The 115,343-nt window shown below is 57.9% G+C and carries 93 protein-coding genes, 1 tRNA gene and 5 pseudogenes (1 of these 99 running past the window's edge); 55 read left to right on the top strand and 44 right to left on the bottom strand.

Annotated features, from left to right (window positions below):
- Nucleotides 1-383: the final stretch of a VOC family protein gene (locus tag P406_RS13085; protein WP_046236413.1), read on the top strand. It extends 508 nt beyond the left edge of the window; only the last 383 of its 891 coding nucleotides appear in the window; its start codon lies beyond the left edge, outside the window; its stop codon occupies nt 381-383.
- Between the two features lie 142 nt (nt 384-525).
- On the opposite strand, the gene P406_RS13080 is transcribed toward P406_RS13085, so the two are convergent.
- On the bottom strand, nt 526-1,944 hold the full coding sequence (locus P406_RS13080; RefSeq protein ID WP_046236412.1) for a mannose-1-phosphate guanylyltransferase/mannose-6-phosphate isomerase: 1,419 nt from the start codon (nt 1,942-1,944) through the stop codon (nt 526-528).
- 276 nt (nt 1,945-2,220) lie between these two features.
- Between P406_RS13080 and P406_RS13070 the strand changes: the two genes are divergently transcribed.
- Nucleotides 2,221-3,369 (top strand): glycosyltransferase family 4 protein, encoded by a 1,149-nt coding sequence (locus tag P406_RS13070; protein WP_046236410.1) that lies wholly within the window; start codon nt 2,221-2,223, stop codon nt 3,367-3,369.
- A 43-nt stretch (nt 3,370-3,412) separates the two neighbouring features.
- Here the strand turns inward: P406_RS13070 and P406_RS13065 are convergent, their stop codons facing one another.
- Genes P406_RS13065 through P406_RS13055 form a run of 3 tightly spaced genes read right to left on the bottom strand, consistent with a single transcriptional unit; the run spans nt 3,413 to nt 7,909 of the window.
- On the bottom strand, nt 3,413-4,819 hold the full coding sequence (locus P406_RS13065) for a TolC family outer membrane protein (protein WP_046236409.1): 1,407 nt from the start codon (nt 4,817-4,819) through the stop codon (nt 3,413-3,415).
- Nucleotides 4,816-6,141: an HlyD family type I secretion periplasmic adaptor subunit gene (locus tag P406_RS13060; RefSeq protein WP_032658927.1), complete on the bottom strand. Its 1,326-nt coding sequence runs from the start codon at nt 6,139-6,141 to the stop codon at nt 4,816-4,818. Before P406_RS13060 ends, P406_RS13065 begins: the two co-directional genes overlap by 4 nt.
- Before the next feature lie 13 nt (nt 6,142-6,154).
- Nucleotides 6,155-7,909, bottom strand: coding sequence for a type I secretion system permease/ATPase (locus P406_RS13055; RefSeq protein WP_046236408.1), 1,755 nt, complete (start codon nt 7,907-7,909; stop codon nt 6,155-6,157).
- A gap of 791 nt (nt 7,910-8,700) precedes the next feature.
- Between P406_RS13055 and P406_RS13050 the strand changes: the two genes are divergently transcribed.
- From P406_RS13050 to rfbA, 12 genes are all read left to right on the top strand, one after another.
- Nucleotides 8,701-9,519: a hypothetical protein gene (locus P406_RS13050; protein WP_010424838.1), complete on the top strand. Its 819-nt coding sequence runs from the start codon at nt 8,701-8,703 to the stop codon at nt 9,517-9,519.
- Between the two features lie 17 nt (nt 9,520-9,536).
- On the top strand, nt 9,537-10,997 hold the full coding sequence (locus P406_RS13045) for a DUF4214 domain-containing protein (protein WP_046236407.1): 1,461 nt from the start codon (nt 9,537-9,539) through the stop codon (nt 10,995-10,997).
- 146 nt (nt 10,998-11,143) lie between these two features.
- A complete protein-coding gene (locus P406_RS13040) occupies nt 11,144-13,591 on the top strand; it encodes a glycosyltransferase family 2 protein (RefSeq protein WP_046236406.1) in 2,448 nt (815 codons plus the stop codon).
- Nucleotides 13,588-15,978: a glycosyltransferase family 2 protein gene (locus P406_RS13035; RefSeq protein WP_046236405.1), complete on the top strand. Its 2,391-nt coding sequence runs from the start codon at nt 13,588-13,590 to the stop codon at nt 15,976-15,978. The genes P406_RS13040 and P406_RS13035 overlap by 4 nt, the downstream gene beginning before the upstream one ends.
- Nucleotides 15,979-16,136: 158 nt before the next feature.
- Nucleotides 16,137-17,453, top strand: a complete 1,317-nt coding sequence (locus P406_RS13030; RefSeq protein ID WP_156174830.1) for a hypothetical protein — start codon at nt 16,137-16,139, stop codon at nt 17,451-17,453.
- A 92-nt stretch (nt 17,454-17,545) separates the two neighbouring features.
- Entirely contained in the window at nt 17,546-20,188 is a 2,643-nt protein-coding gene (locus P406_RS13025) for a glycoside hydrolase family 99-like domain-containing protein (protein WP_046236403.1), read from the top strand.
- A 14-nt stretch (nt 20,189-20,202) separates the two neighbouring features.
- Nucleotides 20,203-21,588 carry a glycosyltransferase family protein gene (locus P406_RS13020; protein WP_046236402.1) on the top strand — a complete coding sequence of 462 codons (1,386 nt, stop codon included), beginning with the start codon at nt 20,203-20,205 and terminating at the stop codon, nt 21,586-21,588.
- Nucleotides 21,589-21,623: 35 nt separating this feature from the next.
- Nucleotides 21,624-22,790, top strand: a complete 1,167-nt coding sequence (locus P406_RS13015) for a nucleotide sugar dehydrogenase (RefSeq protein ID WP_046236401.1) — start codon at nt 21,624-21,626, stop codon at nt 22,788-22,790.
- Nucleotides 22,791-22,813: 23 nt separating this feature from the next.
- The gene (locus P406_RS13010; protein WP_046236400.1) at nt 22,814-23,809 is read left to right on the top strand and encodes a class I SAM-dependent methyltransferase; all 996 of its coding nucleotides are present in this window, start codon (nt 22,814-22,816) and stop codon (nt 23,807-23,809) included.
- Between the two features lie 40 nt (nt 23,810-23,849).
- Nucleotides 23,850-24,950 (top strand): dTDP-glucose 4,6-dehydratase, encoded by a 1,101-nt coding sequence (gene rfbB / locus P406_RS13005; protein WP_046236399.1) that lies wholly within the window; start codon nt 23,850-23,852, stop codon nt 24,948-24,950.
- Nucleotides 24,947-25,852 carry a dTDP-4-dehydrorhamnose reductase gene (rfbD, locus tag P406_RS13000; protein ID WP_046236398.1) on the top strand — a complete coding sequence of 302 codons (906 nt, stop codon included), beginning with the start codon at nt 24,947-24,949 and terminating at the stop codon, nt 25,850-25,852. Before rfbB ends, rfbD begins: the two co-directional genes overlap by 4 nt.
- 8 nt (nt 25,853-25,860) lie before the next feature.
- A complete protein-coding gene (gene rfbA / locus P406_RS12995; RefSeq protein ID WP_046236397.1) occupies nt 25,861-26,742 on the top strand; it encodes a glucose-1-phosphate thymidylyltransferase RfbA in 882 nt (293 codons plus the stop codon).
- Between the two features lie 109 nt (nt 26,743-26,851).
- Here rfbA and P406_RS12990 read toward each other — a convergent pair whose 3' ends face one another.
- From P406_RS12990 to P406_RS12960, 7 genes are all read right to left on the bottom strand, one after another.
- Nucleotides 26,852-28,318: a hypothetical protein gene (locus tag P406_RS12990; RefSeq protein ID WP_046236396.1), complete on the bottom strand. Its 1,467-nt coding sequence runs from the start codon at nt 28,316-28,318 to the stop codon at nt 26,852-26,854.
- Entirely contained in the window at nt 28,315-29,169 is an 855-nt protein-coding gene (locus P406_RS12985) for a polyprenol monophosphomannose synthase (RefSeq protein ID WP_046236395.1), read from the bottom strand. Before P406_RS12985 ends, P406_RS12990 begins: the two co-directional genes overlap by 4 nt.
- A gap of 9 nt (nt 29,170-29,178) precedes the next feature.
- A complete protein-coding gene (locus P406_RS12980) occupies nt 29,179-29,652 on the bottom strand; it encodes a GtrA family protein (RefSeq protein ID WP_225651098.1) in 474 nt (157 codons plus the stop codon).
- A gap of 272 nt (nt 29,653-29,924) precedes the next feature.
- Nucleotides 29,925-32,450, bottom strand: a complete 2,526-nt coding sequence (locus P406_RS12975) for a glycosyltransferase family 4 protein (protein ID WP_046236394.1) — start codon at nt 32,448-32,450, stop codon at nt 29,925-29,927.
- Nucleotides 32,450-34,114, bottom strand: coding sequence for a class I SAM-dependent methyltransferase (locus P406_RS12970; RefSeq protein WP_046236393.1), 1,665 nt, complete (start codon nt 34,112-34,114; stop codon nt 32,450-32,452). The genes P406_RS12975 and P406_RS12970 overlap by 1 nt, the downstream gene beginning before the upstream one ends.
- Entirely contained in the window at nt 34,111-35,328 is a 1,218-nt protein-coding gene (locus tag P406_RS12965) for an ABC transporter ATP-binding protein (RefSeq protein WP_046236392.1), read from the bottom strand. The genes P406_RS12970 and P406_RS12965 overlap by 4 nt, the downstream gene beginning before the upstream one ends.
- The gene (locus P406_RS12960; RefSeq protein WP_046236391.1) at nt 35,325-36,119 is read right to left on the bottom strand and encodes an ABC transporter permease; all 795 of its coding nucleotides are present in this window, start codon (nt 36,117-36,119) and stop codon (nt 35,325-35,327) included. The genes P406_RS12965 and P406_RS12960 overlap by 4 nt, the downstream gene beginning before the upstream one ends.
- 511 nt (nt 36,120-36,630) lie before the next feature.
- Here P406_RS12960 and gmd point away from each other — a divergent pair.
- The 3 genes from gmd (at nt 36,631) to P406_RS12945 (ending at nt 39,786) form a co-directional block, all read left to right on the top strand.
- Entirely contained in the window at nt 36,631-37,662 is a 1,032-nt protein-coding gene (gene gmd / locus P406_RS12955) for a GDP-mannose 4,6-dehydratase (protein ID WP_003414986.1), read from the top strand.
- Nucleotides 37,662-38,558, top strand: a complete 897-nt coding sequence (locus P406_RS12950) for a GDP-mannose 4,6-dehydratase (protein ID WP_046236390.1) — start codon at nt 37,662-37,664, stop codon at nt 38,556-38,558. Before gmd ends, P406_RS12950 begins: the two co-directional genes overlap by 1 nt.
- Nucleotides 38,559-38,673: 115 nt before the next feature.
- Entirely contained in the window at nt 38,674-39,786 is a 1,113-nt protein-coding gene (locus P406_RS12945; RefSeq protein WP_082100793.1) for a glycosyltransferase family 4 protein, read from the top strand.
- Between the two features lie 63 nt (nt 39,787-39,849).
- Here P406_RS12945 and P406_RS30285 read toward each other — a convergent pair whose 3' ends face one another.
- A complete protein-coding gene (locus tag P406_RS30285) occupies nt 39,850-40,875 on the bottom strand; it encodes a methyl-accepting chemotaxis protein (protein ID WP_370737603.1) in 1,026 nt (341 codons plus the stop codon).
- Between the two features lie 1,371 nt (nt 40,876-42,246).
- On the opposite strand from P406_RS30285, the gene P406_RS12935 reads away from it, so the two are divergent.
- The 6 genes from P406_RS12935 (at nt 42,247) to P406_RS12915 (ending at nt 44,868) form a co-directional block, all read left to right on the top strand.
- Nucleotides 42,247-43,368: a J domain-containing protein gene (locus P406_RS12935; RefSeq protein ID WP_046236388.1), complete on the top strand. Its 1,122-nt coding sequence runs from the start codon at nt 42,247-42,249 to the stop codon at nt 43,366-43,368.
- A gap of 117 nt (nt 43,369-43,485) precedes the next feature.
- Nucleotides 43,486-43,562 (top strand) — tRNA-Met (locus P406_RS12930).
- A 25-nt stretch (nt 43,563-43,587) separates the two neighbouring features.
- Entirely contained in the window at nt 43,588-43,917 is a 330-nt protein-coding gene (locus P406_RS28900; RefSeq protein WP_144431030.1) for a hypothetical protein, read from the top strand.
- A complete protein-coding gene (locus P406_RS12925; RefSeq protein ID WP_046236387.1) occupies nt 43,899-44,129 on the top strand; it encodes a hypothetical protein in 231 nt (76 codons plus the stop codon). Before P406_RS28900 ends, P406_RS12925 begins: the two co-directional genes overlap by 19 nt.
- On the top strand, nt 44,116-44,442 hold the full coding sequence (locus P406_RS12920; protein WP_046236386.1) for a hypothetical protein: 327 nt from the start codon (nt 44,116-44,118) through the stop codon (nt 44,440-44,442). The genes P406_RS12925 and P406_RS12920 overlap by 14 nt, the downstream gene beginning before the upstream one ends.
- A gap of 162 nt (nt 44,443-44,604) precedes the next feature.
- Nucleotides 44,605-44,868 (top strand): hypothetical protein, encoded by a 264-nt coding sequence (locus tag P406_RS12915; RefSeq protein ID WP_046236434.1) that lies wholly within the window; start codon nt 44,605-44,607, stop codon nt 44,866-44,868.
- A 157-nt stretch (nt 44,869-45,025) separates the two neighbouring features.
- Here the strand turns inward: P406_RS12915 and P406_RS30280 are convergent, their stop codons facing one another.
- Entirely contained in the window at nt 45,026-45,814 is a 789-nt protein-coding gene (locus tag P406_RS30280) for a methyl-accepting chemotaxis protein (protein ID WP_370737602.1), read from the bottom strand.
- A 117-nt stretch (nt 45,815-45,931) separates the two neighbouring features.
- A pseudogene (locus P406_RS30275) lies at nt 45,932-46,906 on the bottom strand (cache domain-containing protein); the annotation flags it as partial.
- Nucleotides 46,907-47,078: 172 nt separating this feature from the next.
- Here P406_RS30275 and P406_RS30270 point away from each other — a divergent pair.
- Together P406_RS30270 and P406_RS30265 are read left to right on the top strand one after the other, a co-directional pair.
- A pseudogene (locus P406_RS30270) lies at nt 47,079-48,305 on the top strand (methyl-accepting chemotaxis protein); the annotation flags it as partial.
- Nucleotides 48,306-48,344: 39 nt separating this feature from the next.
- Nucleotides 48,345-49,208 (top strand): methyl-accepting chemotaxis protein, encoded by an 864-nt coding sequence (locus P406_RS30265; protein ID WP_370737601.1) that lies wholly within the window; start codon nt 48,345-48,347, stop codon nt 49,206-49,208.
- A gap of 63 nt (nt 49,209-49,271) precedes the next feature.
- On the opposite strand, the gene budC is transcribed toward P406_RS30265, so the two are convergent.
- Entirely contained in the window at nt 49,272-50,036 is a 765-nt protein-coding gene (gene budC / locus P406_RS12900; protein ID WP_046236383.1) for a meso-2,3-butanediol dehydrogenase, read from the bottom strand.
- Between the two features lie 227 nt (nt 50,037-50,263).
- On the opposite strand from budC, the gene P406_RS29960 reads away from it, so the two are divergent.
- The 13 genes from P406_RS29960 (at nt 50,264) to P406_RS12840 (ending at nt 60,742) form a co-directional block, all read left to right on the top strand.
- Entirely contained in the window at nt 50,264-50,392 is a 129-nt protein-coding gene (locus P406_RS29960; protein ID WP_256216337.1) for a hypothetical protein, read from the top strand.
- A gap of 142 nt (nt 50,393-50,534) precedes the next feature.
- Nucleotides 50,535-51,803 (top strand): OprD family porin, encoded by a 1,269-nt coding sequence (locus P406_RS12895; RefSeq protein ID WP_046236382.1) that lies wholly within the window; start codon nt 50,535-50,537, stop codon nt 51,801-51,803.
- Nucleotides 51,804-51,982: 179 nt separating this feature from the next.
- Entirely contained in the window at nt 51,983-52,810 is an 828-nt protein-coding gene (locus P406_RS12890) for an NAD-dependent epimerase/dehydratase family protein (RefSeq protein ID WP_046236381.1), read from the top strand.
- A 42-nt stretch (nt 52,811-52,852) separates the two neighbouring features.
- Nucleotides 52,853-53,737, top strand: coding sequence for a glucurono-1,5-lactonase (locus P406_RS12885; RefSeq protein WP_046236380.1), 885 nt, complete (start codon nt 52,853-52,855; stop codon nt 53,735-53,737).
- Between the two features lie 57 nt (nt 53,738-53,794).
- On the top strand, nt 53,795-54,808 hold the full coding sequence (locus P406_RS12880) for a TRAP transporter substrate-binding protein (RefSeq protein WP_046236379.1): 1,014 nt from the start codon (nt 53,795-53,797) through the stop codon (nt 54,806-54,808).
- A 63-nt stretch (nt 54,809-54,871) separates the two neighbouring features.
- Nucleotides 54,872-55,399 (top strand): TRAP transporter small permease, encoded by a 528-nt coding sequence (locus P406_RS12875; RefSeq protein WP_004402549.1) that lies wholly within the window; start codon nt 54,872-54,874, stop codon nt 55,397-55,399.
- Nucleotides 55,400-56,680, top strand: coding sequence for a TRAP transporter large permease (locus P406_RS12870; protein WP_003421655.1), 1,281 nt, complete (start codon nt 55,400-55,402; stop codon nt 56,678-56,680). It begins immediately after the preceding gene.
- 84 nt (nt 56,681-56,764) lie between these two features.
- Entirely contained in the window at nt 56,765-57,736 is a 972-nt protein-coding gene (locus tag P406_RS12865) for an EamA family transporter (RefSeq protein WP_046236378.1), read from the top strand.
- Nucleotides 57,711-58,592 carry an aldose 1-epimerase gene (locus P406_RS12860; protein WP_046236377.1) on the top strand — a complete coding sequence of 294 codons (882 nt, stop codon included), beginning with the start codon at nt 57,711-57,713 and terminating at the stop codon, nt 58,590-58,592. Before P406_RS12865 ends, P406_RS12860 begins: the two co-directional genes overlap by 26 nt.
- 116 nt (nt 58,593-58,708) lie before the next feature.
- Entirely contained in the window at nt 58,709-58,939 is a 231-nt protein-coding gene (gene vapB, locus P406_RS12855) for a type II toxin-antitoxin system VapB family antitoxin (protein ID WP_003414963.1), read from the top strand.
- Nucleotides 58,939-59,343, top strand: a complete 405-nt coding sequence (vapC, locus tag P406_RS12850) for a type II toxin-antitoxin system tRNA(fMet)-specific endonuclease VapC (protein WP_046236376.1) — start codon at nt 58,939-58,941, stop codon at nt 59,341-59,343. The genes vapB and vapC overlap by 1 nt, the downstream gene beginning before the upstream one ends.
- Nucleotides 59,344-59,567: 224 nt before the next feature.
- Nucleotides 59,568-60,080, top strand: a complete 513-nt coding sequence (locus P406_RS12845; protein ID WP_003345995.1) for a sigma-70 family RNA polymerase sigma factor — start codon at nt 59,568-59,570, stop codon at nt 60,078-60,080.
- On the top strand, nt 60,080-60,742 hold the full coding sequence (locus tag P406_RS12840; protein WP_003408532.1) for a ChrR family anti-sigma-E factor: 663 nt from the start codon (nt 60,080-60,082) through the stop codon (nt 60,740-60,742). The genes P406_RS12845 and P406_RS12840 overlap by 1 nt, the downstream gene beginning before the upstream one ends.
- Before the next feature lie 22 nt (nt 60,743-60,764).
- On the opposite strand, the gene P406_RS12835 is transcribed toward P406_RS12840, so the two are convergent.
- The 3 genes from P406_RS12835 to P406_RS12825 all read right to left on the bottom strand — a co-directional run bounded on the left by P406_RS12835 (nt 60,765) and on the right by P406_RS12825 (nt 63,608).
- Nucleotides 60,765-62,021, bottom strand: a complete 1,257-nt coding sequence (locus P406_RS12835; RefSeq protein ID WP_046236375.1) for a 3-phosphoshikimate 1-carboxyvinyltransferase — start codon at nt 62,019-62,021, stop codon at nt 60,765-60,767.
- Nucleotides 62,022-62,117: 96 nt separating this feature from the next.
- Nucleotides 62,118-62,600, bottom strand: a complete 483-nt coding sequence (locus tag P406_RS12830; RefSeq protein ID WP_003345989.1) for a PAS domain-containing protein — start codon at nt 62,598-62,600, stop codon at nt 62,118-62,120.
- Between the two features lie 3 nt (nt 62,601-62,603).
- Nucleotides 62,604-63,608 carry a response regulator gene (locus P406_RS12825; RefSeq protein WP_046236374.1) on the bottom strand — a complete coding sequence of 335 codons (1,005 nt, stop codon included), beginning with the start codon at nt 63,606-63,608 and terminating at the stop codon, nt 62,604-62,606.
- Between the two features lie 265 nt (nt 63,609-63,873).
- Here P406_RS12825 and P406_RS12820 point away from each other — a divergent pair, with 265 nt between their 5' ends.
- Nucleotides 63,874-64,323, top strand: a complete 450-nt coding sequence (locus P406_RS12820) for a DUF2384 domain-containing protein (protein WP_046236373.1) — start codon at nt 63,874-63,876, stop codon at nt 64,321-64,323.
- Nucleotides 64,320-64,781, top strand: coding sequence for an RES family NAD+ phosphorylase (locus P406_RS12815; RefSeq protein WP_003408520.1), 462 nt, complete (start codon nt 64,320-64,322; stop codon nt 64,779-64,781). The genes P406_RS12820 and P406_RS12815 overlap by 4 nt, the downstream gene beginning before the upstream one ends.
- Nucleotides 64,782-64,789: 8 nt before the next feature.
- On the opposite strand, the gene P406_RS12810 is transcribed toward P406_RS12815, so the two are convergent.
- The 16 genes from P406_RS12810 to P406_RS12730 form a co-directional block, all read right to left on the bottom strand.
- Nucleotides 64,790-65,968: an alginate O-acetyltransferase AlgX-related protein gene (locus P406_RS12810; protein WP_046236372.1), complete on the bottom strand. Its 1,179-nt coding sequence runs from the start codon at nt 65,966-65,968 to the stop codon at nt 64,790-64,792.
- Nucleotides 65,969-65,979: 11 nt separating this feature from the next.
- Nucleotides 65,980-67,395: an MBOAT family O-acyltransferase gene (locus tag P406_RS12805; RefSeq protein ID WP_046236371.1), complete on the bottom strand. Its 1,416-nt coding sequence runs from the start codon at nt 67,393-67,395 to the stop codon at nt 65,980-65,982.
- An 18-nt stretch (nt 67,396-67,413) separates the two neighbouring features.
- Nucleotides 67,414-68,088, bottom strand: coding sequence for an alginate O-acetyltransferase AlgF (locus tag P406_RS12800; RefSeq protein WP_046236370.1), 675 nt, complete (start codon nt 68,086-68,088; stop codon nt 67,414-67,416).
- The gene (locus tag P406_RS12795) at nt 68,085-68,750 is read right to left on the bottom strand and encodes an SGNH/GDSL hydrolase family protein (protein WP_046236369.1); all 666 of its coding nucleotides are present in this window, start codon (nt 68,748-68,750) and stop codon (nt 68,085-68,087) included. The genes P406_RS12800 and P406_RS12795 overlap by 4 nt, the downstream gene beginning before the upstream one ends.
- 16 nt (nt 68,751-68,766) lie before the next feature.
- On the bottom strand, nt 68,767-72,630 hold the full coding sequence (locus P406_RS12790; protein ID WP_046236368.1) for a cellulose biosynthesis protein BcsC: 3,864 nt from the start codon (nt 72,628-72,630) through the stop codon (nt 68,767-68,769).
- Nucleotides 72,606-73,817 (bottom strand): cellulose synthase complex periplasmic endoglucanase BcsZ, encoded by a 1,212-nt coding sequence (bcsZ, locus tag P406_RS12785; RefSeq protein WP_046236367.1) that lies wholly within the window; start codon nt 73,815-73,817, stop codon nt 72,606-72,608. Before bcsZ ends, P406_RS12790 begins: the two co-directional genes overlap by 25 nt.
- A 3-nt stretch (nt 73,818-73,820) precedes the next feature.
- Entirely contained in the window at nt 73,821-76,076 is a 2,256-nt protein-coding gene (gene bcsB / locus P406_RS12780; RefSeq protein ID WP_046236366.1) for a cellulose biosynthesis cyclic di-GMP-binding regulatory protein BcsB, read from the bottom strand.
- A gap of 14 nt (nt 76,077-76,090) precedes the next feature.
- Nucleotides 76,091-78,310: a UDP-forming cellulose synthase catalytic subunit gene (bcsA, locus tag P406_RS12775; RefSeq protein ID WP_046236365.1), complete on the bottom strand. Its 2,220-nt coding sequence runs from the start codon at nt 78,308-78,310 to the stop codon at nt 76,091-76,093.
- Nucleotides 78,307-79,446, bottom strand: coding sequence for a cellulose biosynthesis protein BcsQ (gene bcsQ / locus P406_RS12770; protein ID WP_046236364.1), 1,140 nt, complete (start codon nt 79,444-79,446; stop codon nt 78,307-78,309). The genes bcsA and bcsQ overlap by 4 nt, the downstream gene beginning before the upstream one ends.
- Nucleotides 79,447-79,715: 269 nt before the next feature.
- Nucleotides 79,716-80,927 (bottom strand): murein transglycosylase A, encoded by a 1,212-nt coding sequence (mltA, locus tag P406_RS12765; RefSeq protein ID WP_046236363.1) that lies wholly within the window; start codon nt 80,925-80,927, stop codon nt 79,716-79,718.
- A gap of 318 nt (nt 80,928-81,245) precedes the next feature.
- On the bottom strand, nt 81,246-81,731 hold the full coding sequence (locus P406_RS12755) for a GNAT family N-acetyltransferase (RefSeq protein WP_046236362.1): 486 nt from the start codon (nt 81,729-81,731) through the stop codon (nt 81,246-81,248).
- Nucleotides 81,732-81,785: 54 nt separating this feature from the next.
- A complete protein-coding gene (locus P406_RS12750) occupies nt 81,786-83,027 on the bottom strand; it encodes a phospholipase D-like domain-containing protein (RefSeq protein WP_046236361.1) in 1,242 nt (413 codons plus the stop codon).
- Nucleotides 83,028-83,090: 63 nt separating this feature from the next.
- On the bottom strand, nt 83,091-83,741 hold the full coding sequence (locus P406_RS12745; protein ID WP_024649231.1) for a MotA/TolQ/ExbB proton channel family protein: 651 nt from the start codon (nt 83,739-83,741) through the stop codon (nt 83,091-83,093).
- A 25-nt stretch (nt 83,742-83,766) separates the two neighbouring features.
- Nucleotides 83,767-86,049 carry a TonB-dependent receptor gene (locus P406_RS12740; RefSeq protein ID WP_046236360.1) on the bottom strand — a complete coding sequence of 761 codons (2,283 nt, stop codon included), beginning with the start codon at nt 86,047-86,049 and terminating at the stop codon, nt 83,767-83,769.
- A 20-nt stretch (nt 86,050-86,069) separates the two neighbouring features.
- The gene (locus tag P406_RS12735; protein ID WP_046236359.1) at nt 86,070-86,849 is read right to left on the bottom strand and encodes an energy transducer TonB family protein; all 780 of its coding nucleotides are present in this window, start codon (nt 86,847-86,849) and stop codon (nt 86,070-86,072) included.
- A gap of 2 nt (nt 86,850-86,851) precedes the next feature.
- The gene (locus tag P406_RS12730; protein WP_046236358.1) at nt 86,852-87,259 is read right to left on the bottom strand and encodes an ExbD/TolR family protein; all 408 of its coding nucleotides are present in this window, start codon (nt 87,257-87,259) and stop codon (nt 86,852-86,854) included.
- A gap of 201 nt (nt 87,260-87,460) precedes the next feature.
- Between P406_RS12730 and P406_RS12725 the strand changes: the two genes are divergently transcribed.
- The 3 genes from P406_RS12725 to P406_RS26805 all read left to right on the top strand — a co-directional run bounded on the left by P406_RS12725 (nt 87,461) and on the right by P406_RS26805 (nt 91,031).
- Nucleotides 87,461-88,024, top strand: a complete 564-nt coding sequence (locus tag P406_RS12725; protein WP_046236357.1) for a GNAT family N-acetyltransferase — start codon at nt 87,461-87,463, stop codon at nt 88,022-88,024.
- Complete coding sequence (locus tag P406_RS12720) at nt 88,021-89,595, top strand: alkaline phosphatase D family protein (protein ID WP_046236356.1); 1,575 nt, start codon at nt 88,021-88,023, stop codon at nt 89,593-89,595. Before P406_RS12725 ends, P406_RS12720 begins: the two co-directional genes overlap by 4 nt.
- Nucleotides 89,596-89,993: 398 nt before the next feature.
- Nucleotides 89,994-91,031: an acyltransferase gene (locus P406_RS26805; protein ID WP_050554434.1), complete on the top strand. Its 1,038-nt coding sequence runs from the start codon at nt 89,994-89,996 to the stop codon at nt 91,029-91,031.
- Nucleotides 91,032-91,090: 59 nt separating this feature from the next.
- Here P406_RS26805 and P406_RS30515 read toward each other — a convergent pair.
- Nucleotides 91,091-91,525, bottom strand: a pseudogene (locus P406_RS30515) (methyl-accepting chemotaxis protein); the annotation flags it as partial.
- A 150-nt stretch (nt 91,526-91,675) separates the two neighbouring features.
- A pseudogene (locus tag P406_RS30510) lies at nt 91,676-92,314 on the bottom strand (PAS domain-containing protein); the annotation flags it as partial.
- A gap of 393 nt (nt 92,315-92,707) precedes the next feature.
- Between P406_RS30510 and P406_RS12705 the strand changes: the two are divergent.
- Together P406_RS12705 and P406_RS12700 are read left to right on the top strand one after the other, a co-directional pair.
- On the top strand, nt 92,708-93,901 hold the full coding sequence (locus tag P406_RS12705; RefSeq protein WP_046236355.1) for a GGDEF domain-containing protein: 1,194 nt from the start codon (nt 92,708-92,710) through the stop codon (nt 93,899-93,901).
- Nucleotides 93,902-93,982: 81 nt separating this feature from the next.
- Complete coding sequence (locus P406_RS12700; protein ID WP_046236354.1) at nt 93,983-94,420, top strand: GNAT family N-acetyltransferase; 438 nt, start codon at nt 93,983-93,985, stop codon at nt 94,418-94,420.
- An 8-nt stretch (nt 94,421-94,428) separates the two neighbouring features.
- Here P406_RS12700 and P406_RS30505 read toward each other — a convergent pair whose 3' ends face one another.
- Nucleotides 94,429-95,292, bottom strand: coding sequence for a methyl-accepting chemotaxis protein (locus P406_RS30505; RefSeq protein WP_419746842.1), 864 nt, complete (start codon nt 95,290-95,292; stop codon nt 94,429-94,431).
- Nucleotides 95,287-96,069 (bottom strand): annotated as a pseudogene (locus P406_RS30500) (MCP four helix bundle domain-containing protein); the annotation flags it as partial. The gene P406_RS30505 and the pseudogene P406_RS30500, both read right to left, overlap by 6 nt.
- 258 nt (nt 96,070-96,327) lie before the next feature.
- On the opposite strand from P406_RS30500, the gene P406_RS12690 reads away from it, so the two are divergent.
- Nucleotides 96,328-98,340, top strand: coding sequence for an alkaline phosphatase D family protein (locus P406_RS12690; RefSeq protein WP_046236352.1), 2,013 nt, complete (start codon nt 96,328-96,330; stop codon nt 98,338-98,340).
- A gap of 87 nt (nt 98,341-98,427) precedes the next feature.
- Entirely contained in the window at nt 98,428-99,147 is a 720-nt protein-coding gene (pcsA, locus tag P406_RS12685) for a phosphatidylcholine synthase (protein ID WP_003404730.1), read from the top strand.
- Nucleotides 99,148-99,212: 65 nt separating this feature from the next.
- Here pcsA and P406_RS12680 read toward each other — a convergent pair whose 3' ends face one another.
- The 3 genes from P406_RS12680 to P406_RS12670 all read right to left on the bottom strand — a co-directional run bounded on the left by P406_RS12680 (nt 99,213) and on the right by P406_RS12670 (nt 101,574).
- Nucleotides 99,213-100,421 carry a sugar transporter gene (locus P406_RS12680; protein ID WP_046236351.1) on the bottom strand — a complete coding sequence of 403 codons (1,209 nt, stop codon included), beginning with the start codon at nt 100,419-100,421 and terminating at the stop codon, nt 99,213-99,215.
- A gap of 268 nt (nt 100,422-100,689) precedes the next feature.
- Entirely contained in the window at nt 100,690-101,121 is a 432-nt protein-coding gene (locus P406_RS12675) for a thiol-disulfide oxidoreductase DCC family protein (RefSeq protein ID WP_046236350.1), read from the bottom strand.
- A gap of 108 nt (nt 101,122-101,229) precedes the next feature.
- Entirely contained in the window at nt 101,230-101,574 is a 345-nt protein-coding gene (locus P406_RS12670) for a zinc ribbon domain-containing protein YjdM (protein ID WP_162234464.1), read from the bottom strand.
- Between the two features lie 257 nt (nt 101,575-101,831).
- On the opposite strand from P406_RS12670, the gene P406_RS12665 reads away from it, so the two are divergent.
- The 3 genes from P406_RS12665 to P406_RS12655 all read left to right on the top strand — a co-directional run bounded on the left by P406_RS12665 (nt 101,832) and on the right by P406_RS12655 (nt 106,365).
- The gene (locus tag P406_RS12665) at nt 101,832-103,853 is read left to right on the top strand and encodes an acyltransferase family protein (protein WP_046236348.1); all 2,022 of its coding nucleotides are present in this window, start codon (nt 101,832-101,834) and stop codon (nt 103,851-103,853) included.
- A gap of 68 nt (nt 103,854-103,921) precedes the next feature.
- The gene (locus P406_RS12660; RefSeq protein WP_046236432.1) at nt 103,922-104,581 is read left to right on the top strand and encodes an HD domain-containing protein; all 660 of its coding nucleotides are present in this window, start codon (nt 103,922-103,924) and stop codon (nt 104,579-104,581) included.
- A 119-nt stretch (nt 104,582-104,700) separates the two neighbouring features.
- On the top strand, nt 104,701-106,365 hold the full coding sequence (locus P406_RS12655) for a methyl-accepting chemotaxis protein (RefSeq protein ID WP_046236347.1): 1,665 nt from the start codon (nt 104,701-104,703) through the stop codon (nt 106,363-106,365).
- A 57-nt stretch (nt 106,366-106,422) separates the two neighbouring features.
- Here P406_RS12655 and can read toward each other — a convergent pair whose 3' ends face one another.
- The gene (gene can, locus P406_RS12650) at nt 106,423-107,061 is read right to left on the bottom strand and encodes a carbonate dehydratase (RefSeq protein ID WP_003345939.1); all 639 of its coding nucleotides are present in this window, start codon (nt 107,059-107,061) and stop codon (nt 106,423-106,425) included.
- Between the two features lie 170 nt (nt 107,062-107,231).
- Here can and P406_RS12645 point away from each other — a divergent pair, with 170 nt between their 5' ends.
- Nucleotides 107,232-107,636, top strand: coding sequence for a hypothetical protein (locus tag P406_RS12645; RefSeq protein WP_046236346.1), 405 nt, complete (start codon nt 107,232-107,234; stop codon nt 107,634-107,636).
- Between the two features lie 9 nt (nt 107,637-107,645).
- On the opposite strand, the gene rimI is transcribed toward P406_RS12645, so the two are convergent.
- Nucleotides 107,646-108,101, bottom strand: coding sequence for a ribosomal protein S18-alanine N-acetyltransferase (gene rimI / locus P406_RS12640; RefSeq protein WP_046236345.1), 456 nt, complete (start codon nt 108,099-108,101; stop codon nt 107,646-107,648).
- A complete protein-coding gene (locus tag P406_RS12635) occupies nt 108,094-108,900 on the bottom strand; it encodes a hypothetical protein (RefSeq protein WP_046236344.1) in 807 nt (268 codons plus the stop codon). Before P406_RS12635 ends, rimI begins: the two co-directional genes overlap by 8 nt.
- A 144-nt stretch (nt 108,901-109,044) precedes the next feature.
- On the opposite strand from P406_RS12635, the gene mksB reads away from it, so the two are divergent.
- From mksB to P406_RS12615, 4 genes are all read left to right on the top strand, one after another.
- Nucleotides 109,045-110,322 (top strand): Mks condensin complex protein MksB, encoded by a 1,278-nt coding sequence (mksB, locus tag P406_RS12630; RefSeq protein ID WP_003404706.1) that lies wholly within the window; start codon nt 109,045-109,047, stop codon nt 110,320-110,322.
- Nucleotides 110,312-111,019, top strand: a complete 708-nt coding sequence (mksE, locus tag P406_RS12625; protein ID WP_003319438.1) for an Mks condensin complex protein MksE — start codon at nt 110,312-110,314, stop codon at nt 111,017-111,019. Before mksB ends, mksE begins: the two co-directional genes overlap by 11 nt.
- A complete protein-coding gene (gene mksF / locus P406_RS12620) occupies nt 111,016-113,835 on the top strand; it encodes an Mks condensin complex protein MksF (protein WP_046236343.1) in 2,820 nt (939 codons plus the stop codon). The genes mksE and mksF overlap by 4 nt, the downstream gene beginning before the upstream one ends.
- A 172-nt stretch (nt 113,836-114,007) precedes the next feature.
- The gene (locus P406_RS12615) at nt 114,008-115,255 is read left to right on the top strand and encodes a right-handed parallel beta-helix repeat-containing protein (protein WP_046236342.1); all 1,248 of its coding nucleotides are present in this window, start codon (nt 114,008-114,010) and stop codon (nt 115,253-115,255) included.
- Nucleotides 115,256-115,343: the final 88 nt, after the last annotated feature.

The following is a 115,343-nucleotide window of genomic DNA, read 5'->3' as shown; positions in this document are numbered from 1 at the left end:
GGCAAAACCATCCCAATGGCGCGGACGCAATCATGGCGATCACCTACCTTGCAGAACCCCGGTTACTGGAGACCCGCTGGAGAGCGATCTATGGCGATGCGGTGAAGTACAACGGCGAGGTACTGGAAGCAGATACACGATGCGGCCTGCTCAGGGCCATCGACGCAGCCACGGCAGCCCGAGAGTTTGCAGGCATCGAACTGCCCGGCAGCGTTGAAGAGCGTCCCCACGCGATTGCCATCCGGCTGCACACCAAACGCCTCGATGCACTGCGCACGATCCTCAAAGACAACAAGGTTGCGCATCGAGAAACCTCGGGGCGCATCTACGTCGCGCCACAAGCCGCCGGCAACGTCATCCTGGAGTTCACTCAGAACCGCTAGACGAGGCTTAGTCAAGGAGCTGTCACTGTCCTGAGCGATCAGGCGGCAGACACATAGACAGAACAACCGGCCCTTTCCCAACGAAAAACGCCCCGCAAACAGGTTTGCGGGGCGTTCGGACCAGCATGCAGCGGATGTCGGATTACTTCTTCAGACGCCCGTAACGGTCTTCAAAGCGCACGATGTCGTCTTCGCCCAGGTACGAGCCGGACTGCACTTCAATCAGCTCCAACGGCACCTTGCCAGGGTTGGCCAGCGAGTGCTTGACGCCCAGCGGGATGTAAGTGGACTGATTCTCGGAAAGGATCAGTTCCTGATCGTCGCAGATAACCTTGGCGGTACCGGATACAACGATCCAGTGCTCGGCGCGGTGGTAGTGCATCTGCAGCGACAGGCACTCGCCTGGCAGTACGCTGATGCGCTTGACCTGATAACGCTCGCCGAGATCGATCGTGTCGTAGTGGCCCCACGGGCGGTTGACCAGTGGATGAGTGACGAACTCAGGGCGCTCTTCTGCCTGCAGACGCTTGACCACGTCCTTGACCTGCTGGCTGTTGTGCTTGTTGGCAACCAGGACGGCGTCCTTGGTTTCGATGACGATCAAGTCCTCGACGCCGACAGTGGCTACCAGTCGATGGTGCGACTGCACCAGGCAGTTGCGCGTGTCGATGGCCATCACGTCGCCTTCAAGGCGGTTGGCGTTCTCGTCGTGCGGGCCCACGTCCCAGATCGCAGCCCAACTGCCCAGATCGTTCCAGCCTGCGTCCAAAGGTACGACCAGACCGAGATCGGTATGCTCCATGACCGCGTAGTCCACGGACTCATCGGCGCACAAGGCAAACTTCTCGGCCGAAACGTGCAGGAAGTAGTTGTCGGCATCGGAGTCAGCCAAGGCTACGCGGCAGGCAGACAATATGTCGGAGCGATGCTTTTTCAGCTCAGCCAGGAACACCGAGGCACGGAACATGAACATACCGCTGTTCCACAGATAAGCACCCGAAGAGAGGTATTCGGCAGCCATTTCCGGCGACGGCTTCTCCTTGAACGCCTCGATCGCGAAGCCACCCTGAGCAATGGATTCACCACAGTGGATGTAGCCAAAACCGGTCTCAGCGTGAGTCGGGGTAATCCCGAACGTCACCAGACGACCCGCCTCGGCATGTACCTGTGCAACCGCTACGGCTTGTCGGAAAGCTTCTTCGTCATGGATATGGTGGTCGGCAGCCAGCACCAGCAGAATCGGGTCAGTGCCATCAGTCGTTGCTTCGAGCGCAGCCAGAGCGATGGCCGGCGCCGTGTTGCGGGCAAGTGGTTCGAGAATGACACGACGGCTACCCATCTTCGCTACACGCAGTTGCTCGGCGACGATGAAGCGATGATTTTCATTGCTCACAACTACCGCAGGCGCGTGTTCAAGGCCTTTCAGGCGAGCCAGTGTGCGTTGAAACATCGTTCCCTGATCCTGGCCATCAAGGGCAAGAAACTGCTTCGGGAAACTCTGCCGCGACAAAGGCCATAACCGCGAACCACTACCGCCAGCCAGGATTACAGGGGTGAACATAGACGCTCCATTCTTGGGCCACGAAGGCGTGGCAAAGGCCCATTATCCGGGTGCTCTGGCTGCTATGCAACATGAAGGCCACTACAATATGCCTACCATTCAGTAACTCCGTCGCCGCAACTGCTCGCCACCCCGTGCGAGCCAGGCCGCCGCATGTTAGTCTTCGCGCCCGATTCCGCGCCCGATTCCGCATATCCGCCACACGCAAGCGTAATACGCTGCCTTGGTACACCATTGAGAAGTAATGTAATTGATCGACATTGAGAACGACAGAACATGGATATAGGCTTAAGTTGTACGGTCTGGGCGAAAGGCGAACGTGCCGGCCATCTGGACGGTATCGGCATATATTCCAGGGCGCTTTGGCACAGCCTGACCAAGCTGAGTCAGGCTGAAGATATCCACGTCAAACCTTACGCTTTCGGCAAGCAACTGCCAGTCCTGGCCTGTGGTCAGCCGCAACAGTTGTCCAGCGACTACCGTATTCATGCCGTGCTCAGTGGCGTCCTCAAACTGCCATTGGGTAGCTCGGCAAGCATCGCCAAAGACGTACAACTGTTCCATGCCACGGATCACCATATTCCGCGGATCAAAGGCGTACCTGTCGTCGCTACGATCATGGACATGATTCCGGTGCTGCACCCGGAATGGATCAAGCAAGACCTCAAGCGCCTGAAAAGCTGGCTGTTCACCACCAGCATCGAACGTGCCGATCACATCATCACCATCTCCGAATACAGCAAGCAGGACATGATTCGTCACCTGGGCATCGCGCCAGAGCGCATCAGCGTCACGCCCCTAGGCGTGGACCCTGTGTATTTCGAGCGCATCGGCGGCGCCGAGCGCAACAGGGTGCTGGACGCCTATAGCCTCAAACCCGGCTTCTTTCTGGTAGTTGGCACCCTGCAGCCTCGCAAGAACCTGCAGCGCGTGCTGGAAGCCTTCCAGCAACTGCCCGCACAGGTACGTAAAGAGCATCCGTTGGTAATTGTCGGTCGTGACGGTTGGAGCAACGAAGAACTGCTACCGCAGCTTGAGGCGTTGCAGCAACGTGGCGAAGGCCGTTGGCTAAGTTACCTGCCACAGAATGAGGTGCTGGCGCTGCTGCAAAGTGCCGAAGCGCTGGTGTTTGCTTCGCTGTATGAAGGGTTCGGCCTGCCGGCCATCGAGGCATTCGCGGCACAGTGCCCGCTGATCGCATCCAATAATTCTTCACTGCCGGAAGTGACAGGCGATGCAGCATGGGCTGTCGACCCACACGATGCGCAGAGCATCAGTGCCGCGATGCTCGCCGTACTGGAACAGCCTGAAGAGCGTGAGCGCAAGGCCCAGTCGGGGCTGGCACGTGCGCGTCACTTCAGTTGGGATGCCTGTGCGCAGAACACGCTGGATATCTACCGCATGGTGCTCGCGGCTCGTCGCTAGAAGAGCCGCCAGGCAACAGCCCTGAAGCGCGCCGCGGGTGCGATCAGGGCGTCTTTTTCAAGGCTGAGTCCGCAGCCTTCTCGACTGCCGGATTGGTACCACCCAGCCAGACATTGACGCTGTCGACGCTCTCCTGTGGCGGGCGGCCTGCCCATCGATTGAGGATGAACAGGTTGGTGATGAAGTCGTATTGCGCCTTGAGCAGGTCGCGCCGCGCCTTGAACTCGTTCTGCACGCTGGTCAGCACATCGACCGCGTTCACGACGCCATAGGAAAAGGCTTTCTGCGCCGCAATACTCGATTGCTCTGCCGATCCCAGCGCGTTCTTGTTGGCGCGGATCTTCTCGACACTGGAAAACGCCGTCAGGTAGGCGTTGGTGGTTTCCTTGACCACCTGACGGCGCACGCTTTCCACATCCTGCTCGGTAGCCAACTGCTCGTTGTAAAGCCCACGCACCCGCGCAGAGGTCGAGCCGCCGCTGTAAATCGGCACGCGCACGCCGATTGTCGCCACATAGCTGTCGCTGCGCGGTGACAGGGTGTTGTCGTAGCCAACGTCACTTTGCTGGGCGCCCAGGGTAAAAGTCAGGGTCGGGTAATGCCCACCTTTGCCTTCACGTACCGCTGCATTGGCGACGTCAAGGCTGCTTTCACGCGCCTTGAGCAACGGGTTGCTGTCGATGGCCTGGGCCACCCAGGTGTCCATCGATTTGGACGGCGCCTGCAGCGCAATGTCGTTTCTGATCCGGCTCAAAGGCTCGGTGATCGGCCGACCGACAATTTCAGAGAGCGCAGCACGGCTGAGTCTGATCTGGTTGCGGGCATCAACCTCCTGCGCGGCCAGCAAATCGACACGCGCCTTCAGATCCAGCAGATCAGTGACCACGGCCATCTTCTTGTCGTACATCGCACTGACCCGATCCAGGCTCTTTTGCGTCGCCCGGCGCTCAGCCATGATCAGCTCGAGTTCATCGTCGGCAGACAGCGCCTGGAAATACCGCTTGGCCAGGTCCACCGTGGCCTCAGCCTGGGCATCTTCGGCCTGATGCCCCTTCTGCTCCGTCGTGCTCTTGGCCTTCTGGTAGGCTTCCCAGGCCTGCTTGTTGTACAGGTACTGGGTCAGGTTGAGCGAATAGCTGGAGTTGTTATAGATCTCGCGCTGCGTGTCGTCCTTGCGCAGGATCCGGTTGTAACTGCCGTTTGCAGTCACCTGCGGCAACAGACCGCCGAGCGCATCGCGCTCACTGTCGACTGCCGACTGGGCACGCAGGTAGGCAGACAGCATGCGCGGGTCTTCCAGACGCGCCTCGCGATACAGCTTCATCAGATCCACGGAGTATGCCGAAGCGCTGGTGACCTGGGGTGCAGCGGGCTGCGTAGGGTCTGCATGAACCTGAACACTGGCCAGCCCGAGGGAAAGGAACACAGGAACGAAGCGCAGCACGATCATTCCTCGATCATCGATTTAACGAACATGTTACGAGCCGGCTTCATCAGGTATTCCAGCATCGTCCTTTCACCAGCATTAATGAGCACTTCGGCAGGCATGCCAGGTTGCAGTTTACGACCTTCCAACCTTTTCAACCCCTCATCAGTCAGCTTCACACGCACGAGATAATAAGGGTCACCGGAAGCAGGATCCGTCAGGCGGTCAGCAGAAACCCTAGTGACTACGGCCTGTATTACCGGCGTGGTTGCACTGTTGAACGCACTGAAGCGTACGTCAGTTAGTCGACCCACAGCGACTCGATCAATATCGTTGGTTGAAACATGAGCCTCTACCACAAGCTCGGCAGATTCCGGCACGATATCCAGCAATGGCGTACCAGCGCTGACTACGCCGCCCACGGTATGAACTTTCATATCCAGTACCATTCCGTCTTCGGGAGCCCGAATGACCACGCGAGACAGGCGGTCCTGCAGCGCGGTCGCAGTCTCCTGCAAATCGAATACCTTGGCCTGCACGTCGCTCAACTCTTTCGCAACATCAGAGCTGAAGTTCTTGTTCAACTGAATGATCTGCAGTTCGGTCTCGCTGATCTGCAGCTTGGTCTTGGTGATCGTGGACTCGTGATCGGCTACCTCAGACTTGAGCATGTCCAGCTTGCGCTCCTGCTCAAGCAAGCGCTGCTTGTCGACAAAGCCCTGGGACAGCAAATCCTTCAACTCAGTGATCTCACTGCTGTAGGATTTTTCAAGGCTGATCTTGGTGCGAATCATGTCTTGCAGGCCAAGGATCTGCTGCTTCAATTGCCCGATGCGTTCGCGTTGTACCGATATCTCGGTGAGGCGTGAGTTTTTCCGGGCCCGGAACACTTGCTCTTCGCCTTCAATTGCTTCCTTGGCCCGCTGACTGTCTGTACCGCTGACGGCCAACGGCGGAATTGTATTCAACTCGTCACGTTCAGCGCGCAGTCGCGCCTCCCTGGCCTGAGTAGAGACCAACTGGTTGCGAGTGGACTCATATTGAGAACGAAGTTGTGAGTCATCCAGCACAATTAAAGGATCACCTTTTCGTACAGTGTCTCCATCTCTCGCAAGCAATTCCTTGACGATACCGCCTTCAAGGTGCTGGACCGTTTTGCGATAGCTCTGCACTGTGACCAACCCAGTACCATAGACGGCATTTTCCAATGGAGCGAATGCCGCCCAGGTTCCGAACAAGCCAAAAGTGACCAGCACAATCACTGCGCCTATCCGACGAATACCCCTGTCAGAGGTGGGCATATCATCCGAGTGCGTGTCGAGCGTGGATATTGTCTTAATGCTCATTCATGAATTCCTTTCACGCGCCAGGTTGCGCAGGGCCGACACCGGTGGCTGCAGGAGCCACGCGTTGCTGAGCCTGCTGCGCCTTCGCCTGTTGTTGTGCCAGCTCGGCAATGACCTGATCACGCGCGCCGTACAAGGTAATAGTGCCGGCGTTCATGACCATTACCCGGTCAAGCCGCGACAGAATATTCGGGCGGTGAGAGACGATGAATACCGTCGCACCTGACTCCTTGATCAGCTGCAGCGCCACGCTCAGAGCGCGCTCGCCGACTTCATCGAGATTGGAGTTGGGCTCATCCAGCACAATCAACCGCGGGCTGCCGTAGATAGCCCTGGCCAGACCGATGCGTTGCCGCTGCCCACCGGACAGGTTGACGCCATCACTGCCGATCACGGTGTCGTAGCCGTCGGGCAGTTGCAGGATCATTTCATGCACACCCGCGGTGCGCGCCGCCAGAACCACTTTCTCGGGGTCGACCTTGGTAAACCTGGCGATGTTATCGCTGATGCTGCCCTCGAACAGTTCAATGTCCTGTGGCAGATAGCCCAGGTGCGGGCCAAGCTTCTGCTTGTCCCAGGCACTGATGTCGGCACCGTCCAGGCGCACCGTACCGTGCTGTGCGGGCCAAATGCCCAGTAGAGCCCTGACCAGCGTCGATTTGCCTGCCGCGCTCGGTCCTACGATACCGACGACGGTTCCTGCTGGCGCAACAAAGCTTATATTACGAATTACCGGTGTTTTCGCTCCCGGGGGAGTAACCACCAGATTCTCGACCTGAATGTGCCCTTCAGGATCAGGTAGGGCCATACGATCCGGTTCGTTATGCAGCTTTTCAAGGGTTTCATTCAGGCGGCTATATTGCACACGTGCAGCAACAAAACCTTTCCAACTGCCGATCATCAGATCGATTGGCGACAGCGCACGCCCTAAGAGCAAAGAGCCCGCCATCATCAGACCTGGGCTCACCTGGTGAGTAATCACCAGATAAGCACCTAGCGCCAGCATGAATGACTGAGACCAGTTTCTGAAGGTCTTGGAAATCGAAGTGATGACGCCGCCTTTGTCGCTGGCATCTGACTGAAGCACCAGGACTCTGCGCTGGCGCTTGCCCCAGCGCGCCATTAAGGTATCAAGCATACCCATCGATTCGATGACTTCGGCATTGCGCAGGTTTTTGGTCGTCTGAAGATTTCCTGCCACGCTTTGCTGATTGGCCTCGATCAAGGACTTACCGGTATAGCGATTGTTCAGGTAGGCAAGTATCACCAGGACAATCGCGCAGGCTACTGTCATCCAGCCGAACCAAGGATGAAACATGAACATGACGGCCGTATAGATGGGCAACCAAGGGGCGTCGAAAAATGCAAACAGGCCGTTACCTGTCAGATATTGGCGCAATCCCGTGAGATCGTTAAGTGATTGCGCGGATGCATCCATACCACCACTGCTCAGCGCTTTCTTAAAGCTGGCCCGGTACACATCCCTACTAAGCATTATGTCCAGCCGATTACTGATACGAACGAGAATCCTCGATCGGACCCATTCTAGTGACCCCAAGGTCAACATCAGCACGGTCATGATCAGAGTCAGCATGAACAGGGTAGAGGTACTGCTGCTAGGCACCACCCGCCCGGAAACCTGAATCATGTAAAACGTAGGGACCAGCATCAAGGCGTTTACGAACAGACTAAAGAAACCGACTGAGATAAAGCTGCCTCTGCAAGCCTTGAGGGCTACCTGCAAATTATTTTCGTGTGAACGACTCATAGAATCCGTACTGATGAGAGATCGGTGAACGCGCGGCAGTGTAGCACCTGCTTTTGAAGCAACGCAGCATTATGGCGCCATCAAAATACGCAAAAGGCAGCCAGATACAAGTGAAGGTTTCCTGGACGTCAAGGTTCGTCCGCATCACCCACGTGGCGCCAGATACTTGCACAAACTTTGAACGTTTATTTTTTGATCTTACAGTGCAAATAAAAGTGTGCAATGCAAAAACTGTCATATACGCATGAGTGCGGTAAGAAGCTAGGGATATGGCCTAGGTAGAGTTTTATGGGCAAAAGGCTGAGGCCGCTAGGCGTGTCCCGCTAAAAACCTGACCGATTAAACACTTCCACTACAGCGGTTTGTAGGACAATAACACCTGTTGACTTCAACTTCCTACCCATGGACCAACGTGAGCCTGCACGTGAGCGCAGAAACATCCCGAATCAATCCGGCCGGACGTGAGCAAAGCCTAAAAGCCTATGGCTTTCGGCCACCTACCGCCCCAACAGGGCCGTTCTTGAGCGAAATATGAGTGTAAGAAATTCCACACATTAGCTGCCGAAAATTCACCTGATTCAAATTGACTTTTCCTACCAAAGGACTACTCTCGCAGTCTGGCTAGCACACGGCCATTAACCCTATGTAGCAGTACCCGAGCAGCTTATTGTCAGACCTCTAACGGGATTGACGGTTTAGCCGCTCAGGATAAGAAGGAAGCTTGTTGGGTGCAGTCTCCAGAACTCGATGGATTAAAGATCAGCTCTCGCGTGACGCTGCTCGAGCCAGGAATGTACATATTCCGTTATGCCTCGCAGCCACCCGCGGACAAGCCTGTGTGCATCGCACTGCAGCAAGCCCCACTGGGTAAAGGTTCTATTGATTTCTTTCCAGCCGAAGGTGTCAGCAAGAACATGCTGACCCGGTTGGGCGATACTATCGTTGCTCGCGTCAAGGGTGGTATCACCACGGTTCTGATCACCGAATACCATATGTTCGACGCAGTCATCGACCCTATCGACTTGCGCATCGACCGAATCGACACGTCTACCGCCATCATGCGCAATTTCACGATCGCTGCGACTGCCGAACCGAGCGCGGCAATCTCGTCGACTCTCACGCCCGTTGCGCTGAAGCTGGTCGCACATCTGCAAGGCGAAGGTGATGTGATGTCTACGGAAGGCTGGACCGGTGAACCTGACGGCACCCGTCGCCTTGAAGGATTTTCCATCCTGTGGGACGACAAGCCGGCAGGCGTGGACCTGGTTTACACCTCTACCGTTGCAGGCTCCGGCCCTAGCCCTAATGTCGCTACGGGAGCCTTCACCGGTACCCGTGGCAAGTCTTTGCCTCTGGTTTCAGCAGGTTTCAGCCTGGTCGGACCCGATCGGCATTTTTACGAATTGTCTGGCCACCTTGTCTTTCGCGGCGCTGCGCCGCAGGTCATTGTCGCCAACCAGATGATGTACGGCCCCACCGGCACAGAGCCCCTGGTGGCGTTACACATTTGCATCGCACCCGCTACGAAGATGAACGCTGCCCGCTATAAGTCTCCGTGGGAAAACTCTGCATTGACGCAGAAAATTAGCAGCACAGGCCAGATGGCTTGAAGTAACAGGAATTTCCCATGCAATACGATGCCCCGGTAACTACAACTGAGTTCAACTCGTTCTTGGCAGCTACCAGCCTGACCGACAGCACCACTGCCGCAATCAGCACTCTGCTGGCTCTGGACAGCGCTTCCACTGTAAACCTGGCTAGCTGGGACGGTGTAAACGGCCTTGAGATTCCTACCGGCCAAACCGGTACTACCGACGTGATCACTGGCACTATCGCTGGCGCACGCGGCGACCTGGTTACCCTGAATGTTACCGCTGAAGTAGCTGCTGCCAAGGCGATCATTCTGGACAGCCAGGCTAACCTGAGCGTCAACATCACTCCGACCATCGCTACTGATGCTGCTGCCGACGTTTCGTCGCTGGCTCGCGTTGCTGTTTCGGCTGATGCTTCCGCCACCACTCAGTTCTTGCTGACCACTGGCTCGGGCGATGACGTGATCATCGTTAATGGCGATCAGAACAACTTCATTGACGCTGGTGCAGGCAACGACACCATCATCACTGGCAACGGTAACAACACTGTTATCGCTGGTGCTGGCAACAACAACATCATCACCGGTACCGGCAACGACACCATCGTTCTGAGTGGTGTTAACCACGCAGACGTTGTCAATGCAGGCGCAGGCTACGACGTTGTGCAGCTGGACGGCTCGGTTGCTGACTACACCTTCACCGCTGGCAACAACTTCAACGTCAACCTGACCGGCGCGCAAACTGCCTCGATCACTGGCGCTGAGTTCCTGACCTTCGTCAACACTACTACCAGCGCTGTTGAAACTGTTGTTCTGGCACAGAACGACACTGAAGCTGCGGCATTGCGTTTGTATGAAGGCGTTCTGGGCCGTGACGCAGATCTGGGTGGCGCTCAGGCGTTCGCGGGTATTGCGAACTCCGGTGTTTCGTTGACAGAAATCGCGAATACCTTCCTGAACTCCGCTGAGTTCTCCGACAATTCGAGTGCTGCGCCTATCAACAGCCTGTACACCGAATTGTTGGGTCGCACTGGCGGTGCCGATTCCAGCGGTCTGGCCAACTGGCAGGCCTTGCTGGCTAGCGGCGGTTCCTTGGCTGATGTAGCTGCAGGTATTGCTGGTTCCGCAGAAGCTCAGACGTTCGATCAGTCGAACGGTGACTTCGTTCGGGACCTGTACACCGCAGCGCTAGGCCGTACTGCTGACCAAGGCGGCCTGGACAACTGGGTATCGCAGCTGTTCAACGGCTCCAGCCGTGCTGAAGTGGCTCAGGGCATCGTTGGTTCGCAGGAAGCTGCTGCCAAGGCAGATAGCGATTTCATCGACAATCTGTACCTGACCGCTACCGGTCGCGCTTCGGATGCAGGCGGCAAAGCTACCTGGACTGAAGTTCTGGCTAACGGCGGCACCCACGCTGACGTCGCTATCGGCATCGTTGGTTCGCAGGAAGCAGTAGCACATAACGACAACGTTATCGTGCTGCACGGCGCGGTGTAACTAGCCCCGTCGTTGTAACAAATACGCCCGGCCGCAAGGCCGGGTTGTATGCAAAAAGGGGCGACTTTCGGGTCGCCCCTCTTTTATTTTTAAAGTGAACACGCCAGCTTATGTCCAGACACCTCGACCGTGGGCGAGAAACGCTCATGGATATGTTTCATCGCCACCGCCAGGCCGATGAGCACAACCTTGCCACCGTGGCACTCGAGTGTGCGCTGCAGACCCCTGAATACCGTCCGGAAGCACTGGTCTGGAAAGGTATCGAGGCCCTGCCGCAAGACCCAAAGCTTGCTTTTATTTATTTGCTCAACGCCGCGCATGCTTTTCCTCTGCGTGCGGATATTCACGCCCTGCTCGGGCGCAGCATCATTGCCCAGGGTCAGCCGCTACTGGCCAACCGTTACATGAGCAATGTCTGGCAAAAACTGCCTGCCGACGCTTCGCTACGCATGATGCTCTGGCAGGCACGCAGCCTGTCGGAAACACCCGAAGACTTACGCCGCATCATTCTCGCGCACCTCCCTGATATTACCGCTGCCAACGAACTCACTCTGGTACTCAAACTGCTGGCTGCGCAGACCGGATTGCCAGGCACGCTGGGCGTGGTCCGTTACCTGCCTGATGTGCAGGAGATCCACGGCTGGGCCATCGACGTGCACGATGTGCAGACGCCTGTGTCGTTGCAACTGGAAGCCAACGGTCACTTGATCAGCATGGTCGCCAGCGCCCCGCACCCGTTACTGACAGCGGCAGGATTGCCTGCGACTCACGGCGGTATTCGCATCAAGGTGCCCAACGCCACCCCTGCCGTGCATGTGCGCTTCGATAACGGCACTGCGCTGCTGGGCAGCCCGCTGTCAGCAATGCCGACTTTCATTGCTCCGCCTGCGGCGTTGAAGGTTGGTGACAAGCAGCCGGTGGATGTACTCATCCCTGTTTACGACGGGCTGGAAGAAACCCTTGAGTGTATCAACAGTGCGCTGGAAGCGCGCAAACGCAATCGCACACCTCATCGTCTGGTGGTGATCGAAGACGCAACGCCGGTCCCCGCGCTGCGCAAAGCCCTCAAGGTTCTCGCGGGCAAGGGCAAAATTACTCTGGTGCAGAACCCCATCAACCTGGGCTTCATCCGCAGCATGAACCGGGCGATGGCTTTGAGCCCGAAGCAGGATGTGGTCTGGTTAAATGCCGACACCCGTGTGCACGGTGACTGGCTGGACCGGCTGCGTACGACTGCCTATGCCGACGAAACCATCGCCTCGGTCACCCCGTTCACCAATAACGGCGAGTTGATGAGCTTTCCTGAAAGCCGTTTCAGCCATCCGATGCCCAGCGCAGCAGAACAGGCCCGCCTGGACGATCTGGCGCGAATGACTGGCAGCCCGGCCATGGAACTCGAAACCGGCTGCGGCTTTTGCCTGTACATCAAACGCAGCGCTCTGGACAGTGTGGGTTATCTGGATGAAGTCGAACTGCTGCGCGGTTATGGTGAGGAAACTGACTGGTGCCTGAGGGCACGCGGCCTGGGTTGGCGTCATGTGGGCGCGCCCAATGTGTTCGTTGCGCACAAGGGCGGGATTTCGTTCGGCGCCGAAAAGGCGCTGCGGGTGGCGCACAATAACGCCATCCTCAAGCGTCGCTACCCGGACGCGTCATCGCGCTATGAAAACTTCTGCCTGCGCGATCCCATCAGGCATGCGCGTGAGGCTCTGCAACGCGCGCGCCTTGTGCAACTGCCCGAGCAGTTGTCGACACCGGCATTGCGGCAGTTGCATATCGCCAACAGCACAGCATCGCAAGCGCCTTTAAGCCTCACGTGGCGGAACAAGGGCCAGCATGCGCAGGCAACGCTGCAGGCCAACGTGCTGCCGCTGGCATTCAGCCTTGATTACGAACTGCCTGCCGACACCGAGCAACTGCTGCACGACCTGCGCAGCCTGCCATTGGAAGAGCTGATCTATCAGAACCTCGCCAATTGCCCTGAAGCACTCTGCGCACTGGCCGAGCAACTGAATAAACCTTACCGAATCGTTTGCCGCGATGACGCGTTGCTCACGCCAGACAGCCGCTTCGACTGGCCGCATTTCGCACGCAAGGCGCAGAGCATCGAGTTGCCGTGGCAGGCCCTGCGCGAGCGTTACGCCGCCGCTCTGCCCCAGGCCGATATTCTAATCCGGTCAGCCCCCCAAGCGCTGCCGAACAGCGATTCCGTGCAAACCACCCTGCTGATTGCCGACCGCCTTTCAGACCCTGACATTGCCAAACAGTGGCTGGAACTGGGCAGGCGCATCACACACGAAAATCAATCTCTGGTACTGCTCGTTGCAGAGGACGGCCCATGGGTCGCCCCCCTGCTCGCCACTGGCGCAATTCATGCATTGCCCATTGCGCAAGGCTTGAGCCAGGCCGACTGCATTCTGCTTGGCGGATGCACCGCCGCATTGAGCCTGGAGCGCAGCCCAGGCGCATCCTGGCGCGCTGCGGACCTGGCCGTCGAACTGGGTCTGCCGCTGTACGCCATGCCAGGGCCGCTCGCCCAGGAAGCCGGAGCATTACCGATCAACACACTGCTTACTTCATTGAGTCGGACATGATCTCAGAACACCCACAGGTTAACTCCGACCCGACCGCTCAGCCCCCCGGCAATAACCGCTTCAATGGTGCCATCACCGGCCTGTATGGCGATGTGCTGCAAGGCTGGGCGCTCGATACCCTGCACATGGATGAACGCCTGGTTGTCGAGGTCTACGTCGACGGCGCCTGCGTTTCACTGGTGCGGGCCGACCAGTTTCATCCCCGTGTCGGTGCGGATGATCCATTCCATGGCTTTGGTGTACAGCTACGCCAAGGCTGGCTGGATAATGCAAAGCACATCAGCGCCCGGGTGGCCAACAGTGACTGCTGGCTTGCGGGCGACCTGCAATTACCGACCACGCCCAGCGCAGAGCCGGCGCCCATCGCGTCTCAGGTCTGGCACAGCGGTGGCCTGCGGCTCGGCGGCTGGTCTTGGGACCCGGATGCACCGCAGCGGCATGTGCAAATCACCGTGCGTGAGGGCAGTCGGGTACTGGGCCAGGCTACCTGCAATGTTCATCACCAGGCGCTGGTCTATCGCGCCAGCAGCGATCACGGTTTCAGTTTTGATCTGCCCTGGGAACTCGCTGATGGTAAGCCACATACGCTGGACATCGAAAATGACCTCGGCCATACGCTTTCCGGCAGCCCGATAACCCTGTGCTGCTGGCACGACGGGCTGGAAGGTCTGCTCAAGCAGCATGAGCGCGCACCCACCGAGCAAAATCTGGCATTGCTGACCCGGATTGCAGCGGACCAGGCAATGCGCCTGCCGAAAAGTGCAGGCTTTCATCATTACCCCGAGTGGTTTGAACGCTTCCGTCCTGCTGCGCCAAAAGACGATCATCTGCAGCACTGCAGGATCGGTTTGCTGTTGATCAGTGACGGCGACACCCAGCTCGAAGCCATCAGCCTCGCGAGCATGAACAGCCAGCGAACAGCGCCTCATCAGTTGGTCAAAGCAGACGCCACTGGCCTGCTGCCCGCACTCAAGCAGTTACTTGAAGCAGGCTGCGACGCAGTGGTCCCGCTGATGGCCGGCGATCACTTGGAAATGCACGCACTGGAACACCTGAGTGCTCTGCTCGACGATGGCTGTGCTTGGGGTTATGCAGATTGTGATCGCGATGGTCCACAAGGCGAGCGCAGCCTGCCGTGGTTGAAACCGGTATGGGATATCGACCTGTTTATGGGGGCCGATATCTTCACCCCCGGTGCGATCTTCGGCGCTGCGATCATCGACAAGGCACTGGCGCTGATACCCGCCACTGATGGCCAGCGAACTCTTGATTGGCACCAGTTGAGCGCGGCCATCGCCTTGGCCACCGAGACCAGCCAGGCCGTCGTCGCACATTTGCCGCACGTGCTTTATCACCGCAGCCATCTAGCAGCCGCCAGCCCGGAGCAAGCCGAACCTTCTGCGCAACGCCTGCAAGCGATTGCCTGGCTGAGCGAAAGCCTCGCACCAGGTGCCAGCGTCACACAACTGCCGAACTTCCCGACGCTGTTGCGTACGCAGTGGCCCTTGCCGGCCACCCTGCCGCGCGTCAGCCTGATCGTTCCAACCCGCGACCAACTCGGGTTGCTGCGCACCTGTATCGAAGGCCTGCTGACCGCGACTGATTATCCTGACCTGGAAATCATCGTTGTCGACAACCAGTCCAGTGACCCGCAAACCCTGGTTTACCTGCAACAGCTGTCTGAGCGCGGCGTGAAGGTTCTGCCCTACCCTCATCCATTCAACTACTCAGCGATCAATAACTATGCAGTCACTCATGCCACAGGTGAACTGATCGGGCTGGTCAACAACGACATCGAAATCATAGCGGCCGACTGGTTAAAGGAAATGGTCAGCCAACTGCTCCGTCCGAACGTCGGCGCAGTGGGAGCCAAACTGCTGTGGCCCAACCGCATGGTGCAGCACGGCGGCGTGGCGGTAGGAGTCAACGGACTGGCCGCGCACACTGGCAACCACCTGGAACAACGCGACCCTGGCTACCTGGGCATGAATCAGATCACCAGACGCCAAAGCGCAGTTACGGCGGCATGCCTGCTGTTGCGCAAATCGGTCTTCGATACGCTGCAAGGCTTGGATGAACAGGCTTTCCCAGTGGCCTTCAATGACGTGGATCTGTGCCTGCGTATTCGACAACAAGGCTTGAACATCATATGGACGCCATTCGCCGAACTCATCCACGCCGAATCGGCCAGCCGCGGCAAAGACCAGACTCCGGAAAAGCGAGCCCGTGGTCAACGGGAACAGCAAGGCTTTATCGAACGCTGGTCCCAATCTGGCCAAAGCGACCCGTATTACCACCCGGCGCTGAGTCTGGATTATTTGAGTGGGCCTTATGGGGGGTTGGCGATGCCGCCAAGGGATAGCGAAGCAAGAATGATAACCCCATAAGGGCGTCCACGTGATCGGAACAGAATTTCTAGTTTGTAAACAGGCATCGGATAGCGTAATCAACGCCGCCCGCGGACGGATCAAAGTTATCCAAGGCTGGCCAGACGTTTTTAATAATTTGTCATTTTTAATGAATCTCAAGAATTAATGGCGTAAAAATGAATAACACTTCTGTTTATGGCGGCGCTGGCCCGGAAGTCAGTGCGGGCTTTAGATCCACTCAAGGCGGCCCAGGTTTTGAAAAAAACCAGTCAAGAAAAGAGATGACCATGCTGATCGATTCAGAAATCGAAGCAACCCTGCAGCGGCTGGAAGCATTCAGGTCGGAGCTGAAAAGGGTTACCGCTGAAGAAAAAGAGGAAAATGCATTTCAGCAGCATAGACAGCTCGAGCAGCTTAATGATGTGTTGTCTGAAAACCAGCTTCTTTTAGAAAAGCTTCACGAAGCACAGGAAGCCTACGAGCGACTGATGCAGCGTGATGAACTGAATACGCAAGCTTTGAACCAGCAATCGAGTCGACTCAGGAACGTATTGGAAAAGTTTCCAACCCACTGGGAAGTGGAACGTGTAGAAGTGGAACGCCTAGAGGATGAAGGCTCAGCAGAAGTCGTTCAATGGCACATCCACAACGCTTATCTAGGCGATGAGCTGATTCCTTTAATAAAAATGAAAACCTGCTGTCTTAATGACAACGTGGAGGTTTTTATTCACCGAACTGACAAACAAAATTCAAACTGGATCAGTTGGCCTTATAGCCTGACCGACAAAGACGTTTTTCCTTGCACTCCTATTCAGGGTCATCCATACCAAGGCACAAACTGGCTGCTGAGTTCACTGGGAACGAGCGACTGGAAAAAGCTGAAAGAATTGCTCAAGAGAATGGCAAGTGCTCTTGATAAAGGTGCAGACACATCGGTGTCAAAAAACGTCAACGCTAGTTTACTCGGGAACGGGTTGGCAAAGCTGGTGGAGCGACTGGATAACTGGCCGCTCTCTTTACGCTATGACAAAGTGACATTGACCAACACGATTCAAACTGAACACTACCGATCACTCGGTATTTCATTAAGCAATGTGAGCCTCGGCGAGAAGCATTGGGATAGCCTTGAATACAACTTGGCAACGGTCGACGAGAATGGAGGGTTTGGAGAAAACCCTCGTCTGGAGTTCCCGGAAAGTGCGCGAGATGTCATCGACAATTGGTTTGTCGAGAGTGAAGACGGACGCGGGTTGCGGTTAGAACTGCGTTTTGCCCGCCCACAAGCTATCGATACAAACGTATGGCAGCTTCTTTCAGATGCTGACCAAATACTGATAGCAGCCTTGGTAAGTAATTTATCAGTTCAGCTGGGCAGGCTGGAAAGAGAAGCCGTTAAAAAGTCACTGCGCTGGAAGGAGTGGCAGGAATTAGCTAACGCGGTGAGAGCAATCATGGTTAATAACATGAGAACTCACCGACGTATCGAGGCATGATCTATGGTTTGCGTTCTTTGGCCATACCAAGGTAGCAGAAGAATCGTAGACGCCATATCGTCTAATTAAATCTATTCACAGGCTTGCACTTTATGAAAAATGTCCCGATCCAGTCTTTGATGACTCAAGCAAACCTCGCGATGAGAGAGCATGATTACGACAAGGCCTTAGAGCTCTATACGCTGGCAGTTGAACAAAACCCCTCTATAAGTTCACTTATTGAATTCAACATAAAGCTCGCCAAACAGCGTAGAAACGCAACCGAAATACTCGCTGCTGCGGCAGCTCAGCCCGCTCGCCTTTCACAGCGAGAGTTCATTGAACACGCTGCGCCGGTTGAAATGCCGCCCCTAAGTGAGTCCGCTGGCGCTCCTGTGAAAATCATTGACGACTATACGTGGCAGCTTGATTTTAGCGAGCTACCGACAGAAACAGTCATTACTTTTGAAGCAAAACCAGAAACGGAAAAAGATCTTATAAAAGACCTGGCCCTGGCGATACGCAGCCATAGCAGGGTTGATGATGGCGTCGATTACAGCTACGCAAGTGGAGCCTCTCCAAAAGTAAACTCCTTCGTTTACGAAGCGATAGCAGCTTCGAAACTCTTCGATAAAGCATGGTATGTAAAAACTTATCTGGACGTCGCGCTGAGCGGCATAGACCCCGTCATCCACTATATGAGATACGGCTGGAAAATGGGCCGAGACCCTAGCACCAAATTTTCGACCATCGCTTATTTTGAATTAAATCCAGACGTTTATTCAGCACAAATAAACCCGTTAGAGCATTACATTTTCCAAGGCCTCATGGAAGGCCGAAACTTCAAACGATTCTTGAAAATTGAAGAACTGGGAACTATCGACAACCCTCCGATCAAACGCGGAACCTATAGCTTCATACCGGAGAAAACAGTTAAAACGATTTGCCTTTTTCTTCCTCAATTCCATGCCATACCTGAAAATGACAAATGGTGGGGTAAAGGATTCACTGAGTGGACTAATGTACAACCCGCGAAACCTCAGTTCGAAGGTCATTATCAACCCCATGTCCCTCATGAGGACGTGGGCTACTACAACTTATTGAAACCGGAAACTTTAAAACGCCAAATCCTTCAAGCTAAAGATTACGGCATTGATGGTTTCTGCTTCTATTTCTACTGGTTCGACGGAAAACGTCTGCTTGAAAAGCCTATAGAAATGTTTCATAAGGACAAAAGTCACTCGATGCCTTTTTGCCTTTGCTGGGCCAATGAAAACTGGTCCCGCCGTTGGGACGGTAACGAGTCCGATGTGTTAATGGCACAAAAACACTCTGACCAAGATGACTTGAAGTTCATAAAATACATAAAGAAATATATTTCTGACAAAAGATATATTTGTGTAGACGGTAAACCTTTGGTCGTCGTTTATCGACCAGCCGAACTTCCGGATGCAAAACGAACTGCTAAAATCTGGCGTGATTACTGCCGAAAAGATGGCATAGGCGAAATATACCTTGCCATGACAAACTCTTTTGAAAAATCTCACCCCGATGAGTTTGGCTTTGACGCTGTGGTAGACTTTACACCCAATAGCGCTGGACTTTCGCCCTCGTCTGCATTGTTGGAAAACCTGCCCGATGAATTTGAAGGTGGATTATTCAACTACGAAAACCTGGTCGTTCAAAGCGATAACTACCGAAAAGAAGACTTCACTATATTTAGAGGCGCATGCCCTTCATGGGACAACACCGCACGTAAAAAGAACAAAGGCTATATCTTCCTAAACAGTTCACCTCTGCTCTATCAGAAATGGCTGGACAACTCCATCAAATATGTCAACGAATACAACAAAGGCAGTGGCGAAAACCTGATATTCATCAATGCCTGGAATGAATGGGCAGAAGGTGCTCATTTGGAACCTGACCAGAAATATGGTTACGCTTACTTAGAATCAACTAAAATGTCTTTGGTAAAGGCTGCGGCAGTCAGAGCTGAAAAAATAAAAGAAGACAATAATAAACTGGCTATCGTAATCCATGCATTTTACGTAGACATACTTAAAGAGTTCATTTCAAAAATCCAGGAGAACGCATCCTCCTTAAAAATAAAACTTTACGTTTCGACGCCTCATGAAAACGAGAAAGAAGTAGAAGCACTGTTGAACGATTCAGGCTTACCGTATCTATTGTCTGGCGTTCAAAACCTAGGCCGAGACATACTCCCTTTCATGCACCTCGCACGAATCGTCGCGAAAGATGAATATCCCATCATCTTGAAGTTGCACACTAAACGATCCAAGCATCGCGAAGACGGTGATAAATGGCGTAATGAACTCGTTGATAAGCTAGTGAGTGATGGGGCGTTGTATAAAAATCATCAGGCACTTATCAAGAACCAACGCATCGGCGTTTTGTCGCCTAGCGGACACCTTGTACCCTTGAAAAATCATTGGGGCGGCAACGCTGAAAACTGCGCACGGCTCGCCAACCGCCTGGGCTTCGAGTTTGAAGAAATTATTGACAAGGAATTTCCCGCCGGAACAATGTTCTTTGCTCAAACGAAAGCATTATTGCCGCTGCTAAACCTTGCTATTGATGAGGGTGACTTCGACGAAGAGTTAGGGCAAACAGATGGCACCTTCGCCCACGCCATTGAGCGCATTATCTCGATTAGTAGCCTTGCAGCAGGACTCGAAACGGTCGAACAGGTGAGCAAAAAATCCAAAAAACCATACGCTTTTGCGAAAATTGGTTAAGGAATAAGCAGGTCATGAGTATAAAAATAAAACTGGCTGCTATTGCGAAAGACGAAGGAGCCTATATACCTCAATGGATATACCACCATTTGTTTTTTGGATTTGACGAGATTGAAATTTGGTTAAACAACACCACCGATGTCTCTGACCCGATGCTCACTGTATTAGCGGAGCATTACGGGTCTGACGTGATCAAATTCAGGAACGCAGATGCGTTCCTGAAGCAATGCCTGGAAGAAGATTTGCCGTTTCAACAAAGAGTCTACTCAAAGATTTATTTTGAGACATTACTGGAATCAACGTGTTCTCATATTATGTTTCTTGACCTCGATGAGTTTTGGACTCCAAGAAACTTCAAATCATCGATCAAAGATTACATTCTTGAGTCTGCATCATTTGATGCTATCTCATTCCAATGGGCTATAGACTCACCTGACCGTTTCAAGCACGTTTTTAGCCCACCGTTTTCTAACATTAATATTGTCCAAAAGAACAGGCACCTAAAAACCCTTACCAAACTAACAACGCAAATGGAAGAGCTATCTATACACAACCATCTGATTTATGAAGGGCTCTACCTGCTCGATAATAAAGTTGTGTTCTCTGGAGATGACGAAGAGACTCAAAATAAATCATTAGCTCCACTTGCGTTTTTTGAGGAAACAAAGGCGTCGTTAAATGACGATGCGTTTATTCTTCATCAGATCAACAGATCCTCCCTAGAATACCTGTCATCCTTACTGCGTGGCCGTGGTCATAAAAATGATGACAATGTATTTAAAGCAAATAGAACAGGCTACTTGGCAGATCTGGATTCAGGTCCTGGCATTCCTTTCAAAATTGACGCTCTCTTGCTTGAACACTACGACTCAGGCTTTGAAGACTTCTTGCAAAGAACGGGAATCAGAGCACTGCTTGCAGAGGCCAGGCACTTCATTTTTGAGCGGTTTTACAAAGCGATTGCATTAATTAGGGCCAACCCTGACCTATTGCCCAGATACAGAGAGCAGCTTAAGGGCGTTAAGATAAATGATCTTATTTCTGAAGCTCTAAAAGTGGAGAGTGCTTTTCTTTCGGTTGACGTGCTACTTTTGACTGAGCACAACCGATCTATACACGTCGAAGGATGGACGTTCGACACCCTGTCATGCTCCAAACCGGAGGTTTCAGTTGTTTATAACGGCAGCGCTGACATTCATATACACATAGACTATATTCATCGACTGGATGTTCTGGAACTCTATCCCGACGCTGACAGTGACGCGGGCTTTGTGATGACCCTAACCAAAAGCACATCAGAATCTTTTTATCTGTCAGAAGAGATCAGGCTGCTTTTGACTTATGCATCTACTCACAAAGAAATAATACTTAACCTTAATGACCTACAGACCTCACCGTAGACTCGTCACTCTAGCACTACTAAAACGAGCGTCAGATGAAAATTGCAATTGTCGGAACAGGTTATGTTGGCGTGTCGAATGCCATACTGCTTGCTCAACATAACGAAGTGATCCTTCTGGATGTCCTCAAAGAGAAAGTGGACGCTATAAACTCTCGCCATGCGCCCATGTCAGACCCGGAAGTCAAAGATTACTTATCGTCAAGAATTCTGAATCTACGAGCTACGCTCGTTGATTCGGAGGCCTACTTGGGAGCCGACTACGTCATCATCGCGACGCCTACCGACTATGATGCTGTCACAAATTTTTTTGACACCTCATCGGTTGAATCAGTAATTGCTAATGCACTTCAAATTCACGCTGGCACTACGATAATAATAAAATCGACAGTCCCTGTCGGTTTCACCGAACGCATGCGCATCCAGTTTAATTATAAAAATATAATTTTTTCTCCTGAATTTTTGAGAGAAGGCCGAGCACTCTATGACAACCTTCATCCGTCAAGAATTATTGTGGGTGACCGCTCGGAAAAAGGACAACGCTTTGCTCAGCTCCTACTGGATGGCGCTAAGAAAAAGGACACGCCTGTCCTGCTGACAGAATCAACAGAAGCTGAAGCTATCAAGCTTTTTGCCAACACCTACTTGGCCATGCGCGTAGCTTATTTCAATGAACTGGATACCTATGCCGACATTCACAATCTGCAAACAAAACAAATCATTGAAGGTGTGAGTCTTGATCCGCGCATAGGGGAACACTATCATAATCCTTCATTTGGATACGGAGGGTATTGCCTGCCTAAAGACTCCAAACAGTTATTGGCCAACTATGCTGATGTACCTAATACTCTTGTGCGGGCAATTGTCGAGTCAAATGCCACGCGAAAAGACTATATCGCCAATGCGATTTCGAAACTGAACCCCAAGACGGTCGGCGTTTATCGGCTTATCATGAAGGCAGGATCGGATAACTTTAGAACTTCTTCAATACAAGGCGTCATGAAAAGGCTGATCGCCAAAGGCATTAACGTCATTGTTTATGAACCGGTCCTGGAAGACACAGATTTTTTTGGATCAAAGGTTATTGAGAACCTGAACGATTTCAAGAGAATGTCGGATGTTATCGTTGCCAATCGATTGTCTGCGGACATTATGGATTGCCTGAGCAAGGTATACACCCGAGACTTGTTTGGTGAAGATTGAGTCGCACCAGAGGATTATGTGCCATGAGTGAGCTAAAAAGCCTTCAAGATCTCTATATGTGCCATCAAGGTTTCATTTCAGACAAGTGGAGTCTTTACATTCCAGCCTATTCTCGCTTGTTCAACTCGCTACGGGACAAGCCTCTGGCATTGCTTGAAATTGGCGTGCAGAACGGTGGATCGCTGGACATCTGGAGTCGGTATTTTCCAAAAGCCACTCACATTATAGGCTGTGATATTAATCCGGCCTGCTCCCAGCTTGAATATGCCTCTGGCAACATCAACATTATCATAGGCGATATCAATCAGCCCAACACATTGTCTTCCATTGCTTCACTGTCGAGCGAATTCGATATTATCATTGACGATGGATCCCACCTCAGCTCAGACATCATAAAGTCGTTCAGCAATCTGTTTTCTCGCCTGCGCTACGACGGTATTTATGTCGCGGAAGACCTGCACTGCAGCTACTGGGCTGACTATGAGGGCGGCCTGGATCATCCGACATCTTGCATCAACTTCTTCAAGGCCTTGTCTGACATCATTAACTACGAGCACTGGGGTCTCCCCATCTCACGACTCGAACGGCTTTCTACTTTTTGCATCACAGAGCGTCTTACTGAGGAGCTGTTATCGGAGATCTACTCGGTGGAGTTCATTAACTCTGTGTGCATCGTCCAACGCAAAAAGGCTTCGGAAACTCAGTTGGGGGTTAGAGTGGTCAAAGGTGACAGAGATCTGGTAGTCCCGGTTCAACACCTTGATGGCTCGGTGAGCAAAGCACCGACGCAACGCTCTTATGCTAGGTCCCCAGGCTCAGAGAGTAATTCCGAAGCCGACAGTAAAAACCCTGTCACTGCCGAGTCAAAATATGATAAAAAAGACGTCGATTTTGCAGACGAAACAGCACTTATTTTCGCCCTCGAAGCCGAAAAACTGCAATTGAGCGAGCGGCTTCAATCCATTGAAACACAGTTAGCGGGTATTAACGACGCACGACTCAAGAGCGGCTTGGTTTAACGCGCAGCCTTTGATCAAACACTAATTCAAGAGACTCTCAATGATCCTAGTCACAGGCGGAGCCGGCTTCATCGGCTCGAATTTCGTTCTGCAGTGGTGCGCTCGTAATGGCGAGCCGGTATTGAACCTCGATGCGCTGACCTACGCTGGCAATCTGGCCAACCTGCAGTCGCTGGAAGGCAACGAGCAGCATCGTTTCGTTCACGGCAATATTGGTGATGCTGCATTGCTGGAGCGGCTGTTTGCCGAGCATCGCCCGCGCGCGGTGGTGCATTTCGCTGCAGAATCGCATGTGGATCGTTCGATTACCGGTCCCGAAGCCTTCGTCGAGACCAATGTGATGGGTACGTTCCGTTTGCTCGAAGCGGCTCGTGCGTACTGGAACGGTCTGGAGGCGGCTGACAAGGCTGCGTTCCGCTTCCTGCACGTGTCTACCGACGAGGTCTATGGCACGCTGGGCGCGAACGATCCGGCTTTTACCGAGACCACGCCGTATCAGCCGAACAGCCCTTATTCGGCCAGCAAGGCTGCCAGTGATCACTTGGTACGTTCCTACCATCACACCTATGGCCTGCCGGTACTGACCACCAACTGTTCAAACAACTACGGGCCTTTCCACTTTCCGGAAAAGCTGATCCCGCTGATGATCGTCAACGCATTGGCCGGCAAGGCGCTGCCGGTCTACGGTGATGGCCAGCAGATCCGCGACTGGTTGTACGTCGAAGATCATTGCTCAGGTATTCGCCGTGTTCTGGAAGCCGGTGCGCTGGGCGAGACTTACAATATCGGTGGCTGGAACGAGAAGGCCAATATCGATATCGTGCAGACCCTGTGTACTCTGCTCGATGAACTGGCTCCGGCCGCCGCACGTCAGGTCATCAATCAGAAGACCGGTCAGCCGGTCAGCACTTATGCAGAGCTGATCACTTATGTCACCGATCGCCCGGGCCATGACCGCCGCTACGCGATCGATGCGCGCAAGATTGAACGCGAGCTGGGCTGGAAGCCTGCAGAAACCTTTGAGACCGGTATTCGCAAGACGGTGGAATGGTATCTGACCAATCAGAAATGGGTGAGTGGTGTCATGGACGGAAGTTACCGTGACTGGATCGTGCAACAGTATGAGGTCAGCGACGCATGAAGATTCTGCTGCTGGGCAAGAATGGGCAGGTTGGCTGGGAGCTGCAGCGCGCTCTGGCACCGCTGGGCGAGGTGATTGCGCTGGATCGTCAGGGTGCCGATGGCCTGTGCGGTGATCTGGCCGATCTGGAACGCCTGGCCGCCACGGTTCGTGCGCTGGCGCCTGATGTGATCGTCAATGCAGCGGCCTATACGGCCGTGGACAAGGCCGAGAGCGAGCCGGATCTGGCAATGTTGATCAATGGCGAAGCTCCGGGCGTTTTGGCTAGCGAGGCTGCCGCACTGGGCGCATGGCTGATTCACTACTCGACTGATTATGTGTTTGATGGCAGTGGTGAAGAACAATGGCAGGAAAGCGCGCCAACCGGTCCGTTGTCGGTCTATGGCCGTAGCAAGCTGATGGGCGAGCAGGCGATTCAGGCCAGTGGTGCCAAGGCATTGATACTGCGCACCAGTTGGGTGTATGCGGCGCGCGGCCACAACTTTGCCAAGACCATGCTGCGCCTGGCCGCCGAACGCGACTCGTTGAACGTGGTAGCGGACCAATATGGCGCCCCCACCGGTGCCGAACTGATCGCCGACGTCACTGCGCAGATTCTGCATCGAGTGCGCGCTGATCAGAACCCGGCAGCCTTGGCAGGTATCTATCACCTGGCTGCTGCTGGTGAGACGTCATGGTACGGCTTTGCACAGTTCGTTCTGGAACACGCCGCACGTAATGGCGTGGCATTGAAGGTAGCACCCGACCAGATCGGCGCCATCCCCACAGAAGCGTATCCAGTGCCTGCACCGCGCCCGCGCAATTCGCGGCTGGCTTTGAGTAAACTCGAAACTGCTTTTCAATTGAAGATGCCGTCTTGGCAACAAGGCGCACAACGCATGCTGGACGAAATCCAGCGCTAAGGACTCTCATGGCTCGTAAAGGAATCATTCTGGCTGGTGGATCGGGTACCCGTTTGCACCCGGCCACGCTCTCTGTCTCCAAACAGTTGTTGCCGGTGTACGACAAGCCGATGATCTACTACCCGCTGTGCACGCTGTTGCTGGCCGGGATCCGCGACATTCTGATCATCTCCACACCGCAGGACACGCCGCGCTTCTCGCAGTTGCTGGGCGACGGCAGCCAGTGGGGCCTGAACCTCAGCTATGCAGTTCAGCCTAGCCCGGACGGCCTGGCTCAGGCGTTCACCATCGGCGCGGACTTCATCGGCAACGATGCATCGGCACTGGTATTGGGCGACAACATTTTCTACGGGCACGACTTCCAGTCGCTGCTGCTCAATGCCAGCAACCGTGAGTCGGGCGCCTCGGTCTTCGCATATCACGTGCAGGACCCCGAGCGTTATGGCGTAGCCGAATTCGATGCCAGCGGCCGAGTGCTGTCGCTGGAAGAGAAGCCGCAGGTAGCCAAGTCGAACTATGCCGTCACCGGCTTGTACTTCTACGACAATCAGGTGGTCGATCTGGCCCGTCAGTTGAAGCCCTCCGCACGCGGCGAGCTGGAGATCACCGATCTCAACACGCTGTACTTGGAGCAGAAGCAACTGCACGTCGAGATCATGGGTCGTGGCTATGCCTGGCTGGACACAGGTACGCATGACAGCCTGCTGGAGGCCGGCCAGTACATCGCCACTTTGGAAAAACGCCAGGGTCTGAAAGTCGCCTGTCCGGAAGAGATCTGCTATCGCGCGGGCTGGATTGATGCCGCTCAGCTTGAAAAGCTTGCGCAGCCGTTGATCAAGAATGGCTACGGCCAGTATTTGAAGAATGTGCTGAAGGAAAAGGTCTTCTGATCTGAATCTGGCGGTTCGAGATGCCAGATCGATAAAGGGCGCGATACCGTTTTTAACGGTATCGCGCCCTTTCGCTGTTTAGCGCTGCTGACAGGAGCTACATCTGGAGTCAGTTGACTTCAAGCACCATTTTGAGCAGTTTTTTCTCACCTACAACGATAGGCTCGGCCTTCTTGACAACCAGTTGGTTATCACCTGTGACACCGAAGTTACCAACGATTTCGTTTACGCAAAGCTCAGTGGTGTCGAAGAAGCAAAGCGCCGTAAATTCGCCCTTGCCCTTTGTCGTTGCCAGGAAGTCATCTCTGAGGACTCCGCCACGAAACGCAGCGCCATAGACGGGCAAATCAGGCTGCAGATGCTTGGTTTCGAATACAGCGGGCCAGACGTCCCAGAAAGCACCAGCAATGACCTCGGCTTTTTCTTCCACAGCCACATTGGCCACGGCACTGGAATTGGAGCGCCATGGTGCACCAACCAGCTCTTTATAAGTCGCTGTGAAACCACCCAGAGGAAAAAATACACAGTACACCAGTGCAAGCCCCGGGATGAGCAGTGCGTACTTGTACCGACCCAGCATGAGTGTACGGGTGATGACAAAACCGAACACACTGGCGATGATGAGTTCGCTGGTCAGGAAATAACGTATGTTATGTAGGTTCATTTGAACCCATAGTGTGTTGGCCAACAGTACAACGATGGCCAACGCTACGCACAACACGCCGCTTAATTCAAGAAACTTTTTCTCTGCCGATATCTGATAACAAACGAATGTGATAGCGAGGAACAGCAGAAATGCGCCAAGTTTAAGATTCTGATAAATGACATGCAGGGCATCAATAACGGCCTGAAGCGATATCAAAAGACCTAGCTCAGTAGGTGCCACGCCATAGGTCTGGCTATGATAGCGCGCGATCAGAACCGCCAGGCAATTGATGACAAAAAAGGAAAGGTATCGTTCCCAGGAAGGCCACCTCAAGACGCCAAGCAGAAAGATCGCCGGGATCGCGTAGGTCAGTAACGCATAGTTAGTGGCGTAAGCGACACTGCACACAAACAACGCAATGGCAGCAATCACAGGCTTTGGTAGTTTTGAGTAGGTCAGTGCGTAAGCGAAGGCCAGCATGACCAGCGATGTACCGAACGTATTGTGCTGAACATAGAAATTGAAATGAGCGTATTGGCTCAGGCAAGCCAGCAATATGACGTTGGTAATTGCAATTGCGACCAACAGAAACTTCGGGCTTCTGTTGAAGAAGATCAATATGCCCAACGGGGACAGATACGCGAACAGGCTTCGAAAAAAAACCTGCACCCTCAAATTGGTCTCCACATCTGTAAATGGCGAGGCCAGTGCGGGTATGAAATTCAGCAGGCGGTCCTGGCCCCAGAAATACCAGGTCAACTTCTGGGTCGACATCAGCGAGGTCAGGATCCCATCGCCATCCTGAAACCCGGCTAACGCCTGGGTAAGCGGGAATATCGCACCCGCAATTACACCAGACATCACTATAAGCAGAACACCTAGCAGCAGCTTGCGACGCTCATCACTATCACTGGTCGAAGTGCCTGTCATACGCTTTTCGCACCATGCTGACGGTTACCGCAGCTCAAACAAACGTCATCCTTGATGCCTTTTGCGCTCGGCTGATCTACTTTGATCAGCGAGAATTCACATTGGCATTTCTCGCATTTCATTATCACGTTGTTCACCGCAGGAGAAATCTTGGTGAAATGACTGATTGCCGTCAGCCTGAGCAAATTAGCGATGCCGCGGAAGATTTCCAGTGGAGGAATCTTCGATACACCAGCATTGCGCTCATGGAAGTGGATCGGACGTTCGGATAGTTTCAGGCCATGTCGGTAAGCCTGAACAATCACCGCGAGGAAGAATGAGTAGCCGCCCACGACCAGTGTATCGAAGTCGATTGCATTCAACCGGCTGACGCGAAACGCGCGAAAAGAGGTAGTAAACTCGGTCAGCTTGATGCCAAGCAACAGCCTGGCGGCTTTGTTTGCTGCCTGACTGACACGCAGACGATATCCGGTGTAATCGCACTTTCCGCCTTCAGCGTAACGAGAGCCGATGACCAGATCTGTCGTGGCATCCAGAGCACCAATCAGCTTCGGGATGTCGGCGGGATCGTGGGAGTGGTCGCCATCCATGGTGACCAGAATGTCGTATGAATGAAAAATCGCATACTTCCACGCCAGAAGGTGGGCAGTACCCAACCCCAGTTTTCCTGGACGCACGATCACTTTCAGGCTTGGCCTGGCCAAGGTGGCCAGAATATCGAGGGTGCCGTCCTTGCTGCTGTCATCGACCACGAGGATGTCCGCATCGGGTGCGGCAGCGGTGATCCGCTCAATCATGGACGTTACGTTGCCTGCCTCGTTATAGGTGGCAAAAAAAATCAATTTTTTCATTATTTTTGCTTAATTCTGTTCAATTGGCTTGGGTTTTGGAGACAGCATTTTCCAAACGAAGTTATAGGACATGAAATAATTCCAGAGCGAACCCACCACGATGCCACACAGCGCGGAAATCATAGGCATCTGTATCCGGTCGTAGACCTCTCCAGAAATCAGCAAGCTCAAACCCAGCCCAAGAGAAGTGATCGTCAGATAGATCAAATACCCGGCAATGATTCGCTTGCCGGCCAGGCTTGTCTCACGATAGGTCGACTTGTTGTTCATCAGATAGTTGAAGCTGGCAGCAACGATCATCGCGCCCGCGTTGGCGTACCGGAAGCTGTCCGTCGAGGTCAGCATGAGTGTTTTGAGAACACTCATGTGTACCAGAACGCCAAGTGATCCAACGATCAGGAATGAGATGAGTGATAAGGGAAATATCCCTCGGGTAAGTCTGTAAGCGAGGTTGGCGATTCTTCGTATTAAATTAGGTATCACGCTGTTCACTACCGTATTGAAGGTTTTGACGCTGACAAACGCTGATTAACGCGCAGAAATCGCCCAAAAAATAGGCCGGAATGATAGGGTTTTTAGGCCTATCTAGCAAGTAACACGGCGTTACAACCAGACCAAACGACAACACACGCCACCTCGTACAAGGTCCCGATGAACGCCTACGAGTAAGCACCACGACCTAAATCTCACACCGCTTTCAGGCCACAGGACTGCTCCTGCAGCACATGATCAGAGCTTGAGCCAAGAAGGGCGCGTCAAAAAGCGTACTTTTCTATCTCGCCAATGAGCTGTTGCGCGCTACCTTTCCAGGTAAGCCAAGGCATCTCGCCAGACTGTGGGTGTTGCTTCTGCTCGAAAAGAATCAGCCACTCAGTCAGGCTATCGGCGACGTCCTGCGCAATCGCGCCATTGAAATACCAGGCAAACTCACCCGCCACCTCGCGAAATACAGGCAAGTCTCTTGCAATGATCGGCAGTTTGTATTGCGCTGCTTCAATCAATGGCAGACCAAAGCCTTCACCGTAGGAAGCTGCTATCAGGCAATCGGAATGGTTATAGAGATGCTCGAGATACTCGTCACTTACCCCATCCAGCCACAGCAATTGCTTGCCCAGTTGCTCATGGCTCATCAGCCGCGCCGCCAGATCATCCACCAGCCAGCCGTGCTTGCCAACGATGATCAGATTCGCCTTGACACCTGACGCCCACAGCAGCTCGAACGCGTCCAGCGTCTGCGCATGCCCCTTACGGGGTTCAAGTGTGCCTACCATGAGAAAGTTCGGGAACGGCTCAAGCGACTCGATGCGAAGAGCAGGATTTTCCGGAAAGCCGGTGGACGGCATTGACTGGTCGATATCTGCGCCTAGATGAAAAGCACCTATGCGGAAAGGGCGAGTACGCGGGGGAGCATTGTGCTCCAGCCACTGGCGCATTTCGTCTGCAACCGCATGAGATATACACATCGCGCCATCGTACTGGGCAACTGCGTGAATCCACTTCACGTAATGCGCCTGCAGACTGTCAACAAAACAGTGCGGCAGTTGAAGAATCAGAAGATCGTAGACAACGAAGAAGATGTTGACCCCATGGGCCTGCATCGTATCCAGATAAGTCTGCTTATGTGGCAGAACATCCATCAACAGATCGAGGCAAAGGTAGGTATCACCCGCACGGTAGCTGATGACTTCGTCCTCTTCTGCTTCACTGGCCTCCTTACCCAGAAACAACGTCGTGAACTGCGCTGCATACCGGTAAAAAGGCTCACCTGCCTTCGTATAAATCGGCTTGACAACATAGCCCTCAGGAGCGTGGTTCAGCCATTCGGCCAGGATGCTGCGTACAACTCGCTGTATTCCGCTCTTGCCGTCATGTTTGCACAATTCCGAGATATCAACGAACAGCGTTGGTTTATCTGCAGGGCCCTGCAAAGAAAAATCAATGGCTTTGGCAAGGCGCGGGATATCCAGATCTCCAGAGCCCAAGTGCCCTGTTGCGGCCAATGCGTCAACCAGAGCCAATGCACTATCTTTTTCCGGAGATATTCTGTCAGCCGAACGTCTGAAATTGGCCAGAGCCTGTTCGAATGCCTGGACCGAGGCAATGCCAGTGCGACCCCATGAGAACTTCTCGGCACGCTGCAGACCATGGCTGACAAGGGTATTTCGGAACGAGTCATCGTTGAGTACGGTACGGATTTTCTCGGCAATCGCCTTAACGTCGAACGGATCAAACGTCGCGTCATGCCAACCGATGACCTCTGGCACGCTAGAGGTATTGGCACCTATTACCGGCGCACCACACTTCATCGCCTCGAGCGGTGGCAAACCAAAACCTTCATGCCAAGAAGGAAATACGTACACCTGACATGAACTATATAATGCCACCAGCTCAGCGTCAGTGACATAGCCTGTTAGCACGACATCACTTGGACCCAGGCCAAGCTCTTCGGCGAGTGCCAGATAAGTGTTTACATGGAAATCCGGCATTTTTCCCGCAAAGACTAACTGAATGTCGCTCTGCTCCGTCTTGATCATTGAAAACGCTCTGATCAATTGTGGCAGGTTCTTGCGCTCGTCAGCTCCGCCGGAATAAAGCACGAACCTCTCTCGCAGTCCGAACTTTTTTTCAAGATCAGCGCGTTCATCAATACTCAAGGTAACCGGTTGAAAAACATCGTCTGCGGCTGTCGATACATTGACGATCTTAGAGTTATCAAGCGGCAGCAGAGACAGCGCCTCTTCCTTCGCAAACTCCGAAATAGAAAGCAGAAGACCGTAGTGTTTGAAGTCCTCAACCTTGTTCAGATAATGCTTTTTGTAGACGGGATTATTGTCTAAGTATTTCTCCGGACTAACAAAGGGGATCAGATCATACAGTGTCGAGCTGACCAACGATGTCGTGTCCAGGAGAGGGCTGCCAATGACCGCATCGTCGCCATACCCTTCGACCGCGCTAGTGACATGCACTACATCCGGCTTCAAGTCGCTGATGCAGGCTTGCCGAATCCGCTGCGCCACATCCCTCCTGACAACATTGGCCGGATCCATATCAGATACCGGCCCTTGGGCATACCATACACGTATATGACTCTGCGGCAGCAAGCCGACAAACGCTGCGCGGATGCTTTCAATACTTTCGCTAAGCATGCCGTTGAGGACCAGATAAACCTCGTGATCACCACGATTGCGCACAATGCCCATCGCCAGAGAAAGACTATAACGACCAATACCGCGGAACCGGCTTTCTGTTTGTGCGCCCTGCATGTCAATTACGATGCGCATTATTTTTGCCCTCTAATCATAGCTTCCCTGAGGGCATTCTCGATGGTGCGGCCTCGCTGGGTCAGTGGTGCGTGATCAATCACGCCGTGCGGTGGATCGCTGATAATGGTTTCAGGTGCCGGGTTCACAGTCGCCTGATGCATTCCGCTCAGCTTGGCGTGAAGCCAAGGACTCGACTTCAAAACCGCGAGGACTGGACGTTCGATTGCGGGTCTACGTGCCAGCCACAGCCGCGCATGTGGAACGGTGCGACGTAATGCCTGGCCGAGCGTAGGACGACTGCGGCGGAACGGCCAGTAAATGCAGCGCGCGATGAACCGCAGCGGTGCAGTAAGGCGCCAGGACGTGCTCCGGTGCACCGCATTCAACTGCTGCTCATAGGCTGTAGCGCGCAACCACCAGTGATGTGCATTGCCCAGCGACGCATTCAAACGTGCATTCAAATCGTCAAGTTGCGCTTGCGCCTGAGCCTGCTCTGCCTGTCCATCAGTTAAAGAATCCCGAGTCAGGAGTTCAATCCTGGTCTGGAGCTGCCCTATGGTGGCCAAGGCTTCATCAATACGATCCTCTGCCTGCTTTACATGATGGAGCGTGTCTTCCTGCAACAACTGCACAGTGTGGTAGCGCGACTCCGCAAGATCAGCGCGCAAGCCGATCTCTCGCAACTGCGCGTCCATGTACGTATAACTCTCTTGAAGTTGGGTATTCATGCGCTCATGAAGCTCTTGCAGTTGAGCATCCATTCGTGCGTGATTTATATCAGTACGTCCTCCAAGCTCATGAACGACAACTTCCAATTGCTCGCTGTGCTGCACGGCATGTTCAGTGTCCTGCTTGGCTTGCTCGCTACGAAGCGTTAGCTGTTCTAAAAGAGCTTCCACGTTCTGATTACGCTGCTCAATCTCTTGGAGTCGATTCAAGGCCTGTTCATCATATCGCTTGGCAAGCGTATCGAGCGCAAGGCCGTAGTCCGTCGAAAACGCACTGTCAAAAAGCTCGAGCTGTTCAGCTGATGCCATTTTTTGAGCGACAATCGCATAATCCGGACTAGCCCCGCCCAAAACATCCATCAGATCAACGGGACCGCCATTTGCCAATACCGAAGGTTCATGAAGGCGCATCAGCTTCGATCGACTGAACCCGGAGAATTCGATCAGAAAATCCAGTAACAAGTGCGGAATCGGGCGTTCATGAGTCGGATCAAGATAGAAATTGTGTGTACCTACTACCAGATTCTCTGCGTTGGGCGTCTCGAGAATCAGTAGACCTGCCGGCTTCAATACTCGTAGTGCTTCTGTGACCAGGACTTTCAGATCCTTGAAGGGTATGTGCTCTGCAATGTGAAAGCCTGAAACAAGTGCCTGGCTTTCGTTGGGCAGTTTTTTCAGCGAACTGAGTGCATCACCCAGTTCAACGGGCAAACCGCGCTCGGTACACGCGTCGAGCATACCTTTATCCATATCTATACCGAGCGGAGCGAAACCGGTCTGAATCAAGATTTCGAGCCATTCTCCGCGACCACAGCCAAGATCCACAGCCTTGGACTCTGGATACAATCGTTCCAGAGGCTGAATGAACGGAAAGTATGCCTGCTGCCGCTCGTGAATCAACTCACGGGAACCACGATGGCGGTCCTCAAAGGCGCGATAGAAAGGAAGGGTCATCGATTGCACTCCACAACAGGCGGCAGCCAGGCCAGTCCTACAAACTCGCTTTGCGAAATATTGACTACGTTAAACACGAGCGTCAGATCTACCCATTCATAGTTGCGTGATAAATGACTGTCCGTTGTATGAAGCGCTACCGCAATCGAGTAAGAGCCCGGACCGAGGTTGGCCGCAAAGCTGAACACATAGTCCAACGACTCGCCTGCCTGTAGATCGACAACCTTGCACCCCATATGGTGAGTGTTGGTGCCGTACACTGGCTGCCCAAGACGGTCCTTGATCAAGTACCCCACCACCAGCTCGGGGATTGCGCTATTCACTTGAGCGTTAATACGCAATGAAACCGGCTCACCAACAGACACATATTCAATGCGTTCGCCCGCAGCGTTATGCAAAGTAACGGGGCCTATTGTGGCCTCGCCGCTACCTGACCGCGTCTGCACAACACCCTCCTCCAGCTCTCGAGTCTGCACGGTGGCGTTTTCTTTTTCAGCGATCAAAGCATTGTAAAAGTCCATGACCTCTTCGGGCTTGCCATCCTTGATGACGGTGCCTTTTTCAAGAAGGATCGCTCGATTACACAATGCCTGAATGGACCCACGGTCGTGCGACACGATCAACAGGGTTGTGCCTTGCTTTTGAAACTCGCGTATGCGGTCAAAGCTTTTGTGCTGAAAATAACTGTCACCTACCGACAAGGCCTCGTCGACAATAAGGATCTCAGGCCTGATGGCAGTAGCGACGGCAAATGCCACACGCATCTGCATACCACTCGAATAGGTGCGCACCGGCTCATCGAAATAGCTTCCGATCTCCGCAAAGGCTTCAATCTCGCTGATAACGGTATCTATCTGGTCGGCATTGAAGCCCATGAGGCCTGCCGCATGATACACATTCTGACGGCCAGTCAGATCAGGGGTAAAACCCATTCCCAGCTCAAGAATCGCAGCGATGCGTCCATTGACCTGCACATTGCCTTCAGTCGGCTGCAGGGTGCCAGTTATCATTTTCAACAGTGTCGACTTGCCCGCGCCGTTCTGTCCGACAATGCCTATAGCCTCACCCGGGTGAATCGAAAAGCTTATATGTTTGAGAACCCAATGTTCCTCTTTGGGCTTGGTACTCAGCCCAAACCAGCGAGCGATACGCTGAAACTCGGAGGCATAGACGCGATAGGCCTTACCCAGATTATTGACACTTAGCAGGCTCATAGTACATCCACCATTTCCGGCGCCGCCCGGCGAAACATGAAGAGGCCCAACAGCATCAACCCAACAGCAACAGAGGCAGTGACGGCCATACTTTGCAGATCAGGCGCTCGCGCATAAACCAGAACATCGTGATAGGCGCTTACGATCGGAAACATGGGATTGATGCCCATGACACTCTTGAATTGCTCAGGGATGATGTTGAGCGGGTAGACAATCGGGGTAAACCAGAACCATACCTGCAGCAGAATGGGAATGACCTGGCCAACGTCGCGTATGAATACGTTCAAGACGCCCAGAATCAACCCCAGCCCTACGGCCAGCGCAGTAATCACGATAGTCAGCGGGATCAGCCACAACATTTGCCAGTGCGGCCATTGTCCCAACGCTGCGAAGACCAGCAAGATGGCGGCAAACAGCAGTACGTAGTTGAGCAGGCATGAACCCGCGACAATCACCGGCAATGTAATACGCGGAAAGCGCATCTTTTTCATCAGGTTGCCCTGATCGATGAACAGCGTCAGGCAACGACCGATGATCTCAGAAAAATAGCTCCAGGCCAGCATACCGGCCATCAGGTAGACCGCGTAGGCATACTTGTTGTCGATGCCAGGTAGTTTGGCAGCCAGAACGTTGGAGAGAACCAGCGCGTAGATCGCAACCTGTGCCAGCGGGTTGATAATCATCCACAGGCCACCCAGGCGGCTACGGGAGAATCGTGCGGAAAACTCATTGCGTATAGATGAAAAGACGAATCCCCGGTAACCCCAAAGGCTTCTGAACAGCTCCAACATTGATGACTCCTGAAAAGGGTGAAGTCGTGCTTACCCTGAGTGTTTCCGTTTCGCGCAACGTTACTCAAGGCCTCAATCGAGGCTCGCCCTGTGAGAGGCATACGAAGCCACGATACGTAAAAAGCAGAAAAGGTTTCTGGGGGCGCACTATATCGCCTTCGCTGGAATAGTCACCGTCTAGTCTACAAATCCCCGCTTTATAGCTGAATTGTTCATGAAGCCCAGCCGGGTCTGACGGTGGAAAACATCGAAAAATCAGCTATTTTCTGGCAAGCCAGCGCCCGTTTGAAAAATGACGGAGATTGAAGACTCCCAATGATGCCTCATGGCCATAGCGATTGCACCGCCAGACACTCAGGATCGCGGATCACTCACTCTTGAAAGCTAAGGATCTATGGGTGAAACAGTCGTATATAGGCTTTCTAACCTGTATCATTGCACACCAGACATACAGTACAAGCCTCGATAATAATCCGGGGCCCCGTTCTTCGATGGAGTTAAAAGACATAGCATGAAAGCAATCATTACCGGCATTACTGGTCAAGACGGCGCTTACCTGGCTGAGCTGCTGCTCGAAAAAGGCTATACCGTTTACGGCACCTATCGCCGTACCAGCTCCGTCAATTTCTGGCGTATAGAAGAGCTCGGGATCCAGAACAACCCTAATCTGCATCTCGTCGAGTATGACCTGACTGACCTGTCTGCCAGCATTCGCTTGCTGCAAACCACGGGCGCTACCGAGGTCTACAACCTCGCGGCACAAAGCTTCGTGGGCGTGTCGTTCGAACAGCCGTTGACCACTGCCGAAATCACCGGCATCGGCGCAGTCAACCTGCTGGAAGCCATCCGCATCGTCAACACCAAGATCCGTTTCTACCAGGCGTCGACTTCCGAGATGTTCGGCAAGGTCCAGGCCATCCCGCAAGTAGAAAGCACTCCTTTCTACCCGCGCAGCCCGTATGGCGTCGCCAAGCTCTACGCGCACTGGATGACCATCAACTACCGTGAGTCGTACGACATCTTTGCCACCAGCGGCATTCTGTTCAACCACGAGTCGCCACTGCGTGGCCGTGAGTTCGTGACCCGCAAGATCACCGATTCGGTTGCCAAGATCAAACTGGGCCTGATCGAGTCGTTCGAACTGGGCAACATGGACGCCAAGCGCGACTGGGGTTTTGCCAAGGAATACGTCGAAGGCATGTGGCGCATGCTGCAGGCTGATGAGCCGGACACCTTTGTCCTGGCCACCAACCGCACTGAAACCGTACGCGACTTCGTGAGCATGGCATTCAAGGCCACTGGCGTGACCATCAAGTGGGAAGGCGAAGCCGAGTCGGAAAAAGGCATTTGCGCAGACACTGGCAAGGTACTGGTTTCGGTCAATCCGAAGTTCTACCGCCCAACCGAAGTCGAGCTGCTGATCGGTAACCCTGCAAAAGCCAAGGAAGTCCTGGGCTGGGAACCGAAGACCAATCTGGAAGAGCTGTGCCGCATGATGGTCGAAGCGGATCTGCGTCGTAATGAAAAAGGCTTTTCGTTCTGATGAGTATTGCCGGCAAGCGCGCATTGATCACCGGAATCAACGGCTTTACAGGCCGTTTCATGGCGAACGAGCTTGCCGCCCAGGGCTGTGAAGTCCTTGGCGTAGGCAGTCAGCCTTCGGACAGTCCCGGCTACTACCAGGTGGATCTGGCAGACGTGGCAGGTCTTCGCAAGCTGCTGGCAGACACTCAGCCGGATATCGTCGTGCACCTCGCAGCATTGGCGTTCGTCGGGCATGGGGCAGCGGATGCTTTCTATCAGGTCAACCTGATCGGCACCCGCAACCTGCTCGAAGCGATCGATGCCTGCGGCAAGGTGCCTGACTGTGTGTTGCTGGCGAGCAGCGCCAATGTCTACGGCAATGCTTCATCCGGCATGCTGGATGAAACGACTCCGCCCGCACCGGCCAACGACTACGCCGTGAGCAAACTGGCGATGGAATACATGGCGAGCCTCTGGCAAACCAGGTTGCCCATCGTCATCGCCAGGCCGTTCAACTACACCGGCGTCGGGCAGGCAGAGAACTTTCTGCTGCCCAAGATCGTTTCACACTTCGCACGCAAGGCCAGCACCATCGAGCTGGGCAACCTTGATGTGTGGCGTGATTTCAGCGACGTGCGCGCTGTTGTCAGCGCCTACCGCGGTCTGCTGGAAGCATGCCCGGTCGGGCAGACGATCAACGTCAGCTCTGGAGTGACCCACTCGCTGCGCGAAGTGATCGACATGTGCCGGGACATCACTGGCCAGGATATCGACGTTCAGGTGAACCCTGCGTTTGTCCGGGCCAATGAGGTCAAGACCTTGTGCGGCAACAACGCTCGCCTGCGCGCGTTGGTCCACGACTGGGAGACCCCGCCGCTTCGGGAAACCCTGAGCTGGATGTTGCCCTCAGCTTGATTGGTGGGCAGTTACAAAATAAGGCCTGTCTACCTGGTAGACAGGCCTTTCCTTTTTAAACACCCTTAAAGCCCGTGGTGAACGACTCAGCACGCATGGCTGAATCAGGCAGACGATGATCAAGGTTCTACACTTCTTCAAAACCTATTACCCGGACACCACCGGCGGGATAGAGCAGGTCATTTTCCAGCTCGCTCAGGGCTGCCGTGCGCTGGATGTAGAAAGCCAGGTGCTGACGCTGAGCCCATCCCCCTCACCCGCTCGCCTGCAGGTCGCCGACCACCAGGTCACGCGCGTGAAGGAAAACTTCAATCTGGCGTCCACGGGCTTTTCTGCCAGTGTTTTCAGTCAGTTCAGGGAAATGGCCGCAGAAGCCGATCTGGTTCATTTTCATTTCCCTTGGCCGCTGATGGATCTGGTGCATTTCGCCACCCGCCATGGCCGGCCAACGGTGCTCAGTTATCACTCGGACATCATCAAGCAGCGCACACTGCTGAAGCTGTACAGCCCGTTGATGAACCAGTTTCTCCAACGCATGGACCGTATTCTGGTGGCCTCGCCCAATTATCTGCAGACCAGCGAGACCCTGAAGCCCTTCGCCGACAAGACCGTGGTCGTGCCCTACGGGCTGGATCAGTCGGCCTATCCGGTGGTCCCGGCGCAGAAGCGATCAGAATGGCAGCAGCGCGTGCCGGGCAAGTTCTTTCTGTTCGTCGGCGTGCTGCGCTATTACAAGGGCCTGCACACACTGCTCAGTGCCTTGGAGGGCGTTGATTACCCGGTGGTGATACTCGGTGGCGGGCCTCAGGAGGCCGAGCTCAAGGAACAGGCCGAGAAACTGCAACTGCGCAACGTGCTGTTTCTCGGTCGACTGGACGATGAAGACAAGGCGTGCCTGCTGCAGATGTGTTACGCCCTGGTCTTCCCTTCCCACCTACGCTCGGAAGCATTCGGCATCTCGCTGCTTGAAGCCTCGATGTACGGCAAGCCGATGATCTCCTGCGAGATCGGCACCGGCACGACCTACGTGAATATCGACGAAGAAACCGGTCTGGCTGTACCACCGGAAAATCCGCTGGCGTTGCGCGAAGCGATGCGCCGCTTGTGGGAAGACCCGCAGCAAGCGGCCCGCTTTGGCGAGAACGCGCTGGCACGTTTCCACGAGGTGTTCACCGCAGAAAGAATGTGCGCGTCGACTGTGCAGGTTTATCACGACCTGCTGAAATGAATATCGTCTCTCGATGAATGAAAAAGCCCCATCACTGGGGCTTTTTACTGATCACTTGGCGTATCACCCCAAGCGAAACCGCGCCGTGTTGTCATTCAGCGCCCGACTGCCCTGACTCAAGGTATCCGCCGCCTGATTGACCGCTCGGGCACCTTCCAGCAAACGCCCTGCGGCCTGATCGACCTGCTGGATGTTACTACTCACTTCATCAGCGGTCGTCGCCTGCTCTTCCACGGCGGTCGATATCTGCGCCAGCGTATCGGTCACACCCTGCACTGCCGTGGCGATTTCGCCCAGGCGGACGCCCAGACCGGTCACCGACTGCGCATCGTTGACGGCTTGTCCACAGGCCGCCTCCATCAGGTTGACCGCCTGCGTCACGGTGGAGCGCAGGCTGTCGACCGTGCCGGCGATTTGAGCGGTCGAGGCCTGGGTGCGCTGGGACAGGCTGCGCACTTCATCGGCCACCACGGCGAACCCGCGCCCTTGCTCACCGGCGCGTGCCGCCTCGATGGCTGCGTTGAGGGCCAGCAGGTTGGTCTGTTCGGCGATACCACGAATGGCATCCACCACCGATTGAATCTGCTGGCCCTGCTCGCTGACCCGGCCCAGCGCGGCGGCAGTTTCGGTCAGACGCTGATTGAGTTGCTGGATGCTGTCAGTGGTGCGCTGGCTGTCCTGGCTGCTTTGCTGAGCAATCTGACGCGTCTGCCTGGCGCTTTCCGATGCCTGTTCACAGCTTCTGGCCACGCCCTGAGAAGTGGCGGCCAGCTCGGTGGCTGCTGCGGCGATCTGACTGATCTGTTGTTGCTGGTCTTCGACCTCACTCAGCGTTCCGCTGGACTGGGCATTCAGCGTCAGCACCGCATCGCCGACGCGAACCGTTTCCTGATTGACGCCCAGCAGGCTGGTACGCAGTTGCACCACCGCGACGTTCAGCGCGCGGCTGATAGCGGCAAGCTCGTCACGGCCCTGCACAGCGACTTCCACACACAGGTTGCCGTCACGCAGGGATTCAGCCAGCGTGGTGATGCCTCTGGCGCTGTTGCGAATCGAGGATTGCAGACAGGCGAACAGATAGATAGCCATGATCACCAGAACGCAGAAGACCACCGCCATCGGGATGAACTCCGTGTTGGAAGTCTCATGGTAGTAATCGAGGCGTCCATTGAGCGCGTCAAGCGACTGCCTGCGCAAATCTGCCGTACTGCCGGTCAGGGTGTCGATGCTCTTTTCGAACTCTTCCGGCTTGAGCTTGATACTGCCGCCGAAAACACCGTCATCAATCACCTTAAGCTGTGCTTCCAGCACTTGCATTACTGCAGCGTACTTGTCGGCCCACGGCTGTAACTGCTCGGGAAGCTTGGACAGCAGCAGGCCGGCAGCCTTTTGCATCTGGTCCTTGGAATCATCGATGCGACCACGCAGGTCGCGCATTTGCAGACGGCTCTGCAGGCTGAACTGCCCCGATGCCACTGACGTCTGCCCCACACTCGACAGACGACCGATACGCTCGATCAGGTCCGGCACTTGCTGGGTGGAGAGCTGCATGAGCATGTAGGTTTCAAGCCAGGGGTCGAGAATCAAACCGCTGTCCATCGCGATCTGCTCACGCAGTGCCTGAACCAGGTTCAGCACCGTAGTGAATCGGTCGTAGCCATCAGGCCACCAGCCCACCGTGCGCAATGATGCCGTGTCCAGACCGGTGACGGCGGCTTGAAGCGCCTTGAAACGGCTCATGGTATCGGCAGGTGCTTTTTCTTCGACCAGTACCGCCTGAACGCCCTCAAGCGCCTTGGCAATGCGAGGGATGCCTGCATCGACGCTGGCCATCGCTGCCTTCGCTGCCGGGGTTGGCTCACGCAGGATGTCGGCCGCTTTCCAGCGGGCGGCATGGTCGCGCTGGGCGGACAGCTCGACGTTCAGATCGTCGAGCGCCAGCAGTTGACGCACGCCGGATTGCTCCCCGGAAATGAAATCGAGCTTGTTGCTGTACTCCTTGGTGATGACCCATGCGCTGCCCGCCAGCGGCAACATGAACAGCAGGAACAAGACCTGAAACTTGCGAGCAAAACCAAAATGTCCCATCAGGCGCATGCCTGGTGACAAAAGACTGTTCATGTCCTGCGACTCCCCGTGAACACCGGCCGGATCTGAACGAACAGAGGCGATGCCTTTTGTTGGAAAAACACTAGCAGCAAAATGCCATGTTATTGTTTCAATGGCGATACGCATCGCCTCAGATTGGTACGCAAAGTGTCGCCATTCATTGTTTTTGGCGTCAAAAAGCTTCTCAAACGAACTATCAGGTACATCCAAGCAAGAACCGGACCGCCCAGCAGAAGAGAAAAAGACTTTACGGCAGCCATTTATTCATTCAGCAAAAAGGTCGAAAAAAGTAGACTGGAGAACGACAATCGACCACCACGCAGCATTGCTCTCGCCATCAAGGAGGTCTTCATGACCACCCCACCCGCCTCGCCACGCATAGTCGCGCAACCGTCCCGACCGCAATTGAGCGCCGGTCAGAAGAAATTCAATACGCTGATGGAAAAGCTCGAAGCCAGGCGCAAGCTTTTGCAGCAGTGGCTCTCGATTTCAGCCACCTGCGAAAAGCTGTGGATCGAAGAACTGGTTCCGATGCTCAGTGAGCAGGCCGCGAACGAGATGAACAAGCTGCGCTTGCTTGACGTAGCTTTCGATCAGTTTCGCCTGGCCAAAAAAGACAGACATACGGTGCTCGAGATTATCTGCGTCCTGACCATTTCACTCATGGGCGGCGAACACGATGAAGAACTGAAGCACCTCTACTTCAAATACACCGGCAACGACTACGACGAGGAGGAGCGCCTGCAAAACCAGCGGTTCAAATCATCGCTGGAAGAAGATCTGGGCGTGGAACTGGACGACGATGTCGACCTGGACTCCCTTGAAGACGTTACCCGACATATTGAAGAGAAGCTGAAAGAACAGACCGAGCAGGCGCAAGGCGCACAGAAGCCGAAAAAGCCGACGGCCAGCGAACTGCGTCGTGAGCAGGAAGAGGCTGAAGGCAGCCAGTCATTGCGCGAAATTTACCGCAAGCTGGTCAGCGCACTGCACCCGGACCGTGAACAGGATGCCGATGAGCGCGAGCGGAAAACGGCGCTCATGCAACGGGTCAACGAAGCCTATGAAAATGACAACCTGCTGGCGCTGCTACAGATGCAAATGGAGATCGAGCAAATCGATCAGAGCCACATCGACAGCATCTCCGACAAGCGCCTCAAGCATTTCAACCGGATCCTGAGCGAACAACTCAGAGAGCTGGAAGACGAGATACACGATCGCAAGATGCTGATCCGGGAACAATTCCTGATGGACCCGTACGAGGACCTCAGACCCAAGACCGCCAACACAAAATGTGCCAGGCAGGTCAAAGCCATACGGGAGCATCTCGACGAGGAACAGGACGAGCTGCAGTTATTGGCCGACCCGAAAAGCCTTAAAGACTGGCTCAGGGATCAGCGGGAGATGGCCGAGATGCTGGAGAGGATAGAAGAATTCGATGACCTGGAAATGCTGGAGACCCTGTTACGCTGAAAGCCCGGAAAACCTGACGCCTGCCTGGGCTTCGACCTAACCGGTTGATCGCACGCAATTATTTTTCACAACAACGCTTGACACATATGCGTTCTCCGAGAATAATGCGCGCCACTTGGCTACATAGCTCAGTTGGTTAGAGCATAGCATTCATAATGCTGGGGTCCGGGGTTCAAGTCCCTGTGTAGCCACCAAGTACCGATTCACAGTTTTCTACTGATGACTGTGAATCAACAAGAAGCCCGCCTCGTGCGGGCTTTCTTGTTTCTGGCGATGCCTGCTCATCGTTATTATTCTCTCGGCTCCTCTCTGAAGACCCCGTTCCACGCTCCCCCCTCACATCCGCTCGGCAAGATCGTGCCAGCCATATCGGCCGCCGGCTTGAAATCATTCGTCCCCTATCTTCCCTTGCTTGCGTATCGTGACACGACCTACCCTGCGCAAATTCCATGCTGGATCATCTGCCAAGCCTGCGGTGGCAACGATTTGATTTCGGGTGATTCGCTACGCAATCGGAGAAAGAAAGCGCTATGGAAGGCAACGATGTGATGCAACTCAAAATGACGGTTTCAAGGCTTCATCGGCTTGGAGTTGCAAATCTTGCTACCGTTCTGAATCTTAGTCAGGCGCTTCTGAGTGCAGATAGCCTCACGCCAGCAGCACGTGAAGCAGCGCAAATGGCTTTTGACAGTATTCAGGAGCAAATCGACCTGCTCAAGGAAATAGGCGAAATTGAGGGCGATGTCGATGTCGAGCAGTAATATTGATGTTCGGCTTCTCCAGGCTCAATATGAAAAGCTCAAAGGCCAAGGCGGGCCGACCGACCCACCTGGAGGTGATAGATTGGAAAAGCGTGTAGAAAAGATCGAATCAGCGATGTCCGAGATTCAGGTCAGGCTTATTCGAGTAGAGGCGAAGCTAGACGTCTCTGCCACAAAAACTGATCTTTCAGAGCTCGCAGTATCACTTTACAAGTCCATGAACGAGCAGACCTGGAAGTTCCTCGCTGGCGCCACGAGTATGGCGGCGCTATTTTCAGCAACAGCTTTCGGGCTTGCCAGGGCGCTCGGCTAACTCTTCCGACTAGGCACCGCACCGCACCGCACCGCAAAGTCTGGCCAAATGCCGGGCTTTTTTGCTCAGTACACTTCTTTGCCAATTCCGACTGTCAGGTATGAGCTATGCTCGAAAATGATGGCTCAAGACGAGCCAGCATTTCTCATGAAGGAGCAAAGCATGCGTAAATTCGTACTCTCAATGACTGCCGCCCTCTTCCTGGCAGGTGCGGTAGCGCCAGTCGCCTTTGCAGAGAGTGAACTGGAAAAGGGTGTCCGACACGATAACCGAGAGCTGGATAAGGGTGTCGATCATGACGCCAAGGAAGTGGACAAGGGTATGAAGCACGACGCCGACGAAGTCGACAAAGGTGCGAAGCATGACGACAAAGAGCGTCACAAGGCTGACAAGCACATCGATAAAGAGGTTAAAAAGGATCTCTGACCAAAAGCCTGCCACCGAGCAGGCTTTTTTAATGGGCGGATGACGCTGGACGGTCCAGCGGGTTTGCTGAAACATACATGCACTGATGCTTTTAATCCCTCATTCTTAAAGACCTGGCCACCTGTAAGTGGCCCGGCCTGGATCACTGGATATACGGTCAGATCTTGAAACTGTCGACCAGTTGCTTCAAACGCCCGGCCTGTTGCGAAAGCGCAGCACAGTCCTTGAGCGTTTCATTAAGGTTGGCCACGCCTTGTTGATTAAGCGTGTTGATCTGATTGATATCGATATTGAGTGTTTCGACAACAGCAGTCTGCTCTTCTGTCGCCGCAGCAACGGATTGATTCATGCCATCGATATCGCCAATGCGCCGTGTTACATCGCGCAGACGACTGCCCGCCTGATTGGCAACTTCGACACTTTCCTGACTCGACGTCTGGCTTTCATTCATGTTGAGTACGGCATGCTGAGAGCCGGTCTGCAGGCCGCCAATCATCTTGTGGATCTCGTCGGCAGATGTCTGGGTGCGATGCGCAAGGTTGCGCACCTCGTCGGCCACTACCGCAAAACCGCGTCCGGCTTCACCCGCGCGGGCGGCTTCGATGGCGGCGTTGAGGGCCAGCAGGTTGGTTTGCTGCGAGATGCCTTTGATGACATCAAGAATGTGACCGATGTTTTCGGTGCTGGCGTTGAGTTGCTCGATCTGCGTGCAGGAATCACTGATCTTGGCCGACAGCGCGCTCATGGCGTGGATGGTTTTCTCGACCACTACCTGACCGTCTTCAGCCTGGTTGCGGGCCTCACTGGCCTGGATCGAGGCGTCCGATGCGTTGCGGGCAATCTCCTGGGTTGCAGCACCCAGCTCGTTGATCGCTGCAGCGACGTTGTTGGTTCGGGCACTCTGCTCATCGAAACCGACGATGGACGAGTTGGAGGAGTTGACCACCCGTTGCGACAGGTCATGCACCTGAAGCGTCGCTGAGGAGACTTCGACGATGGACGCGTGCACGCGCTCCACGAACTGATTGAACGAACCGCCCAGTGCGGCGAACTCGTCCTTGCCCTGAATGCTCAGGCGCCGGGTCAGATCACCCTCGCCCTGAGCGATGTCCTGCATCGCACGGCCCATGTCGGTCAGCGGGCGCATCAGCGCACGAATGAGCAGGCTCAACAGCAACGCAATCACAGCCACTGCAATCAGCACGGCAACCATCGCCGAGCTGCGAAACTGGCTCAACGGCGCATAGGCCTTTTCCTTGTCGATCGACAGGCCAATGTACCAGTCAGCCGAGGGCAGCCCGGTGATGGGGGTGAATGACAGCAGCCTTTGCTGACCATTGAGGGTCACCTCACGCAGGCGCGCGTCCAGGCTGACGGTCTGTCCGGGGTAGATGTCCTTGAGGTTTTTCATCACCTGTTCTTTGTCCGGGCTGACGATGATCTGTCCGTCGCCACTGACCAGAAAGGCGTAACCCAGCCCGCCGAATTCGACCGAGTTGATGATCTTGACCAGCGTGTCGAGACTCAGATCGCCGCCGACGACACCCGTGACCTGACCAGCCGCCTTGACCGGGCTGGCGATCGTTACCACCAGGCCACCCACGGAAGCCTGATAAGGCGCGCTGAGAATGGTCTTGCCCGCGTCGACGGTGGACTTGTACCAGGGCCGTTGGCGAGGGTCGTAGCCTGCCGGCATGTCCACATTAGGCCGCTGGGTGAACGTGCCTTTGCTGTCACCGACATAGGTGAACTGAAAGGTCGATACCAGCGCAGACTGCGAGACCAGTCCGCCGAGGTCGGAATTGACCCCCTGAAAGGCTACGTTCTGGGTGAGATTTTCCAGCACCAGAATACGCCCGCTCAGCCAGTTCTGGACGCTGCTGGCAGTCAGTTGACCCGCCTGGCCCACGGAGGACTCGAGGTTCTGGTTGATCGTCTTACGTTGCAGGTAATCGTTGTACAAAGTGAACAGGGCGAACGCCAGCACCACTACACCGGCCGCGGCCAGCAGAATCTTATGACGAAACTTCAAATTCATGACAAGGCATCTCAACAGGACTGCTGGGAGCAGGCTCGGATGTCAGAGCAACTTGCGACACAAAAAATGTCATGCCCTGCACACACAATGAACCTACAACGGATAGGGTTTTAATCGTGTAAACACAGCCGAAAGTGTGCCGTTCCTCCTGGAATGCGGCGGTTCTAATTCAATGACTTACGCGGTGCTTTATAACGGTGTACCGGCGCAAATGATATGCCTGGAAAAAAATATTCGGAGCGTCGCGGAACTTTCTTTATTTTTTATTTCAGCTTGGCCAGTCCCTGCCGATAGTGTCTGTATACCTCACCCCGCCCTGACCTGTATGCCATACCTTTCAGGGAGAAGACCGTTTCAATGGCAGTTGTTGGAGAATTCAATGAGTAGCTGGTTCGCAAACATCAGCGTGAATATGAAACTGGCCCTTGGCTTCGGTCTAGTACTTGTTTTTACAGCCATTCTTGCTCTGACTGGCTGGACCAGCATGAGCGGGCTGATCAATCGCAGCAACTGGATGAGTGACATTACTTCACTCAATGCCCAGTTGACCAAACTGCGCGTGACACGCCTCCAGTACATGGTGGCCGATGGCGACGAGAAGGTTGCCGAAACCGTGCAGACCTCGCTGGACAGCTTCAAGGCGTATCAGGAAAAACTGCGCGCCTCGTTCAAAAGTCCCGAAAATCTGAAAATGCTCGATCAGTTGGGCATTGTGATCGCTGACTACCAGAAGTCCCTCAACAACATGCGCAGTGGCTACAAGGCCAGCACTGCGGCTCGTGATGAGCTGACGACCCATGCTGTCAAAAGCCTCGCGGTATTCGAGCAGCTTGTGACTGAAGTCAAAAACATGGACCCGGCTGACGCCAACCGCTTCGAGCAGTACCGACTCGTCACCGACGCAAAAGATGACTTGCGACTCGCACGCTATGAAGTGCGCGGTTACACCACCAATGCCACACCCGAGACCGAGCAGGCAGCTGTCTCGAAACTGGATGCGGCCATCAAGGATCTGGATGCGCTCAAGGCAACCTTCAGCGGCACTCAGGCCGATCAGCTCAGGCAACTGGAAACCTCGTTGATGGCGTACCGGACGACCTTGCAAAACTTCAAGGCCGCCACGGGCACGATTGTCCAGGCGCGCAAGGAAATGACCACGCAAGGGCAGGATATCGTCAAGATCAGCGAGGACATGTACAAGCTGCAACTGGATCGCCGCGATCAGGAAAGCGCACAGGCGCGTACCACGCAGATTGTCTGCACACTGCTGGCTATCATTCTGGGCATCATCGCCGCTGTGATCATCACTCGGCAGATTACCCGTCCACTGCAGGAAACCCTGGCGGTGGTCGACCGTATTGCATCCGGTGACCTGACCCAGACCCTGGCCGTGACACGCCGTGATGAACTCGGCGTCCTGCAGCAAGGCATCCAGCGCATGGGCACCACCCTGCGCGAGCTGATTGGCGGTATTCGCGACAGCGTCGTACAGATCGCCAGTGCCGCCGAAGAACTGTCGGCGGTTACCGAACAGACCAGCGCTGGCGTCAACAGCCAGAAAGTCGAAACCGATCAGGTCGCCACCGCCATGCACGAGATGTCGGCGACGGTTGCAGAAGTGGCGCGTAACGCCGAACAGGCCTCGCAGGCCGCTTCCAACGCCGACCGCGAAGCGCGTGACGGTGACAAGGTGGTGGGTGAAGCGATCGTCCAGATCGAGCGTCTGGCCAATGAAGTGGGTCGCTCCGTCGATGCCATGACTCAGCTGGAGCAGGAAAGCGACAAAATCGGCAAGGTCATGGACGTCATCAAGGCGGTGGCCGAACAGACCAACCTGCTGGCGCTCAACGCGGCTATCGAAGCGGCCCGTGCGGGTGAAGCCGGACGTGGTTTTGCGGTGGTTGCTGACGAAGTCCGCGGCCTGGCACAACGTACGCAGCAATCCACCGTGGAGATCGAAACACTGGTCGCTGCGTTGCAGAGCGGTACGCGCCAGGTGTCCAGCATCATGCTCAACAGCCGTGAACTGACCGTCAGCAGCGTAAACCTCAGCCGTAAGGCTGGCACGTCGCTGGGCAGCATCACGCAAACGGTGTCGAGCATTCAGGCGATGAACCAGCAGATTGCCGCCGCCGCTGAAGAGCAAAGCGCGGTTGCGGAGGAAATCAGCCGCAGCATCGTCAACGTGCGCGATGTCTCCGAGCAGACCGCTTCGGCCAGCGAAGAAACCGCTGCGTCCAGCGTCGAACTGGCGCGCCTGGGCGGGCAGTTGCAAACGATGGTCAGCCACTTCCGGATCTGATCACCCTGCGTTGACATCAAGCCCGGTCTTTACCGGGCTTGATTGTTTCTGCACTCCCGACCGTCACGCCTGTGGCGGCTGCCCGTTGGACGCCGACAGGCCACCATCGACTGGCAGGTTGACGCCGGTCACGAAGCGCGCGTCGTCGCTGGCCAGGAAGGCGATCACGTCGCCGACGTCTTCGGCTTCGCCCGGGCGACCCAATGGGATGCGCTCCATGAATTTGGCCATCAATGCTTTGTCACCCATCATGTCTTCGGTCAGCTCGCTGCGGGTCAGTGAGGGGCAGACGGCATTCACGCGCACGCCGTCAGCACCATGGTCCATGGCCAGCGAACGGGTGAAGTTGGTGATGGCGCCCTTGGCCGCGTTATAGAAGCTCATGCCCCAGTCGCCGCCCAGACCGGACACCGACGAGACATTGATGATGTTGCCTTTGCTGGCGATCAGTGCCGGCATGGCGGTGCGGGTGCAATAGAACACGCCGTCCAGGTCAACGGACATCAGCTCTTTCCAGTCCTCTATGCCCAGCTCGGTCACTTTGCCGGACTTGACGATGCCGGCATTGTTGACCAGCACATCCAGACGCCCGAAGCGGGTCGCCACTTCCTTGAACAGCGCTTCCACGTCGCTCGGGTCGGCCACATCGGTGGCTCTGACCAAGTGCCCTTCGCCTTTCAGTTGCGCGGCTACTTTGGCCAGCTTGTCGCGATTACGGCCGACCAGCACGACACTTGCGCCTTCCTCGGCAAAACGTTTGGCGGTCGCTTCGCCGATTCCGGAACCGGCACCTGTGACGACGATGACTTTCTGGGTGAAACGATTCATTCGGCAGTCTCCAAAAAATGAACGGGATTATCGGGTGGACTGCACACCCGCCCGCAGCGTTCACTCGCATTTAATTTTGCTTTCAAGAGCGCTGTAAATGGCCGGTGAATCGTTAAACCTCGACCATGGGTGCGTTGACAACGCGGCGACGGTCTGCAAATAATCCCCGCAGTTGTACGACAACCTATAACGCCAAAAAATAAAAACAACACCGAGGCCAGTCCATCATGAACACTCACGCCGCGCCTGCCCGCCCGATCAGTAAAGGCTCAATCATCGAAGCCTTGATCAGTGACACCTCGTTTACTGAACACTCGCACTGCCAGACACCCTTCTCGATTCACAACATTCGCTGAAACACAGCGAACGGTACTCGGCCGCCTGCAGGTCGAGGCCATGCCTGGCGACAGGCATCACGTAATCCTCGAAGGTATCGGCCGCCGCTTGCGCGCGGCCAGGAAAGGGGAAGGTTTCACTAAACAAGGGAGCACAACAATAATGACATCTCACACTACCCGCTCACGCATCCTGCTGGGCGTCGGCGGCATGACGCTGATTTTCCCGATGTTCGGCATGGCCGAGGGTTTCGTCGACGACACCAAGGCCACGCTCACCCTGCGTAACGCCTACTTCAACCGTAATTTCACCAACCCTGCGTATCCGAGCAGTGCCGCGCCGCAGAGCAAGGCCGAGGAGTGGACACAAAGCTTCATTCTCGACGCCAAGTCGGGCTTCACCCAGGGTGTGGTGGGTTTCGGGGTTGACGTGCTGGGCCTGTATTCGCTCAAGCTCGATGGCGGCAAGGGTACGGGTGGCACTCAGTTGCTGCCGATCCACAGCGACGGGCGTCCGGCCGATGATTTCGGGCGTCTGGGCGTGGCGGGCAAGGCGCGGATTTCCAAGACCGAACTGAAGGTCGGCGAGTGGATGCCGGTGCTGCCGATCCTGCGCTCCGATGACGGTCGTTCGTTGCCGCAGACGTTTCGCGGTGGCCAGGTCACCTCCAAGGAGATCGACGGCCTGACGCTGTATGGCGGGCAATTCCGCGGCAACAGCCCACGCAACGATGCGAGCATGGAAGACATGTCGCTGAACGGGCGAGGCGCATTCACCTCGGACCGCTTCAACTTCGGCGGCGGCGAGTATGTCTTCAACGACAAGCGCACCCAGGTAGGCGTCTGGTACTCGGAGCTGCAGGACATCTATCAGCAGCAATTCTTCAACCTGCTGCACAGCCAGCCGCTCGGCGACTGGACGCTGGGCGCGAACCTGGGTTACTTCATCGGCAAGGAAGATGGCAACAAACTGGCCGGCGACCTGGATAACAAGACGGCCTACGCGCTGCTCTCGGCCCGCTATGGCGGCAGCACCTTCTATGTCGGTCTGCAGAAGCTGACGGGCGACACGGCGTGGATGCGCGTCAATGGCACCAGTGGCGGCACGCTGGCCAACGACAGTTACAACTCCAGCTATGACAACGCCAAAGAGAAATCCTGGCAGCTGCGTCATGACTACAACTTCGCGACGCTGGGTGTGCCCGGTCTGACCCTGATGAACCGCTACATCAGCGGCGACAATGTGCACACCGGCAACATCACTGACGGCAAGGAATGGGGCCGGGAGTCTGAACTGGCCTATACCGTACAAAGTGGTGCGCTGAAGAATCTGAACGTCAAATGGCGCAACTCCAGCCTGCGTCGTGATTTCAGCACCAACGAATTCGACGAGAATCGCGTGTTCGTCAGCTACCCTATTTCATTGCTTTGAAACCGGTGGCAGAGCCTGTCGGCCACGGCAGGTTTTGCCTTGTTACAAATGTATCCGGCCAAGTGCGTGCCCAGTCCGTTTTTAGACCTTGGCCGCGTTGACAATCAGCGTATGCGGTGCCGATAATCCGGCAAGTCATACGACAACAGATGACAAAAATAACAATCGGGACTTCTCTCATGGCATCGGCTCATACCACCAAAACTCCCTTCAATCGCCTCCTGCTGACCGGCGCGGCAGGTGGACTGGGCAAGGTATTGCGCGAAACTCTGCGCCCTTACACCAACGTGCTGCGGCTTTCTGACATTGCCGAAATGGCGCCCGCTGTCGACGACCGTGAAGAAGTTCAGGTCTGCGACCTGGCCAGCAAAGATGCCGTACATAAACTGGTCGAAGGCGTCGACGCGATCGTGCATTTCGGCGGTGTATCGGTCGAGCGACCGTTCGAGGAAATCCTCGGCGCCAATATCTGCGGCGTGTTCCACATCTACGAAGCCGCCCGCAGGCACGGCGTGAAACGCGTGATCTTCGCCAGCTCCAATCACGTGATCGGTTTCTACAAGCAGACCGAGACCATCGACGCGCACTCCCCTCGCCGCCCGGACAGCTACTACGGTCTGTCCAAGTCCTACGGCGAAGACATGGCCAGCTTCTACTTCGATCGCTACGGCATCGAAACCGTGAGCATCCGCATCGGCTCGTCGTTTGCCGAACCGCAAAATCGCCGGATGATGAGCACCTGGCTGAGCTTTGCCGACCTGACCCAGTTGATCGAGCGCTCTCTGTACACGCCAGACGTGGGCCACACCGTGGTCTACGGCGTCTCGGACAACAAGACCGTCTGGTGGGACAACCGCCTGGCCAGCAAACTGGACTACACCCCGAAAGACAGCTCGGAAGTTTTTCGCGAGAAGGTCGACGCCCAGCCGCTGCCGGCAGCCGATGACCCGGCAATGCTCTACCAGGGCGGTGCCTTTGTGGCTTCAGGACCGTTCGGCGACCAATAAGCAGCGCTTTCCTCTCGCAGCACTCTGGAGACACGAACCGTCATGGATGCCGAACTGATTGTCGATGCACAGAACGCCACCGGCGAAAGCCCGGTCTGGAGCGTGCGTGATCAAGCGTTGTACTGGGTGGATATTCCCAAGGGCGAGCTGCATCGCTGGGACTTCAATCAGGACAGCACGCGCAGCTGGAAAGCGCCGCAGATGCTTGCCTGTATCGCCGCTGACAGCCGGGGTGGCTGGGTGGCGGGGATGGAGAACGGAATCTTTCATTTGCAGCCCTGCGAAGACGGCAGCCTGATCAGCACGCTTCTGGCCAGCGTCGAACACGCGCAGGCAGGCATGCGCTTCAATGACGGCCGCTGCGACCGACAGGGTCGTTTCTGGGCGGGCACCATGTTCATGGACATGGCCGCCGGTGCGAGGGTGGGTGCGTTGTATCGCTACAGCGCCGGCCAGACCACGCTGGACGCGCAGCTCAAGGACTTCATCGTCCCCAACGGCCTGGCGTTCAGCCCCGACGGCAAGGTCATGTACCTGTCCGACTCACACCCCAGCGTGCAGCAGATCTGGGCCTTCGATTACGACACTGACAGCGGCACGCCGCACAATCGCCGCCTGTTCGTCGACATGAACCATCATCTGGGTCGTCCCGACGGCGCGGCGATCGACACCGACGGCTGCTACTGGATCTGTGGCAACGACGCAGGCCTGATTCACCGCTTCACCCCCACCGGCAAACTCGACCGCTCGCTGGTCGTGCCAGTGAAAAAGCCAGCCATGTGTGCCTTTGGCGGCCCTAATCTGGACACCCTGTTCGTGACGTCGATTCGCCCGGGTGGCGATATTGGCGATCAGCCGCTGGCCGGTGGCGTGTTCGCCCTGCGACCTGGCGTCCAGGGCCTGGAGGAACCCACGTTTCAGGGCTGACAGCGCCCTACCGAAAATCCCGTAGCTCGACCAAAAATAACAAAATCGGAGATATCCATGGATTTCAAACGCAAGCTTCTCATCGCAGCACTTCCGCTGGCCTTCTGTGTATCAGGCATGGCCCACGCTGACGTCAAAATCAAGTTCGCCGAGGTTCACCCTGCTGGCTATGCGCCGGTCGTGGCAGAACAGAACATGGGCAAGAAACTCGAAGAACAGTCCAAGGGCGAGATCAGTTTCAAGATGTACGCGGGTGGCGTGCTCGGCTCCGAGAAGGAAGTCGTCGAACAGGTGCAGAGTGGTGCCGTGCAGATGACTCGCGTCAGCCTCGGCATCGTTGGCCCGGTCGTGCCGGACGTCAACGTTTTCAACCTGCCGTTCGTGTTCCGTGATCAGGCGCACATGCGCACCATCATTGATGGCGAGATCGGTCAGGAAATCCTCGACAAGATCACCAATTCGCAATTCAACATGGTCGCCCTGGCGTGGATGGATGGCGGCACCCGCAACCTGTACACCAAGAAGCCGGTACGCCAGATTTCCGACCTCAAAGGCATGAAAATCCGCGTTCAGGGCAACCCGGTGTTCATCGAAACCATTAACGATATGGGCGGCAACGGCATCGCCATGGCCACCGGCGAGATCTTCAGCGCCCTGCAGACCGGTGTCATTGATGGTGCGGAAAACAACCCGCCGACGTATTTCCAGCACAACCACTACCAGAACGCCAAGTTCTTCACCATGACCGAACACCTGATCCTGCCCGAACCCATCGTGATGTCGAAAACCACGTGGGAAAAGCTCAACCCCGAACAGCAGGCGCTGGTGAAAAAGCTCGCACGTGAAGCGCAGCTGGAAGAACGCGGGCTGTGGGACAAGTCGTCGGCCGATGCCGAGACCAAGCTCAAGGCTGCCGGCGTGGAGTTCATCACGCTGACGCCTGAGCAGAAGAAAGCCTTCTACGACGCGACCCAGCCGGTACGCGACAAATTCGGTGCGCCCTACAAGGATCTGATCAACCGCATCGAAGCGGCCCAGACCACTGCGAGCACCCCCCAAGCGGCCCAATAAGCCTGTCCCGATCAAGCAGCGGGAACGAGCACCAGCTCGTTCGTCGCCGCAGTGGTGAGCCTTATGAAAAATACGCTATTGCGCATCAACGACACGCTTTACCGGGTCTGCATCGGCATTGCCGGTCTGTCGGTGTTGATCATGACCCTGATCATCCCCTGGGGCATCTTTGCCCGCTACATCCTCGGCAGCGGTTCCAGCTGGCCGGAACCCACCGCCATCCTGCTGATGGTGGTGTTTACCTTCTTCGGCGCCGCCGCCAGTTACCGGGCCGGTGCGCACATGGCCGTGTCGATGGCCGTGGACCGCATGCCGCAACAGGTGCGCAGAGTTGCCGGCGTGGTGGTGCAGATTCTGATGGCGATCGTCGCCCTGTTCATGATCTTCAAGGGCTTCAAGCTGTGCGCCACCACCTGGAATCAATTCGTCGGCGAACTGCCGTTTCTGCGCGTCGGTATCTCTTATCTGCCGATCCCCCTCGGCGGTCTCGTGACCCTGGTCTTCGTCCTGGAAAGGCTGTTGCTGGGTGACCAGAGTCATCGCGCGGTCATGCGTTTCGACGTCATTGAAGAAAGCGAAGGTGCCGCATAAATGGACGCTTTTATACTGTTGGGCAGCTTTATCGCGCTGATCCTTATCGGCATGCCGGTGGCCTACGCGCTGGGCCTTTCAGCCCTGATCGGCGCCTGGTGGATCGACATCCCGGCCGATGCACTGATGATCCAGATTGCGGGCGGCGTGAACAAATTTTCGCTGTTGGCAATTCCGTTCTTCGTGCTGGCCGGAGCAATCATGGCCGAAGGCGGCATGTCGCGACGCCTGGTTGCCTTTGCTGCAGTACTGGTGGGCTTCGTGCGTGGCGGGCTGTCGCTGGTCAATATCGTGGCCTCGACCTTCTTCGGCGCCATTTCGGGTTCCTCGGTGGCCGACACTGCCTCGGTGGGCTCGGTGTTGATCCCGGAAATGGAACGCAACGGCTACCCGCGGGATTTCTCGACGGCAGTGACCGTCAGCGGCTCGGTGCAGGCGCTGCTGACGCCACCCAGTCACAACTCGGTGCTTTATTCACTGGCGGCAGGCGGCACGGTGTCGATCGCGTCGCTGTTCATGGCCGGCATCCTCCCGGGCCTGCTGCTCAGCGCAGTGATGATGGGCCTGTGCATGATCTTCGCGCGCAAGCGCAATTACCCCAAGGGTGAAGTGATCCCGCTGCGCCAGGCACTGAAAATTGCCGGTGAAGCGCTTTGGGGCATGATGGCCATGGTCATTATTCTCGGCGGCATTCTGTCGGGGATTTTCACGGCCACCGAGTCGGCAGCCATTGCCGTACTCTGGGCGTTCTTCGTCACCATGTTCATCTACCGCGATTACAAATGGCGCGACCTGCCCAAACTGATGCACCGGGCGGCACGCACCATTTCCATCGTGATGATCCTGATCGGTTTTGCCGCCAGCTTCGGTTACATCCTCACGCTGATGGAAATCCCGATGAAAATCACCACCGCGTTCCTGACCCTGTCGGACAACCGCTACGTGATCCTGATGTGCATCAACGTGATGTTGCTGCTGCTCGGTACGGTCATGGACATGGCGCCGCTGATTCTGATCCTGACCCCGATTCTGTTACCGGTGATCGTCGGTGTCGGTATCGACCCGGTGCACTTCGGCATGATCATGCTGGTCAATCTGGGGATCGGGCTGATTACCCCGCCGGTGGGCGCGGTGCTGTTCGTCGGTGCCGCGGTGGGTAAAGTCACCATCGAAGCCACGGTAAAAGCGCTGGTGCCGTTCTATGTCGCGCTGTTCCTGGTGCTGATGCTGGTGACCTACATTCCTGCCATCTCGTTGTGGCTGCCGAGCGTCGTGCTCTAAAGTCTTCTGTTGCAAGGCTGCCGGAGCGCTTCAAAGGGCTCCGGCATGCACCTCTGTTATCCAGCCAAGGAGGCTGGTTTGCGTATGTCTGCCCCTGCCCTGTTTCCGCGCCACATTGCTGTGCTGATTCTGGCGCTGCTGGCCTGTTCGTTTGCCGGCAACCACATCGCGGCACGCATTGCCTTCGATCATGACACCGGCCTGCTGCTGGCCATTCTCTGTCGCTCCGGCGTGACCTTGCTGGCGCTGACCAGTCTGGTGCTCTGGCAGCGCGAAAGGCTCAGTCTGCCCGCCAGCACCTGGCGGTGGCAGCTGCTTCTGGGGCTGCTGATCGCCACTCAAAGCTTTTGCATCTACTCGGCGGTAGCGCGTATTCCGGTGGCCCTGGCCTTGCTGGTGGTCAATGTTTCGCCGATCCTGCTGGCGTTGCTGACCTGGGCACTGGGCGGTGCCCGGCCGACGCGGCGTGCCGCAGGCCTGATGGGCCTGATTCTGTTTGGCCTGACGCTGGCGCTGGACGTGCCACAGCGCCTGTCGAACCCCGGCAGCAGCGAGCCGCAATGGCTGGAGGGTGTCGCCTACGCGTCGACCGCTGCGGTGGTGTTCGCCTTTGCGCTGTGGATTACCGATAACAAACTGGCCGGCATGCGCGGCAGCGTACGCAGCATGCTGACCATGGCCGTGGTGTTCGTCGTCGCGGCCATCGCCGGCAGCAGCGGCGTGCTGCCCGGTGGCGTGGGTCTGCCGACAAGCTCTGTTGGCTGGACCGCGCTGGCCAGTCTGGTGGTTTTGTACGGTCTGGGTTTCTCGCTGCTGTTCATCTGCATGGCACGGCTGGACATCGCCCGCAACGCGCCAGTGATGAACATCGAGCCGGTGGCCAGCCTGCTGTTTGGCTGGCTGATTCTCGATCAATTACTCAGCAGCGGTCAGGTGGTCGGCGGGCTGATCGTCGTCAGCGGTATCGTGCTGCTGACCTGGCGTCGCGCCCAGTCGCCTGACTCTCAATCATCCAAGAAGGCTTTGAAGCATGTCCACGAACATACTGACCCTTGAAGATGGCCTGACCCGCCTGACACTGGCCCCCGACATCGGCGGCAGTATCGTCAACTGGACCGTCCTGGCCAGCGGGCAACCGCTGCTGCGCGCCAGCGACGAACAGGCTCTGGCGGCCGAGACGCCCCGTCGGCTGGCCTGCTACCCGCTGGCGCCGTGGTCGAACCGGATCGGCAACGGCGGCTTCGAGACACCAGACGGCTGGCTGGCCCTGGAGCCGAACAGCGCCAACGACCCGCTGCCGATCCATGGCAGCGCCTGGCAGCAGGCATGGACCGTCATCGAACAGAGCACTGAGCAGGTCTGCCTGCAACTCGACAGCCAGACGCCATTCGCCTACCGCGCGCACCTGCGCTACACCCTGCGTGAGGGTACGCTGAGCATCGAACTGACCACCACTCATCTGGACAGCCGCGCCATGTGGCACGGCCTGGGCTTGCACCCTTACCTGACACGCACGCCTCACACACGCTTGCAGGCCAAAGCTGCGCAGGTCTGGCTGTGCGACGAGGCAGGTTTGCCGAATGAGTTGCAGGATCTGCCCGCCGAGTGGGACTTCCGTCACGGCAACACGCTGCCCGACACACGTCTGGACAACGGTTTCACCGGCTGGGATGGCCAGAGCATCATCAGCCAGCCGGATCTGGGCTATGAGCTGCACTGCCAGGCCACCGGCAGCGAATACTTTCTGGTGTTTTGCCCGCCGGGGCTGGACTTCTTCTGTTTCGAGCCCGTCAGCCACCCGGTGAATGCCCATCATTTGCCTGGGCATCCGGGGTTGAAGCTGTTACGGCAGGGGGAATCAGTGACGCTGGAGTTCAGTCTTCGTTACAAAGACCTGAAGCGGGGGTCATGAATAAGTGTCCTGGTGCCTCATTTCAAGTTACAGAACGGGCCGGGATATCCCGTTGACATATCCCCAAAAAAACACATTCTTATTCATCCGATACATCAGCCAAGGATGAATCACTCATGGAACAATCCACGGTCTTCAAAAGCAATCGAAGCCAGGCTGTCCGACTGCCAAAAGCGGTGGCCTTGCCCGACGACGTGAAACGTGTCGATGTCGTAGCCGTGGGCAGAACCCGCATTATTTCCCCCGTCGGTGAAATGTGGAACAGCTGGTTCGATGGTGAAAATGTCAGTGATGATTTCATGGCAGAGCGCGGACAACCAGCCGAACAGCAGCGCGAATCGCTCTGATGCTCAAGTACATGCTTGACACCAATATTTGCATTTTCACTATAAAGAACAAGCCAACTTCGTTACGTGAAGCCTCCAACCTCCATCACGGACAGCTATGTATCAGCGCGATCACGTTGATGGAGCTTGTCTACGGCGCAGAAAAGCCTTTGAGCCCCGAAAGAAACCTTGCCGTTGTAGAGGGTTTCACAGCGCGTCTTGAAGTGCTCCCTTACGACAGCGACGCGGCGGCTCATATCGGCATGATCAGAGCCGAACTGGCTAGATCGGGCACACCGATCGGCCCGTACGATCAAATGATTGCCGGACACGCCCGCTCTCTAGGCCTGGTGGTGATCACTAAAAATCAGCGTGAATTCCGGCGCGTCGAGGGGCTGCGAGTAGAAGACTGGGTAAGCCAGTAACGCCATCCATAAACGCAACATCTGCCACATCCATCGCAACCGCCCCCCTGTGATCCACTCCCCATCCCGCTACGTAACACCTATGCATCGCGAACCAAACCCACACAATGGTGATCAGAAGGTGGATCATGCGCATAACTGCCAGTCTCAGGACCTTCTGTCACTTGTCCCCCTCTCACAGCGAATCGACAATCACCCGACTTTGGATCGATGAAGTCACCGCCGTGGCCCGCCAGAGGGACCGCGACAGCTTCATGCGTATTTACGATCACTTCGCTCCGCGCCTGTTGCGCTACCTCACCGGGCTGAATGTGCCAGAAGGTCAGGCCGAAGAGTTGGTGCAGGAGGTGCTGCTCAAACTGTGGCACAAGGCCGACTCGTTCGACCCGGCCAAGGCCAGCCTGGGGACATGGTTGTTTCGCATCGCACGCAACCTGTACATCGACAGTGTGCGCAAGGACCGTGGCTGGGTGCAGGTGCAGAACTCACTGGAACAACTCGAACGTCTGGAGGCTCCGGTAGATCGAACACTCGATTACAGCCAGCGCCAGGAGCAACAACTCAACATCGCCATCCAGAACCTGCCCGCCGATCAGGCCCGAGTGTTGCGAATGTCGTATTTCGAAGCGCTCAGCCACCGGGAGATTTCCGAACGCCTGGGTATGCCGCTCGGCACGGTGAAGTCCTGCCTGCGCCTGGCGTTTCAAAAATTGCGCTCGCGGATAGAGGAATCATGATGGGTCCACAACATCATCCGGACGACGCCACGCTGGTCAGTTACGCCGCAGGGGCGCTGTCGCAGGTCATCTCGTTAGTCACTGCCGCGCATCTGGAACGCTGCGCCGAGTGCCGGGCGCGGCTCAGGCAGGCCGAGGCGATTGGCGGTGTGTTGATGCAGCAGCACACCAGCAGTGTGGTGCCGCTCAAGGGCAGATCGGCCATGCTGGCGCGGCTTGACGAGCAGCAAGCGGGGCTTGTGCCCGCCCTGCACTCAATGCCGGCGGCCAATCAGGACCCGGACCTGATGCCGGTCTGCATGCAGGCGCATTTTGGTCGACACCTGAGCACGCTGAAATGGAAGACCCTGATCCCCGGCGTACAACGAGTACGCGCCGAAGGCATCGAACAGGGCAACCTGATGCTGCTGAAAATCGCCCCCGGCGTGAGCATGCCGGTCCACAGCCACGAAAGCGGCGAGATGACCATGGTCCTCAAGGGCGCGTATTACGACGTGCAGGGAGAGTTCGGACTCAACGATGTGGCCGATCTGGACAGCCATATCCATCACCAGCCCATCGCCTACCCTGACCGGGAGTGCATTTGCGTGCTGGCCACTGAATCGAAGCTGCGTTTTCAGGGACTGCTGGCGCGGATGATGCAGCCGTTTTTCGGAATTTGAAAAACGGCCGCTGCTCCTGCGGTCAGCGCTGAACAGTGACGCCCAATGAGGCCAGCGCATCCCAGTAGCCTGGGTAGGTCTTGCCGACGCAATCAGGGTCGAGAATGCGGATGCCGGCGATCTTCAGGCCCGCCAGCGCAAAGCACATGGCGATACGATGGTCGGAGTGGGTGTCGATCAAGGCATCGACCGTAGTGCCTGCCAGCGCCGGGTTCGCGTTGACGATCAGATCGTCACCCTCTTCGACCGCCAGGCCAGGTGCGATGGCGCACAGGCCGTGGGACAGTGCCGAGATGCGATCGCACTCCTTGACCCGCAGGTTGGCGATGCCGACAAAGCGCACCGGTTGACGATTGAAGGCGGCCAGTACGGCCAGCGTCGGAATCGCGTCCTGCATCTGCGAGCCGTCGATCACGGCCGGCATGTTCGGGAAGCTGGCGATGATCTGGCTGGCCAGCGCATCGGGTTGCGTGAACGCGTCGCTGGCCACGCCCAGGTCGATAGCGCCCTCGGTCAACGCTTGCGCAGCCCACAGGTAGGTGGCCGCCGAGGCATCCGGCTCGATGTGGAAATCCGTAGCGCGATAACCTGTAGCCGAGACTTTCCAGGCGGCGTCGCCGATGGCCTGAACCTCGGCACCGAACGCCTGCATGGCCGCCAGCGTGAGGTCGAGGTAACCACGTGCGCCGATCTCGCTGCCTGTCAGGGCAACTTCCACAGGCCCCTTGCCACAGGCACCGGCCATCAGCAGTGCCGACACATACTGGCTGGACAGGTTGCCGTCGATTTCGATACGACCGGCCTCAAGACCGCCCTTGCCCTTGATCGCCACCGGCGGGCAACCGCTGGGTGCGCTGACCTCCACGCCCATGCGCTGCAAGGCGTCGACCAGCGGGCCGATCGGGCGCTTGCGCATGTATTCGTCGCCATCGACCACGAAGTCGCCTTCGAAGTTGGCCAGTGCCGCGGTCAGAAAGCGTGTCGCCGTCCCGGCATTACCGAGGAACAGCGGCTGCTGCGGCGCCTGCCAGTGCCCGCTGCTGGTGACCACGAAGGTGCTGTCATCCGGCTCGTCGACCTGCACGCCCATCAGACGCAAGGCTTCGGACATCACGCGCGTGTCGTCACTCTTCAGCGCGCCGGTCAGGCGGCTGGTGCCTTTGGCCAGCCCGGCCAGCAACAATGCGCGGTTGGTGATCGACTTGGAGCCCGGCGGGCTGACACGCCCGACCAGCGGGCGCTCGACAGGCAAAACAGTGAGGGTGGCTTGAAGTCGCATGATGTCCCTGAGCGTCAGCGGAAAAATCGCGATCCTAGCACGAGCGGGATCAAGCCCGCAGTGCCGGTTTCATTCATCGCCAAGCCCGGGCGCGGGTCAGCTTTTCGCTGAGCCCGACAGTTGCTGCAGCTTGTCGTTGGCCGCCAGCAACTGATTGCGGTTGGCCGCCACGTCGGTGACGTCATAGATCACCAGACACACATGGCTGATCGCCCCGGTAGTCGAACGCAGCGGGAACAGGGTGGTGTTCTGATACATGAACTCCTCCTGCCCGGTAATCGGCTGATAGTTCTTGAAGCGCACCAGATACGGCCGCTGCTCCCAGATGGTGAACGCCGGTGTGCCGAGGGTCACGACGTTATCGATTTTCTTGCTGAACCACTTCGCGTTGACCTCCGGAAAAATCTCGAAAAAGGTCTTGTCGACTGCCACGTAGGGCACCACACCCGAGCGGTTTTCCATGAAGGTATTCCAGACCGTCACGCGGTAGTTCAGGTCCAGCACCACGATGCCTACGTCAATGTTCTGCGTGACGGCCAGCAACCAATGAAGCTCGTTGATTTCAATAGCGTTGCTCATGGGTCAGCTCATCATGTAGGCGAGTTTTTTGGTAAGCAGCTCGACCGAATCTTCGGTGAACAGCATCAGCAGATCGAAATGCAGATTGTGGCCTTCCACGCTGTAACTGATTTCGACCGCCAGGGTCTTTTTCCAGCGCTGTTGATTGATGCGGATAAGCTCGTCGATGCCGCCCTGCGCACCCAGCAACTGTGGATGGCCTTGCGAAAAGGCAATGTCGATCTGTTCGGCAATCCCGCTCAGGCAGGCGCCGATCAGGATCGTGGACAGGTCGAGCAGCATCTCCATGTCGGAACTGTCGGAGTGATCGCCGCCCATCAGCTGCGAGATTCCGGAGATCTCCGAATCATGAAAAATCAGCAGCGCCTCACCAGAGATACCGCCACCGATGTAGCCCTGACACACTGCGGTCAGACGCTGATCGCTGTGCGCGTCGGCCAGCGCCATGTGCAACTCGCCGACTTCAAGCATGTTGACGTTGGGCACCGGCAACTGCACGAACACGCCCAGCACCTTGGCCAGCAACGCCGCTGCACGGCCCATGGCGACGTTGACGGTTTCGCGGAAGGCATCCTGAAAGCTGATCACCCCGCCCTTGTTGTTGAGGGCTGGCAGTGCAACCGGCGACGCCGCAGGCTTGCCCAGCAGGCCAAGGCGCTCCAGTGTGCTTTTCAGTTCGTCCGGGTCGGCAGGCTTCTTCAGAAACGCCAGCGCGCCCAGCTCCATGACCCGACGGACGGCTTCGTCCTGCACGTCGCCCGACACCACAATCACCTTGGCGTCGAGGTTTTCGGCACGAATCGCCGTCAGCGTCTGGTAACCGTCCATCACCGGCATGGTCAGGTCGAGCAGGACCACCTGGCCCTGTCCTTTACGAATCGCTTCCAGGCCTTCCTGCCCCTGGGTGGCCAGCGTGACCGACACGTCCCAGCCTTCAGGTAGCGCGCGCAACAGCTGCTTTCGCGCCATGTTCGAGTCATCGCATATCAATAGCGCAAGCGTGGACATCGTGTGGTTCTCACTGCAGGAAAATCAGGCTGACCACGGCGGACAGCACGTATACGTTTAACGGCACCATCGGAAGCGACTGACTTCGAGCCTATAACGCGAGATCAGCAGCATTCAAACTAAACCTATAGCTTAAGTCGGTGATTTTTGGAGTTTCTGTAGTTTTATTCGCTATTAGTTGCCGTGAATCACTATCGCGACGTCTGAAACGTGCCTATTATCAATTGATAGATTCAATAGCAATCATTCGATAGGCAGGTGCGCCATGTCTTTGCCCATAAGCGACTACTATCCGGCCCTGCCCCGGCAGGACGATTTCTGGCAACACCTGGGTATCCCCGCACGAGGTGCGCGGCTCTACTCGGCGCTGCATGACGGCTTGCCGTATGAAGTCTTCGAACGTCTGGCGCATTACACCGACCTGAACCGCTCGACCCTCGCCGAGCATCTGGGCATCGCGCCGGCAACCTTGCAGCGGCGCCTCAAGGTGCGCCGCTTCAATGCCGAAGAAAGCGATCGGCTGTTCCGCCTGGCAGCGGTGTACAAGGCGGCGCTGGACCTGTTCGAAAACGACGCCGAAGCGACTCGTCTGTGGCTGGCCAACCCGGTCTACGGGCTGGGCAATCGCAGGCCGCTGGAAATGCTCGCGACCTCGGCAGAGGCGCAGGCAGTGCTTGACCTGATCGGCCGCCTGGAACACGGGGTCGTGGCGTGATAGCGGTCTATCGACTGGTCAAGCGCAAATGGCTGGCGCAGGCCTTCGACGGTGAAGGCGCCAAGCTCTATGGCGGACGCTGGAACAGCAAGGGCAACGCCTGCGTGTACTGCGCGGGCAGCGAGTCACTGGCCCTGCTGGAAGTGCTGGTGCACCTGAACAACGCCACTGTGGCTCAGCACTACACGATGCTTGAACTGCAGATTGCCGAGGAGCACGTCCTCAATGCGCGCCCGGACACCCTGCCCCGCGACTGGCGCGAAGAGCCCGCGCCACCGGCAACCGCCTCGTTCGGCGACGACTGGCTGGCCTCCGCTCAAAGCCTGGCACTGGCGGTGCCCAGCGTGATCATCCCACGCGAGTCCAACTACCTGCTCAACGTCCAGCACCCGGAGTTCAGGGCCGTTGTGGCGACGGCGAAAGAGCTGGAGTTTGTGGTCGATCCGCGTCTCAAATAATCCCGGCCTTATTTCACGGCCGTGGTTCCCGGTGTTGCTGTGGCACTGCGCTCGACAGGCTCGATAACCACATAAGGCGTCTGCAGATCCCGCTCGGGGATTTCCCATATGAGCAGTTTGGGCGGCGTCTGGCGGAAGGCCGGGTTGTCGAAGTAGACGTTGGCAGCGCCCGAGAACTCGCCGCCGTCCCTGGCGAAGTTGCCAATCGGGGCGCCGAGTTCGCGCTGTAAAAACCCGACAAAACCCGAATTGCGCGAGAACGACGTGCCGATCAGCGCGACGTTGGGCAGGTTGCTGTCGCCGAACAGGTCGTCAAGGTTATCGCCGCCCGCCGCTGATTCACTGGCAAGCTCGGTGATCTGCGTGGCGGCTACGCTTTGCGGCGCAGGTTGTAATGACGATGGCAACCAGTCGAGCCCGGCGAGGCGTACCAGATCGCCGGGGCGTTCGGCAATGGGTAACGTCTGAATCTGGAATTGACGCTGCGGAGTGGCCTGAATGCCGGCTTTTTGCACCTGCAAACCGATGGCTCTGGCGGCGCTGTTGGCACCACTCTCGCTCCAGTGCGTATCGGTGCGCAGGTAAGCTGCTTCGCCCAGCGGCTGCAGGGGCGCGGTCAGGTCCAGGGCATCGACGCCTGCCGCTTGCAGGTCTTGGGTCCAATGCTGGACACGGGTCTGCAATACGTCAGGCCGATAGAGACCGCACAATCGGGTTGCGGCAATGCGGCTCTTGTCCGGCACCACGGCGACCAACAATTCGATGCCGCGTTTTTTGAGGCTGCGCTGCACAGCGATCACCGCCAGGGCTTTGCGTTGTGCATTGGCCTGTGCGTCGCGGTTGAGCCTGAACTCATCGATCAGGAACAACCAACCCGGACACCCCTGGCGCACACGCGGGCCGGTGTCGTGGAACAGCAGCCAGCTCGCGCCGCGCTCGATATTGGCCGCATGCCGGGCCAGAAAAGTCCCGGACAGCTGTTTGGCCAGTTGGTGAGTCACCTCGCCGTGCAGCGCTGCGTCGAGGGTCAGCGGCTTGGGCAGCAGCTCGACCTTGCCGCTGACCAGCAGCATGCCTGAGGCAAGCAAGCCGACGCCGAGGAACAGCGCCAGGGTAATGCCCGCCACACCACAGGTGCGCACGGCCAGTTCACTGGGTGGAGGCGGTACAGCAGACGGAGTAGTCATGGGCGCCGGCCTCAGAATTGGAAGTACAGAAACGGAACCGTTTCGCGGCTGGCAATCAGCGCGAACGACAGCAGAAATCCGGCCACCGGCCACAGCGCGGCGCCATAGACGAATAGCGTCCGGTTGCCAAAACGCTGCTCACAGCGAGCCTGCAGCAGCGGCGCGAGCACGCAGCCCACGCCCAGTAACGCGGCCATGCCGTGTGCCGGGCGCAAGGTCACGGCCAGCGCATCGCCCAAACCCAGATCGTGCAGGCCGAACTGCCCGGCGTACATGTTCATCGCGGTGGCAAAGTCCGGGGCGCGAAACAGCGTCCACGCCAGGCACACAAACAGCAATGTCAGCAGGTGCGCCAGCGGTCTTGGAACAGCAGGCAGATTCGAGCGCGACCAGGCGCGATCGACGCACAACGCCACGCCATGCGCCGCGCCCCAGAGCAGGTAATTCCAGCTGTCACCGCCGTGCCACAGACCGGCGATGGCCATGGTCAGGAACAGGTTGCGGTAGGTGTTCCAGACGCCGTGCCGATTACCGCCCAGCGCGATGTACAGGTAATCGCGCAGCCAGCTGGACAGCGACAGGTGCCAGCGTCGCCAGAAATCCTGAATACTGCGGGCCAGATAAGGCCGGTTGAAGTTTTCCGGAAAGTGAAAGCCCAGCATCAGTCCCAGGCCGATGGCCATGGCGCTGTAACCGGCGAAATCGAAGAACAGTTGCAGCGAGTACGCCAGGCAGCCAAGCCACGCATCGATCAGCGACGGGGCCGGCAAGTGAAAGGCCACATCGACCAGCGGCGACAGGGTATCGGCCACCAGCACCTTCATGCTCATGCCGATCATGAAGCGCCGCGCGCCCAGGGCGAAGTTCTGCCGGGTGAAGTAACGCTGCACCAGTTCACGGCGCACCCAGTCGTAGCGAATGATCGGCCCGGCAATGGAGTGGCCGAACATCGAAATGTAGGTCGCATAATTGATGAAGCTGCGCTCGACCGGCACGGTATGCCGGTGTACGTCCACCAGATAGGAAATCGCCTGCAAGACGATGAACGACAGCCCGGCCGGCAGCGCCACACGCTGCCAATCGAGCGGCATCGCGCCATACCAGGTGATCAGTTCATTCCAGGTGCCGGCGACGATGTTGGCGTACTTGTACCAACACAGCACAGCGGTGTTGAACACGATCAACGCCACCAGCAGCCGCACTCGCCCTTTCGAGCCTTGCCGCGCCCGGTCGACCAGCAGACCGCCGACCCAGGCCACCACGGTCAGCAGCATGTGCAGCGCCAGAAACAGCGGGCTCAGCCAGCCGTAGAACAACCAGCTGCCGATCAACAGGAAGACATTGCGCCACGCCGCGGGGCTCGCCGTGTAGGCCAGCAAAAAAGCGGGCAGGAACACCATCAGAAACTCGAGCGAGGCAAATACCATGACGACGACAGAGCCTGATCAGTTGGACAACGTGTCCGTGGCCGACAGCAGGCGCGGGCCTGTGGCGGAAGGCACCAGCAACACGCTGTAGCGCTCGCCGGCCTTGAGCTCGCCCAGGTCCAGCGGCGCGCCGACAGCGGCGTTGGCGCAAACCAGTTGCACAGAAAGGCTGACCGGGTTGATCGAACGACGTTGCTGGGTGCCCGTAGGAACCGCTTTGAACAGGTCGGCGCTACGACCGGCAGGACGCAGGCTCGCCTCACTGCACCCGGCATCCAGGCTGAAGAACGCCAGCGAGGCTTTCAAACCGTTGAAATCATCGGGCTGTTCGCGGACGGTCACCGGTTTCAGGCCACCGTCGGCCTGCGCGGTCAGCACGACGGTGGCGAACTCGCCGGGCTCAACGCTGACGTCCATCGGCAGCTTTTTATCGCCGCTGACCAGCGTGCCTTTTATCGAGCTGCTGGCCTGCACCGGGAAAAACACTGAAACCGGTTTTGCGCTGTCCAGTTGCAACGGCGCCTGGCCTTCACGGGCGATCACTTGCAGCGGCGCGTTGGCGGCATTGACGAAGCGAATGAACGCCGAGTCCTGCGCAGGACCGGTGGGATACAGGGCGATGTCGGCCGCCTGCGCTTGCACGCCCAGCAATACGGCAGCCGCACTGGCGGCCATCAGGCGCAAGGCGATCATTGCCTAGCTCCTGCTGCGCTGACGCTGCTGACCGGCAGTTTGCCCAGTGCATCACCAATCGCGGTGCCCCAGGATTTGTAACCGGCCACGGTAAAGTGCTGACCGTCGGTGGTGATCCACTGGCCTGGCCTGGAAAAGCTCAGCGAGTCGATATAGGTGCAGGGTGCTACGTTGGTGGCCAGGAACTGCGACATCAACTGGGTCCGCGCATCGTTCTTCTGGTACATGCCGCCGGCCTTGCCCCACGCCGGGCCGACCCACGCACATTTCGTGCCGGTGGCGGCGATGGCTTTGGTCAGGCCGGTCACGCTCTGCCACGCCCAGGCCTTGGGAAACGAAGGTTTGTCGTACGAAGCCATGGTGTCACCAATCACGATGACCACCAGGTCGGGCTTGTCGGCAGCGATCAGTTCGCCAATCGGCGTGGTGGTCGCGTCACGGCCCTTGATGACGATCTTGCCGTCGCCTTTCTGTTCGGCGCCGCAATCGACTTTCTTGCTGATCAGCCAGTCACCGGCACTGGCTCCGCAGGCGCCAATCGAATGCACGATCGCACCCTGACGGGTCAGGTTGTCATGCAGCGGCTCCATCAGGTGGTCGGCCAGACTCATGTGGCTTTCTCCCAGGACCAGAAGGGTCATACCGGCAAGAACGGAAGGCATCGAATTTCTCCAGAAATCAGTTGGAATAAGGTGAACGGTAAGGGCTGACCGGCAGCTCCATGGGGCCAGTCACGTCCTCGAACATGTAGCGCAGGTACAGCGCCCCGCTGAACTGGCGATAGTCACGGGCGTTGTCCAGGCCCAGGTTGGCGCCCAGGAACAGACTGGAATCGAGCTTGTATTCGCCCGCCGCGCTGAGGTTGTAGCCGACCCCGGTCTTGCTCTGCCCTGAATAACGCTGACCGGAAGCCGCTTGCAGAGCGCTGTCGTCGGGGAAGAATGCGGCGCCGTCCTGCTTGAAGTGCTGGACGCCGACCGAACTCTTGACCTGATAGCTGAAGCGCTCGGTGCGCTGCGCCCACATCACCGGCACGCCGATGGCATAGAAGTTCTGCGGGCTGAAATAGCCACCATGACCGTAAGTGAAGTAACTCTGGTCGTTGGCGTAACTCATGCCCATCAGGCTCAGGCCCGCGGTCAGCTTGCTGTCCTCGGCATTGCGCAAGTACCAGTAGACACCGCCACCCACTTCGCCACGGGTGTTGGACTTGACGTTGGTGCCGACCAGCTTGTGCCAGGAACCGTAGCCATAGCCGCCAATGGTCTGATCGTCATAGCTGATCTGCCCGCGGCCGCCGTTGGCGGTCACGCCGCCCCAGGAAAGACTGCTGCGCTCGTCGGTGGAACCGGCAAACGAGGTCACGCTGTCTGTCACCGGACGCCGTGACACGTTGAGGCCGTAACGCAGATCAGGGTTGTCGCCCAGCGGCCGGTCGACGCTTACGCCGCCTGCGACCGTGCTGTATTTGAAGCCCACGGGCGTGGTGCCGATATCGGCTTTTAGGCCCTCTTCGGGGCGTTCGAAGGCGACCGCCAGACCGACGCCCTTGTCGCTCTGCGAACCTGCTGCGCCGGCCGTTCCACCGCCAAAGCGCGCGCCCGCATCGGACTTCACACTGCCGGCATTCAGCGACACCGGCGTGACGCGCACGGCCACGCGGTTATCGCCGACCGGCATGTTGATCTCCAGCGGCGTCTCGACCACGGTGAGCTTGCTCAGGCCGGACTCGCTGTTATTGCTGCGCACCGCGAGGCCCTGGCGGACGAAGCCGCTGCGCTGTTCGAGAATACGATTGAGCGCCTGCTGTGCGCTGCTGGCCTGATCGCGGTCGGCGGCGGCCAGAAACGGATTGTCACGCACGCTTTGCGCACGTCCGGCAGACAACGGTTGCTGTGCAGCGTTCTGGCCGGGATAGGCGGTGCCACGCGTGGTCGGCAAGTCCGTCGCCGCTCCGCCGCTGAGCGACACCTGCGCCGGCGCCGGGATCGCCGACGCTGCGGCCAGACCGCGTGAACCGCTTGCCGCGAACGGATTGGACGAGGTAACACCCGCCCCGCCCTGCGTAGCCATCAGACGCTGTTTTTCGCTCTGTTCGATGGCCACAGCCTTGCGCAGCAACTCGGTGGCTGCACCGGTCTGCCCCATGCTCTGGTAGATGCGCGCAGCCTCGGTGAGGCTCTGCGGGTCGTTGCGCTGCAAGGTGCGGAACTGGCTGAGGGCCTTTTCGGCAAAGCCATGATCATGGGCTTTCACGGCTGCATCGGCAGCCCCCAGGAGTACTTGCGGATCGTTGGGCTTACGCTGCAACAACGGCTTGTAGAGTTCGAAAGCCTTGGCGCTGTCACCGCTGGCGGTGTACATCCGGGCGAAGGCCGACACCGCCTGAATGTCGTCCGGACGCTGGGCCAGGGCCGGGGCCAACGTGTCGTACGCGCCGGCCAGATCGCCGCCTTCACGCAGCAGATCGGCCTGACGAATGCGGTAGCGATACAGCAGGTCGTCGAAACGTTTACGGGTCTGCACGCCCATGGGCTGCCCCTGCACAGTGCGCAGGATCGCATTGACCTGCACGTCATCCCCCGCCGCGAGCAACAGACTGGCGTATTGCAGCAGCAGATCAGGTGACTGCGCAGGTGCCTGAGCGATGGCGGCGCGGGCCATTTCCCGACCACGCTCCGGCTCGCCGGCGTCGATGTAGGCGCTGGCCAGCGTGAGCTGACGTTCCGGGCTGCCGCTGGCAACCGGTTGCAGGCGATCGAGCAGCGCCAGCGCCTCTTGACGCTGACCGCGCCGGGCGATACCGATGGCCAGGTTGATCTGCACGGTCATGTTGACTTCGTCGGCAAGCGCCTTCATGTCCGGGGTGCGCTGGTCGACAGGAATGCGCGCAAAGGTGGCCTGGGCTTCTTGCCACTGGCCCATCTCCACCGACAGCAACGCACTGGTGTAGAGCGCGTCGATATCGTTGGGCCGAGACTTGAGCAGCTCGTCGATCAGCGCGCGAGCCTTGGGCGCCTCATCGGTCTTGAGGTACAGACGCGCCAGGTCGAAGCGGGTCCAGACACTGTCCGGATCATTTTTTACCGCATCCTTCAGGGCCGCCTGAGCGGCGCGCAGATCACCACGTTGCTCGGCCAGTCGTGCCGTCTGCGTGGCCCGCAACGCCTTGAAACGACCGCTGTCACCCAGCGCAGCCTGTTCGGCAGGCGACAGGGTATCGAGCAGGCGCAGCGCTTCATCGGCCTGGCCGCTTTGCGCCAATACGTTGATCAGTCCGCGCACCGCTTGCGGATTGCCGCGCTGGGTCGCCAGCACCTGACGATAGCCCGCCTGGGCCGCATCGAGTTGACCGGCCTGGGCCTGCAGATCGGCCTGAGTCAAACGCACATCGATGCTGTTCGGGTTCTGCCGCTGCACCTGGGCCAGCAACTCTTGAGCCTTGCCGATCTGCCCCTTGGCCTGCAGGTCGCGGGCCTGTTGCAGCGATGTCCAGAGCTGCACACTCTCGAGGGCGCCTTTCCAGCGTGCACCGCCGGGCTGGCGAGTCGCGCGGGTCAGTAATTGCTCGGCTTCGGCCAGTCGATTCTGTTGCTGGCGGACCACGCCCAGCCCACCCAGCGCATCGGCATCATCGGCCTTGGTTTTCAGGCGCGCGGCAAATGCTTGTTCGGCTGCGGCATGATCATTTCGCTCCAGCGCCTTCAGCCCACGCGCCACCAGTGGATCCTGCTGCCAGCCACCGGCTGGCTGCTGACGCCCCTTGTTGAGTTGATCACGAATGTCCTGATCATCGGGATGGGCCTTGAGGAACGCCTCGAACAGCGGCACTTGCGCCGCCGTAGGCGGACCGGTCCAGACCAGCGCCATGCGCCAGCTCTGATCGGCATCCCCGGCGATGTCCGTGTGTGTACTCAGCCGCGCCAGCGCAGCGATCCCCTCGGCCCGGGTGTCTTCGCGACGGGCCAGATGCTTGGCAAAAAACAGCGCCAGAATCGAGTCGTCCGGGTTCTGCCGGATCAAGCGTTCGAAGCCCTTGCGCGCTTCGGGCCAGTCCGCGCTGTTGAAACCCAGATTGGTGTAGTACTCGCGCCCGACCTTGCCTTCGGGCAAACGGCCGTTGAACAGTTGGCGAAAGACCCCGGTCGCCTTGTCGCGCTCACCGGCATCGGCCAGGCGTCGGGCCTCATCCAGCAAGGCCTGATTCTGCGGCTGCCCGAGGGCAATGTCCTGCTCCAGTTGCACCGCCTGCCACGGCGCTGGCGACAGGGCCTGCAGACGAGCCAGGTACGTCTGCGCCTGCTGCGGCTTGTTCTGTTTGACCCCGATCAGGCCCATGCCATACAGGGCGTCGATCTGATTGGGCTCGATCTGCAGCACCTTCTGCCATATCTCGGCGGCCCGCACCGGGTTCGAGCGAGCCTGCCAGTACTGGCCCTGTTCGATCAGCTGCGCCTCGGCGGTGGCGGCCTGGGCTTGAGAAACGCTGGCTGCGATCGCGGCAACCAACCCGATGACTAACGTGTGGCGGCGCGCGGGCATGACGTCTCCCAGGATAATTTGAGCGTTCCGTCTTCACGGAACTGATAGCGTTTTTCGACCCAGCCCAAGGCAAACAGGCTGAGCATGAGGTTGTAATAGGCTGGTTCAGTGCGGTCTTTGGGGTCACGGGCCAGCGCCTGGCTGACCCCGGCTTCGACCCTGCGCTGTTGTTGTTCAGCCAGCCAGGTCTGACCCTTGGCGTGGAAGTACGGCAACAGCGCCGCCGAATAACCGAAAGGCCCCTGGCCCTCGCGTGTACCGCTGACCACCTGGACTTTCTCCGGTGGCGTGCCGCTGGACGCGGTGCTGCTCGACATACCGTCGAGCCGGACCAGCAGGCGTGCTGCCAACGGATCGGACGCAGGTGTCATGCCCGCCCAGAGGTAGACGCGAATCGCGTCATAGCTGCCCAGTTCGCCTGTGCCCGGATCGACCACGAACAGACCGCTTTTCGGGGAAGTCCCGCGGTAGCCGACCCAATCGGCGATGAACCCCTTGGGGCTCGATGCGTCGATCAGCTTGGCGGTGTTGTCGGCGATTTCCTTCCAGGGACCGGCGGGTGTTTCTTTCGCCAGACGCCGCAACAGCGGAATGGGCAGGTAGCTGGCGTTCAAGCGCCAGAGATGGTCCGGCTGCACGAAACCTTCGGGGCCGGGCAGGAGCATTTTGCCGAGCCCCGGCAGATTGACCACCAGCCGCGACTCCACGTTCTTGAGCAGGGCCAGCGCATCGTCGCGATAGGCCGGGTGCTGCCAGACGCGTGCAGCTTCGAGCAACGCGTAGATGATCCACAGGTCGGCATCGGACGCGGAGTTGGCGTCCTGAAGCGTCCAGTTGCCATCCTCGCCCTGCCCCCACAGCCAGCCTGGCAGACGCGTCTTCAGGTCAGCACCCGCCATGTTCGCGGCGGTCCACGTCCACAGCGCATCGAAGCGCGCGCGGTCATTGGCCACCAGCGCAAAGAGCATGCCGTAGGACTGACCTTCGGAGGTGCTGTGGTTGACCTTCAGGCTCGACTCCAGCATCCGGCCGTCGGCCTGTACGTAGCGCGTGGCATAGTCCTGCCAGAACGGCCAGGTCGCAGCGTCGCACGCGCTGTTCGCCAGCACCGGCGTCAGGGTCGCCGACGCCAGCAGGCCGACCAGCCAGCCGGAGGCGCGGCGCAGTTTAAGTGCACGAAGCGGCATGGCTTATTCCTGCTCCAGACGGCGCTTGGCGAGCGAGCGCAGGGTCAGGTAGGCAACTCCGGTCACCAGCACCACACCCACGGCCAACACCAGCAGCAGCCACAGCACGTTGCGCGACATCAGCCACTGCACGTATTTGAGCGGCCCAAGGTCACCGACGTAGTACTTCTGCTCGGCAACCAGCGCCTCGACCGAATCGCCGCGCACCACCACCAGGCTGCCCTGTACCTTGTCGCTGCTGCTCAGCGCACGGGCGACGTCGCTCATGCCGCCTGGCTGACCGCTGGAGATCAGCACGACGCTACGTCCCTTGTGCAGCGGCGATTCGAAACCGGTCAGGAAGGTGCTGCGCACGTCGCTGGAGAACGCCATGGCGACCCGCGCCCGACGCTGGTTTTCATCCGGGTCCGGGCTCATCCAGTCACGCAGGCGGAAGGCCAGATCGGAAAGCTCGAAGCCCTGTTGCTGAGCATTGCCGGAGATCGGCAAACGGTCGGCCCACTGTTTGAGCAAAGGCTGATCACTGCCCGAGGACATGACCAGAATGTCCTTGTCGGCGGCACTGGCGATCTGCGCCGCCTTGATCACCGACACACCGGTCGCCGGGTAACCGGTCGACTCGCCGAAACGGCCCAGCACGCTCAGGTAAGCGCTGACGTCTTCGGCACTCGGCTGATCAGCCAGCACCACAGCGGTCTGCGACAGGTCAGCCAGGCGTGTGAACGGAAACCCTGAATCCTTGAACACGCCCAGGTTCGGCATAGCCATGAAGTGGTCGTAACCGCTGAAATCCAGCGTCGATTCCGGATCGATGCTGCCGCGCATGTTATCGATGATGATGTCGCCACATTCGCCCTGCTTGAGGTAGTCGAACATGTAACGCAGTTGCATGCGCGATTGCAGGGCCGCGGAGTTGAGCGGCAGGTACACATGCGCTTCACGGCTGATCGTGTCATCGCCGCCCGTCAGTCGCGAGACGATCGAGTTGTTCAGGTTCTCGATCGACGGCAGCGGCTCGGCCTTGATCAGCGTGTCGTTGAGGCTGACCATGATCGACGAATTGTTCGAGCGCTCCTGCGGTGTGTAGCGGTATTTGAGAGTCAACGGCACGCCGTCTTCACGCCAGCTGAACAGGTCCGGCGGCAGGTTCAACGGCACGGTGATGTCACCCGGATCGTATCCGGAGACGTTGAGTTTGTTGGCAGGCATCAGCTCGCCCAGTTTGATTGGTCGATCACTGGGCAGCCAGTTCGGCGCGTCGTATGGTTTGCGCGGTGCAAGCATGTCGACACGCTCGATCAATGCGCTGCTGCCGACCAGGCTCTGACCGCCAACTACCAGCGCATTGACTGCCCGCTTGAGCTCCGCCGAGTCACGCCCGGTGATCACCAACAGCTTGCTGTTCGGGTCGTTGGGATGGGTCACCATCGTCAGGGTCGGGCCTTTCGGCGCTGGCATCATCAATGCGCCGAGCTGCAACGGACCGTCGCCTTTGAGCAATACCAGCGCATTGCCCTTGGCCGGCAGCTCATTGAAGTGCGCCGGGAAGCTGGCCATACGCGAGCGGGTCTTGGCCGCGCCGATCCAGGACGCCAGCGCGCCTGCCGCCTCCAAAGTCGCGTTATCGGGTGCTGCGCCCATCACCACCGGCAGGTTCACATTACGGTCATCGCGGCGGTCGAAGAACGGCAGCGGCAGAATCGCCAGGTCATTGGGCAGCGCGAAGGGCGTGACCCGGATGTCCAGCCGCGTGTCGTTGTTGATCCGCGCCCAGAGGCTGGAATGCTTGGGGTCTTCGCAGCTCATCGTGTAGTGGCCGATGAACTGCAGGCTCAGGCGGTTGAACTCGGTGATCATCTGCGGCGGGATCTCGATCACCTGCGTCTGTGGCTTGCCGGCGCCGTCCTTGGGCAGCGGAAGGGTCGCGGCCACTTCGTCGTTGATCATGACGTTGATCTGCGACAGGTCCGCCAGTAACGCCGGCGAATAGCTGTAGCTCAGCGACAGGCTTGCGCCGGTCACCACCTGATCGGCGCGCACGTTGAAGTTGACGCTGTCGGTGGCTTCCACACCGCGCAGGTTCATCGGGTAATTGCGCCCCAGCTGTTGCAGCGTCACGCTGTAACCCTCGTTGGCACCCGCCGTTTCAGCAGCGCTTGCACCCGCCCCTGTGGAGAGCACGGACAACGCACAAGCCAGCAGGGCCCATGAGCGGCGAACGGCGAACCGCTCGGCACCGAAAAAATACCGTTTAGTCATGACTACTCAATCCATCAAAGTGCGGGAGGTGGGGAGGGTTTTTTACGTGTTGGCAGTAACCGGCTGAAATCCTTGCGAGTGGCCTTGAGCAACTCGACGACGCCACGAACACCGACATGGCTGACTTCGCGTAGCGCAGACAGCGGTGTGTCCGGCTTGCCGTGCCCCCAGGTCGACGCCCAGGTGTCGGCACGGCCAAAGGTCAGGCGTACCAGTTCGCTCTGCTGACGCAGCGACAGATCATCGAAGCGAGTGCCCAGATAGCCGTCGCGGCAGAACATCACCGTGGCGGGGAAATGACTGGTCTGCGTACCGCGATACAGCGACACCGTGATGCTGTCGCCACTGTCGATGCCCGAGTCGGCGGGCAGCACCAGCCCAAGGCCGGTCTGCGAAAAGTCCTGAGTCACGGCGTCGAATACCACGCCGTCAGCACGGGTAACGCGAATCGGCAGTCTGGCCTGGACCCGCGGCTCAGTGCGCACCTGACGGATCTCGCTGGCCACTGCAATCGCAGCGCTGGTAATAATGATGTTGTAGATCGTCCAGGCCATGTTGATGACGATGGTCAGGGTGATCGCATCGTTATTCCAGCCCAGCTGGTAGAGGCTGTAGATGCCCAATACGAAGACCACTGCGTTCAGCGTCAGCAGCACGATGTAAGGCCGCGCCAGCGTCCAGTCGAAGAATTTCTCCTCGACCACGCCGCCCTTGTCGGTCACGTTGAAGCCACCGAATTTCGGATTGACCAGCGCCATCAGCACCGGGCCCATGATGTACCAGGCCAGCACCGCCTCGTAGACCTCGTTCCAGAACGAATGGCGGAAGCGGCCCTGAATCCGCGAGTTGGTCAGGCTGGCGTGGGCCAGGTGCGGCAACACATAGGCAGTGATCATCAATGCCGAGGCGTGCATGACTTCGGCACCGAACAGCAGGTACGCCAGTGGCGCGGTGAGAAACACCAGACGCGGCAGGCCGTAAAAGAAGTGCAGCATGGAGTTGGCGTAGCACAGCCGCTGGCCCAGCGAGAGGCCCTTGCCCAATAGCGGGTTGTCGGTGCGAAAGATCTGCGCCATGCCCCGCGCCCAGCGAATGCGCTGGGCAACGTGACGTGACAGGCTTTCCGTCGCCAGCCCCGCCGCCTGGGGAATCGCCAGGTACGCCGTGTTGTAACCAGCCCGATTCAGCTTCAGCGCGGTGTGTGCATCTTCGGTCACGGTTTCAGTGGCCACACCACCGATGTCCAGCAACGACGAGCGACGCAGTACTGCACAGGAGCCGCAGAAGAAGGTCGCGTTCCACAGGTCGTTGCCGTCCTGCAGCAGACCGTAAAACAGCTCGCCCTCGTTGGGCACGCTGCGGAATGTATCGAGGTTCTTTTCGAACGGATCGGGCGAGAAGAAAAAGTGCGGCGTCTGCAGCATCGCCAGTTTCGGGTCCTTGAGAAACCAGCCCATGGCGACCTGCAGAAAGGAGCGGGTCGGCACGTGGTCGGCATCGAACATGGCGATGTACTCGCCATTCGTGGCCTTGAGCGCTTCGTTCAGATTGCCCGCCTTGGCATGTCGATTGTCGCCGCGGGTCAGGTAGCCGACGCCGATCTGTTCGCAGAACTCGCGAAAATCCTCGCGACGACCATCATCGAGCACATAGACCCGCAGCTTGTCGCGTGGCCAGTCGATGGACTGGGCGGCAAAGATGGTCAGTTTGACGATGCTCAGCGCCTCGTTGTACGACGGAATGAACACATCGACGGTCGGCCACTGGCTGGAATCGCTCGGCATGATCACCGGCTTGCGCTGCAACGGCCAGGCCGTCTGCACGTAACCCAGCACAATGACGATCAGCGTGTAGAACTCGGCGATGATCAGGCCGTAGCCCAAAAGGCTGTCCAGCCAGTTGTCGAAATCCAGGGTCGAGGTCAGGCGCCAGTACATGTAGCGAAACGAAGCCAGCAACGACAGGGTCACCAGCGTCAGTACCGATATACGCCCCGGTATCCGGCGAATCACCAGCATCGCGGCGAAGCATGCCAGGGCAAAAAAGCACTGTGCATAGAGGTCCAGTGGCACGGTGACGACCAGCGCCATCAGCAGCAGGCCGACCACAATCGCCACGCTTTTCAAGGCGCGTCGCAGGGTCGTCGACAGACCGCCGAACCATGTCAGCAAAGCATGCAGCCACAATGATGAGCGCGTCCGGGGTACGGACGCGTCGAGCGACAGGTTGGTCATGACAATCGGTTCTCTTCTACGTCCTGAGTCAGCAGTCGGGCAATCAGCACATTACTCAGCACGCGCAGGTCCTGAGTGCCGGGAGAGGCACTCGGCACCTGGACCGCGTTGTGGCCGTAAGCCAGCGCTTCTGCGAGCGCATAATCATTGCGAATGACGCCCAGCAGCCGCTCGCCCAGACGTCGAGCCAGGACGTCGTGCATGTCGCGACTGAAGGTGCGCGAAGCGTCGAACCGGTTGATGACGTAATCACAGGCTGGCGCTTGCGGCCCGGCCAGAACCGGCTCGAGCCAGCCCTGCATCTGATCCAGCGTCGCGTAACACGCCGCATCGGCGGTCAGCACCACCAGTACCTGGCTGGCGGCATTCAGCGCCTGCTGCAACATGCGCAGGTCACCGCATGGCACATCGAGAATCACCACGTCACGGACATCCAGCTCCATGCGGGCGATCTGACGGACCAGCCAGTGCGGATCGTTTTCCTGAAAGTGCTCAAGGGAGCGGCGCTCATCGAGCGGCAGCGTGCCATACGGCAAAACCTGTGTATCGCAGGAGCCGGTCAGCAGCAACGCGCGCCAGTTTTCGCCGCTCAGGCTGGCAACGCCGAGGCCGGCGACATCCGGGCTGGCATTGAGGTGGTGCTGCAAGGCGTTTTGCGGATCGAGGTCGATCGCCAGCGTCTGCGCGCCTGGCACTCTGACCAGGCTGGCCAATGCCGCGCTGAGCGTACTTTTACCCACACCGCCCTTGGCCGACACCACTGCGATCACGCGCGCCGATGTTCTCGGTGGCTGGCCCTTGAGCAGCGATTGAGTCAGGGCTTCGTTGTTACGTGCCTGCGCTTCAGCCTGGCGTGCCTGGGCAGCCTCGGCGAGCAGATTCGCCAAGGCACCGGAGGCGGCACGTTTGGTTGTCGAGGTCATCAGGAGGTCAGGTGCCGTACCGGCCATTTCGGCCGGTTGCGCCGCGCAAGTCTGCTCGGGCAGCGGTTGATCGGTCATGCGTGAGGGCGCAGCGGGAGACCTACCGGCTGTGGGCGTTTCCTGATAATCCAGGCTGTCGTCGACCTCCAGATAACCCTCGGAGCTCGCACCAAAACGCTGGAACAGATTGGCCACATCATCAGCTCGATTCATCCTGAATGACCTCTAGGGGCCGCTATGCACGATCCCTGTGTAAAAGCATTAATACCAATGTGTAATGTCATTATGACAGTGTCAAGAAAACCGCTATATGACGTCCACAATTTACCGATGAACGGTAAATTGTTCTTTTGATGACACATTTCTGGCGTTGGAAAACCGTGCACATGGCTGCTTCAGGCATGTTTTGAAGGACAACGGGGCATGAAGAAGATAGCTACCTATCCATTGAGCAGGACGGTAGCTATCGAGGTGAAGGGATTTCAGTGACTGGTTGAAGCCGAGTTTGCTGCAGGGGCTGGTTCTGCGGACTGAGGCAACGGCATGCCTTTGGGCCACAACAGCCAGATATTGCCTTTCTGCTTCATGTCGCCAGCCAGCTTGCCCGCCTCATCGCCGGTCCCCCAGAACAGGTCGGCGCGTACTTCACCGGCAATCGCACCGCCCGTGTCCTGGGCAGCAACCGGACGCACCACGCTGCTGCCATCCGGCCGCGTCGTCGAGAGCCAGAGCAGGCTGCCGAGCGGAATCACCTTGCGATCGATGGCCACGCTGTAGCCCGGGGTCAGCGGCACATTCAGCGAGCCGCGCGGGCCTTCGTTGCTGTCGGGGTTACGGGCGAAAAACACGTAGCTGGGATTGCTCGCCAGTAGCTCGCTGATCCGCTCCGGATGCGCCTTGGCCCAGGCCGCGATGCTACCCATGGTCACGTCTTCCTTCTTCAGCTGCCCCTGCTCTACCAGCCAGCGACCAATCGCGCGATACGGACGACCGTTCTGATCGGCATAGCCCAGACGCAGCTGCGAGCCATCCTCCAGACTCACGCGCCCCGAGCCCTGAATCTGCAGGAATTGCAGATCCATCGGGTCGGTCAGCCAGGCAATCACCGGCGCGTTCAAGCCCTGCGCACTGATCGTCGCAGCGTCGTCGTAAGGCTTGAGCACCCGCCCCTCAAGCCGACCGCGCAGACGCTTGCCTTTGAGCTCTGGGTAAATACTGTCCAGATTGACCACGATCAGATCGTCCGGAATGCCATACACCGGCACATTGGCCGTGGCGGTCTGCGTCAGGCTGCCCGGATAAACAGGCTCGTAGTAGCCGGTGATCAAACCATCGGCACTGCCCCCGTCGGCGCGCAGGCTGTAGACCTGCAACTGCTCCTGCAAAAAGGTGCGAATCTGCGCAGCATCCGGCGCAGCCGCAAGACTCGCAGCCGCCGCACACGTCGGCCCCCACACTGCATCGGCTTTCAAACGAACACACGCGCTACGCCACGAGGCAAAACCGGCCTGCAAATCCGCGTCCGACACCGCCGGCAGCGCGTCCCAGCCAGCCTGGCTATACGTGGTGTGCGGCGACGCAGACGGCGTCACCGGCTTGTCAGATTTGTCGGACTTGTCACACGCGGTCAGTAACGCAGCCAGTGGCAAAACCAGCGCCAGGCCCCGCAACCATGGCTTGAAAGAGAGCATCATCAGTAGCACCAATCCTTTTACAGCCCACAGCAGGCTGGTGGGTAAAGGCTGTCATTGTGGCTGAAGCGGACAAAGGGGCCTAGGGTTTGTCTGAAAAGTCAGCCTGGAAAATGTGGATATGCCGCTTAAGAGAACGATGGAATCGAGCAAGTCAGAGCTCATGGGTGATACACGCTGGGCCGGCGCTGCGTGGAATAGCTCAAGCGGTTTATGGGCGCCGTTGGTACGCACCGCTTTGGATGTCAGCGATGAGCTGCACGGCCCCGACTTCGTACCTGATAACACGCAGGCTGCATTCCGAGGGTCTTTTAAAAGACTTCAGTAGACTGCTGCCATGCTGAAAGCGTCTATGTACTCGCCATCTCGATAGGCGAATTTCCTGTGCGTGCCCTCTATGACAAAGCCATTCTTTTCGTACAGTGCGATAGCAGGCTTGTTATCGACGAAAACAGTAAGCTCCAGGCGCTTTAAATTCATCCATCGAGAGGCAGTGGCGGTGAGCTCGCTCAATAACAAGTCACCAATGCCCTGACGATGATGACTGTCTGCAACCCCCATCCAGAAATCAGCTACGTGCTGCCTGCGCCCCTGAAAACGATAGAGCATGGCGCAGCCGACAACCATGCCATCGCACTCGGCAACGAGGGACAGCCCAGAAGCACTTCGACTCTCGACAAGCTTTTTTACGTCGTTGATTGACTGGTGCGGCATACGAAGCGTCCACCAACGGAATACCGGTTGTTCAAACATACCAGCCAGCGAAGACCAGTCACTGTCTGCCATGGCACGGACGATCAAGCTCATTTCAACCCCCTCACTAACACTGCCCTGCCCTTTCGGCTACCCATCTGCTTACTGTCAAGGCTTACCCGGATGCGGCTCCGGGTAGTCGCGATTGATGTCGATGGGCTTGGCGTACGGCCCATCCCAAAGCTGCTCGTGCAGTTGGCCGATGCGTTTGGCCATCGAGCCGTCGTGCATCACCACTTCCAGATTGCGCGAGTTATCGAGGTAGCCGCCCAGCCAGTTGCTGGTGCCTACCCAGGCAACCTGATCATCAATAGCCATGGTCTTGCTGTGGATCACGCGCGCATAGGGGATAAAACCCTGAGCCGCCATCGGCAATGTGACGATGCGCACCTGCACGTTGGGCACCAGGGCCAGACTCTTGAGGTAGGCGACTTCAGGCATGCCGGTGTTCCAGTCGGACACCATGAGTTTGATCGACACACCGCGGGCGGCTGCGCTGCGCAGGGCATTATCGATGACCGCATAGTAAGGCCGGGTTTTGTCGGGCCCGTAGGACAGGGGCGCGTAGTCCAGCAACTGGACACGAACCTCGCTTTTGGCTTGCGCCAGCAAACGGGGCAGTTCGGTCTGGGAGTCGACAACTCCCGGCGGATTGTAGCGCTGCGGGCTGGCGATCAGGTAGTTGCCGTTGGGCGATGTGCTATCGACCGGGCGCGGCACCGGAACCGGTTTGCCCTCGGTAATGGCAGCCTGGGCAAGCCAGTCCTGATCGAATATGGCCTGCGTCTGGCCCACGACGGTCGGCTCGTCAATGCGCAGGCCGGTTTCATGGATATGCTCCAGTGAGCGCCAATCGAAGTTCTGACTGCCGATGAACGCCTGTCGGCCATCCACGATCAGGAATTTGGCGTGAATGATGCCGCTGCCCGTGAGCTTTGCGTAGGGCAGTACGCGCAGGGTGAGGTTGGGGATGGCGCGCAGTCGCTCAAGGGTCTGCGGGTCGGAAAGTTTCAGGCCTTTTTCTTCCAGCAGAAACCGGATTTTCACTCCGCGCTGCCCGGCTGCCGTCAGGCTTTCAAGCACCTTGTCCATGACCGAGCCTGCGTGGTCTGCGACATAGAACTGTTCGATGTCGATACGCTGGCGAGCCCCGTCAAACAGCTCGCGCCAGACCTCGCCGGGTGCTCGCAGGTCAGGCGTCTGCAGGTCAGAACCGACCGGCACAGTGTGTACCAGTTCGAAACCCGGGATGGCGAAGTCTGCCTGCGCGCACGAACTGCCCAGCAGTAACGCTGCGATCACGGCGCGGTAGCTCAGGGACAGTCGACGATACGAAGGGTAAAAGGGCATTGCGAGCCTCATCGCCAGACACAGACAAGATGGCGCATGCCAGAGCACGCGCCGCTATTTGGATCAGGCCGTCCGGTATTTCGGTTGGGCCGACGCAACCGGATGCTCGGCCTCGTCATGCACACGTGCTCCGCTGGAAGCGCGGATCAGCAGGATCTTGAGTTGGTCGTTGATACGTTCCAGGCTGTCCTGAAAGTAGTTGTGAAAGACCACGCAAAACAAGGCGATTGCAATACCCAGCCCGGTCGCGAACAGCGCTGTACCGATACCGGCGGAAATCTGCCCGGGATCGGACACCCCGGCACTGGCCAGGGCCTTGAAGGTGTCGATGATGCCCAGAATCGTCCCCAACAAGCCCAACAATGGCGCAGCGGTGGTGATGGTTTCGATCAGCCAGAGGCTGCGGGCCAGCGGTGCGCGAGTGCTCAGGTACTGGGTTTCGATGACGTCATCCAGATCCCTGCGCGAGCCCTGCGCATTTTTTTGCGCAAGCACCGGCAGGACCATTTCCAGTGGCAGGCTGGTCCGGCGTGTCAGCGTCTCCGGCAGATCCTTTTCACTGTGTACCGAAGCACCGAGTGCCGTTTGCAGCGCCCGCGACTGGCGACGCACGTAAGCGAAGTAGATGCCTCGTTCGATCGCGACAAAGATCGCTATCGCGATGGCGGCGTACATCACATAGAACGTGATGTCGTGAAGCTGATTCATGTCCATGGCACGGACCTCTGGTCAATGAAGATTAGAAATTGGCTTCAAGAGAAACGGTAACGGTACGCTCGACCCCGACGATGTAAGCCGGGTCGCCATCGCGGAAACCGCTGTAAGTGCCCGCGTTGGTTTTGGTGGTGTAGACGCCGTCCAGGTATTGCTTGTCGAACAGGTTGTCGACGTTCAGACGCAAGGTGGCGTCCTTGACGATTTTCTTGTCCACCGGAAGGTAGATCCCTGCGCCCAGATTGAAGATGGTGCGCCCCGGAATGCTTTCGTCGTTGGTCAGGTCGCCATACAGCTTGCTGGTGAGCTTGGCGCCAAAGGTCCCGTAATAACTGCCGTCGTCGTAGCCGATGTTGGCGGCCAGCATGTTTTTCGGCACGTTGGTAAATTGCTTGCCACTGGTGGGCAGCTCGATGGCGGCGCCGTTATTGAAGACGGTCAGGTCATCTTTCTGTTTGGCGCGGGTGTAGGTGTACGAGGTGTAGTAATTGAAATGGTGCGGCAGCAGGCCACTCCATTCCAGTTCCAGACCGCTGTTGTCGACTGCACCGGCGTTGATGTCGGCAAAGTCGCCATTGACGTCTTTTGATGACACCTGACGGTCCTTGAACTGCAGGTAGAACAGTGTGGCCGCCAGCGTCATGTCCTGTTCGGTGTAGCGCCAGCCCAGTTCGTGGTTCCAGCTGGTTTCCGGCTTGCTGTCGATGGAGCCGGTGCCCGGGTCATAGAGGACGTAGTTCTGCGGCACGCGCATGTTGCGCGACAGGCTGTAGAACAACTGGTCGCGCTCATCCAGCTGGTATTTGAGGCCGACGTTCGGCAACAGCTTGTTGTAGGTCTGGTCGCGTTTTTCCGGCCGCTCGGTCAGGCTGCCGTGGTTGGTGCCTTCGCGTTCGACGTTCATGAAGGCCAGGCCGCCGACCAGCGTCCAGTCCGGGGCGAAATACCAGGTGTCCTGAGCCCAGACTTTTTGTGCAGGCGTTACGGTATAGCGGTCACGGCCCTGGATCTCGTTGCCGTTGGCATCGACCATGTAGTCCGAATCCGGCTGGATGCTTTCAGGCTTGCCATTGCTCTTCAGACGGATGAAAGGCTGAGTCTGCGACTGGCGCGCGCGTTCATACCAGTAGCCGACCTGTACGCTGTGCTCGTCGTTGACGTCCCAGTTCAACTTGGTGGTGATGCCCGGACGCCAGGTCTGGGTGCGCGAAGGCCGGTAATACACGCCAGTGGTCGATGACCCGTCTGCGTTATAGGCCGCCGCCGTCGGCAGGTTACTCAGGTCGAATACACCGTTCTGGTTCGAACCGCGGTTGAGCGCATAGGAAGAACTGTTCACGCCGCTGCCGTTACCCCAGAAATAATAGGGGATGACGGAAAGAGACAGATTGTCGGCCAGTTTGAATTGGGTATTGAGTACGCCGGTGAACGTCTGGAACGGGTTCTGCGCCAGCTCGTAGTAGCTGGACAGTTTGCCGTTGCTGCCCAGCGCTGGCGTCGAAGGATAAGGGTCAAACTTGCGCCCGTTCTGCTGGAACTGACTCTTGGTGAGCTGGCTGTAACTGTTGTTGTCCTGCTCGTGGTACTTGAGGATCAGGTTGGCGGTATTGCCCGAGCCCATGTCGAAGAAGCTGTTCCACTCCACCTTGTCGGCACGCACCGCGCCATCGCCGCGCCATTTCTGACCTTCGGTATGAGACATCGACAGCCAGTTGCTCAGCCCGTTGATTTCTCCGGTGTTGAGTCGCGCGAAGGTCTTGTAAGTGCCGTTGCTGCCGGCCACCTGCTTGACGAATGCGCCGGTTTCCTTGGTAGGCCGGATGGTGACGATACCGATGTTGCCGCCGCTGGAACCGATGTGCGGGCCGTCACTTTCGGCAGAGCCTTGAGTCACGAAAATCTGATCGATGTTTTCCGGGTCCCCCAGCAGGTTGGAATACAGCGCGTAGTTACCGGAGTCGTTGATCGGCATACCGTCCACCGACATGCCGACCTGATCGGAGTTGAGCCCGCGCATGGTGAATTTGAAACCGGAAAGACCGGTGGCGTCTTCGCTGGAGATATTCAGGCCCGGTGTGTACTTGAGCTTGTCGATCGCGTTACCTGTTGCAGTCTGCTTGTCGAGCGCTTCTTTGGTGACAGTGGAACGCGCCTTGATGCTCTCCTCCTGCACCATGTAGCCACCCCCAACCGTTGCCTTGCCTTGCACACCAATGGTGCCGACATCACTGGGACTCGAGTCGGCCATAACCATGCCGTGACTCATGCCCGCGGCGACCAACGCAAGGTGAATTCTGGAAAACTTCATCACTTTGTTCCTTGTCAGTGCTATTGCACGCTGTAGTTGAAGGTGGCGGTGAAGCGCTGTTCGCTGCGTCCACCAAAGGCTTGCTCGGGAAACGGCTTGACCTGCTTGATGCGTCGCAGACTGTTGGCGGCTGCGCGGTTGAGCAGCATGCTGGAGGCCTGGGTCTGAATGCCGGAGTCCAGCACCCGCCCCTGGCGGTCGACCAATAACCACACCACAACCTCGCCACTCGGGCGCTCCAGTGAGGCCTGGCGGCCGGTCGGGTATTGTTTGTAACCGTCCAGTTCGCTGCGCAGTCCTTTGAGGTAGCCACCTTCCATACCCTGGGTGTCGACCTTCGGCGCTGCGGGTGGCGCAGGCGGTGACGGCGGCGCAACCGGGGCGCTGGCGATCGGCTTGCTGGGTGCCTGAACCGGCTCGACGGGTTTTGCCACTGCCGGTTTGGGCAAGGGCTTAGGCCGGGGTTCTGGCTTGATCTCCGGCTTGGGTTTTGGCTTGGGAACGGGCTTGGGCGGTGGCGGTGGCGGTGGCGGTGGCTCCGGTTCGGCCTCTTCGCTTTCGACTAGAGGTGGCGGAGGTGGCGGCTCGTCAGGCTGTACCGGTGGCGGTTCAGGCTGCGTCAATGGCTGGGGCGCGGGCTGCTCGGGCTCGGGCTCGATCAGCGCCAGTTCCACGGCAGATTCGTCGTAGACCGGCTCCATTTTCAGCGGACGGGTCTGCACACCGATCACAATTGCGATGAGCGCCACCAGCGCGGGCAAGCCGCCGAGCCACTGACGTACACGAAACAGGAAATACATGGTCAGGATTTGCGCGTGGCGATGGAGACTGATGTGAAACCACCCAGACGCAGGGTGTCCATGATCTCGACCAGACGGGCGACTTCCACGCCCTTGTCACTGTTAACGATGATCGTGGTTTTGCTGTCGGGTTTTTCCAGCGCCTTCAAGGCAGGCACCAGGGCGTCGACCGTGGTCGACTTGCCGTCGAGCTGTAATTCGCCGTTGAGCCCCAGCGTCAGGATCGATTTGTTCTGCGGCTTGAGCTGCTGTGAACTGCTGGCACTCGGCAACTGGGTTTTCATCCCCAACGCCGGAATCACGTTCAGGCTTACCAATACGAAAAAGACCAGCAGGAACATCATCACGTCGATCATGGGGATCAGTTCGATGTGCGCCTTGCGCTTTTTAGGTTCGTCCCACGTTCTCATGCCAGCCTCTCGCTTTCTTGTTAGAGGCCGAGAATCTAGCAACCGAACGTGACTGACCGGCTTGTTTTACAAGACCGATACATGACCGTTACATGGCTGTTACCTGTACATCTCATGGCACTTAAATGATTCTTCAGGCCGTCACGGAAATGCCATAACAACGCGCCAGCGTTTGAGCATTCAACCCGACGGAAAATACGGATGAGTCGCCCGCTGCCCACTATCAGAACCTCGCGTCTGCTGCTCGCCGCGTTGCAGCCTGAACAGGCGCTTACCGTCGCACGCCTGGCCGACGAGCCAACGATTGCGGCCATGACCTCTGCACTGCCCAGCCCCTATACCCTTGAGCATGCGCAGGCATTCATCGCCGAGACCCATGACCAGTACGCCGCCGGTCAGACGGTGAGCCTCGGGGTTCACCTTCAGGAAACCGGAGAATTGACCGGGATCGTCTCGCTGCGCCTTTCGATATCGCATCGCAGCGGCCATCTGGGTTACTGGACAGGAAAGAAATACCAAAATCAGGGTTATGCCTGCGAAGCGGCTAAAGGCTTGCTGAGGCATGGCTTCACGGACATGAACCTCAACCGCATCGCCGGCCAGTGCTTCAGCGACAACCCTGCCAGCGCCAGGGTCCTGGAGAAGTGCGGGCTATCGTATGAGGGCTGTACCAGAGAGGCATTTCTGAAAAACGGTGTGTTCAAGAACATGCTGCTGTTCGGACTGTTGCGCTCGGAATACGCATCGTCAGAGGTCACGTCATGACAGATTTCAACCCGGACCGTCGACGCATCATTACCGGAGTCGCCGGTGCAACATTGCTGTCGATCCTCAGCCCGTTTGCGCGCAGCGCGGGGGTCGATTATCCATTCACGCTCGGCGTGGCCTCTGGCGATCCGTTGCCGGACGGCTTCGTGATATGGACACGTCTGGCGCCCAAGGTGATGACGCCTTCGGGCGATGGCGGGCTGAACAAACCTGTCGAGGTGCGCTGGAAGATCGCCAGCGATGCAGCCATGGTTCACGTAGTCCGCACAGGCCAGGCCACCGCCCACCCACGCCTTGCCCATTCGGTGCATGTCGAAGTGAGCGGCTTGCAGCCTGGACGTCCATATTGGTATCAGTTCGAGAGCCTGGGGGCGCAAAGCGCTGTCGGGCAGGCCTGCACTGCACCGCTGGCAAGCGCGATGGTCTCGGCGCGGTTCGGCTTCGTGTCGTGCTCGCACTGGGAGGCCGGGTACTTCAGCGCCTATCGACACCTGGCCGCGGAGCGCCCGGACCTGGTGTTCTTTCTTGGCGACTACATCTATGAGATGAACGTATCCCCGGAAAACACTCGGTTCCCGCGTCACCACGCGACACCTGACCCTATGGATCTGGCGGGCTACCGCAACCGATACGCGCAGTACAAGACCGACCCCGACCTGCAAGCGCTGCACGCCTGTGCGCCGAGCGTCGCCACCTGGGACGACCACGAAGTGCAAAATGACTACGCCGCCCAGTGGTCACAGGACCCCAACGTACCGGTGGACAGCTTTCTGCGCCGCAGGGCCGCCGCCTATCAGGCGTTTTACGAACACATGCCGTTGCGCGCCAGCAGCCTGCCCAAAGGACAGGAGATGCGTATCTACCGCAACCTCGACTATGGGCGTCTGGCACGTTTTCACGTGCTGGACGGTCGACAGTACCGTTCCGAGCAACCCTGCATCCAGGCCAACGGCAGCCGTCGAGGTCACGTCGCGCCCAGCGACTGCCCGGATCTGCGTGACCCGAAACGCACCATGCTCGGTTGGGAACAGGAAACCTGGCTGGACCGCAGCTTCGCCGAGTCTCCCGGCCAGTGGAATGTCATTGCCCAGGATTTGCTGGTCGCGCCACTGGAACAGCGCGATCTCAAGACCCAGGCGCAGGGCCACTGGACCGACGGCTGGGACGGCTACATGACCACCCGCGAGCGCGTGCTGGCCTCACTGCAACGCCACCAGACCCGCAACCCGGTGTTCTGGGGTGGCGATATCCATTCGTTCTGGACCACCGACCTGCACGCCGACGCAGGCAATCCGGACTCAGCCATCGTCGCCACCGAATTCGTCGGCACTTGGGTAACCTCCAGCGGGCCACCGTTCGAAGCCTTCAACAGCATTCTCGGCCTCAACCCACACGTGAAGTTCTTCGACAGCCGTCAACGCGGCTATGTGGCCGTCGACCTGAACGAACAGCATATGCAGACCCGCTTTCAAGTGGTATCGGATGTGCTGGACCCTGCGGCGAGCGTGTCGACGCTCAAGGGTTTTGTGGTGGAGGCTGGCAAGGCGGGGGCTGTTGCGGTTAGCTGAGATGAACTGCTGCTACTCACTCAGCTTGCGCAAGCTTCCACGTTAAAGAGCGAACACTCTTTTCCCGTCGCGTCCTGACCGAATGAGTCGTCACATGCTCTTAAGAGACGATCACATGAGTCAGGTCACTGCAGTTATTGACTCACCTCGGGTTCGAGATGGCGCCCACCGGCACGGCCAAAACAGTAACTAACGGTACACTTATAAAAACGTACCGATAACTGACACCTCGAACCTTGTCGTGCAACAGCACCTTATTTTTATCTAACGCACTGCCACGGTGATAATAGCGGGCTATTGTATCGACAATGTATTACTGTTCTCCCCGGAAAAAACAACGGGTACTAACCCTCATAATAGCGTGCGTCGAGAGTCTGCTCGGCCCAGGGAGCGGTTGCATGATTTCAGTCACAACGGATGTGCAGAGAGAGCGCGATCTATCACTGGACGGTGTTCGTTTCACGGCCATTTTCATGGTGATATTGATTCATGTCTCTGCCAAGGGATTCTTGTCCATGGGCCTTAACTGGTGGGCCGTGAACTTCTATGAAAGCATTTCGAGAGCCGCTGTTCCGTTGTTCTTCATGGTCAGTGGCGCCCTGCTGCTGACCAAGGAAACCAGCGCGAGAGCCAGCCTGAAAAGAATCTGGCGAGTCACCCTGCCACTCTTCGTATGGTCGATCGTCTACCTGGCCTGGTTTCAGTACACGGGCACGCCCTTCGATGACTGGGTGTTAAGGATCCTCAGAGGCCCTGTGGTAGCGCACTTCTGGTATCTCTACACACTGATCGGGGCCTATCTGTTTCTGCCGGTCCTTATTGGTTTTTTCAAAATTGAAAATACCAGCTCGACAGTACTGGCCATGGCAGGATGGTTCATCGGTAGCAGCATCGTGCCCTTGTTTTACGTTCTTAACCAGAAAGGCTATCTGGGTGTGGATTGGGGCTTTCTGCCTCTGTACGCAGGGTACATCGTCGCGGGAGGGCTGATTTATCACCGAGTGAGAAGCTCGGACGCACTCGTGTCGCTGGCTGCTGTAACCTGGGCTGTTTGTGTCTCGGCAACCGCCCTGCTTACGTGGCAATACTCGATTTCCGTAGGCCATGCGGATGAAACGTTTTATGTGTACTCGTCGCCTTTTGTCGTCTTGGCAGCATTGAGTTCGTTCATCCTGTTACGTGCCTTGTTCAATCGGGTGTTTCTGAAAAGCGGGAGAATTCGTTCTTTTCTGATCTGGGCAGGCAAGTTGAATTTCGGCGTGTACCTGGTCCACGTCCTGGTCATGTTCTGGTTCGACATCAATGGCATCAGCTATAACTTCACCACACCGTGGCTTGCGATTCCCCTTACCTCGATTGCGATTCTTACAGCGAGCGGAGCGATGGTTTACCTCCTGCAGAAAATCCCGTTTGTCCGGCAAGTAGTTCCCGCTTGATATAGGGCACAGGATAGGAGCGGGGAATGGCCAGACTGCAAGGACCGGCCATTTCCCAACTACTTCAACTGATTGGCAAACCGCCCCACGGCGCCCACCACCTGTTTGGCCCCCTCCTGAATCTCGACGATCACGGCGCCGGCCTCGTTGGCCAGCACCAGGCCCTGCTCCGCCTGGGTGCGGCTGTTGGCCATGCCGCGTACCGCCTCATCGGCCAGCGACTGATTTTGCTGCACGACGCTGACGATTTCTTCGGTTGCGGCGCTGGTGCGGCCTGCCAGTTGGCGGACTTCGTCAGCCACTACGGCAAAGCCCCTGCCCTGCTCACCGGCACGCGCAGCTTCGATGGCGGCGTTGAGTGCCAGCAGGTTGGTTTGCTGGGCAATGCCACCAATGGTTTGCACGATGGAATTGATCAGCAATGACTGTTTGCCCAGCGCTTCGATGCCCGAGGAGGCCGACTGCATCTCTTCGGAGATCTTGCGCATGGTCTTTACAGTGTTCTGCACCACATCCGCGCCGCGCTGAGCGCTGACGTCGGTCTGCTGGGAGATTTCAAACGCCACGCTGGCGGCCTGACTGACTTCTTCTTCGCGGGCCACCTGGTCGGTCACCATCGTGGCGAACTTGACCACCTTGTAGAGTTTGCCCTGAGCATCGTGGACCGGGTTGTAGGTTGCTTCCAGCCAGACCTCACGCCCGCTGCTGTCGATACGCTTGAAGCGCCCGGCCACGAACTCGCCACGGTTGAGCATCGCCCAGAATTCCCGGTACGACGCCTGAGAGGTTTCTGCCGAATCACAGAACATGCTGTGATGCTTGCCCTTGATCTGCGCCAGGTTATAACCCATGCCGCGCAGGAACTGATCGTTGGCGGTCAATACCTGGCCGCTGAGATCGAACTCGATCACGGCGGTCGAGCGCAACAATGCCTGAATAAACGCAGAGTTCTCGGCAGCCGTTTCGACAATCTGGGTGATGTCCGATCCGTAGCATTGCAACGTCATCAGCCTGCCCTGCTCATCCAGCACCGGCTGCCAGAGGGCGCGAATCCACACCAGCCGGCCATCGGCATGCAGAAAACGGTACCTGTCGATGACCGACTCGCCCTTTTGCACCGCCACTTTGAGACTGCGGTAGCAATCCAGCTGTTTGACGTAAGTAGGCACCAAGTGGTCGAGATCCTTGCCCAGCACTTGCTCGAGCGAGTAGCCAAGCGCGCTGAGAAAGTTTTCATTGGCGTGGACGATGTGGTAGCTGGCGTCCAGAGTCAGACAGACCATTTGCGCATCCATCCCTTTCTGCATCTGCCGGTACATGGATAACTCGGCCTTTTGTGCCTGTAATTCCTTTTTCAAGCGAGCGTTGAACATGACGGCACCCATAGTGAGGTTGTACGTATATATCGACACAAGCGTAGACGGGTTTAAGACATTTCGTCTGATGGTGGCAGATTGAATTACAGGGCGTTTGCGACAGAAAAAACGCCCGTCTAAAGGCCATCTCGCGCATTGCTGCGAGATGTTTTCAGTGATGACAGCACGCGGCCATTTGTCACCCAGGCCACGCCGTTAGCCACCATCGGTCGACTTTGGACTGGCGGCACGATACATTGATAGCACTAAGACATCACTCATGATGTCCTACGTCTCTCGATGTTAATGTACCGGTGTCACATGCTCGTTTCTGCCCTTGAACGCCCCAATCTTGAAGATGCGCAACTCCTTGCCGAGGTCGAGCAGACGATCGCTTCAGGTGTTGGCTCGTTACGCTTCAGCCGTGTTCTTGAGCAACGCTATCAGGACGAAACCCGGCTACCGCGGCGCGAGTTCCTGACGGCGGTAGGGATTGGCGGCAGTCTGATCTACAACCTGTTCCTGATCAGCGACTGGTTGATACTGCGGGATGTATTTTTCTATGTAGCCGTGGGCCGTCTGTGCCTGATGACGCCGATGTTTATCGCCCTGTTGATGCTGGCTCAACGGGTTTCCACGCGCTGGGCGATGGAAACGATCGCTGCATTCGCCACGGTAGCGTGCTCGCTCATGCCGCTGTTGGTCATGATTCACAGCGACAGCCCTTATCAAATCTTTTATCAACTCGGCATGCTGTTGATCATGGTCTACTGCACCATGATCCAGCAATTGCCGTTGCGCCATGCCGCTGTCGCCATGTCGTGCATGCTGATCATCCAGCTGGTGACCACTTACATCGCCGACTTTGCCGACTTCGTGATCTGGCAGGCCAACGCCGTTTTGTTCGTCTCGACAGTGGCACTGCTGCTGATGGCCTCCTACTTTCTGGAGCGGGCAGGCCGTATGAGCTACCTGTTTGCGCTTCGCGGACGCCTGCTTCAAGTGCAACTGATGGAGTTCGCGCGTACCGACGGGCTGACGCGGCTGTTCAATCGACACTACCAGGACGAAGTGATGACCTCCGTCTGGGAGCACGCTCGCAATACGCCGGCGAACGTGGCCATCATCCTGCTGGATATCGACCACTTCAAATCCTACAACGACAACTACGGGCATCCGCAAGGAGATACCTGCCTCAGATTGCTCTGTCAGAAAGTCCAGCAAAGCGCGCATGACCATGGTGCTGTGGCGTTCCGGTTCGGCGGCGAAGAGGTGCTGGTGCTGATGATCGGCGATGCCGTGCAGGCCCGAGAAGTGGCCGGGGCCCTGCAGAGCGCGGTTGCCGAGCTCAAGTTGCCGCACCCGGTGCTGGGCGAAAACGCGCTGGTCACCATCAGCCTCGGCGTGGCCTGTGCGACAGCGCCTCTGACCAGTGCCGAGAACCTGATTGGTGCGGCTGACAATGCCCTCTACGCGGCCAAGCGTGCCGGACGTAATTGCGTGTGCTTCGCGTGAAATGACATCCCGCAGGATCCTGCTTTACGCCGCGCCCCCGCCACTTTAATCTCGGCGCACACCAAGGCTGGGAGCCATCGCATGAGCATTCACATTGACGTCAGCACCAACCCTACGGAAGAGGATCGTCTGGCGATTCTGGAACCACTGAAACGTTTCAACGCCGAGCAGGCGGGCGACGGCAAGTCCGAGAAAGTGGCGATGTTCATTCGCGATGATCAAACCCGGGAAATCCTCGGCGGCCTGCACGCTCGCATTCTTTATGAGTGGCTGTTCATCGAACTGCTGGTCGTGCCGGAACAGGCCCGTGGGCAAGGCATGGGCTCGCGTCTGATGCAGATGGCCGAGGATCTGGCGGTTGAAAAGGGCTGCACGGGAATCTGGCTGGATACCTTCGACTTCCAGGCCCCCGATTTCTATCGCCGCCACGGTTACACCGAGTTCGGCCAGATTGACGACTATCCGCCCGGCAACAAGCGCTTCTTTTTCCAGAAGCGCCTGCCGAACACAACGGCCTGAGACTTGCGTCAGACCTTGAACTTGCCCACCAGATTGTTGAAGGAAATGGCCAGACGCGACAGCTCCTGGCTTGAAGCACTGGTCTGGTGCGCACCTGCGGCGGTCTGGGCGGAGAGGTCCTGAATGTTGACCAGGTTGCGATCCACCTCGCGCGCAACGTGGGACTGCTCTTCGGAGGCTGTCGCAATCAACATGTTGCGGTCGTTGATCTCGGCGACGCTCTGCGCAATGCGCTCCAGCGACTGCCCTGTGGCCTGAGCCAGGGTTTGCGTGTTGCTGGCCAGGGTGCGACTGTTGCCCATGGCCCGCACGGCCTGATCGGCACTGGCCTGGACACTGCCGATCATGGTTTCGATTTCGCCGGTGGACGCCTGGGTTCGAGCGGCCAGCGCCCGCACTTCGTCCGCCACTACAGCAAAACCGCGCCCCTGCTCGCCTGCACGTGCGGCCTCGATGGCAGCGTTGAGGGCCAGCAGGTTGGTCTGCTCGGCGATCCCACGGATCACGTCCAGTACTTGCCCGATCTCACGGACGCGCCCGGCGAGTTCTTCGACCATGGTGGTCGAACTGCTGATCTCGGCACTGACGGTATTGATCGCATTCACCGCATCACGGGCCTGATCACGACCGGCAGCCGCGTCGGTGCTGGTCTGTCGGGACGCTTCCGACGTCGACATGGCGTTACGCGCGACCTCTTCGACCGCAGCGGTCATCTCGTTCACCGCCGTAGCGGCTTGCTGAATCTCATCGTTCTGACGGATCAGACCGCGACTGCTTTCTTCAGTCACGGCATTCAGCTCTTCAGCCGCCGAGGCCAACTGGTCGGCAGCACTGGATATTTGCCCGATCGTGCTTTTCAGGTTGTCCTGCATATCACTCAGTGCAACCAGCATCATGCCGGCTTCGTCGTGATATTGACTGGCAATCGGCAGCGTCAGGTCACCGCTGGCTATTCGCCGGGCATTGGTCACCGCAGTATTGATTGGCGTGCTGATAGCGCGACTTATGAACAGGCCCATCACAAACGCGGCAAAGAATGACAAACCTATGCCGATGTAAAGATTTCGTTGCGCAGCGTCCTGCGTCTGGTCGGAAGCCACAGCGGCCTCGCCCGCCTGACGATTATTGGAATTGACGATGGTGGTCAGCTGATCCATGACCTTCAGGTAACCGCTGCGAACATCACCGTCGATGATCGCTCTCGCACCCGCAATATCCCCGGACAGGGCAGTGCCTTTGGCCCGCTCGATGAGTGCCTGATAGCCAGGCCAGTCTCTGTCCATCTGATCACCGGCAGCGCGCTCGTCATCTTCAAGCGGCGTAGCCCTGTAAGTGGCGTAGCTCTTTTCAGCTTGAGTCTTGTTGGCGGTCATGCTCGCGAGAATATCGTCCTTGACGCTTTGCGGCGCATTGCCTGCCATGGCGGCCAATAAACGATAGAGATCACGGTTCTGAGCAATGACTGAGGCCTTGACCTCGCCGGTTTTTGTAACCGACAGCAAGCTGTTGGTAAACACGTTATCAAGGCTGCTGGACAGGGCACTGATGCCGCGACTGCCTATTACGCCCACCCCGAGGGTGAAAAGCGCGCACAGAGCAAAAGCCATAAACAACTTGGCGGACAACCTTGCGTTGTAAAACCATTTCATAGCCGGATTCCTTATGAGTAAATATGGCATAACGCCATAAAAACTTTATGGAATTGAGATGCCCTCTGCATAGGTGTATATCGGCATTTTCAGCGCACTCTGCAGACGGTTAACAAAGTCTTCATATGAGTAAGGCTGAGCGCACCGTTTTGCATGGTCTGCAATGTCCGGAAACACGCGTTCGCGTGGTGTAACAAGAACTTTCCAGGCCTGTTGCGTTACCATCCCCGCCTATATCCCACAGAGCCATGAGTCAGGATGTCAGCTTCTTCCTTTGATCAACTCACTTCGCTGCCGTCCATCCTTGCCGGCCCGCTGTTGCGCCGTCAGGAAGCCAGCCGCCTGGTGTTGTGGCTGGTGGGGTCTCGTCCGTTGCGCCTGACCGTGCGCCTGCGTCATGCCGCTACTGATGACTCCACTGCGGGCTTCAACGATTACGTACTCGACGACCGGCAATGTCAGGTCATCGCAATTGGGCGCCATGCGTTCATTCACCTGATCGACCTGCAACTGGAAGCCGAACTGCCGCGCGACACCTGGATCGATTACGACCTGCTTGTGGAGGACGAAGGCGGTATTGCCGAGTGGGCGCCGCACCTGCTGTACGAGGGCCACCGCTATCCGAACTTCGTGGTGCGCAGCAGCATTGATCACCTGCTGCATGGCTCGTGCCGCAAGCCGCACCACAGCGCGGCCGAAGGTCTGCTTTGCGTGGACCGCCTGCTGGCCGACATCAAGGAGCCGCTGCAACGCCCTGCGCTGTTGATGATGAGCGGCGATCAGATCTACGCCGACGATGTCGCAGGGCCAATGCTGCGCGCCATCCATGTCTTGATCGAGCGGCTGGGGTTGTTCGACGAGCGACTCGACGGAGCCATCGTCGATGACAGCCCTCGTCTCTATGCGCATCCGGCCAGCTATTACCAGCGTGCCGACCTGCTGCCGGCCCTGAAAAGCAACGACACACTGCGCGAGCGCTTCTTCGGCGGCACCAGCAAGCCGGTATTCACCAGCAGCACAGCGGATAACCATCTGGTCACCCTGGCGGAAGTCATGGCGATGTACCTGCTGGTCTGGTCACCCACGCCCTGGACCCTGATCGAACCCGGCAGGCCGCAACTGGAAGACGGGGAAGTCGAGCGCTACGCCAGGGAGCAGCACTTAGTCGAGGCGTTTGCCGAGGGCCTGGGCGGCGTAGCACGGGCGATGGCGCATCTGCCGTGCATGATGATTTTCGATGACCACGACATCACCGATGACTGGAACCTGTCGGCGAACTGGGAGCAAACCGCGTACGGCCATCCCTTCTCCAAGCGCATCATCGGTAACGCCCTGCTCGCTTATCTGCTGTGCCAGGGCTGGGGCAATAACCCGGATGCACTAAACGGGCTGGTCAAACAGGCTCATGCCCTGAGCAGCGACGCCGTGTCGAACGACAACTGGCTGGACAGCCAGGCCCAGGACCAACTGATTGATCAGTTGTTGAAGTTTCAGCAATGGCATTACGTGCTGCCGACCCACCCGGCACTGGTGGTACTGGATACCCGAACCCGGCGCTGGCGCAGCGAGTCGAACTTCAATCACCCGTCCGGCCTGCTGGACTGGGAAGCGCTCAGTGAACTGCAACAGGAGCTGATCGACCATAAATCAGCGATTATCGTCTCGCCTGCCCCCGTGTTCGGCGTCAAGTTGATCGAGGCGATACAACGTATCTTCAGCTGGTGCGGCTATCCGTTGCTGGTCGATGCGGAGAACTGGATGGCGCACCGTGGTGCTGCCAACGTGATTCTGAACATCTTTCGCCACTCCAGAACCCCGGGCAATTACGTGATCCTGTCGGGCGATGTGCATTACTCGTTCGTCTACGAAATCCTGATTCGCCAGCGCAGCGGCGGGCCTCACATCTGGCAGATCACCAGCAGTGGCATCAAGAATGAATTCCCCCGTCGTCTACTCGACACTTTTGATCGGCTGAATCGCTGGTTATACTCTCCCCGCTCACCTCTTAACTGGTTCACCAAGCGCCGCCTGATGAAGGTTGTTCCGCGCACGCCCGAGCACAGCAAGGCCGGTGAACGCTTATGGAACTCGGCAGGTGTCGGGCAGGTACTGTTCAATGAACAGGGCCAACCGACCCTGATCAACCAACTCAATGCCAACGGTGACGCGCCTACCTGTTTCGTCGAACCGGAAGAATACAGAGACCCGCGATCAGACGAAGAGCGTGGCTTTCTGGAAAACAACCGGGAAACAAGGGATAGTCACCGCTAAACTTATCGGCAATTGCCGGGTCGATAGTTGCTACCGGTCAGGTTTGCGGCACACCCTGGCAAGCATTACTTCCTGGAGAGCGCCCCCGTGATAACCAATCAACGCATAGCCAGACTCAACGCATGGGGGGCACATGGCTTCACCGCCACCGGCGTAGTCCTTGCGTTCCTGGCGACCATTGCCTTGTTCAACAACGAACCCAAAGCCTGCCTGTTGTGGCTGGGCGCGGCCCTGATCGTGGATGGAGTCGACGGCTCACTGGCTCGCAAGGTCAACACCACGTCGGTACTGCCACACTTCGACGGCTCGGTACTGGATCTGGTCATCGACTACCTGACCTACGTGTTCATCCCGGCACTGTTCATCTACCGCTATATACCGGTGCCGGATTACACGCTGCTGCTGAGTGTTTCGGTCATTCTGGTTTCGTCGCTGTTCTGTTTCTGCAACGTCGACATGAAAAGCAAGGACAACTACTTTCAGGGCTTCCCCGCCGCCTGGAACGTCGTTGCACTGTGCCTCTACATTCTGTCACCGGCCCCATGGCTGACGTTCATCACCATCATCGCCCTGGCGCTGCTGACCATGACCCGCATGAAGTTCCTGCACCCGTTCCGCGTGCGCCGCTTCATGCCGCTCAATATCGCGGTGACCACCGTATGGTTGCTGTCCAGCGCACTGCTGATCATCAACCACCCGCACAACGGCCCGGTAGTTATGGGGCTATGGCTGGCGATGTCGGCGTATTTCCTGGGTATTTGTATCTGGAGAACGTCGCTGGAGTGGCTGGGTCGGCTTAAAGCCTGACCTGCAAGCCAGACCAAAAAGCTCGCTGAACGCATTGCGCGTCAGCGAGCTTTTTTATGCGCGGCCTATTTGCTCTCGGCCTGCATCTCGGCAGCAGGCCGCACCTTGCCGAAGTGATGCGTTGTATAGCAGCACAACCCCAGCCCGCCGAGGGCCAGCAGGCCGCCGACGATGCCGACATTGGCAACCCCGAGATGGCTGCTGACCACGCTGCCGAGCAGCGCGCCGCCGCCGATACCGATATTGAAGATGCCCGAGAACAGCGCCATCGCCACATCGGTCGCATCGGGTGCCAGCGACAGCACGCGCGCCTGCAAGGTCAGGCCGAAGCACATGATCGCCATGCCCCAGATAATGGTCAGCGTGCCGAGCGTCACGGCATCCCCTGAGAGCGGCAACAGCATCAGCAGGCACAGGGTCAGCGTGCCAATGGCGGTGATCAACAGCCCGTTGGGGAAGCGGTCGCTGAACAGGCTGAAGATGATCGAACCCATGATCCCGGCACCGCCAAAGACCAGCAGCAGGATCGTGGTCATTTCGCCGCTGAGCCGGGACACGGTCTGGGTGAACGGTTCGATATAGCTGTAGGCGGTGAAATGAGCGGTCACCACGATCGCAGTCAGCAGGTAGATCGCCATCAGCCGTGGGCGCTTGAACAGGATCGGCAGGCTGCGCAACGAGCCGGAGTTCTGGCTGGGCAGCAAAGGCAGCGCGCGAGCCAACAGGAAGACTACCAGCGCAGCGATGCCGGCGATGCCCAGAAAGGTGGTCCGCCAGCCCAGGGCTTCACCCAGCACGCGGCCCAGCGGAATGCCCAGCACCATCGCCAGCGACGTACCGGTCGCCAGCAGGCCCAGCGCCTGAACCTGCTTGCCGGGCGGTGCGATACGCACGGCCAGCGACGCCGTGACCGACCAGAACACCGCATGTGCAAACGCGATACCGACCCGGCTCACCAGCAGGATCGCAAAGCTGGGGGCGATCGCGGAAAGGACGTGGCTGACCACAAACAGCCCGAACACGAACATCAGCAGCTTGCGGCGCTCGATGTTGCGCGTCGCCAGCATCATCGGCAACGACATCAGCGACACAACCCAGGCATAGATTGTGAGCATCAGCCCGACCTGGGCCGGGGTCATTTCGAAGCTCTGGCCGATGTTACTCAGCAGACCGATCGGCACGAACTCGGTGGTATTGAAAATGAAGGCCGCCAAGGCCAGCGCGAATACGCCAAGCCAGCTACCTGCCTGCTCGTTTGGAGGTGAAGTTATCAAGAATCACAACGCCCTGAAAATGTTCCGACCCGAAGGCCGACCGCCACGCGTGCACACGCACGCCTGACACCTGTATGCAAAACCGCGGCTCGCCCCACTGAAAAACCAACGCAAAAACGCTCCGCTCGACCTTCTGAATCGGGCGCAGTGTGCAAAGTGGATTATTGTGGATATGGGGAGTGAAGCCAGATGACACGAATTCTACGGACCACAAGAGTGGATCACAACCCGTGCGTACCTGACAGACTTTACAAATGACCGCCGGTCGTCAGCCGTCAAGGAAGCGCTGCCGGTGTTCGGGTGATGGCAACAGACAGTGATCATAGCGCCCGAACAGGCGATATCGGTTGAGCGCGATGCGGTTGTAGGCCCAGTCGCGTAGAAAGCGCGGAAAAATCCCCAGCACTTTGAGCAGCGGCCACGGCGCGGGCAACAGCCCCATGATGTGCAGAAAGGCGTCCGAGCGTACGAATACCCGATTGTTGACGATAACCGCGATGGTATGAAAATCGTCGAGCGGCAGCCCGGCCCATTTCAGCAATGCCTGACCTTGTTCCGACTGCACGGCGGCCAAGCGCAGACGCTGATGCGGATCATGGCGAATCAGAAACTTCACCACGCCATTGCACAGCTTGCAGACGCCATCGAACAGCACGACACATTCATCGGGTTTCAAATAAGGGGCGGGGGTGTTCGGCACGGTATTCACCTGTTCAGGAAAAACAGCCCTGGCGCGCCCGGAAACATGAACGCCCCGCCAGTCGAAGGACCGGCGAGGCGTTCAGGCTAAAGCCATTGCCCGGCAGAATCAAACCTTGCGGACGAACTCCGACTTCAGCTTCATCGCGCCGATGCCATCGATCTTGCAATCGATGTCATGGTCGCCATCGACCAGGCGGATGTTCTTGACCTTGGTGCCGACCTTGACCACCAGCGAGGAGCCTTTGACTTTCAAGTCCTTGATCACCGTGATGGTGTCGCCGTCCTGCAGCACGTTGCCCGTTGAGTCCTTGGTGACTTTCACGTCATCGGACGCATCGGCGCCAGCGGCGTCGGCAGACCATTCATGGGCGCATTCCGGGCAGATCAGCAGGCTGCCGTCTTCGTAGGTGTATTCGGAATTGCATTTCGGGCAGGACGGTAAGCTCACAATGGTTCTCGCATCGAGGAGGGGTAAAACCATGCATTATAAAGGGCTTTTCCCGTTTCAGGTGGGAAGAGACTGATCTGTCGTCATAAACCTGCTTCAGTCATTGGACAGAAGCGAAGACCTGAACTAAAAAATACAGCACGCTCTGTCCGGCAACCTCCCTTCGTCTTCTTCCTACACGACCCCTGCGCCTCGCGCTGGCGGTAGCTATTGCAGCGTGCATTTACCGTCTCTTGCCACTTACTGCATGAGCACATCACATGGGCATCCCTCACAATCCGGCACTCGGCTATCGGCCCGAGATCGATGGTCTGCGCGCGCTCGCGGTCATTCCGGTCATTCTGTTCCACGCGGGCTTGCCGCTGTTCAGCGGCGGATTCGTAGGCGTCGATATCTTCTTCGTGATCTCCGGCTATCTGATCACTTCGATCATCCTCGCGGAGAAGATCAGAGGGCGGTTCTCGCTGATCAACTTTTATGAACGACGTGCGCGGCGCATCCTGCCGGCGCTGTTCGTGATGATGCTGATCTGCTTGCCTGTCGCGTGGTTGACGCTCGATCCGTCTGACCTGAAATACTTCGCCAAGAGTCTGGTGGCGGTGCCGACCTTTTCATCCAACGTGCTGTTCTGGCTGGAAAGCGGCTATTTCGACGCCACGGCAGAACTCAAACCTCTGCTGCATACCTGGACGCTCGCGGTGGAGGAACAGTACTACCTGTTCTTCCCACTGCTCTTGATGCTGGCCTGGGGCCTGGGCCGCAAGCGGCTGATTGGGCTGCTGATGTTCGTCGCCCTGGCCAGCCTGGCGCTGGCGCAACTGGGCGCCCATCAAGCCACCAGCAACGCGTTTTATCTGCTGCCGGCACGTGCCTGGGAATTGCTGGCGGGCTCGTTCATCGCCTTCTACTTTGCCTGGCGACCGCGCAGCATCGGGCGCGCGAGCGTTGTCGATCAGGCGGCGACTTTACTGGGGATTTCGCTGATCGGTTATGCCGTGGTCGGTTTCGACAGCAGCACGCCCTTCCCCGGCCTCAACGCGCTGGTGCCCGTGCTGGGTGCGGTGTTGATCATCGTCTTCGCCCATGGCAAGACCTGGGTGGGGAGCGCCCTGAGCTCACGCGCGCCCGTCGCGATCGGCATGCTCAGTTACAGCGCCTACCTGTGGCATCAGCCGGTCTTTGCCTTTGCCCGCCAGTACAACCTGAATGAGCCAGGCCTGCCACTCATGCTGGCGCTTACCCTTGTGTCTTTGGCGCTGGCCTGGCTGAGCTGGCGTTTCGTCGAGCAGCCGTTTCGCAAGGCCGGCACCTTCAATCGTCGTCAGATTTTCACCACAGCAGGTGCTGCCTCAACGCTGTTTGTCGCGCTGGGGCTGGTCGGCTATGTGAATAACGGCTTTCCCCAGCGCTTCGCTGTCGACCCGGAGCTGCATCAGGCATTCGCCGACCCGTTGATACGCGACAAATGCGACCAGCCTCTGGACGGCAAGAGCGGCAACGTCGATTTTTGCCTGTTCGGCCTTGCTGACAAGGAGGCAGTACCGGACATCGCGCTGTTCGGCGACAGCCATTCCGAAGCGCTGTTATCGACGTTCGACGCTGCCGCCCGGGATCAGGGCAGAACCCTCGCGCATATCGGCCTGGGCGGCTGCCTGCCCTTGCTCGGCGTGGACGTGGCCAACGGCAACTACGCTGCCGGGGTCTGCGAAGCGCTGGCCGAGCGGGAATTCGACTACGTGAAGCGGCAGCGGATCAAAAAGGTCGTGCTGGTGGCGCGCTGGACGCTCTATACCGGTGACGATTACAGCGAAAGGACGATGAGCAAATATTTCCTGACCTCACGCGCCGATCCGCAGAAAAGCCGCGAAACCTCGCGCAGAGTATTCAGCCAGGCCCTCGAAGACACGATCGAGGCCTACCGCAGTATCGGCGCCGAGGTGTTCATCGTTGCGCAGGTGCCGCAGCAAATGATCAACCCTGAAAGTCTCTATTACCGCCTGGCACGGGACGCTTCGGAAGACGATGCGCAGGCATTACAGCGGGTCAGCGAACTGTCGGTGCCGGTGGAAAAACACGACCTGTTGCAGCGTTTCACCCGCCAGCTGTTCCTGCGTGCCAGCCAATCGCAACACATCAGCCTGATCACGCTGGATGACGCCTTCTGCAAGGACAGACAATGCCTGATCGGCGACCTGCATTCGTACTACAAGGACTTCAACCACCTCAACGCACGGGGTGCGGGGCTGCTTGCCGGCCAGATCAGCCATATTCTTGATCAGTGACGGGGTTTTATCAGGCAGCATTGTCTGTAATGCTGATGCCTGACCAGCCCCCCCCCGAGGACCGCCGCATGACCGCCGCCAGCTTCACCCCCTTCGAGGATCTGGCCAACCTGCTGATACCCCACACCCACGCAGAGAAAATCGACGACTCGCACGATGTCTCGCACTTGCTGCGTGTCTGGAAGAACGTCTGCGCCATTCGTGACTGTGAAGGCGGCGATGCCCGCATCCTGATTGCGGCAACGCTGCTGCATGACTGTGCTTCGGTCGAGAAAGACTCGCCGTTTCGCGCCAGCGCATCGCGACTGGCGGCGACGCGGGCCCGCGAGTTGTTGACCGAGATGGGTTGGGATGAGCAGAGCATCGCCTCCGTCGCCCACGCCATCGAAGCGCACAGCTTCTCGGCGGCGATCACGCCCTTGACCCTCGAGGCCAGAATACTGCAGGACGCCGACCGTCTCGACTCGCTGGGCATGATCGGTGTGGCCCGCACCTTCTACGTATCAGGGCGGCTCGGCAGAGCGCTCTACGACCCGAATGATCCGTATGCCAGCCAGCGCCCCTACGACGACATAAATTTCGCTGTCGACCACTTCCACACCAAGCTGCTGCACCTGGCCGACGGTTTTCAGACCGATACCGGCGCACAGCTGGCGAAAGTCCGGCACCACCGGGTCAAGCGCTTTCTGGATGAACTGATGGAGGAAGTTGCTCCCCCTCAGCCATGAATCGTCGGCTGCCCACCCATCATTCATTAGATGTCATAAAGACATCACACAATTGCCCTATAAACGGCTCTCCGAGAAGGTCCGTGTGTTTATAGAGGTTGTGTGCCGTGAAAAGATTGATGCCTCGTTTCTTACGTCGGCAAGCCACAACGACAACACTCTTGCGCCGCTTCAAAATCACGCTGCGCCTGGTGATCTGCTTCGCCGTCACCTCTCTGCTGATGGTCGCGCTGGGCGCGTTCTGCCTGTTGCAGATGCAGGCTATTCGTACCCAGGGCGAGGCGGTCGAGAGCGGCGCCCTGCCCAGTATCGCCACCGCCGATGCCATCGCCATCGGCCTGGTCAAACTGCGCAGCGAAACCACCCGTCTGATCGCCAACGCCGACGATCCGGGTGCCGTCATCAACAGCAAGATCAATGTCGAACAACTCAGGAACGAGGTCGAGAAAGGCTTCTCGGAATACCTCGCGCGCGTTCAGTCGGGCACTGAGCATGACTCGATTGTTGCGTTGCAGGATGCCTACAAGGCTTTCATGCCCGGCTTGCAGGATCAGATCGCGCTGATCGAGCAGAACAAGCTGGACGAGGCCAGGATGCTGGCCAACACCATGCTCTCGCTGCAAGGCGACCTGATGGACATGCAGGTGCAACTGTTGCGGGAACTGAACAAACAGAGTGCGGCCACCGCTGTAGAGGCCGCAAGCGCCAGCTACGAGCAAACGCGGATCATCGCGCTGAGCGCCATCGGCCTGGTTCTGGCGCTGACCCTGTTGCTGGCCTGGCGCCTGAGCGTCAGCATCATCCATCCGGTGCGGCAGGCTCTACACATCGCCAGCACCATTGCCGATGGCGACCTGAGCGAGCACCCGATACCGGACGGCAAGGACGAAACCGCGCAATTGCTGATCACCCTCGGGCGCATGCGCACCAACCTGCACAGCACGATTGACCAGATCTACGCAGCGGCGACGCAGTTGTCGCAGTCGGTTCAGGAGATGGGCAGCATCGCCGAAGCCAGTGCGCTCAATCTGCAGCTGCAGAACACTGAAATCGAGCAGGCCGCTGTCGCGGTCAATCAGATGAGTCAGGCGGCCATCGAGGTGGCAGGCAACGCCAGCAATACCGTGACCGAATCGGAGGCGTCGACCCAGGCGGCAGCACAAGGGCAGGACAAGCTGTCGGCAACCATTCTGTCGATCAAGGAACTGACCGAAAACGTGCTGGACTCGTCGCATCAGGCGCAAGGGCTGGCCGAGCGTACCCAGAGCATCAGCAGCATCCTCGATGTGATTCGCGCAATTGCCAATCAGACCAATTTACTGGCCCTGAACGCGGCTATCGAAGCGGCTCGTGCAGGCGAAGCCGGGCGCGGCTTTGCCGTGGTGGCCGATGAAGTCCGCTCACTGGCGCAGCGCACCAGTGCCTCCACCGCGGAAATCGAAGGGCTGATCAGCGGCGTACAGCAAAGCACTCAGCAAACCGCCAGCTCGCTGCGCCACACGGCGACCCAGGCCAGCCTGACAATGGAACAGGCCGCCTCGACCAGCGAAGCCTTGCAAGTGATTATTCATTCAACCGCCACCATCAACGACCGCAACCTGCTGATTGCCAGTGCCGCCGAGCAGCAGGCCCAGGTGGCAACCGAGGTGGACCGCAACCTGAGCAGTATTCGCGACCTGTCCAGCCAGACCGCATCAGGCGCGCAACAGACCACCGTCGCGAGCAACGCACTGTCGATGCTGGCGACGGATCTGAACCTGATGGTGCAGCGTTTCGTGCTGTGATCGGTTGAACGTCGCCAGCCCCCCTGCAACAACAGGCTGGCTGGCGATCAACGGCTGTCAGTCCTGCGGACGCAGACGGTATTGCGGCGGCAGTTGCTCGAAACCGCTGATGGTCACGTCGAGGCTTTTCCAGCGGCCATCCTTGATGCCGTAGATGCAGCCATGCACAGACAGGCTCTGCCCACGGTGCCAGGCGTTCTGCACAATGCTGGTGTGACCGACATTGGCCACTTGCTGGATCACGTTCAATTCACACAGGCGGTCGACGCGCTCTTCCTCGGTCGGCAGCTTGGCCAGCAACTCGCGGTTTTCGTAATACAGGTCACGAATCGTGCGCAACCAGCCGTCGATCAGGCCGAACTGGCGGTCCTGCATGGACGCCCGCACGCCGCCGCAACCGTAGTGGCCTGTGACCAGAATGTGTTTGACCTTCAACACATCCACTGCGTACTGGATCACTGACAGGCAGTTCAGGTCGGTGTGCAGCACGACGTTGGCCACGTTGCGGTGAACGAACAGATCACCCGGCAGCATGCCGACGATCTCGTTGGCCGGCACGCGTGCATCGGAGCAACCGATCCACAGGAACTCAGGGGTTTGCTGGCGGGCCAGTTTGGCGAAGAACTCAGGGTCTTCCTGCTTTATCGCATCGGCCCAACGTGCATTGTTATCAATCAGGTCTTGTAGCTCGTTCATGCTTTGACGCCTCGATAATGATGCCCAGCCTTGGACTGGAGTCGAATCCTTCAAGTCACGCCTGTTTGCCACTACTGGCAAAATTCACCAAGGCTCGTCGGTCAACAAAAAGGAATCTTCAAAGTCATGGCCGGTCCACTTTTTACGACCACCTGAAATGAGGATTTCCCATGAATGATTCACGCCGCCCGTTCGGTGCTACCGAGCCGGAACCCATCGACGATAACGAAGACCGCATGGGCTCTATGGAGACACTCGATTTCGACGAGGAAGAACCGGGCCGTATCGGCGATCTTATCCCTGAAGGCGAGCTGCAACATGAAATTCCCGATCAGCGCGTGCGTGAGGCAGGCCTGACGGGGGCGTCCACTGATGATCATCATTCGACTGACGATGATCTGTCTCCGGAAACCCTGATCCGTGAAGACGGTGCCCGTTCACCGTCCGAACAGGGCGATGGCGACCCGGCGGACCTGGACCTGACCGTAGTCGATGAAGATGACATTGGCGGTGGCAACGGGCTGGATGAGGAAGAATTGGCACTCATCGACCCGCTGGACGACAACCAGCGCTGATCCGGACACTCAGTCCTGCAGCGTGCAGGCCATCACTACTGCATCTTCACGGCCGCCGTCAGATGCCGGGTAGTAGTCACGACGCCGGCCTATCTCGTTGAAACCGTAGTTTTCATACAGACGATAGGCTGGGCGGTTGCTGTCACGCAGCTCCAGAAAGCATTCCCGTGCATTGAGCTGGTAAGCGCGCTTCATCAGGTGGTCGAGCAGTAACAGGCCAAGACCCCGCCCCTGGTTTTCAGGTTTGACCGTGATGTTGAGCAGGTGCGCTTCGTCGATGATGACCTGAATGACGCCGTGCCCGACCTGCTGCGCGCCCTCGAACATCAGCCAGATCTCGTAGGACTTGAGCCCGTCGAGAAAGATGCCGCGTGTCCAGGGATGACTGAACGCGGCATATTCGATTTTCAGCACCGCGTCCATGTCGGCTTCGGTCATGCGGCGGAAGGTTACGGCATCACTCATCGATCGATTTCCAGCGCGTCATCAGCCGACGCATGGCTTTCCAGACATCCGCCTTGCGCTCAGGCTCGTCCATCAGTAATTCAAGACCTGGCAGCGCCCAAGCCGTGCCCAGACCTTCAATCTGCAGTTCACGGTGGTAAGACTCGGCATCGGCTTCACCGGCATACTTCATCGACGGCAGACCGATCAGCCACAGGCAGGCACAGGGCTCGTCCTCGAGCCGCGCGCCGACGAAGCCCTGCACGAAATCACGCGCCGCTTCCGGGCCCTGGTCCATCTGGCCGCGGACCAGCAACGGCCAGCGCACGGGCTCGCCGATGATCTGCGGGCTGTCGGGCAGACCGGCGGCGCGCAGCATGTCCTTGAGCAGCAGGTAGGACGGATCACGGCTCTGAAACGGCTGACCCGTGGTGAGTTCGACCAGTAACAGGCAGCGTCCGGCGCGCAACAATTGCAGGGCAAAGCGCGGTGGCGGTATCACCGGCGCCTTGGGCGGCGCCGGCTCGGCCTCTTCGGCGGCCGGGGTCGCTGTGCGCGTGCTGGCCAGTGAGGGGCGCGGCACCTCGACCCTCGGGCGCTCGGGCTGCCGGGCAATCGGCTCGACGTTCGACGTTTCGGCAGGCGCAGCGTGCTCCACTGGCGAAGCAGCAGGCGCGACGCGTTGCACCTCGACCGGCGGCGGCAACGGCACAAGCAGTTGCGGACGCGACGGCGCGGCGAATGGCAGTTCTGTGCGCGGCAGCCAGTTGACCACCTGCATGGCAGTCAAATAAGCGCGGCGACGGGACTCGTTGAGCAAGGGTCAGCCACCTGTGGATAAGTTAAGCGCGCAATTCTAGCGTTGTTCGCCTTTTTGCGCTGCAGCATATCGCCCGCAGGTGAAATATCAGTCGGCTGATGCAGTACAATTGCCGCTTTTCACTTGCCAACAGTCGGCCTAACGATGATCGAACCCAAGCGCGTTCTGCGCGCCCTTGCCGAGCACTGGGCGCTCCTTGAGCCCTTATGCGAACATTTCGACCAGGGTACGTTGAGCCTGAGCGAGCTGCGCCTGCAACTGGGCGCTCAGCAGCAGGACAGCACTCCGCAAGACATCACCAATCTGCTGGACGTGTGGATCCGTCTGGACATTCTGGTGCCCGTCGCGAAAAGCCCGAACCGTTTCGAGCTCAACGCACAGATCCATGACTTCCTGTCGTACCTGCGCCGCGAGCACCGTCTGGGCCTGTGCCTGGAAATCGAAGCCTACCTGCGCCACCTGGAGCGACTGGCCGGCTACATTCAGGACGCGTTCGAGGTTCGCGACGCCAACGACCTGGCCAGACAGCTGCGCCTGCTGGACATGCGCGTGCGCGACGTACTCAAGAAGCTCGCCAACGACGAACAGGCGCTGGTCGCCGTGGCCGACCGGGCCAAGACCAGTGACCGGCAGATCCCGTTACGCCAGCGTTACGCCGAAGTGCTGGCGACGTGGGACGAATACGTCGAGCCGATGATTCAACTGGTCAACGCAGACGGTGCGTTCGAGCAGGGCGTGCGCAAGGTCGAAAACGTCCTGCTGCGCCTGCTGACCGAGCAACAACGTCTCGGTCACTTGGTCGACGACGATATGCTGCTGCGTACCCACGCGCGCATTCTGGAAATGCAGACCAGCGCCCAGCTGACCTTGCGCCATGCGCGCGAACTGCTGCTGCCACTGCGTGAAGAAGCGCGTCGCCATAACGCGGTGACCCGCGGCGCGGCGCTGGCCTTGTCTGCGATTCGCCGCAAAGGGCTGGATGCAGTGCCTCAGGCTGCCATGCCGATGTTCACCCGTCCGCAAAGCACGTTCCTGGGCAGTGCCAGCCAGGTCGAGGCCTACGTGTATGCCCTGGCGCGCTTCGAACCCAAACCCGCGAGATTCCCCAAGGCCAGCGGCACCCGCAAGGGCCAGGCGCCACGCGCACCGCGTACGGTCAAGGAGATGCTCGAACGCTGTGAAGACGCCTTGCCGATGCCTGACCTCATGGTCTGGTTGCTGGAGCAGGAGCCGACCGGCGAGACCGACGAGCTGCTCTACTGGTTCTCGCGCCTGTCGCGAGACAAGCGCTTCGCCCGTGAACGCCTCGAGCGTCGCGAATATTTCACCCGGGAGCACCGCGTCAGCCTGCGCTCCTTTGCCCTGCTCGCTGCAAAAGACGAGCAGGCCGAGCATTCCGAGAGCACCGTTCATGCATCTTGATCTATCCGAAATGTCCCAGCTCGCGCCGATCTTTCGCGAGCTGTTCAAGGGCTATCACATCAGCCGCCGCGACCCGGAGCTGTACGCTCAGCTCTCCAACTGCCAGGACCAGTACCGCACGCTGTTCAAGGCACTGGGCTTCGAACTGGTCTGCGACACGCGTGGTTTTTATTACTTCGTGCCTGAACTGGCTGCCGCGCAGGTCAACAAGACCGCCCAGCGCTTGGCGCTGTTCACCTTCATCCTCGTCGAACATCTGGCAGATCAGGGCCGTGACCCCATGTCGGTACTCGACGGCGGCAGCCTGGGCCGCGACGAGCTGCCTTCGATGCTGGAAAAGTACCGCGACCTGTTTCTCCAGGCTGAAGTACAGACCCCGGAAGAGCTCGAAGAAAAGATCATGCGGCGCATGACGCAGTTGGGCTTTGCCAGTGAGGAAGTGGGTATCTACCGCTTCCTGCCGCCGATGCACCGTTTTCTCGATGTGTGCCTGTCGGTGCAACAGGACCGCGATCTGGCAGCCAGCCTGCATAGCGCCCTGCCGCTGCCGACGCCTGTGCTTATCGATGACGACAGCGACGAGAAGCTGCTGGAAACCGATGACCCTCTGGACCTGGCTGAATTCGGCGAAGAGACCGAGGAAGAGGCACTGGCCCGGGCAATCGCCGATGAGCAACGTCAGGAGATGGACACATGAGCCAGGAACGTTATGGCATCCGCCGCTTTGCCCTGTTGAACACTGCCGGTTACAGCCTCGGCCTGTTCCCGCTGGAAAATCCGCTGTCGGTATATGGCGCGAATAACCTCGGCAAAAGCGCCTCGATCAACGCCCTGCAATTCCCGATTCTGGCGCGCATGTCGGACATGAGCTTCGGCAAATATAGCCTGGAGCAATCGCGGCGCTTCTACTTCGCCTCCGACACCAGTTACATTCTGGTGGAAGTCTCCCTGCCTCACGGCCCGCATGTCATCGGTGTCGTGGGTCGCGGTCCGGGCGGCGGCTTCGGCCATCAGTTCTTCGCCTATGCCGGCGAGCTGGATCTGGGTCATTACCAGAAGAACGACACCTGCCTGCGTCAGAAAGAGCTGTTCAGCAACCTGGAAAGCCAGGGCCTGAAAGCCTACGAGCTGAAACCTGACGAACTGCGCCGTCTGCTGGTCGGCGGCCACACGTCGATTCCGCTGGACCTGACCTTGATCCCTTTGCGCTCCACCAGCGAGCAGAGCCTCAAGACCTTCCGCGCACTGTTCATCAACCTGCTGCACATGCGTGAAATTACCGCCGCCAAACTCAAGCAGCTGTTTCTGGATGCTTTCGAGCACAGCCTGCGTTCGGGCAGCGTCGACTATATTGCCGCCTGTGAAGAAGCCTTCCGCGATGTGCGGCGTATGGAACAGGACTACAACTCGCTGGTGCTGGCCGGCCCTCTGGTCGAGGCGCTGGCCGCTGGCGTCAAGCAGCGCGATGTGTTGCGCGGCAAACTGCATCGTCTGTCACCGATCCTCGACTCACTGCTCGGCACCTGGTCGGATTACTCCGGTGCGCGCAAGGAAGAGCTGGTCATTCAGGCTGAGCATTACCGTGCCCAGCAGGATGAGATGCAGAACGATCAGCGCAGCAGCACTCAGGAACTGATGCGCCTGGAGCGCGAGATCAGCAGCATCCAGCGCTGGGTCGGCGAGCTGTCGGTACTGAAGAATCGTTTTGCGCTGGTCGATGACGTCAAGGTGCTGGAGCAACAGCTGCTCGCCGCCAAGGACGCTCACGATGAGCTGGCCGGTGCGCTGGCCCAGTCCCGGCAGTTCAGCGCCGAAGACCTGGACGAACGCCTGCGCGATCTGGAAAAACGCCTCAAGTCGGTCAAGCAACAGCTTGATCATGCGGACAACAACAGCTATGCCCGTCTGCGTGAAGAGTTTTCCCAGCCGGACGTCGAACGTCTGATGCGTCTGTTCAATAGCGCACTGTTCAGCTTGCCGTTGGGTGAGCAAGGCATTGCGCTGGATGATGGCGATGCGTGGGTCAAGTCGCTGGAAACCATTCTGAACGGCTTCAAGGGCGATCAGTTCGCGGTACCGGGGCTGACCATCAACCTGTCGAGCATCGAGCCTCCTGCCCTGCAGGCGCTGGCCGATCGCGCCGCATTGCGCGATCAGAAAGAGCGACTGGAAAAAGAACTCAAACAGCTGAAAACCCAGCAGGCTGTCGCTGCCGACCGTTCGGCGAGCAAGACCCAGACCGAAGCGCTGTATCAACAAGTGCTGGATGCGCAAAAAGCGCTTGAAGACTTCCGCCGCTGCCAGACCTTGAGCGCGGAGGAATCCACCAAGCTGGAAGAACTGGCGCAGATGGAAGCCGCTCAGGATGAACTGAAACGCTCCAGCGACGCGTTCACCGAGCGCGTGCAGCAACTGTCCGCCAAGCTGCAATTGATCGCACGTCAGATCGGCGACATGGAATCCAAGCAACGTACGCTGGACGATGCGCTACGTCGCCGTCAGTTGCTGCCTGCGGATCTTCCGTTCGGCACACCGTTCATGGACCCGATCGACGATTCGATGGATAACCTGTTGCCGCTGCTCAACGACTACCAGGACAGCTGGCAGGGTCTGTTGCGCAGCGATGGACAGATCGAAGCGCTGTACGCACAGGTTCGCCTCAAGGGTGTGGCCAAGTTCGACAGCGAGGACGACATGGAGCGTCGCCTGCAGCTATTGATCAATGCCTACGCACACCGTACCGACGAAGCGCTTACGCTGGGCAAGGCTCGTCGTGCTGCGGTCACGGATATCGCGCGTACCCTGCGCAATATCCGTAGCGACTATGACAGCCTTGAGCATCAACTGGCGCTGTTCAACCGCGAGATCAACAAGCGTCAGGTCTCGAACCTGGCAAGCTTCCGTATCGTGCTCGCCCCTAACAAGGAAGCGCTCAAGCACATCGACCAGATCATCCACAGCGCCGGGCAGTACGAAGAAGGCGAGACGCTGTCGGTCTTCGACCTGAGCCAGAGCGCAGAGCAGGACAACAAGAACGAAGAAGCCAAGGAATATCTGGCCCGGCTTGTGGCTGCCAACCACAACCAGTTGGGCTTGAAGGACCTGTTCGAGCTGGCATTCGAAATCACCAAGGTCAATGGTCAACCGGTTATCCACACCGATATCGATGGCGCTGCTTCCAACGGCACCACGATGACCATCAAGGCATTGACCAACATGTACCTGCTGTTGCACTTGATGGATCGCGACCAGGCCGGTCGGGTGCGTTTGCCTTACTACCTCGACGAAGCCGCAGACATCGACGAGAAGAACCAGGCAGCCCTGCTGGAAACCAGCCTGCAACTGGGCTTCGTTCCAATTCTGGCCAGCGTGAAGCCACAGGTCTCGGCTCACGTTGCCATCGACCTGGAAGGCGGCAGCGGACCCAATGGTATTTACATTGATGAAGCGGACTGGAAATACATTCAGCGTCGTGACGATGTGAAACCAGAGGTCCCGGAACTGGCATCGTAAGCGCTGTAAGTTGTCGTCAGGAGGCCGCATGAGAATGCGGCCTTTTTTATTGTCTTTGAATTGAGTGAGGCTCTGTTGCAGGCCTTGGCGAGCAGACTCTTTATTCATCGAATTCATAATAAGGGGCAGCAAACACGCATACGATTACACCAGGCAGGCTTGGAGTGATCCCATGAGAACGATACTGCTGACGGTCTTGCTGGTCGTCGCTGCAACAGCGCATGCAACTGACTACTATGTGGCCCCCAATGGCGATGATCACGCTGCGGGTACCAAAGCCTCACCGTTGCGCACCATCATGCGTGCGCAGCAAGCCGCAATAGCCGGCGACACGGTGTACTTTCGCGGCGGCCTCTATGCCTACACAGCCGGCATCAACCGCTGCGCTAGCCGTACGGACACGGTCAATGCCATCACCCTGAACAACAGCGGCAGCGAAAACAACCCCATACGCTACTGGGCCTATCCGGGCGAAACACCGGTTTTCGATTTCTCGGCCATGAAAGACGATTGTCGCGTCAAAGGCTTCAACGTTACCGGTAGCTGGCTACACCTGAAGGGTCTGGAGGTGACCGGCGTGCCGCAACAGCCCGAAAACCATCTCAACCACGAGTCATGGGGCATCTGGAACAGCGGCAGCCACAATATCTTCGAGCAACTCAATCTGCATCACAACATGGGACCAGGCCTGTTCATTCAGAACGGCGGTTATAACCTGGTACTGAATTCCGACTCTCACCACAACTACGATCCTTACACCTCAAACGGCGCAGGTCAGAGTGCAGACGGCTTCGGTGCACATATCAAGGCAGGCCATCCAGGTAATGTATTCCGCGGTTGCAGAGCGTGGGCCAATTCCGACGACGGCTTTGACCTGATCAATGCCTTTTCGCCAGTGACCATCGAAAGCTCATGGGCATGGCAGCAAGGTTACCTGCCTGGCACGCGCACAAAACTTGAAGCCGGCAATGGTAATGGCATCAAAGCGGGCGGATACGGTGGCAAGTATGTGCCTGACGGCGTGAAGCATATCGTCCGTAATTCCGTTGCCTTCGACAATAAGTCCGCTGGTTTCTATGCCAATCACCATACCCTGGCACTGGACTTCATCAACAACACGGCTTTTGCAAATGGCGTGAACTACAACATGGCAGGTATCGCCCCGGATGGTTCGCTGATCCCTCTCGGTAACCTGTTCAACAACATCGCCTACAAGGGACGGTTGACCGTTAACACCGAAGGACTGGATATGGCACACAACTCCTGGACATTGCCAACGCCGGTAACCGCTGCAGACTTTGAGGATGTCTCGGAGACGGGATGGGATGCGCCACGTCAGCCGGACGGAAGCCTGCCAGTGCTGCGCAGCTTCCACCTGCGAGCGGGCAGCAGACTGGCAGGGATGGGGGCGTTTCACTAAACCCTGGGGGTCTCTGGCGCTAATTCCGCTACCTTGTAATGAGGTGAGCCCGGCAGAGTGATAAACCCCAGACAAACAAAAACCCTCA

The organism is Pseudomonas syringae pv. coryli str. NCPPB 4273 (genome assembly GCF_000972175.1).
GTDB classification, from domain to species: Bacteria; Pseudomonadota; Gammaproteobacteria; order Pseudomonadales; family Pseudomonadaceae; genus Aquipseudomonas; species Aquipseudomonas syringae.
This window is presented reverse-complemented; position numbering and strand designations above follow the sequence as displayed.

Bases quoted from the DNA above. Each gene is read 5' to 3' on its own strand.
- P406_RS29960 (WP_256216337.1), top strand. From the start codon at position 50,264: ATGAACACTCACGCCGCGCCTGCCCGCCCGATCAGTAAAGGCTCAATC.
- P406_RS13070 (WP_046236410.1), top strand. From the start codon at position 2,221: ATGGATATAGGCTTAAGTTGTACGGTCTGGGCGAAAGGCGAACGTGCC.
- P406_RS12895 (WP_046236382.1), top strand. From the start codon at position 50,535: ATGACATCTCACACTACCCGCTCACGCATCCTGCTGGGCGTCGGCGGC.
- P406_RS12945 (WP_082100793.1), top strand. From the start codon at position 38,674: ATGATCAAGGTTCTACACTTCTTCAAAACCTATTACCCGGACACCACC.
- P406_RS12870 (WP_003421655.1), top strand. From the start codon at position 55,400: ATGGACGCTTTTATACTGTTGGGCAGCTTTATCGCGCTGATCCTTATC.
- P406_RS13020 (WP_046236402.1), top strand. From the start codon at position 20,203: ATGAGTATAAAAATAAAACTGGCTGCTATTGCGAAAGACGAAGGAGCC.
- P406_RS12795 (WP_046236369.1), bottom strand. From the start codon at position 68,750: ATGCCTTCCGTTCTTGCCGGTATGACCCTTCTGGTCCTGGGAGAAAGC.
- P406_RS12985 (WP_046236395.1), bottom strand. From the start codon at position 29,169: ATGAAAAAATTGATTTTTTTTGCCACCTATAACGAGGCAGGCAACGTA.
- P406_RS12885 (WP_046236380.1), top strand. From the start codon at position 52,853: ATGGATGCCGAACTGATTGTCGATGCACAGAACGCCACCGGCGAAAGC.
- P406_RS12790 (WP_046236368.1), bottom strand. From the start codon at position 72,630: ATGCCCGCGCGCCGCCACACGTTAGTCATCGGGTTGGTTGCCGCGATC.
- P406_RS12875 (WP_004402549.1), top strand. From the start codon at position 54,872: ATGAAAAATACGCTATTGCGCATCAACGACACGCTTTACCGGGTCTGC.
- P406_RS13080 (WP_046236412.1), bottom strand. From the start codon at position 1,944: ATGTTCACCCCTGTAATCCTGGCTGGCGGTAGTGGTTCGCGGTTATGG.
- P406_RS28900 (WP_144431030.1), top strand. From the start codon at position 43,588: ATGACTGTGAATCAACAAGAAGCCCGCCTCGTGCGGGCTTTCTTGTTT.
- P406_RS12825 (WP_046236374.1), bottom strand. From the start codon at position 63,608: ATGTCCACGCTTGCGCTATTGATATGCGATGACTCGAACATGGCGCGA.
- P406_RS12925 (WP_046236387.1), top strand. From the start codon at position 43,899: ATGGAAGGCAACGATGTGATGCAACTCAAAATGACGGTTTCAAGGCTT.
- P406_RS12830 (WP_003345989.1), bottom strand. From the start codon at position 62,600: ATGAGCAACGCTATTGAAATCAACGAGCTTCATTGGTTGCTGGCCGTC.
- P406_RS12970 (WP_046236393.1), bottom strand. From the start codon at position 34,114: ATGACCCTTCCTTTCTATCGCGCCTTTGAGGACCGCCATCGTGGTTCC.
- mksB (WP_003404706.1), top strand. From the start codon at position 109,045: ATGATCGAACCCAAGCGCGTTCTGCGCGCCCTTGCCGAGCACTGGGCG.
- mksE (WP_003319438.1), top strand. From the start codon at position 110,312: ATGCATCTTGATCTATCCGAAATGTCCCAGCTCGCGCCGATCTTTCGC.
- vapB (WP_003414963.1), top strand. From the start codon at position 58,709: ATGGAACAATCCACGGTCTTCAAAAGCAATCGAAGCCAGGCTGTCCGA.
- P406_RS12835 (WP_046236375.1), bottom strand. From the start codon at position 62,021: ATGCGACTTCAAGCCACCCTCACTGTTTTGCCTGTCGAGCGCCCGCTG.
- P406_RS12935 (WP_046236388.1), top strand. From the start codon at position 42,247: ATGACCACCCCACCCGCCTCGCCACGCATAGTCGCGCAACCGTCCCGA.
- P406_RS12800 (WP_046236370.1), bottom strand. From the start codon at position 68,088: ATGATCGCCTTGCGCCTGATGGCCGCCAGTGCGGCTGCCGTATTGCTG.
- budC (WP_046236383.1), bottom strand. From the start codon at position 50,036: ATGAATCGTTTCACCCAGAAAGTCATCGTCGTCACAGGTGCCGGTTCC.
- P406_RS12805 (WP_046236371.1), bottom strand. From the start codon at position 67,395: ATGGTATTTGCCTCGCTCGAGTTTCTGATGGTGTTCCTGCCCGCTTTT.
- P406_RS12725 (WP_046236357.1), top strand. From the start codon at position 87,461: ATGAGTCGCCCGCTGCCCACTATCAGAACCTCGCGTCTGCTGCTCGCC.
- P406_RS12820 (WP_046236373.1), top strand. From the start codon at position 63,874: ATGTCTTTGCCCATAAGCGACTACTATCCGGCCCTGCCCCGGCAGGAC.
- P406_RS30285 (WP_370737603.1), bottom strand. From the start codon at position 40,875: ATGGCTATCTATCTGTTCGCCTGTCTGCAATCCTCGATTCGCAACAGC.
- P406_RS12965 (WP_046236392.1), bottom strand. From the start codon at position 35,328: ATGAGCCTGCTAAGTGTCAATAATCTGGGTAAGGCCTATCGCGTCTAT.
- P406_RS12920 (WP_046236386.1), top strand. From the start codon at position 44,116: ATGTCGAGCAGTAATATTGATGTTCGGCTTCTCCAGGCTCAATATGAA.
- P406_RS12615 (WP_046236342.1), top strand. From the start codon at position 114,008: ATGAGAACGATACTGCTGACGGTCTTGCTGGTCGTCGCTGCAACAGCG.
- P406_RS12745 (WP_024649231.1), bottom strand. From the start codon at position 83,741: ATGGACATGAATCAGCTTCACGACATCACGTTCTATGTGATGTACGCC.
- P406_RS12660 (WP_046236432.1), top strand. From the start codon at position 103,922: ATGACCGCCGCCAGCTTCACCCCCTTCGAGGATCTGGCCAACCTGCTG.
- P406_RS13035 (WP_046236405.1), top strand. From the start codon at position 13,588: ATGATCTCAGAACACCCACAGGTTAACTCCGACCCGACCGCTCAGCCC.
- bcsA (WP_046236365.1), bottom strand. From the start codon at position 78,310: ATGACCAACCTGTCGCTCGACGCGTCCGTACCCCGGACGCGCTCATCA.
- P406_RS13030 (WP_156174830.1), top strand. From the start codon at position 16,137: ATGAATAACACTTCTGTTTATGGCGGCGCTGGCCCGGAAGTCAGTGCG.
- P406_RS13065 (WP_046236409.1), bottom strand. From the start codon at position 4,819: ATGATCGTGCTGCGCTTCGTTCCTGTGTTCCTTTCCCTCGGGCTGGCC.
- P406_RS12750 (WP_046236361.1), bottom strand. From the start codon at position 83,027: ATGCCCTTTTACCCTTCGTATCGTCGACTGTCCCTGAGCTACCGCGCC.
- P406_RS26805 (WP_050554434.1), top strand. From the start codon at position 89,994: ATGATTTCAGTCACAACGGATGTGCAGAGAGAGCGCGATCTATCACTG.
- P406_RS12755 (WP_046236362.1), bottom strand. From the start codon at position 81,731: ATGAGCTTGATCGTCCGTGCCATGGCAGACAGTGACTGGTCTTCGCTG.
- gmd (WP_003414986.1), top strand. From the start codon at position 36,631: ATGAAAGCAATCATTACCGGCATTACTGGTCAAGACGGCGCTTACCTG.
- P406_RS12735 (WP_046236359.1), bottom strand. From the start codon at position 86,849: ATGTATTTCCTGTTTCGTGTACGTCAGTGGCTCGGCGGCTTGCCCGCG.
- P406_RS12690 (WP_046236352.1), top strand. From the start codon at position 96,328: ATGTCAGCTTCTTCCTTTGATCAACTCACTTCGCTGCCGTCCATCCTT.
- P406_RS13050 (WP_010424838.1), top strand. From the start codon at position 8,701: ATGTACATATTCCGTTATGCCTCGCAGCCACCCGCGGACAAGCCTGTG.
- P406_RS12865 (WP_046236378.1), top strand. From the start codon at position 56,765: ATGTCTGCCCCTGCCCTGTTTCCGCGCCACATTGCTGTGCTGATTCTG.
- rfbD (WP_046236398.1), top strand. From the start codon at position 24,947: ATGAAGATTCTGCTGCTGGGCAAGAATGGGCAGGTTGGCTGGGAGCTG.
- bcsZ (WP_046236367.1), bottom strand. From the start codon at position 73,817: ATGCCGCTTCGTGCACTTAAACTGCGCCGCGCCTCCGGCTGGCTGGTC.
- P406_RS12915 (WP_046236434.1), top strand. From the start codon at position 44,605: ATGCGTAAATTCGTACTCTCAATGACTGCCGCCCTCTTCCTGGCAGGT.
- P406_RS13055 (WP_046236408.1), bottom strand. From the start codon at position 7,909: ATGAGTCGTTCACACGAAAATAATTTGCAGGTAGCCCTCAAGGCTTGC.
- P406_RS13060 (WP_032658927.1), bottom strand. From the start codon at position 6,141: ATGAGCATTAAGACAATATCCACGCTCGACACGCACTCGGATGATATG.
- P406_RS12975 (WP_046236394.1), bottom strand. From the start codon at position 32,450: ATGCGCATCGTAATTGACATGCAGGGCGCACAAACAGAAAGCCGGTTC.
- P406_RS12740 (WP_046236360.1), bottom strand. From the start codon at position 86,049: ATGAAGTTTTCCAGAATTCACCTTGCGTTGGTCGCCGCGGGCATGAGT.
- P406_RS12960 (WP_046236391.1), bottom strand. From the start codon at position 36,119: ATGTTGGAGCTGTTCAGAAGCCTTTGGGGTTACCGGGGATTCGTCTTT.
- P406_RS12810 (WP_046236372.1), bottom strand. From the start codon at position 65,968: ATGACTACTCCGTCTGCTGTACCGCCTCCACCCAGTGAACTGGCCGTG.
- bcsB (WP_046236366.1), bottom strand. From the start codon at position 76,076: ATGACTAAACGGTATTTTTTCGGTGCCGAGCGGTTCGCCGTTCGCCGC.
- P406_RS12655 (WP_046236347.1), top strand. From the start codon at position 104,701: ATGCCTCGTTTCTTACGTCGGCAAGCCACAACGACAACACTCTTGCGC.
- P406_RS12645 (WP_046236346.1), top strand. From the start codon at position 107,232: ATGAATGATTCACGCCGCCCGTTCGGTGCTACCGAGCCGGAACCCATC.
- P406_RS12890 (WP_046236381.1), top strand. From the start codon at position 51,983: ATGGCATCGGCTCATACCACCAAAACTCCCTTCAATCGCCTCCTGCTG.
- vapC (WP_046236376.1), top strand. From the start codon at position 58,939: ATGCTCAAGTACATGCTTGACACCAATATTTGCATTTTCACTATAAAG.
- can (WP_003345939.1), bottom strand. From the start codon at position 107,061: ATGAACGAGCTACAAGACCTGATTGATAACAATGCACGTTGGGCCGAT.
- P406_RS30265 (WP_370737601.1), top strand. From the start codon at position 48,345: ATGGGCACCACCCTGCGCGAGCTGATTGGCGGTATTCGCGACAGCGTC.
- P406_RS30505 (WP_419746842.1), bottom strand. From the start codon at position 95,292: ATGCAGGACAACCTGAAAAGCACGATCGGGCAAATATCCAGTGCTGCC.
- bcsQ (WP_046236364.1), bottom strand. From the start codon at position 79,446: ATGAATCGAGCTGATGATGTGGCCAATCTGTTCCAGCGTTTTGGTGCG.
- P406_RS12950 (WP_046236390.1), top strand. From the start codon at position 37,662: ATGAGTATTGCCGGCAAGCGCGCATTGATCACCGGAATCAACGGCTTT.
- P406_RS12665 (WP_046236348.1), top strand. From the start codon at position 101,832: ATGGGCATCCCTCACAATCCGGCACTCGGCTATCGGCCCGAGATCGAT.
- P406_RS12880 (WP_046236379.1), top strand. From the start codon at position 53,795: ATGGATTTCAAACGCAAGCTTCTCATCGCAGCACTTCCGCTGGCCTTC.
- rimI (WP_046236345.1), bottom strand. From the start codon at position 108,101: ATGAGTGATGCCGTAACCTTCCGCCGCATGACCGAAGCCGACATGGAC.
- P406_RS13010 (WP_046236400.1), top strand. From the start codon at position 22,814: ATGAGTGAGCTAAAAAGCCTTCAAGATCTCTATATGTGCCATCAAGGT.
- P406_RS12700 (WP_046236354.1), top strand. From the start codon at position 93,983: ATGAGCATTCACATTGACGTCAGCACCAACCCTACGGAAGAGGATCGT.
- P406_RS12720 (WP_046236356.1), top strand. From the start codon at position 88,021: ATGACAGATTTCAACCCGGACCGTCGACGCATCATTACCGGAGTCGCC.
- P406_RS12730 (WP_046236358.1), bottom strand. From the start codon at position 87,259: ATGAGAACGTGGGACGAACCTAAAAAGCGCAAGGCGCACATCGAACTG.
- P406_RS12705 (WP_046236355.1), top strand. From the start codon at position 92,708: ATGCTCGTTTCTGCCCTTGAACGCCCCAATCTTGAAGATGCGCAACTC.
- P406_RS13045 (WP_046236407.1), top strand. From the start codon at position 9,537: ATGCAATACGATGCCCCGGTAACTACAACTGAGTTCAACTCGTTCTTG.
- mltA (WP_046236363.1), bottom strand. From the start codon at position 80,927: ATGATGCTCTCTTTCAAGCCATGGTTGCGGGGCCTGGCGCTGGTTTTG.
- rfbA (WP_046236397.1), top strand. From the start codon at position 25,861: ATGGCTCGTAAAGGAATCATTCTGGCTGGTGGATCGGGTACCCGTTTG.
- P406_RS13025 (WP_046236403.1), top strand. From the start codon at position 17,546: ATGAAAAATGTCCCGATCCAGTCTTTGATGACTCAAGCAAACCTCGCG.
- P406_RS12840 (WP_003408532.1), top strand. From the start codon at position 60,080: ATGGGTCCACAACATCATCCGGACGACGCCACGCTGGTCAGTTACGCC.
- P406_RS13040 (WP_046236406.1), top strand. From the start codon at position 11,144: ATGGATATGTTTCATCGCCACCGCCAGGCCGATGAGCACAACCTTGCC.
- mksF (WP_046236343.1), top strand. From the start codon at position 111,016: ATGAGCCAGGAACGTTATGGCATCCGCCGCTTTGCCCTGTTGAACACT.
- rfbB (WP_046236399.1), top strand. From the start codon at position 23,850: ATGATCCTAGTCACAGGCGGAGCCGGCTTCATCGGCTCGAATTTCGTT.
- P406_RS12860 (WP_046236377.1), top strand. From the start codon at position 57,711: ATGTCCACGAACATACTGACCCTTGAAGATGGCCTGACCCGCCTGACA.
- P406_RS13015 (WP_046236401.1), top strand. From the start codon at position 21,624: ATGAAAATTGCAATTGTCGGAACAGGTTATGTTGGCGTGTCGAATGCC.
- P406_RS12990 (WP_046236396.1), bottom strand. From the start codon at position 28,318: ATGACAGGCACTTCGACCAGTGATAGTGATGAGCGTCGCAAGCTGCTG.